Source organism: Acidicapsa acidisoli, from assembly GCF_025685625.1.
In the GTDB taxonomy this organism is placed as follows: Bacteria; Acidobacteriota; Terriglobia; order Terriglobales; family Acidobacteriaceae; genus Acidicapsa; species Acidicapsa acidisoli.
In genome coordinates, this window is record NZ_JAGSYI010000004.1 from 461,371 (window position 1) to 576,713 (window position 115,343).

73 protein-coding genes, 1 tRNA gene and 1 riboswitch (2 of these 75 only partly in view) are annotated in these 115,343 nt (G+C 56.1%); of the genes, 33 read left to right on the forward strand and 41 right to left on the reverse strand.

Annotation, left to right across the window (positions count from 1 at the left end; all coding sequences use genetic code 11):
- Window positions 1-473, reverse strand: the 5' portion of a protein-coding gene (locus OHL23_RS23910; protein WP_263354550.1) for an SDR family NAD(P)-dependent oxidoreductase. 301 nt of this gene lie to the left of the window's left edge; 473 of the gene's 774 nt are visible here — the first part of the coding sequence; it begins with the start codon at window positions 471-473; the stop codon falls past the left edge of the window.
- A gap of 41 nt (window positions 474-514) precedes the next feature.
- On the reverse strand, window positions 515-1,114 hold the full coding sequence (locus tag OHL23_RS23915) for an SRPBCC family protein (RefSeq protein WP_263354551.1): 600 nt from the start codon (window positions 1,112-1,114) through the stop codon (window positions 515-517).
- A gap of 123 nt (window positions 1,115-1,237) precedes the next feature.
- On the opposite strand from OHL23_RS23915, the gene OHL23_RS23920 reads away from it, so the two are divergent.
- Window positions 1,238-2,218 (forward strand): LysR family transcriptional regulator, encoded by a 981-nt coding sequence (locus OHL23_RS23920; protein ID WP_263354797.1) that lies wholly within the window; start codon window positions 1,238-1,240, stop codon window positions 2,216-2,218.
- A 224-nt stretch (window positions 2,219-2,442) separates the two neighbouring features.
- On the opposite strand, the gene OHL23_RS23925 is transcribed toward OHL23_RS23920, so the two are convergent.
- On the reverse strand, window positions 2,443-3,357 hold the full coding sequence (locus OHL23_RS23925; RefSeq protein WP_263354552.1) for a LysR family transcriptional regulator: 915 nt from the start codon (window positions 3,355-3,357) through the stop codon (window positions 2,443-2,445).
- 103 nt (window positions 3,358-3,460) lie between these two features.
- On the opposite strand from OHL23_RS23925, the gene OHL23_RS23930 reads away from it, so the two are divergent.
- Both OHL23_RS23930 and OHL23_RS23935 read left to right on the forward strand, forming a co-directional pair.
- Window positions 3,461-4,189 carry an SDR family oxidoreductase gene (locus tag OHL23_RS23930; RefSeq protein ID WP_263354553.1) on the forward strand — a complete coding sequence of 243 codons (729 nt, stop codon included), beginning with the start codon at window positions 3,461-3,463 and terminating at the stop codon, window positions 4,187-4,189.
- Window positions 4,190-4,257: 68 nt separating this feature from the next.
- A complete protein-coding gene (locus OHL23_RS23935) occupies window positions 4,258-5,169 on the forward strand; it encodes an SDR family oxidoreductase (RefSeq protein WP_263354554.1) in 912 nt (303 codons plus the stop codon).
- Between the two features lie 104 nt (window positions 5,170-5,273).
- Here the strand turns inward: OHL23_RS23935 and OHL23_RS23940 are convergent, their stop codons facing one another.
- From OHL23_RS23940 to OHL23_RS23975, 8 genes are all read right to left on the reverse strand, one after another.
- On the reverse strand, window positions 5,274-6,419 hold the full coding sequence (locus OHL23_RS23940; protein ID WP_263354555.1) for an MFS transporter: 1,146 nt from the start codon (window positions 6,417-6,419) through the stop codon (window positions 5,274-5,276).
- 183 nt (window positions 6,420-6,602) lie between these two features.
- Window positions 6,603-8,909, reverse strand: a complete 2,307-nt coding sequence (gene bglX, locus OHL23_RS23945; protein WP_263354556.1) for a beta-glucosidase BglX — start codon at window positions 8,907-8,909, stop codon at window positions 6,603-6,605.
- Window positions 8,910-8,982: 73 nt separating this feature from the next.
- A complete protein-coding gene (locus OHL23_RS23950) occupies window positions 8,983-12,390 on the reverse strand; it encodes a TonB-dependent receptor (protein WP_263354557.1) in 3,408 nt (1,135 codons plus the stop codon).
- A 30-nt stretch (window positions 12,391-12,420) separates the two neighbouring features.
- Window positions 12,421-13,542 carry an acyltransferase family protein gene (locus OHL23_RS23955; protein WP_263354558.1) on the reverse strand — a complete coding sequence of 374 codons (1,122 nt, stop codon included), beginning with the start codon at window positions 13,540-13,542 and terminating at the stop codon, window positions 12,421-12,423.
- 199 nt (window positions 13,543-13,741) lie between these two features.
- On the reverse strand, window positions 13,742-15,325 hold the full coding sequence (locus OHL23_RS23960; protein ID WP_263354559.1) for a GH39 family glycosyl hydrolase: 1,584 nt from the start codon (window positions 15,323-15,325) through the stop codon (window positions 13,742-13,744).
- Between the two features lie 136 nt (window positions 15,326-15,461).
- Window positions 15,462-17,687 (reverse strand): beta-glucosidase, encoded by a 2,226-nt coding sequence (locus OHL23_RS23965; protein ID WP_263354560.1) that lies wholly within the window; start codon window positions 17,685-17,687, stop codon window positions 15,462-15,464.
- 41 nt (window positions 17,688-17,728) lie between these two features.
- The gene (locus OHL23_RS23970) at window positions 17,729-18,079 is read right to left on the reverse strand and encodes a hypothetical protein (protein WP_263354561.1); all 351 of its coding nucleotides are present in this window, start codon (window positions 18,077-18,079) and stop codon (window positions 17,729-17,731) included.
- A 219-nt stretch (window positions 18,080-18,298) separates the two neighbouring features.
- On the reverse strand, window positions 18,299-19,495 hold the full coding sequence (locus tag OHL23_RS23975; protein ID WP_263354562.1) for a hypothetical protein: 1,197 nt from the start codon (window positions 19,493-19,495) through the stop codon (window positions 18,299-18,301).
- A gap of 779 nt (window positions 19,496-20,274) precedes the next feature.
- Here OHL23_RS23975 and lepB point away from each other — a divergent pair.
- The gene (gene lepB / locus OHL23_RS23980) at window positions 20,275-21,108 is read left to right on the forward strand and encodes a signal peptidase I (RefSeq protein WP_263354563.1); all 834 of its coding nucleotides are present in this window, start codon (window positions 20,275-20,277) and stop codon (window positions 21,106-21,108) included.
- Between the two features lie 253 nt (window positions 21,109-21,361).
- Here lepB and OHL23_RS23985 read toward each other — a convergent pair whose 3' ends face one another.
- Window positions 21,362-22,114, reverse strand: coding sequence for an SDR family NAD(P)-dependent oxidoreductase (locus OHL23_RS23985; protein ID WP_263354564.1), 753 nt, complete (start codon window positions 22,112-22,114; stop codon window positions 21,362-21,364).
- Window positions 22,115-22,159: 45 nt separating this feature from the next.
- A complete protein-coding gene (locus OHL23_RS23990) occupies window positions 22,160-22,738 on the reverse strand; it encodes a carboxypeptidase-like regulatory domain-containing protein (RefSeq protein ID WP_263354565.1) in 579 nt (192 codons plus the stop codon).
- Between the two features lie 415 nt (window positions 22,739-23,153).
- On the opposite strand from OHL23_RS23990, the gene OHL23_RS23995 reads away from it, so the two are divergent.
- From OHL23_RS23995 to OHL23_RS24005, 3 genes are all read left to right on the forward strand, one after another.
- Entirely contained in the window at window positions 23,154-23,465 is a 312-nt protein-coding gene (locus OHL23_RS23995; RefSeq protein WP_263354566.1) for a co-chaperone GroES, read from the forward strand.
- 95 nt (window positions 23,466-23,560) lie between these two features.
- Entirely contained in the window at window positions 23,561-25,234 is a 1,674-nt protein-coding gene (gene groL, locus OHL23_RS24000; protein ID WP_263354567.1) for a chaperonin GroEL, read from the forward strand.
- A 336-nt stretch (window positions 25,235-25,570) separates the two neighbouring features.
- Entirely contained in the window at window positions 25,571-25,987 is a 417-nt protein-coding gene (locus OHL23_RS24005) for a secondary thiamine-phosphate synthase enzyme YjbQ (protein WP_263354568.1), read from the forward strand.
- Between the two features lie 99 nt (window positions 25,988-26,086).
- Here OHL23_RS24005 and OHL23_RS24010 read toward each other — a convergent pair whose 3' ends face one another.
- Window positions 26,087-26,611 carry a hypothetical protein gene (locus tag OHL23_RS24010; protein WP_263354569.1) on the reverse strand — a complete coding sequence of 175 codons (525 nt, stop codon included), beginning with the start codon at window positions 26,609-26,611 and terminating at the stop codon, window positions 26,087-26,089.
- Between the two features lie 118 nt (window positions 26,612-26,729).
- Between OHL23_RS24010 and OHL23_RS24015 the strand changes: the two genes are divergently transcribed.
- Window positions 26,730-27,305, forward strand: coding sequence for a TetR/AcrR family transcriptional regulator (locus OHL23_RS24015; RefSeq protein ID WP_263354570.1), 576 nt, complete (start codon window positions 26,730-26,732; stop codon window positions 27,303-27,305).
- Between the two features lie 75 nt (window positions 27,306-27,380).
- Here OHL23_RS24015 and OHL23_RS24020 read toward each other — a convergent pair whose 3' ends face one another.
- From OHL23_RS24020 to OHL23_RS24035, 4 genes are all read right to left on the reverse strand, one after another.
- Window positions 27,381-28,148, reverse strand: a complete 768-nt coding sequence (locus OHL23_RS24020; RefSeq protein WP_263354571.1) for an alpha/beta fold hydrolase — start codon at window positions 28,146-28,148, stop codon at window positions 27,381-27,383.
- Between the two features lie 831 nt (window positions 28,149-28,979).
- On the reverse strand, window positions 28,980-32,264 hold the full coding sequence (locus tag OHL23_RS24025; RefSeq protein WP_263354572.1) for a TonB-dependent receptor: 3,285 nt from the start codon (window positions 32,262-32,264) through the stop codon (window positions 28,980-28,982).
- Window positions 32,265-32,813: 549 nt separating this feature from the next.
- Window positions 32,814-36,776 (reverse strand): TonB-dependent receptor, encoded by a 3,963-nt coding sequence (locus OHL23_RS24030; protein ID WP_263354573.1) that lies wholly within the window; start codon window positions 36,774-36,776, stop codon window positions 32,814-32,816.
- Window positions 36,777-37,040: 264 nt separating this feature from the next.
- Window positions 37,041-39,554, reverse strand: a complete 2,514-nt coding sequence (locus tag OHL23_RS24035) for a TonB-dependent receptor (RefSeq protein ID WP_263354574.1) — start codon at window positions 39,552-39,554, stop codon at window positions 37,041-37,043.
- A gap of 32 nt (window positions 39,555-39,586) precedes the next feature.
- A riboswitch (cobalamin riboswitch) is annotated at window positions 39,587-39,796 on the reverse strand.
- 386 nt (window positions 39,797-40,182) lie between these two features.
- Here OHL23_RS24035 and OHL23_RS24040 point away from each other — a divergent pair.
- Window positions 40,183-42,183, forward strand: coding sequence for a S53 family peptidase (locus OHL23_RS24040; RefSeq protein WP_263354575.1), 2,001 nt, complete (start codon window positions 40,183-40,185; stop codon window positions 42,181-42,183).
- 164 nt (window positions 42,184-42,347) lie between these two features.
- On the opposite strand, the gene OHL23_RS24045 is transcribed toward OHL23_RS24040, so the two are convergent.
- Complete coding sequence (locus OHL23_RS24045) at window positions 42,348-43,004, reverse strand: GntR family transcriptional regulator (RefSeq protein WP_263354576.1); 657 nt, start codon at window positions 43,002-43,004, stop codon at window positions 42,348-42,350.
- A 348-nt stretch (window positions 43,005-43,352) separates the two neighbouring features.
- On the opposite strand from OHL23_RS24045, the gene OHL23_RS24050 reads away from it, so the two are divergent.
- The 3 genes from OHL23_RS24050 to OHL23_RS24060 are packed head-to-tail and all read left to right on the forward strand — an operon-like array spanning window position 43,353 to window position 49,268.
- Complete coding sequence (locus OHL23_RS24050; protein ID WP_263354577.1) at window positions 43,353-46,529, forward strand: efflux RND transporter permease subunit; 3,177 nt, start codon at window positions 43,353-43,355, stop codon at window positions 46,527-46,529.
- Window positions 46,526-47,761 (forward strand): efflux RND transporter periplasmic adaptor subunit, encoded by a 1,236-nt coding sequence (locus tag OHL23_RS24055; RefSeq protein WP_263354578.1) that lies wholly within the window; start codon window positions 46,526-46,528, stop codon window positions 47,759-47,761. Before OHL23_RS24050 ends, OHL23_RS24055 begins: the two co-directional genes overlap by 4 nt.
- A 46-nt stretch (window positions 47,762-47,807) precedes the next feature.
- Window positions 47,808-49,268 carry an efflux transporter outer membrane subunit gene (locus OHL23_RS24060; protein ID WP_263354579.1) on the forward strand — a complete coding sequence of 487 codons (1,461 nt, stop codon included), beginning with the start codon at window positions 47,808-47,810 and terminating at the stop codon, window positions 49,266-49,268.
- A 57-nt stretch (window positions 49,269-49,325) separates the two neighbouring features.
- Here OHL23_RS24060 and OHL23_RS24065 read toward each other — a convergent pair whose 3' ends face one another.
- From OHL23_RS24065 to OHL23_RS24080, 4 genes are all read right to left on the reverse strand, one after another.
- Window positions 49,326-50,870: a protein adenylyltransferase SelO gene (locus OHL23_RS24065; RefSeq protein ID WP_263354580.1), complete on the reverse strand. Its 1,545-nt coding sequence runs from the start codon at window positions 50,868-50,870 to the stop codon at window positions 49,326-49,328.
- A gap of 71 nt (window positions 50,871-50,941) precedes the next feature.
- Window positions 50,942-52,153, reverse strand: coding sequence for an ROK family transcriptional regulator (locus OHL23_RS24070; protein WP_263354581.1), 1,212 nt, complete (start codon window positions 52,151-52,153; stop codon window positions 50,942-50,944).
- Between the two features lie 140 nt (window positions 52,154-52,293).
- Window positions 52,294-53,529, reverse strand: a complete 1,236-nt coding sequence (locus OHL23_RS24075) for a DUF5009 domain-containing protein (protein ID WP_263354582.1) — start codon at window positions 53,527-53,529, stop codon at window positions 52,294-52,296.
- Window positions 53,526-54,689: a glycoside hydrolase family 18 protein gene (locus tag OHL23_RS24080; protein ID WP_263354583.1), complete on the reverse strand. Its 1,164-nt coding sequence runs from the start codon at window positions 54,687-54,689 to the stop codon at window positions 53,526-53,528. The genes OHL23_RS24075 and OHL23_RS24080 overlap by 4 nt, the downstream gene beginning before the upstream one ends.
- Before the next feature lie 107 nt (window positions 54,690-54,796).
- On the opposite strand from OHL23_RS24080, the gene OHL23_RS24085 reads away from it, so the two are divergent.
- Window positions 54,797-56,608, forward strand: coding sequence for a glycoside hydrolase family 9 protein (locus tag OHL23_RS24085; RefSeq protein ID WP_263354584.1), 1,812 nt, complete (start codon window positions 54,797-54,799; stop codon window positions 56,606-56,608).
- A 132-nt stretch (window positions 56,609-56,740) separates the two neighbouring features.
- On the opposite strand, the gene OHL23_RS24090 is transcribed toward OHL23_RS24085, so the two are convergent.
- Window positions 56,741-60,109 (reverse strand): TonB-dependent receptor, encoded by a 3,369-nt coding sequence (locus OHL23_RS24090; protein WP_263354585.1) that lies wholly within the window; start codon window positions 60,107-60,109, stop codon window positions 56,741-56,743.
- A 384-nt stretch (window positions 60,110-60,493) separates the two neighbouring features.
- On the opposite strand from OHL23_RS24090, the gene OHL23_RS24095 reads away from it, so the two are divergent.
- A complete protein-coding gene (locus OHL23_RS24095) occupies window positions 60,494-61,621 on the forward strand; it encodes a redoxin domain-containing protein (protein ID WP_263354586.1) in 1,128 nt (375 codons plus the stop codon).
- 51 nt (window positions 61,622-61,672) lie between these two features.
- Here the strand turns inward: OHL23_RS24095 and OHL23_RS24100 are convergent, their stop codons facing one another.
- Both OHL23_RS24100 and OHL23_RS24105 read right to left on the reverse strand, forming a co-directional pair.
- Window positions 61,673-62,656: an ROK family protein gene (locus OHL23_RS24100; RefSeq protein WP_263354587.1), complete on the reverse strand. Its 984-nt coding sequence runs from the start codon at window positions 62,654-62,656 to the stop codon at window positions 61,673-61,675.
- Between the two features lie 83 nt (window positions 62,657-62,739).
- Entirely contained in the window at window positions 62,740-64,128 is a 1,389-nt protein-coding gene (locus OHL23_RS24105; RefSeq protein ID WP_263354588.1) for a sugar porter family MFS transporter, read from the reverse strand.
- 119 nt (window positions 64,129-64,247) lie between these two features.
- Here OHL23_RS24105 and OHL23_RS24110 point away from each other — a divergent pair, with 119 nt between their 5' ends.
- Window positions 64,248-65,351 carry an SIS domain-containing protein gene (locus tag OHL23_RS24110; RefSeq protein ID WP_263354589.1) on the forward strand — a complete coding sequence of 368 codons (1,104 nt, stop codon included), beginning with the start codon at window positions 64,248-64,250 and terminating at the stop codon, window positions 65,349-65,351.
- A gap of 10 nt (window positions 65,352-65,361) precedes the next feature.
- Here OHL23_RS24110 and OHL23_RS24115 read toward each other — a convergent pair whose 3' ends face one another.
- Window positions 65,362-66,141 carry a ThuA domain-containing protein gene (locus OHL23_RS24115; RefSeq protein WP_263354590.1) on the reverse strand — a complete coding sequence of 260 codons (780 nt, stop codon included), beginning with the start codon at window positions 66,139-66,141 and terminating at the stop codon, window positions 65,362-65,364.
- Complete coding sequence (locus tag OHL23_RS24120; protein WP_263354591.1) at window positions 66,138-66,938, reverse strand: ThuA domain-containing protein; 801 nt, start codon at window positions 66,936-66,938, stop codon at window positions 66,138-66,140. Before OHL23_RS24120 ends, OHL23_RS24115 begins: the two co-directional genes overlap by 4 nt.
- 109 nt (window positions 66,939-67,047) lie before the next feature.
- Here OHL23_RS24120 and OHL23_RS24125 point away from each other — a divergent pair, with 109 nt between their 5' ends.
- Window positions 67,048-68,196 carry a YncE family protein gene (locus OHL23_RS24125; RefSeq protein WP_263354592.1) on the forward strand — a complete coding sequence of 383 codons (1,149 nt, stop codon included), beginning with the start codon at window positions 67,048-67,050 and terminating at the stop codon, window positions 68,194-68,196.
- Here the strand turns inward: OHL23_RS24125 and OHL23_RS24130 are convergent.
- Window positions 68,193-69,869: a GH35 family beta-galactosidase gene (locus tag OHL23_RS24130; protein ID WP_263354593.1), complete on the reverse strand. Its 1,677-nt coding sequence runs from the start codon at window positions 69,867-69,869 to the stop codon at window positions 68,193-68,195. The two genes, OHL23_RS24125 and OHL23_RS24130, sit on opposite strands and share 4 nt — an antisense overlap.
- Before the next feature lie 222 nt (window positions 69,870-70,091).
- Here OHL23_RS24130 and OHL23_RS24135 point away from each other — a divergent pair, with 222 nt between their 5' ends.
- The 6 genes from OHL23_RS24135 to OHL23_RS24160 all read left to right on the forward strand — a co-directional run bounded on the left by OHL23_RS24135 (window position 70,092) and on the right by OHL23_RS24160 (window position 81,751).
- Complete coding sequence (locus OHL23_RS24135) at window positions 70,092-71,048, forward strand: MBL fold metallo-hydrolase (protein ID WP_263354594.1); 957 nt, start codon at window positions 70,092-70,094, stop codon at window positions 71,046-71,048.
- A gap of 161 nt (window positions 71,049-71,209) precedes the next feature.
- Window positions 71,210-74,473, forward strand: a complete 3,264-nt coding sequence (locus tag OHL23_RS24140) for a transglutaminase family protein (protein WP_263354595.1) — start codon at window positions 71,210-71,212, stop codon at window positions 74,471-74,473.
- Complete coding sequence (locus OHL23_RS24145) at window positions 74,470-76,974, forward strand: circularly permuted type 2 ATP-grasp protein (protein ID WP_263354596.1); 2,505 nt, start codon at window positions 74,470-74,472, stop codon at window positions 76,972-76,974. Before OHL23_RS24140 ends, OHL23_RS24145 begins: the two co-directional genes overlap by 4 nt.
- Entirely contained in the window at window positions 76,971-77,879 is a 909-nt protein-coding gene (locus OHL23_RS24150) for a transglutaminase family protein (RefSeq protein ID WP_263354597.1), read from the forward strand. The genes OHL23_RS24145 and OHL23_RS24150 overlap by 4 nt, the downstream gene beginning before the upstream one ends.
- 351 nt (window positions 77,880-78,230) lie before the next feature.
- Window positions 78,231-80,834, forward strand: coding sequence for an FG-GAP-like repeat-containing protein (locus tag OHL23_RS24155; RefSeq protein WP_263354598.1), 2,604 nt, complete (start codon window positions 78,231-78,233; stop codon window positions 80,832-80,834).
- Window positions 80,835-80,860: 26 nt separating this feature from the next.
- A complete protein-coding gene (locus tag OHL23_RS24160) occupies window positions 80,861-81,751 on the forward strand; it encodes an SCO family protein (protein WP_263354599.1) in 891 nt (296 codons plus the stop codon).
- A 41-nt stretch (window positions 81,752-81,792) separates the two neighbouring features.
- Here OHL23_RS24160 and OHL23_RS24165 read toward each other — a convergent pair whose 3' ends face one another.
- The 5 genes from OHL23_RS24165 to OHL23_RS24185 all read right to left on the reverse strand — a co-directional run bounded on the left by OHL23_RS24165 (window position 81,793) and on the right by OHL23_RS24185 (window position 91,761).
- The gene (locus OHL23_RS24165; protein WP_263354600.1) at window positions 81,793-82,659 is read right to left on the reverse strand and encodes a tetratricopeptide repeat protein; all 867 of its coding nucleotides are present in this window, start codon (window positions 82,657-82,659) and stop codon (window positions 81,793-81,795) included.
- 100 nt (window positions 82,660-82,759) lie between these two features.
- Window positions 82,760-84,379, reverse strand: coding sequence for a tetratricopeptide repeat protein (locus OHL23_RS24170; protein ID WP_263354601.1), 1,620 nt, complete (start codon window positions 84,377-84,379; stop codon window positions 82,760-82,762).
- A gap of 28 nt (window positions 84,380-84,407) precedes the next feature.
- Window positions 84,408-85,592 carry a tetratricopeptide repeat protein gene (locus OHL23_RS24175; protein WP_263354602.1) on the reverse strand — a complete coding sequence of 395 codons (1,185 nt, stop codon included), beginning with the start codon at window positions 85,590-85,592 and terminating at the stop codon, window positions 84,408-84,410.
- Window positions 85,593-85,781: 189 nt separating this feature from the next.
- A complete protein-coding gene (locus tag OHL23_RS24180) occupies window positions 85,782-89,405 on the reverse strand; it encodes a TonB-dependent receptor (RefSeq protein WP_263354603.1) in 3,624 nt (1,207 codons plus the stop codon).
- Window positions 89,406-89,895: 490 nt separating this feature from the next.
- Window positions 89,896-91,761, reverse strand: a complete 1,866-nt coding sequence (locus tag OHL23_RS24185) for a CRTAC1 family protein (RefSeq protein ID WP_396127419.1) — start codon at window positions 91,759-91,761, stop codon at window positions 89,896-89,898.
- A 576-nt stretch (window positions 91,762-92,337) separates the two neighbouring features.
- Between OHL23_RS24185 and OHL23_RS24190 the strand changes: the two genes are divergently transcribed.
- Entirely contained in the window at window positions 92,338-94,779 is a 2,442-nt protein-coding gene (locus OHL23_RS24190) for an ABC transporter permease (RefSeq protein ID WP_263354604.1), read from the forward strand.
- 487 nt (window positions 94,780-95,266) lie between these two features.
- Here OHL23_RS24190 and OHL23_RS24195 read toward each other — a convergent pair.
- From OHL23_RS24195 to OHL23_RS24210, 4 genes are all read right to left on the reverse strand, one after another.
- Window positions 95,267-95,343, reverse strand: a tRNA-Arg gene (locus OHL23_RS24195).
- 259 nt (window positions 95,344-95,602) lie between these two features.
- The gene (locus OHL23_RS24200) at window positions 95,603-96,559 is read right to left on the reverse strand and encodes a lysozyme inhibitor LprI family protein (protein ID WP_263354605.1); all 957 of its coding nucleotides are present in this window, start codon (window positions 96,557-96,559) and stop codon (window positions 95,603-95,605) included.
- 350 nt (window positions 96,560-96,909) lie between these two features.
- Window positions 96,910-97,848, reverse strand: a complete 939-nt coding sequence (locus tag OHL23_RS24205) for a tetratricopeptide repeat protein (RefSeq protein ID WP_263354606.1) — start codon at window positions 97,846-97,848, stop codon at window positions 96,910-96,912.
- Between the two features lie 212 nt (window positions 97,849-98,060).
- On the reverse strand, window positions 98,061-98,198 hold the full coding sequence (locus tag OHL23_RS24210) for a hypothetical protein (RefSeq protein ID WP_263354607.1): 138 nt from the start codon (window positions 98,196-98,198) through the stop codon (window positions 98,061-98,063).
- Here OHL23_RS24210 and ispG point away from each other — a divergent pair.
- Both ispG and OHL23_RS24220 read left to right on the forward strand, forming a co-directional pair.
- The gene (ispG, locus tag OHL23_RS24215) at window positions 98,197-99,462 is read left to right on the forward strand and encodes a flavodoxin-dependent (E)-4-hydroxy-3-methylbut-2-enyl-diphosphate synthase (protein ID WP_263354608.1); all 1,266 of its coding nucleotides are present in this window, start codon (window positions 98,197-98,199) and stop codon (window positions 99,460-99,462) included. The two genes, OHL23_RS24210 and ispG, sit on opposite strands and share 2 nt — an antisense overlap.
- An 89-nt stretch (window positions 99,463-99,551) precedes the next feature.
- Window positions 99,552-101,030, forward strand: coding sequence for a serine hydrolase (locus OHL23_RS24220; RefSeq protein WP_263354609.1), 1,479 nt, complete (start codon window positions 99,552-99,554; stop codon window positions 101,028-101,030).
- A gap of 57 nt (window positions 101,031-101,087) precedes the next feature.
- On the opposite strand, the gene OHL23_RS24225 is transcribed toward OHL23_RS24220, so the two are convergent.
- The 3 genes from OHL23_RS24225 to OHL23_RS24235 form a co-directional block, all read right to left on the reverse strand.
- A complete protein-coding gene (locus OHL23_RS24225) occupies window positions 101,088-102,083 on the reverse strand; it encodes a diacylglycerol/lipid kinase family protein (RefSeq protein WP_263354610.1) in 996 nt (331 codons plus the stop codon).
- 33 nt (window positions 102,084-102,116) lie between these two features.
- Window positions 102,117-102,965 carry an N-acyl homoserine lactonase family protein gene (locus OHL23_RS24230; protein WP_263354611.1) on the reverse strand — a complete coding sequence of 283 codons (849 nt, stop codon included), beginning with the start codon at window positions 102,963-102,965 and terminating at the stop codon, window positions 102,117-102,119.
- A 77-nt stretch (window positions 102,966-103,042) separates the two neighbouring features.
- Window positions 103,043-103,927: a methyltransferase domain-containing protein gene (locus tag OHL23_RS24235; RefSeq protein WP_263354612.1), complete on the reverse strand. Its 885-nt coding sequence runs from the start codon at window positions 103,925-103,927 to the stop codon at window positions 103,043-103,045.
- Window positions 103,928-104,034: 107 nt separating this feature from the next.
- Here OHL23_RS24235 and OHL23_RS24240 point away from each other — a divergent pair, with 107 nt between their 5' ends.
- From OHL23_RS24240 to OHL23_RS24275, 8 genes are all read left to right on the forward strand, one after another.
- Entirely contained in the window at window positions 104,035-104,475 is a 441-nt protein-coding gene (locus OHL23_RS24240; protein WP_263354613.1) for a MarR family winged helix-turn-helix transcriptional regulator, read from the forward strand.
- 490 nt (window positions 104,476-104,965) lie between these two features.
- Window positions 104,966-105,139, forward strand: a complete 174-nt coding sequence (locus OHL23_RS24245) for a hypothetical protein (protein ID WP_263354614.1) — start codon at window positions 104,966-104,968, stop codon at window positions 105,137-105,139.
- Between the two features lie 297 nt (window positions 105,140-105,436).
- Window positions 105,437-109,051: a TonB-dependent receptor gene (locus OHL23_RS24250; RefSeq protein WP_263354615.1), complete on the forward strand. Its 3,615-nt coding sequence runs from the start codon at window positions 105,437-105,439 to the stop codon at window positions 109,049-109,051.
- A gap of 76 nt (window positions 109,052-109,127) precedes the next feature.
- On the forward strand, window positions 109,128-109,838 hold the full coding sequence (locus OHL23_RS24255) for an MgtC/SapB family protein (protein WP_263354616.1): 711 nt from the start codon (window positions 109,128-109,130) through the stop codon (window positions 109,836-109,838).
- Between the two features lie 192 nt (window positions 109,839-110,030).
- On the forward strand, window positions 110,031-111,749 hold the full coding sequence (gene kdpA / locus OHL23_RS24260) for a potassium-transporting ATPase subunit KdpA (RefSeq protein ID WP_263354617.1): 1,719 nt from the start codon (window positions 110,031-110,033) through the stop codon (window positions 111,747-111,749).
- Between the two features lie 229 nt (window positions 111,750-111,978).
- Window positions 111,979-113,454, forward strand: coding sequence for a sensor histidine kinase (locus OHL23_RS24265; protein ID WP_263354618.1), 1,476 nt, complete (start codon window positions 111,979-111,981; stop codon window positions 113,452-113,454).
- Window position 113,455: 1 nt separating this feature from the next.
- Window positions 113,456-114,211, forward strand: a complete 756-nt coding sequence (locus tag OHL23_RS24270) for a response regulator transcription factor (protein WP_263354619.1) — start codon at window positions 113,456-113,458, stop codon at window positions 114,209-114,211.
- A gap of 187 nt (window positions 114,212-114,398) precedes the next feature.
- On the forward strand, window positions 114,399-115,343 hold the beginning of the coding sequence (locus tag OHL23_RS24275) for a carboxypeptidase-like regulatory domain-containing protein (protein ID WP_263354620.1). The gene runs 2,532 nt beyond the window's last position; 945 of the gene's 3,477 nt are visible here — the first part of the coding sequence; its start codon is at window positions 114,399-114,401; its stop codon lies beyond the right edge, outside the window.

Sequence of the window (115,343 nt, forward strand, 5' to 3'; positions counted from 1 at the left end):
AGCTTCGTGTCGGAGTAGGCTTGCTCTCCGTCCCAGGCACGAGACTGCCATGTCAGATCCTCAAGGGTCGGATCGCCGTTCTGGTGAAGCATAGAGCTTAGATAAACGAGCCGCTTCGGCTTTGAGATCAGTGCGGTCAGGACGTAGGGCGCGATCGTGTTCACTGCGAATACATGCGACAGGCCATCGACCGTCTCGACACGTTGAGGCTCCCTATAACCGACAGCCGCATTGTGGATGACCGCATCGAATGTGCCAAGCGCATAGACCTGCTCGGCAACACTTCGGGTCTGAGCAATGCTGCTCAGATCACCAACGACCACCGCTTGCGCTTGAGGGACGTTCCTCTTAGTCTCCTCCGCGCGAGTCTTGCTGCGAGCGTGCAAGACCACCTTATGCCCCTGCTCGATGAGTAACTCCGCTGCCATTTTTCCGAGGCCGTCCGCCGATCCGGTAATGAATACGCGTGCCATAATCGTGTCCCTCCATTCTTGGAACTGCTGCAGTGCGAATCTCAGTTCTTCTCTGAACGTTCTTTTAAGGATGTCAGCCAAAGCTGGTGGCCCTCGTGCATCGCGCTGGGTTGCTCTTCGCGGAACTGGATGGCGCCAGGCCCTTTGACGACCTCTTCCGTGATGATGTGGCAGCCTTCAGAGGTCTTCTCCAAGAAAAACGTGTGGTAGGCGTGCACTCCGTTGCCATCGCCGAACCAGCCGAGCCGACTGTCCGGCTCGAACTCATTCACCCGACTGTCAATGTGGAATCCGAATGTCTCCCAGGACAATCGTGCATTCTTTCGTAGCTTGTGGTCCGGCGTGTTGAGCACCTTCACATCCTTGGAGTTCGAATACCACGATGGCCAGGACTCCGCTTCGACCAGATTGGCGAAGATCGTGCCACATCCTGCGTGCACAACGATCTCGTTGTGGGCGAAAAGATCAGCCTCTTTCGGATCGAATCCCTTCGGCCAGTGGATCTTGTCGGATCGCATCGCGCCATCGCCGTTGAAAGTAAGTCCCTGATGCGCTGGTGGTTGGGCGTTGCCGGACATGGACATCGCCAACCCTGCCAGGAGCACGCTGATAATTGTTTTGCGAATACTGTTTGCTGTCATTTTTGCCTCTCACCGTTCAGTGCGTCCGTATATGTGACTCAACAGGATTGATTCGGAACTAATGATTGTTGCATTTCACCTATAACCGGATAGCATAGGTCTATGAACCTCGACGACCGCCTAATGAATGGAGTCAACGCGCTTGCCGCAGTTGTAAGATCGGGCGGTTTTGCAGCCGCGGCGCGATCGCTCAACGTCTCTCAACCGGGTGTCAGCCGAGCAGTCGCCCGCTTGGAGGCTCGAGTTGGAGTGCGGTTATTGGAGAGGACAACCCGTTCCGTCTCTCTGACCGATGAGGGGAGACGATTCTACGAGACCATCGGACCTGCACTAACTGCGCTCGAAGATGCGGCATCGTCCCTGGCGGAAGGAAAAGTCACGGTCCGCGGACGGTTGCGCGTGAATATCGATCCCTATTTTTCTCAGCTCATTCTTGGACCGCAGTTGAGCGGATTCATGAAGGAGTACCCGGAGTTGAAAGTGGACCTGATCACACGAGAGAGCCTTGGGGACCTGGTTGCAGATGGATATGATCTCGGAATTCGGTTTTGCGACCCTCGTCCATCGAGCCTTGTCGGGCGAAGACTTCTGGACTCCCGAATTCTAACGGTGGCATCCCCAAGCTACCTCAAGAAACATGGCCATCCATCCCATCCCCAGGAACTCACAGTCAATAAACAACACCGAATGATCGACTTCCGTGACCCGGAGACCGGCCGGGCATTTGAGTGGGTCTTTCGCAAGGGTCGAAAGGAGATCAAGATTGAGACGGAGAGCCAGCTTCTATTGACTGACGTCGCAACGATGCATGCGGTCTGCCTGGCTGGATATGGAATAGCTCAGGTCCTCGACTTGGGAGTTGAAGCATATCTTGCGAGCGGCAGACTGGTGTCGCTGTTCCCCGATTGGCAGGATGAACGCTTTCCCCTGTATGCCTTTTATCCATCGCGGCAGTATCTGCCACCTAAGACGCGAGCGTTCCTCGAATTTCTGTACAGCACGGTACTGGCATCACACCTCAACACGTCGGGCGGTCGCAGCGAGACAGCAACGCGCGCTACATCAAAGAGTTATAGGAGCAAGGCCCAAGAATCCGATGAGTAGGGCGAATCGGTTTGGCTATCCAAGCACTATTCTTTCGGGTAATTTTCCAATTGATTTCTCTGTAGGCAAGTTGCCAAGTTCCGCCATGGACAGCATCATCCGCTCTGGGATCGTCAGGAGGGATCGAACCGAGATCTTCGCCGGAATTTTCTTGTAGTCCACTGAAGGGCCTGGAATGGAACGAGGAAAGAAGCATTCACCGGAGCAACCTTCCGCCAAGACGATCACGTACTTATCGTCCGACCGATTCTCCTGATCTCGCTCCGGAGCCATGCGTGCGCGGCATCGGTGTTTACTCTCGGATGCCAGATCATCAGATATTTGAAGCCGGTGATCTCTCCCGGCGCCTTTAGAACTTTGATCTTGCGATTTTCGGCCTCAGCTCTGGCGAATCGTTGGGGTGCGGTCAGAATCAGTTTGGTCCCAGGAATGCACCGCGTAGCCGCGCCGAAATATGGCAGCGTAATCACGGTTCGACGGCGATGACCGTGCGCCGCGAGACGCTTCTCCGGTATATGTTGCGTCCCTTCCACTACGTCAACACCGATGTGCTCAGCCGCGAGATATTGCTTGAGCGTAAGTTGACGCTGGTAGGGAGCATCTGCCGCAACAATGCAGACGAGTTCTTCTTCGTAAATGACCTCGGTCAGTAAGGGCGAAGGCACATGACCTTCATCGCCAATCAAAGCAAGATCGAGTCGACCGTGACTCAAATCTTCGAAGACATCGCCTCGCCAGCTCGCGAAGGTAAAGCGGACCTGTTTCGCAGCTGGCAGAACCTCGCGACACAAGATCGGTGCAATGATCGAGGTCGCATTGTCCGTTGCCGCAATCCGGAAAGAAGAATGCTCTGTCGCCGGGTCAAAGGTCGAACCCGAGATGAGTCGATCCAATTTCGGCAACATGATCTCAAGCTCCCGGAGAACACGTTCCCCTTGCGGCGTTGGTTCATAACCCTTTGCCGTCCGCACTAGCAGATCATCGTGAAATGTATCTCGCATCCGCTGCAAGGCGCGGCTCACCGCAGGCTGGCTCAATAGCAACCGCTTGGCGGCACGCGATACATTTCGCTCTTCGGCAAGTACCGAGAAAACAACAAGAAGATTCAGGTCTGCCTGGCGCAACTGCGTCGTACGCATAATGAATATTAGCATTATGCATTGGACGTATAGTTTTGTCAGGTTCAATCTATTTTTAGCGACGGACTTCAAGTTCAAAGAAGCCGCCCAAAGGAGAATCACCATGAGAAAAACTGCTATCGTTACCGGCGCATCCCGCGGCATCGGACGCACCATCGCTCTTCGCCTCGCAGCCGATGGATTCGGCGTTATCGTCAACTACGCCGGTAACGCAGCCAAGGCCGAAGATGTAGTCAACGAGATCACCAGCGCTGGAGGCCGCGCGCTCGCCATCCAGGCCGACGTCGCCAATCCTGAAGACGTTAAGCAGCTCTTCGAGAAGACAATCAAGGCCTTCGGCCAGATTGACGTCGTCGTCAACAACGCAGGCATCATGCCTCTCTCGCCCATCGCTAAAGGCGACGTAGAAACGTTTGACAAAGTCATCGCCACCAACCTCCGCGGGACCTTCCTCGTCCTCTCGCAGGCAGCGCAACACGTTGCTGAAGGTGGCCGTATCATCGCCTTCTCCAGCAGCGTCCTCGCCAAGAACTTCCCTGCCTACGGCCCCTACATTGCCTCCAAAGCAGGCGTCGAGGGCCTCGTCCACGTCCTAGCCAACGAGCTTCGTGGACACAAAATTACAGTCAATGCCATTGCGCCCGGACCCGTAGGTACGGAGCTCTTCCTGGACGGCAAGACCGAAGAGCAGATCAAACAGATCAGCAGCATGGCGCCACTGGAACGTCTCGGCCAGCCAGACGATATCGCCAGCGTCGTCTCCTTTCTTGCCGGACCCGATGGCGGATGGATCAACGCGCAGGTGCTTCGCGCAAACGGCGGCTTCGCATAGCAAGCCCGTACCGCTCGCACACATTCATCCATTCACGCAGCTCGAAAGAACCTTATAGGAGAATGAAAATGAAAAACGTCATAGTCATCACAGGAGCATCGAGCGGTTTTGGAGCCCTCGCCGCTCGCGCTCTCGCCATCGCCGGACACACCGTCTACGCCAGCATGCGCGAAACCACAGGCCGCAACGCCGCGCAGGTGAAAGCTGCTCAAGAGTTCGCGGTAGAGAACAAAGTTGACCTCCGCACCATCGAACTCGACGTCGCCTCTCAGGAATCAGCCGATCAAGCCATCAAAACCATCGTCGAGAAAGACGGTCGTCTCGACGTCGTTATCCACAACGCCGGACACATGGTCTTCGGCGCAGCTGAAGCCTTCACTCCCGAGCAGCTAGTTCAGGTCTTCGACTCCAACGTACTCAGCACACAGCGTGTCAACCGCGCCGCGCTTCCACAACTGCGCAAACAGAGAAAGGGACTGGTGCTCTGGGTCGGAAGCACCAGCACACGTGGAGGCACGCCGCCATACCTCGCACCTTATTTCGCTGCAAAGGCGGCCATGGATGCGCTCGCTGTCAGCTATGCCGCAGAGCTGAATCGTTGGGGCATCGAGACGTCCATCATCGTTCCCGGCGCCTTCACCTCCGGCACCAACCACTTCGCACGCGCTGGCTCACCGGCAGACAAGGCACGTCAGGCCGAATACGACAACGGTCCTTACGCGCACCTCGGCGACGACATTATGAAGGGTTTCGCTGCTACTGCACCCCCCGACGCCGATGTGACAGATGTCGCCAAAGCTATTGTCAAAGTGGTGGACTTGCCTTTCGGTAAGCGTCCATTCCGCGTTCACATAGACCCCGCACAAGACGGTGCAGAAATCGTCAATGGAGTGGCCGATCGTGTTCGCGTGGAAATGTATCGCAACATCGGATTGTCAGATCTACTGACTCCCGTCATGCCCTCGCCCAAGCCGCTGTGATGAGCTTTGCCTGTGCGTGCAATTCTTCGGAGTCGGTAAGCACCCCGTCCATATGGAAGACAATGGCTTGCAGTCGCGTCATATGCTTAGTCTTGCCTGCTCGTTCAATGAGAATTTTCGACAGTCACATGCTTGCCGAAGATCGGCACACACGCCAGGAGAGCGACAAGAAACCAGAACGCGTTGTGCAAACCGATCCCCTTGGATAAGAAACCGATGGCGGCTGGCCCCGTCAGCATGCCCGCATAACCCGCCGTAGTGAGGGCTGCAACGGCCAGCCCTTTAGGCATTGCGTGTTGCGTACCCGCGAGTCTGAACAGGATAGGCACGATATTTGCGGCCCCAAGGCCCACAAAGACGAAACTGACAAACCCGATCCATGCAACTGATGCGAATAGGAGGCCGCACAATCCGAGAAGCGCAGTCACTCCACCAAGTGTTAGCACAATGTGGTTCCCGAATCGCGCTACGATGCCATCGCCGACTAAACGACTGAACGTCATCGCGATGGAGAAGAGCATGTATCCCAGCCCTCCGTGCGCAGCGGAGACGAGGTGTTCTCCGACAAGCAGAAGCGCACTCCAGTCGAGGAGAGCCCCCTCAACCAAGAATGAGATTGCCGCGAAGATAGCGATGACGAGCACGACACCTCTCGGAATCGCAAAAATGGGTTGATTAGTCATCTCTCGATTCGAGAGCATGCGCGGAATGGCCATCAGAATCAGCAAGACAAGAATGGCGGAACTGAGAATCGTGCTTGAACTCGGTGCGATGCCTCGCGAGAGAAGGGCTGTCACGATTCCCGACCCCAGAAATCCACCAACACTGAAGAGTGCGTGAAATCCAGACATCAACGGCTTCTCAGAGACACGCTCAACATCGACAGCATGCAGGTTCATTGCAACATCTAACGATCCCAGAGAAGCCCCGAAGGCAAAGAGCGCGACTCCAAGGGCGATCGGCGACGATACGATGCTCAAGAGCGGCAATATGAGTGCCAGTCCTACTCCACCTGAGAGTACGACCGGCTTACTACTGAAGCGCGCACTTAGATTCGCAGCAAGTGGCATCGCAATGATGGAACCGGCGCCCAGGAGCAGAAGAACCAACCCCATGGTGTCATCGCCGAGATGGCAGCGAGTCTTTGCAAAAGGCACTAAGGGAGCCCAGCAAGCTACGCCGAACCCTGCGGCAATGAACGCCAGCCTGGTCGATAGCTTCGCGCGCGATAGTTGCACATCCTCTGTCATGAAAATTCCCATTTTCGGTTGTGTCGAACAAGACGCAAGCTACGGTTGCCCAGTGATGACTTTGGGGCCGGCATTGGAAAAGGTCGAGACAATCTCCTCCGATATACCGGCCTCAAGAACGACATGGTCAAGGACTGCGAGTGCGGCCACTTGAAACGGCGCCCGAGTCGTTAAGTGTTCCTTCTACTGCGTGACAATGAGATCGGCATGTAGGCTGGCCGTTGAATCTTCGCCTGCCCAAACATCGAATTCAGACGGCTCCACAACCCATTGCTTCGTTTGCGGATTCCAATACTTGAGCTCTTCCTTCCCCAGCGGGAATGTGAGGGTCTTTGTTTCACCGGGTTGGAGCGCGATGCGCTCGAATCCTTTGAGCTGGCGAACAGGACGTGAGGCCGAACCGTAGCGCTGATGGATGTAGATCTGTGCAACAGCATCACCAGCGACGGAGCTGGTGTTTGTTACATTCACCTTCACCTCTGTCGTATCGGCAACGTGCATGCTGGGTTTGCTCACCTGCAGGTTAGCGAACTTGAAGGTGGAATAACTGAGCCCGTAGCCAAAGGGATAGAGCGGTTTGGAGCTGATGTCCCAATAGCGCGATGTAAATCCAGGCGCATCTTCGGGCTCGTGTGTGCGGGTGTGGTTGTAGTAGAGGGGTTCGGAGCCGGCTGTGCGCGGCCAACTCACGGGCAACTTTCCACCGGGGTTGACGTCTCCAAAGAGTACGTCGGCTACCGCATCTCCACCTTTCGTCCCCGGATACCAGGCTTCGAGAATCGCCGGCACATGCTCTGATGCCCAGCGGATGTCTAGGGGGCGACCGCCTTCGAGAACCAGTACTACCGGCTTACCTGTCGCCACGACCGCTTCCAGCATTTGCTCTTGGATACCCGGAAGGTCGAGTGAAGCCCGCGAAGCCGCTTCACCGTTCATGCTGGCGAGTTCGCCCATCACAGCGACGACCATGTCTGCGTCATTCGCAGCGGTCTTCACTTTCGCGATCCAGTCTGCGATTTCTTCAGGGGTCGGCGGCGGAGTCGGTTTCTCGCCTGTTATCGTATCCAGCATGCCGGGATAGACCTTGGACGGTCGTGGCCCGTCGACGAGCGTGACTTGAGCATCTGGACCAAGTTTGTTTTTGATTCCGGCGAGGACCGTGATGGGATGGCTCTTCCCGCCCGGTCCGAACAAACCTTCCACGGTCCATCCGCCTTCAACATCGCGCTTCGAATCGGCAAGAGGTCCGATGACTGCAACTTTCCTGAGTGACTTCTGCAACGGAAGCGCGTGATTGTCGTTCTTTAGCAGGACCATCGAACGCCCCGCGAGTCTGCGCTCCAGTTCGAGACCTTCCGGACGGCTCAGGGCAGCTTCGACCTTGGACTCATCGGCGTAGGGATGCTCAAAGAGGCCGAGGTCGTACTTGGTTTCGAGGATTGGCAGAACCATTTGATCAATGTAGGGCTCTGCGATCTTCCCGTCCTTCACTGCTTGCGCAAGATTGTGAGCGTAGGTCAGGCTCGCCATGTCCATGTTGACACCTGCAGAGAGCCCCTTGTAGGCCGCATCTTCACCGTCTTTGGCATAGTGATGCGTCACAAGGCTGCCGACAGCAAATGCATCGGAGAGAACAAAGCCCTGGAAGCCCCAGTCCTTGCGCAGAACATCCGTCAACAGCCAATGATTGCCGCTGGCGGGGATCTCATTGAGGTCCATGTATGCGCTCATGAAACTGCCTGCACCTGCTTGCTCGGCCGCATGAAAGGGCACCAGATAGACGTTCTCCAAAAGTTCTTCAGGGACGTACACCGAGTCATAATCGCGCCCGCCTTCGGATGCGCCATAGCCGGCAAAGTGCTTAACGCAGACCACGGTCCCATCGGAGTTGAGATGTTCCCCCTGGAAGCCCTTGACTTGAGCTCGCGCCATGGCTGCACCGAGGTACGGGTCTTCTCCAGCACCTTCGACAATTCGCCCCCAGCGAGCGTCGCGGGCGATGTCAACCATCGGAGTGAACATAAGCTGAAGTCCGGCGGCGCGCGCGTCCTGCGACGCGATATGCTGCGCCTGCTCCTCAACCGATGGATCCCAGGATGACGCCATCGCGAGCGGGACGGGAAAGACTGTGCGGTACCCATGGATAACATCAAACCCGAAGATAATCGGAATATGCAGGCGGGATTTTTCGACAGCGATATGCTGGAGCCGATTAATCTCCTGCACATTCATCTGCCAGAGAATCGATCCTACGCCGCCTTTCGCAATGAGATCGTCTGGCTTTTCTGTTGCAAGGCCAGGCATCACCAACCCCGATGATTCATTGAGCTGGCCGATCTTCTCTTCCAGAGTCATTTCCTTTAGAAGCGCCTGAGCCTTTTGCTTTGCCTCTGGGCTGAAGAGCTGCGCCTGCGCGTTTGCTGAGATGCATCCGGCTGCCGCTGCTGTCAGCAGTACCGCGATGATTGCGGAGCATTTGATCGGATTCATGGGTCTCTTTCTCATTGCGTGCCGTTTCTTTTCGAGCGACGGTTAGGTGGTTGCGTGTCAAGGGGATTTCTGTTTAGTAAATCAACTTCAGAGAGAACTGGATCTGCCGCGAAGTTCCGGCAGTCTTCGATATCTCACCAAAGCCGGAGCCGTTCAGGATATTTGCCGGCAGCCCCATATTGACGATGTTGAAGAGATTGAAAAACTCGCCCCGGAACTGCAGATCGATGCGCTCTGCGCCAGAGGATCTACGCCCGAACGGAGTATCTTTGATCATCGCGAAGTCGTAGTCGTAGTAGGCGGGTCCGCGGAAGGTATTGCGTCCGAGCGTGCCAAAGCGCCCCAGGTTGGGACCGGTGCCACCAGCAATATGAACGGGGATATTGAAATAAGTACTGGCGTTAGCGGCTCCCATACCGAAGTAGTCTTGGCGGATTGTTCGGGCAGTTGACAGCTTTGGTATTGCAATCTGATCTGGCCGGTCGACGCCGTTCGCTCCGTCACCTGTCTGCTGAATGCCTGAGTAGACCGTGAATGGCGCGCCAGATGAAATAGACGAGATGGAAAGCAATTCCCATCCGTAAGTGAAACTGCGCGGAAGAGCGCTCAGGAAACTCGCGCTCTCTAAGTGCAGATCTTCCGCGGCGCTCAATCCAAAGTTATGCGTTGCATCAAAAGCCGACGGCCCCTTCTCTGCGCGCAAGTCGAATGGGTCTTGCGACGCACCTGAGGTTGTCGCTCCTGTCGATCCCGTGCCGCCGAACACGAGCGACGAGGTATCGATGGATTTGCTGAACGTGTAGGAGGCCTGGATACCAGGGCCGCCGTGGCCCACGCTTCCCGAGAGCGACGCTTGCATCGCGTTGTAGTTGGAGTGAACATCATTGGTCATCAAGTTCAATACGCCGAATCCCCCCGCAATTTCGCCCGCAGAGTTGAACTCTGTATAAGGAGCAAACTCCGGCGTTGCACCGGGGTATGCATTTGGAAAGCTTATGCGAGGCAGCTTCTGGGCTGCGGTGCCTACATAGCCTAGATCTGCAGTGAGGTTGGCGACTTTGCGCTCAAGGCCAAGGGTCCAGGTATAGAGCGTTCCATTGCCGAAGCTCTTGTTGATGCCAGATAGATTGAGCGCGCTCACTGCACCCGAGGAAGTAACCGTGGCCAGATCCTTCTCGTAGCGGTCCACATCCATCGGCGTGTTGGCAGGAATCTCCTTCGTTCCCTTCGCCAGGATGTCATTGCCGCTCAGATCGTAGGCAATCGGCAATATCGATGGAGTGATGGTGAACCCATAAGCCAATGGTGCGCTCGAAGAAGACTGGCGCCGTGGGTAGATCACGAAAGGAGTGGAGCCGGTGAGCATGTTGTCTTGCCAGATATTTGGTGGAATCACTGTCACCGCTCCGCCTAGGTGCACCGTGAGGTTTTTGACCGGCGCCCAGGAGGCCTGCACCCTTGGCCCCCAACCGTTCCAAGTGGTCGAATAGCCGGGCTGCGGATTGACGAGGTACTCCAGCTTCCCGCTCACTACTCGGGGCGATCCGGTGCGATTAGCGCGTTCGGTGATCGGCGTGTAGTATTCCCAGCGGACACCATAATCGAGTGTCAATGTTGGTGTGGCCTTCCATGTATCTTCGACGTACCAGTTGTAATCCCCGCGGTTGATTGCAGCAGGGCCAATGTGTGCGCCTCCAGAAATTCCGGGCGGCGCCACGGCAACGATGTATGCAAAAGGGGAGCCGGTAAGGAAGCCGGAAAGTGTATCGGGCAGCGGCTCGCCCACATTGATGTCGTGCTTGCCACTTGTTGATGCGATCGCTTCCGTCGCGTAGGCGGTGCCGCCGCCAAAGTCGTACTCTCCGTTCGGTGAGGTACCAAAATAGGTCGTATCCGCATTTTCCCTGATCTCGAAACCTGCCTTCAGGGTATGTCGCGCGGTGGTGAAGCTCATGTTCTCCCGCTCTTGAAAAAGGTTGCCATACGCCTGCATCACCGAACCGCCCGCACTATTGAAGGCCTCGAAAAGGCCATCCTCAAACTTGACTGCAGGATCGGTGTAGTCAGGTGTGGGAAAGCCCGGAGTGGAGCGAGTAATCGAAAGCGATGACTCCAGCGTCAGCCTGGGATTGAATGTAGTCGTGAGTGTACCGACAACATTGCGCTGCCGATCCAGGTATTCGACTCCAAATGCGGGATCGACCGCCGTCTGGTCCGGATTGGTCGTTGGCCCCGTCAAATTATCCATCGTGAACCGGGCAAAGAACTGGTTGCGTGCGGATACCTTGTGATCAATACGCAGCGAGAACTGATCCGCATTTGTTGTCACCTTCGACGCCGTCGCATAGGTGTTCGCACCGTAGGACCCGGTTGGCAAATTCGGTAGCGGATAGCGGGCCAGAATTGCTGCAATCGAAGGGTTTACCGGCACGGCCAGCGTGTCGGATGTGCCATCTGGAAAATTCGTAGTGTCATAGACGATATTCGAACTGCCTGCAGGCCTCTCTGCAACCGTCGGCACGGGCATCACCTGCGTCGTGCCGAGTACTTGGCGAAACCCCTGATATTCCGTTGCATAGAATGTTTGCTGGCGGCCGTTGTATAGGTGCGGAATGTACACAGGTCCGCCATTCGTGAATCCAAACTCGTTGCGCCGAAAAGGGGGAATACGCCCTGGATACGCCGGTGTCGGATTATCAAAGTAGTTGCGGGCGTCAAATGCAGAGTTCCGCACGAATTCAAAAAATGAGCCGTGGAAGCCACTTTTCCCAGAGCGCGTGATGATGTTGGTGAAGCCTGCCGCCCCACGACCGATATCGGCTGGCATCCAGCCGGAGCTGGATTGCAATTCCTGGATTGCGTCAACGTTGAAGTTCGGCATGATACTCCCACCCATCTCCGGATCGCTGATGTCCGAGCCGTCCATGGCAAATGTTGCTTCCACGCCGCGCTGACCGTTAATGGCAAACTGCTGGGTAAAGTTCGTTGCTCCGTTGGTATCCGTCATGGTGCCTGCGGCCAGCAGCAGCAGCGTGCTGAAGTCGCGCCCATTCAGAGGTAGAGAACTCACCGTCTGACTGGAAAGCGCCTCACCTCCAGTCGCGCCCGTGTCATGCCGCGCCGCGACCGCGATTTCACCACGGCTGGATAGCGTGATGACGACAGCTGGTGGTGCGGGCGTCAGGTCGATTGACTGCCCATACCTAACGGTTTTTCCCTCAGCGTCAATCGTGAGCCTGTACTGCCCGGCGGGGAGCGCAGGAACCGTGAAGCTTCCATCGGCAACGGTGTCCGCCTGGGCCGTTGCCGCTCCCGAAAGCCTCACTTCGGCGCCAGCAATCGGAGCACCTTCGCTGTTGCGCAGCAGACCATGCCAGGCGACAACGGTCTGCTCCTGCGCACAGAGGGGCGCTGCAATCGCGCACCCCAGCACCAGCAACTTCCTCACAGAGCCTGCGAATCTCTTACATGTCCACTTCATCGTTCTTCTCCCGTCCTCTTCGCCCTGTGGTTATACCGTCGTCCGCTTGATGCCGTAACGCTGAGTTAGCCACGCCCTTACTGGCTCGTCGAAATACTTCAGAATCAACCAACCCACAATGATCGCGAATGGAATGGTCAAAAAAATCCATGTCAGCTTTACATCCAGGCTGGGATGCCTTGTCCACGAGTAGCCCGCGAGTACGTATACGAACGGAATGTGAGTGATATAGAGCGGATAAGAGAGGTGACCGCTGAACTTGCAGAGCCTGATCATGCCTGTACCTGCGTTCGAGTGCGCCCCACAAAGGATGATGACCGGAAACAGGAGGAGCACGCATGCCGCGTCATAAAATCCGTTCAGCGAGTATTCGCCAACCTTGGGGAAGACTGGCATCTGAAAACACACCACAAGCACGATCGAAAGCAAGAGCAGTCCGATTTTGGGCACGCGAATCCGGTCATGAACCCGATAGAGCCAGAGGCCCATGACAAATGAAACCGTCAGCCTCAACGGCGCCATCCAGATCCTCGGGTAGTCCCAGCCTCCATCCAGCGACCCTTGTGCATTGACGGTCCAAATAAGCAGGAATCCAGATATGCCGAAGATGATTGCCAGAGTTAGCGGGCGCAGGCGACGAAGAATCAGAGCGTAGGCGATGTTTGCCAGATATTCCTGCATCAAGGACCAGGCCGGCCCGTTGAGCGCCTGAGTTTCGTTATGCCGTCCCCCGACTGGCGGCGAAGGCAGCAGGAGCAATGAGGTGATATAGGCCAGCAACAACATCGGGGCATCCGTATGGTTGCTCGCCTTACTGAAGGGATCGAAGAGATAACCGAGCAACCCCAGAGTGGCTCCGATCAGGACCAGTGGATGGAGCCGGATAAGACGAATACGGAAGAATTGGAGAATCGACATCCGCGTCCATCGATCATCGTAGGCATACGCGACCACAAACCCCGACAGCGCGAAGAAGAAATCGACTGCGAGATAGGCATGTTTGACTAGGGCCCACGGGCCGTGGAATCCAAACGAGTAATTGAAGACGTGGAAGATCACGATCAGGAATGCGGCACTCCCCCTCAACCCATCCAATACTTCGAAGTGTTCTTTTCCGCTACTGGTGCGGTCGACAACTACGGGAACATTCATCGGTCAGAAATCTCCACAGTTCCGGCGCCGATCCCACACTTCTGCGTCGTCTGCAGGCTCAGTGGTTAGCACCAAAGTCAGACTCTGAGACACCGCAGCTTTCAATTGCGAGAGAGTGCCTGAAGTCGAAGGGGGTTTAGCGGACCTGCTGCTTTTTATTCCAGTCAGGTTCCGCTTCGTCGAGCATCTTAAGATCCGGTCATCGGTGCCTGATCAAGAGCACCACAAGTCCATATGGAGGCACAGTGGTCGTAATCCTCCCATCCTGGATCGATGCCGGCTCCGCTGGCGACAGAGAGCCCGCCTTCTGCAAGCGGGAGATCTGTTCTGGACTCAGGTTCTCTGGCCGGCCCATTTGATCAAACAGCGCAAGACTATTCCCGTGCGTGCTGTCCACGCGATAGACAGTGGCGGTAGGCATGGCACTGAAATGCTCCAGTTGCACAATGAATGTGCGCGGCGCACCCGGTAGTGTGGACTGCTGAGTGTAATTCGGTCCGCTGCCACCGGGCGGCACATAGTTCCACAGTGCAACCGCGAGGTTTCCATCTGAGAGTTTCGTAGCCAGAACAGAATCGGAATCGACCGCCATGCGACGGTCTCCAAGCTTGTGCAGAATGGCCAGAGCATTCAGTGATGCCTTCGGGATGTTGTTCGGTGCAATCACACCGAACCCGCCGTAATACGAAGACCGTGCTACACCCTGCTCCTCGAACACATCGGAAAATGTCCAATAGGCCAAGTTTTCGACCAGCCCATCGCACTGTCTGATCGTGTTCGCGAGCCACGGTCCCATGTACGGTGAATCGGTGACATTTGGCTCGTTGGAATAGCTGGCGCCGTACTCAGAGAAAATCAACGGAAGATGCGGGAGCGGCGACGATGCGATCTGATCATGAACCTTCTTCACTGCGCGATACACCATTTGGTCGCGAGGAACATCCTCACTTGTCCCAAGTACGTTTGGGGCGCTGTCGTTTCCGTAAACGTGCGTCGAAACGAAGTCAACTGGAATGTGGTTCTCATACACGTGAGCCAAAAAGTCAGGAACCCAGGCTGCCTGAGCCGTGGCTGGGCCACCTACCTGGAGTCGCAGCGAAACAGACTTGATCGCGCGTGCCGTGTGATCGTAAAGATCCCAATAGGTCGACTGCTTCGGTGCTCCTCCCCAGAAGTCCAAGTTGGGCTCGTTCCAGACTTCAAACTTCCAGGTGCTAACCTCATTGATACCGTAACGAGCAACGAGGTGAGCGGCAAAGGCCTGAATCATTTCATCCCAAAGCTTGTAGTCTTTCGGAGGCGAAACAATGGGGTGATAGAAGAACGGATGGAGAGCGTTTGGATCGGCAGCCAGCTTTCGAGGCATGAAGCTCAGTTCGACGAACGGCTTGATGCCCTTGCTCAACAGGCCGTCATAGATCTGATCGATATACATAAAGTTGTATGGCGATGAATCGTTGACGGCTTCGGCAGCCAATCCGGGATTCTTGATCACTCGGTCAGGATCATAGAGCCCTACCTCGTCCGTTAGGATTCCGTGAAAGCGAACGGATTCAAATCCCGTAACGCTTTTCACGGTCTCAATGTCCTTCCGGTAGCTTTCCCTCAAGGACAAGATCGCGCGTCCTGAACCGAACGTCTTTTCCCAAAAATGCGGGAACGCTGTGGTCGGCGCATCTGCATCGATGTGGATTTGAATGGTGCCATTCTCCTGGCCCACAAGTGACGAACCCAGAAGAAAGCAACTACATATCGCAAGCGTCCATTTACGAAATCCATACATAGCAAGTTTCCTCTGCAGGTAAGGCTACTCTTCCCGAGCAAGAACGCGATATTCGGGTTATTGGGTGGCAATGAGCTTTTCGGTGCGGACAATTGCGTCACGCCGACGCGCGAACCGGCTCATCCCAGGAACAACATCAATGAATCTGGAGGTTCCCCGAGAGCGGTGTGTTATCTGAAGCAGCCCCGACTAGCACTTCGTAATCGCCAGGTGCGAGGCTCCAACTGTCGGTGGCTTCGTCGAACGTCTGCAACGGTCGAGGATCAATGGTGACTGTCACGGCTTTTGATTCGCCAGGACCGAGGTTGACACGCGTCCATCCTGCGAGCCGCTTGAACGGCTCATCGGAGCCCTTGGGCAGTCGCACGTAGACCTCCGCAATTTCGGTACCGGGTCGTTTTCCCGTGTTCTTGACATTGAAGTGGGCAATCTTTCCGGCGGAATCGACAGTCAGTCCCGAGTATGCGTAAGTCGTATACGACAAACCGAAGCCAAAGGCGAATAACGGCTGTTTGTGCTGCATCTCGAACCACTTGTAACCGACAGCGGCTCCTTCGTCGTAGTGAACGACGTAGTTGTCCAACGGGCCACCCGGACTCATCGGGTCAGCATTTGCTTGCATTTGATTCAAAGAGGATGCCGATTGAATAGCAGCTCTAGGAAGATCGTTATCACTCTTCGGGAATGTCAGAGGGAGTTTGCCGCTCGGATTAACATCGCCAACCAGCACGTTGGCGAGCGCCCTATGACCCGAGCTGCCGGCGAACCACGCTTCGACGACGCCGGGAACGTTGTTTACCCAAGGCATCGAGACTGCGCTTCCGGTCTCGAGGATGACGATCGTGTGAGGATTCGCAGCAGCCACCTGCTCAATTAAGGCATCCTGATTGTCCGGAAGCGACAGGCTCGGGACATCCATATCTTCAGACAGCCACTGATACGCAAATACGATGGCCAGATCGGCGCTCTTGGCCAGATTCGCAGCGGACTGCAAGTCTTTTCCAGAATCAAAATCAATTTTCGTATTCGGCAGTTTCGCTTGGAGAGCTTTTAGCGGAGAGGTCGGGAACCAGATATGCTCCTGCCAGACCGTTGCACCCTTGCCAGGAGGCATAATCGCATTGCCCCCAGGCGGGTCAACCTGTGCCGATCCCCCACCGGAAAGCATCCCAACGTCAGCGTGTCCACCAATGATCGCAATGCTATGGACCTTAGTCGGATTGATCGGAAGCACGCTAGGACTATTCTTCAGCAAAACGATGCTCTTCTCTTCAACCCTTTGCGCCACTTCTAAACCCTTTTCGACATCGGGAACGCTGGTCTGAATCGGGTTGTCAACGACGCCGGAGAGAAATTCGGCATACAAGACGCGACGCGCGTGGTCGTCAATCTCGGAGAGCGGCACTCTTCCGGCATCGACCGCGGCTTTCAGCTTCGGTCCGAAGTAGTCCGCCATTGGCTGTTCTTGGTCGAGGCCCGCAGCCGATGCCTTCTCGGTGCTGTGCGTTCCGGCCCAGTCCGAGATTACGAACCCCTTGAAGCCCCAATCCTTTTTGAGGACCTCGCGCAGCGTGTAGGAATTCTGACAGCCGAAATCCCCATTGATTCGGTTGTAGGAGCACATCACCGCGCCCGGATTCGCAATCGAGATCGCGATGTGAAAGGCGAGCAGGTCGGATTCCTGCATGGCTCGTTTGGAGATGATGGAGTTGACGAAGAAGCGTCCCGTCTCCTGGTCGTTCATCACGTAGTGCTTGATGTCGCCAACGACATGTTGAGCCTGTTCGCACTTCATGAGATTGCCGACCACGGTGCCGGCGAGAAGGGGATCTTCTCCCGCGTATTCGAAGGTGCGGCCATTTCGCGGTTCCCGGGCAAGGTCGACGCCGCCCCCCAGGGTCATGTTGAAGCCCTGCGCTCGGAGATCGCCGCCAATCACATCGCCGAACGCGCAAGCGGATTCCACATCCCAACTCGATGTTGCCCCCAGGCTCGATGGCATGGCGGTTGAATACCTGCCGTTCGCCCCGCTGTCCCTAACCCCATAGCCGGCATCCGAGATGACGATCGGGGGTATGCCCAATCGCTTGACACCTTCAACGTACCCTGCGCCGCCATTGCTCAGCTCCGTAAGAGGCATGGTCCACTGCGGATTATGCGCCATTCCATTCCCGTGGAGCAGCGACAGCTTTTCGTCGAGCGTCATCTGCTTCAGCACCAGATCGGCGCGCTCTTCTGGGGAGAGGTTGGTATTCATCCACGGACGGTCTGCACTTTGAGCGAGGGCTACGGACGCTGCGGCAGAGGCTGCCAGAACTGCGATGACGAAAAGAGAGAGGGTACTAATCTTGCGGTTGTACATGTGCCTCCAGCTAAAGTTCACGAGCGATTGACCGACTGGACTCATTTGGACGCTTTTATCCCGTTTTGAAGAATGAATGTGGCATTGTTGGTGTGAAGCTCTTCCAAGTACGCAACTCCGTCCACGACAGAAGTGACCACACCGGTCTTGCCCTGATTACCCTCTACCACGCGTGCGAGAACCTCGACTGTTTTCTGGTCTTCCGTCTTGATGGTCAACCTCACTCGCGATCCTGAGGGTGTGCTCCAGGCCACTTCGCATATTCCGCGAGGAAGCTGCACGTTGCCTGCTCGGGCAGCAGTGGCAAGATAGAACGTCTGGGAGTTCTTAGCCGCCATAAGGGAGGCCGAAGACAGCATGAATAAGAGTGCGACACCAAGAATGCGTCTCACGGAAAGTCTCCTTTCAGTTCCTGGCGGGAGCCTGCGGATTCCCTCGAGAACTTCCATACGCATTCAGCCTAGGGCCGGCCGCTCTCTCTGTGTAAGCTGCATCGTGCAACAGATAGCGCAAGGGCACGTATAAGCGTTGTATTTGCAATTAGATAGGATCAGGATGGATGCGGGCTGGGAGGGATGTATGATACAGGGTTTTTCAATGAACGAGACGGTTTACCATGTCTCCACGGCAACAACCGTTGGCGGCCCAGGGTGGCCTTCAATAACGCTTGCTTCTATTACAGCTTCCAGATTGAGCTGGTCCCAATTCTTCGGAGCCTTTTGCAGCATTGCATCCAAGTACGCTGGATTGGAGACAACCTCGCTGGCTGCTTCGGTTCCCTCCCCTAAAATGCCTGCCAGGATGATGACTGGCTCACCTGTGACCTTGTCGTGAAGCCGGGCGACAACAGCGTAGTCGCGTGCAACGCTCTTGCCCGGAACTTGCCATTGAAGCGTCCAGATTCCCTTGGGAGAGCTCTTGCGATCCACCACCTTGCGTACGTGATTGTCAAATTCGAATCCTATGGGCAGATCCTGTGTTATGCGCATCGTCCAGGGATTGTCAAAAGCCCCAATCATGACGGATGGGCCTTCTCGCAACTGAGCGAAACCGGTATCAGAAGCGGCTAAAACACGAAATTCGCCATTCTTCGGCACAAGGGGAGCGATGGAACGCGCAAGTGTGATGACATCATAGACGTTCAGACTGCCGTTCTCTCCAGCGGGAATCGCGGGAATCGTCCTGGTTTGAAGATCGACAGCGTCGATCGGAACTCCCAGGCAGTACGTGATTCGGCTTGAAGTTGCAGTGATTGGCTCCCAGAAACGTTCCAGATTCGTCCGTTGACCTGGAGTTGTGGGTGGGCCCGAAAATCTAGTCCGGGCAACGCCAAAGCCAATAATTGCCGCCATGATCAAACCGGCTGCGATCCATATCCCATGACGAACGGTGAGCCTCGGAGGTGCTCCTTGGGAATCTGCCGGCAAAACCGGCGACAAGAGATCTTCCCGCAAGGACTCGGCGTGCTCCGCGCCTTCTATTGGTACGGCAGATTCCATTAGATGGTGTGCAGGTTCACGAAAACACGGGACATAGGTGCCGACGGGCAATTCGATCACTAATTCCGTAGCATGTTCCGGATTGACATAATATTGGCTCAGTCTCTTCCGGACTTCCGCTGCCGTCATGCGAACCACCGGATCAAGGTTCACATCGTAGACAGGTTCCCGCCCGAAGGCTTCGACACCGATTGTCCGTTCCTTCAACTCGCTCGCATTACCAAGAAGGGTCTGCTCAACTGTGTAAGCGAGCAGCACCGGGTATCGCTTGCTGTTCGTGAACAAAGAGTGAGCGAGAAGGCGATTCAACTGTTCTCGAACCAAGGCTGGACTTAATGCCGGTTCAGCCCCCTTTAGTTCCCTCTCGAATTGTGACAACGATGACATTCTCAATTCGGCCTCTACTCGAAGACACACCGTGCCGGAATCGCAGCGTCTCTAGAACTCAAACGATTCAGCACAAAGCCGACAAGGACCCTGACACCAGCGGCAACGCACAATCATTTCATATTTCACGGACTCGCGTCATGACGGGGGATAACCCGCTGGGCGCCATTCAGACCATCGGCGGAACCGCAGCGCTACCCGAAGCCCTCCCCTGTCTCCACTGAGTTTTTGAAATTTCTGAGTCACGCTGATCGGGAACGTCCGACCTGTAGCACGCGCTCCGCCGAAGACCTCGCCCGCGAAGGAGAGCAACGTCACGAATTTGCTGATTTATCCCCCAACATTTTGCAGAGCGCCCGCTCGCTTCGCAAAAGCCGATTTTTCAACCCTTCCTGCGCGTGATCTCTGCTCCGACACGGCATCCGGATTGGCGTAAAGCGAGAATCTCTACAGTCAACATGCCCGTTTCCCGGTACCGATCCTGAAAATGACGCCGAAGTGTTTACTCCTATATAACTTCCGGATCGGCCACTAGCCGCTCGCACGCCGAATCATCCGGAGAATTCTACGTTGCACAGGGATTTGATAGACTCTGGTCAAGACGAAAACCCGACGACAGTCGAACTTACATGAAATCATCCCTTTCGAAGGGACCGCTGCGAACGCCCTGGGGCTCGCCAGCCTTCCTGAGGAGCCCTTGGATGTGCCCAGCGACGAAGATTTCTCCTGTTTCAACGAAGCCCGCAGCTTCCGCCAAGATCAATCAGGAGGTGACTCCTTTCGAAGCGCTGGCCAGCATCTGCTCAGTTCTGGTGGTGGGCCTGTTCATTCTGACCTTCTTAGCTCAGAACTACGTCATTCCGTCAGGCTCGATGGAGAACACGCTGCTTGTGGGCGATCACCTGGTCGTCGACCAGATCACCCTAATGCCGCCTGCTTCGTGGATGCCGCTCATCAGGTATCGCGAGCCGAGGCGCGGCGATATCGTGGTCTTCCACAAGCCCGTCAATCAGCCTGGTATTGATGCCACTGACGCCGACGGAACACCACAATACACTCCCCTGGTGAAGAGGTTGATTGGCGTACCGGGAGATCATATTCATCTACGCAACGGCATTGTGATTGTTAATGGTGTTGCAGAGCCGGTGGGATTTGCGCAGCCGACGACGACGGATAACTTCAACGAGTTCCTCGATGATTTTCCCGCAGTACCCCCGGCAGCAGCATCTGGGGCGACAGAGTCGTGGGCCGTGAACTTCTCAAGCTATATCCAGGATGGCGACCTGGTGGTTCCACCCGGCATGTACTTCATGATGGGCGATAACCGGCACAACAGCCTGGACTCGCGCTACTGGGGCTTCGTGCCACGCGCCAACATAATTGGCCGGCCTCTCTTCAACTATTGGTCGTTCAAGGCCGCAGATGGACAACTTGAACAAACAGGATTCGGTCACAAGCTCGCGTGGATCGGCCACGTTCTGGTGCATTTCTTCCCAGACACGCGCTGGAAACGCACTTTCCACGTTGTTCGTTGAACCGAAATTGTAAGATCCCCATTTGATCTTGGTGCGCTCCGGTCGTATGACCGCCTATTCGGCAATTACTACTTGTGCGCTACCCGACACGCCAGCCGCAGTTCTTGCCAGGATTACTCCCCAGATGTCGGCTTGTGTTTACAGACCAACGACCTTGTTCAGACCTTCAGTTGGTAACAACAGGCCAAACCGCTCGGGAAGAAATCAATGCGCACGTCTGCGATTCATTTCTCCGGCATTTCCAGAACCCGCCTCACAACCCCAACCCGCCGTCGACGGTCAAAATCTGTCCGGTAATGAAATGCGGTCCTGTTGCAAAAAACAGCACTGCCGCGGCTACATCCTCAGCGCTTCCATTCCGCCCCATGGGTGTCTTCGATGCAAAATGCGCAACTTCTCTGTCGCCTGCAATTTCAATATACCCAGGAGCCACGCAATTCACGCTGACCTCAGGCGCAAAGGCCTTGGCCATTGTCTGCGTCAGCATGTGCAAGGCAGCCTTCGAAGAGCAGTAATGTCCATGAGTCGCCCATGGGTGACTGCCTCCCAGCGAACCCAGGTTCACGATGCGTCCATGCGCGGCCTTCAGATGCGGCAGAGCCTCGCGAGCCGCCAGAAACGGGCCCCGCGCGTTCGTTTCGAAGACTGCATCCCAGCGCTCCAGGCTGATCTCAGCCAGCGACGCAGATTCAAAGATCGCAGCGTTATTCACCAGCAGATCGAGGCCGCCAAACTCTGCCACAGTGGCCAGAATCGCATCCCGAACGCTCGCCTCGCTGCAGACATCCATCTGCAAAGCTATCGAACGGACACCCAACAACTCAATGGCACGGACTGTCTCTGCTGCCTCATCTGCCGAGGCGCGGAAGGTAATCGCGACGTCCATGCCAGAGCGCGCCAAAGTCAGGGCCAGTTCCCTGCCCACACGCTTGGCGCCGCCGGTCACAAGAGCAGTTTTACGGGGGTGAGGACCGGAAACCGACTCAGAAGATGATCCGGAAACCATGCGTCCTCGCAAAGAGAGAATCGAAGCGAAATGTCTTTGAAGAAACTACTTCGGCGTAGCCGCCGAATCCTGCGGTGATGAATCATTCTTGGGAGCATCAGGCGTCGCGTCCTTCGCCGCGCCATCCTTCGCATCTCCATTCTTCGGGTCCTTGGAAGCATCGGGAGCGGTATCCTTCGGAGCATCCGCAGGCTTGTCTGTGCTTGCCGCAGCTCCTTCGCTCTTCTTGTAAATGGAGTACTGAGCAACTGGGCGCTTGAGTTTGACGTCAATCGCCATATTGTCCTTGTCTATCTTGTAGTCATTACCATAGGTCTGGAAGCCATCCGCAATGATCTGCACGCGAACGCTTGAGCCCGTAACCAGCAGATCGATGGTCGTCTTGCCATCTTCGTTGGTCTTCAGCTCCATGTTTCCGTTGTCGTGTCCGTCCATAAGGGGATGAAAGATCACCGCCGCGTCTTCAATCGGCTTGCCGTTCGTAGCCCGAACGACAGTCACAACGACATGCGAGGTCGGCGGTGGCGCTTTGTATTTCCGGCCCCGCTTGGCCGAGTCCGAATCCTGGGCGAAAGCGTGCGTCAAAGCAACGACGCTGATCGCGGCGAGCAAGAAACCGGGCACTACGGTATTTCGAAACGTGCGTAACCTCTGAAACATGACGTTATTGTAGACCTTTCGTGGCTGACCGGGCGAATTGGGACTGGATGAGAGACGGATAAGAAACAGTTTCGATAGGTTGGAACCGGAAGCGAATTGTTAACGCAATATTTATTAGCGAAGAACACTCACATTTCACAATTCCGGCTCTTGACAACCTTTCGACGACTTCCCTACTCTAGCAGTTGGAAGGCGAGAGTGCTAACACCCGGCGATCCGGAGTGCCAAATCACTCCCTGTCCAAGCCCGGACAACTTCAGTCCGCAAACAATTTGATCTTTCTCAATCACGGATTTTCTCAATCATGGATGCGGTCGGGCCCGATCCCTCCCGTATCTCACCTGAATACCTCACTCGAAACACAAGGAGAAGCAACAGTATGGCTACATCATCCGTAGTTACGACCTTCACTCCGCTCCACGATCGCATTCTGGTCCGCCGCGTGGAAGAGGGCGAAACGGTTCGGGGCGGCATCATCATCCCTGACAGCGCCAAGGAAAAGCCCCAGGAAGGCGAAGTCATCTCCGTAGGCAAGGGCAAGTCCAACGACGAAGGCAAGGTTTTCCCCCTTGATGTAAAGGCTGGCGACCGCGTTCTCTTCGGCAAGTACTCCGGCACCGAGATCAAGATCGACGGCGAAGAGTTCCTCATCATGCGCGAAGAAGAAGTCCTCGGAATTCTGAAGAAGTAAATCGATTTGCTCCGTTAGAAGAGTCGGCTGCATTCGTATTTCCTGCCGACCACTAACCACTCATCCCTTAACACTGTTTTTGGAGAATAAGCACAATGGCAAAGCAGATTCTGCACGGAGAAGATTCCCGTCAGGCGATCCTGCGCGGAGTGAACATCCTCGCGGACGCCGTCAAGGTCACCCTCGGTCCCAAGGGCCGCAATGTGGTCATTGAAAAGAAGTTCGGTTCCCCGACCATCACCAAGGACGGCGTTACCGTCGCGAAGGAAATCGAGCTCCAGAACGCCCTGGAGAATGTCGGCGCGCAGCTCGTGAAGGAAGTTGCTTCCAAGACCTCGGACGTTGCCGGTGACGGCACCACGACCGCGACCGTTCTGGCCCAGTCGATCTATCGCGAAGGCGTGAAGACCGTTGCCGCCGGCGCGAACCCGACCGCCCTCAAGCGCGGCATCGACAAGGCTGTCATCGCCGTGATCGGCGCTCGCGACAAGGAAGGCAAGCTCGCCGATGGCGGCGCGCTCGGCAAGATGTCCCAGCCGGTCAACGATGATTCCGTAGCCCAGGTCGGCACCATCTCGGCCAACGGCGACGTGGAAATCGGCGAAATCATCGCCGGCGCCATGAAGACCGTAGGCAAGGACGGCGTGATCACGATCGAAGAGTCGAAAACCATGCAGACCTACCTCGAAACCGTGGAAGGCATGCAGTTTGACCGCGGCTACCTGAGCCCCTACTTCGTTACCGATGCCGACCGCATGGAAGTCAGCCTCGACGACCCATACATCCTGATCTACGAGAAGAAGATCAGCAACATGAAGGATCTGCTGCCTCTGCTGGAGCAGGTTGCCCGCGCCGGCAAGCCCCTGCTGATCATCGCTGAGGACGTCGAAGGCGAAGCCCTCGCGACCCTCGTCGTGAACAAGCTGCGCGGCACCCTGAACGTCGCTGCCGTCAAGGCTCCTGGCTTTGGCGATCGTCGCAAGGCGATGCTGGGCGACATTGCCATCCTCACCGGCGGCAAGGCCATCACCGAAGATCTGGGCATCAAGCTCGAGAACGTCAAGATCGAGGATCTGGGCCGCGCCAAGCACCTCACCATCGACAAGGACAACACCACCATCGTCGATGGAGCCGGGGAAGCTGCCGACATCCAAGGCCGTGTGAAGGAAATTCGCAGCCAGATCGAAAAGACCACGAGCGACTACGATCGCGAGAAGCTGCAGGAGCGGTTGGCCAAGCTGGTTGGCGGCGTTGCCGTCATCAAGGTTGGCGCTGCGACTGAGACCGAGCTGAAGGAAAAGAAGGCTCGCGTTGAAGACGCTCTCCACGCCACCCGCGCTGCCGTCGAAGAAGGCATCGTTGCCGGAGGCGGCGTTGCTCTGGTTCGCTCGACCTCTGCGGTTGACGCTCTGATCAAGACCCTCGAAGGCGATGAGAAGATCGGTGCGCAGATCGTTCGCCGTTCGCTCGAAGAGCCGCTTCGCCAGATCGTCGCAAATGCCGGCGAAGAAGGCGCAGTGGTTGTGGGCAAGATCCACGAGTCGAAGGACGACCACTACGGCTACAACGCGGCCACTGGCCAGTTCGAAGACCTGGTCAAGGCCGGCGTCATCGACCCGACCAAGGTGACCCGCACCGCTCTGCAGAACGCAGCCTCGATCGCAGGCCTGTTGCTGACTACCGAAGCCCTGGTTTCCGAGATTCCGGAGCCCAAGGCAGCGGCACCGGCCGGCGGCGGTCACGGCGGCGGCATGGACGGCATGTACTAACCACCCCAGCGACGAAGACCAGTCGCCGGGGACCCCGGGGACTGGCCGTCCAGGCAAACGCGCCTTCGGCGCAAATGCAAATGACAAAAAGGCCTCCAGCTTCGGCTGGGGGCCTTTTTGTGTGTCTCGCAAATTGTTCCACGTAGAGCATTGCTCGCTGAAGTGTTTTCCACAAATTTGGGTTTGTTGGAAGTGGCTTTTTGTCAGTGAGTTCGCGTTGCGTACAATTACGGGCCTCTGTGCCTTGTTGCAGCGAATGGGGATTTTGCGTGTGGAGCGCGTTTTGTTCTACAGCCAAAGATCCGATGAAACAATCCTCTTAAGGAGATGGTTGGGATGAAGAGTTATACGGAGTACCTGGTGTTTGAGACGAAGCGGCGCAAGGAGATGGTGCACATTACGGACCATGTGGAAGAGGTGGTGCGGCGCAGCGGCATCAGGGATGGTTTGTGCTTTGTTTCGCCGATGCACATTACCGCTGCGATTTATGTGAACGATCTGGAGAGCGGTCTGATCGAGGACATCGGCAAGTGGCTAGAAGAGCTTGCGCCGGAGCGTCCCGGCTACAAACATCATCAGACCGGCGAGGACAACGCGGATGCGCATTTGAAGGCGCTGCTGCTGCACCACGAAACGACATTGCCTGTTACCGACAGCAAGCTCGACCTGGGAACCTGGCAGCGAGTCTTCTATGCGGAGTTTGACGGGCAGCGGCGCAAGCGAGTGATTGTGAAGGTGCTTGGGGTGGAATAAGGGAATGGCGGCTGCGCGCTTCTTCCACGGCGTCGAAACGTTCCGCCAAATAGAAGCGCGCCAGACCCGGTGCCCGCGATACTTCCGAATTCTCCTGTGTCAGGATTCGGTCGCGTGACCAATGAGAACAGGAGCTGCACTGGACTGCGGACGGAGCAGCCAATAGAAGGCGACCAAGTGCGTGATCATCAGCATTGGCACATAGAGAATCGGGATCGCGTATGTGGAACCCAATTGCCCCGCCAGGGCCGGAAGGCCGATCCTGACGGCGTGGTAATAGTCGACAATGAGGTCGACGATTCCAACGAGATTGAAGGCTACGACGAAAAACCAGAAGAGTGGACGTACCCTTACCGCGAGAAGCGCCAATATGGCCAGAATCCCGGTGGCAAAGTCTCCATAGGCGGCGAAGGTGGCGAAGCTAGCGGGCAGGTTGGGGCCGACGACGCCGGGAAGAAGAAAGACGAGACCGAAGAAGCGGAAGCTGTGAACAGTGGCGATGAGTCGTTGAGCTTCCATCGGTTCCATAGACTTGAGCCTGGGCAGAAAATACGCGCGGAAGCAAAGCAGGCACGCGACATAACCTAAAGCGAGATGCAATTGAAAGAGCGTTTGCGGTGACATTTTGACCTCCTGCCTGCATGGGATTATATATATCATCCTATCGATTCAGATTATTTTTTGAAGGACCGGGGCGGACGGATCGCACGCTGAGATGATTGCCAACATCCTATAATGAGCCATGCGTTACAGGCCCGAACATAAAGCCGAAATCCGTCAGAAGATTGTGAAAGACGCGTCGCGGCGTGTTCGCATCGAAGGAATCACTGGCGCTGCTGTTTCCGCCGTGATGCGCGACGCCGGCCTGACCCACGGAGGCTTTTACAAGCATTTCGGAAACAAGGACGAGTTGCTCGTGGAATCACTGCGGGAGGCATTTCAGGAAATAGCCAATCACCTTGCTCACGCCGCCGAGCAGTCCCAACCCGAGACGGCGTGGAAGGCGATCGTGACGACCTATCTGAGTCTGGAATATTGCGAGCACGTCGAGTACGGATGCCCCTTGCCCGCTCTTGCGCCCGAGTTGGCGAGAACCGATGAGGCAATGAAGGCGCAGATCTTTGAGGAACTGAAGAAGTACAGGAGCCGAATGCTTCCGTTTATGCCTGGCCAGCAAACTGCCGACAAAGAGCGCGCATTCTTTTCCATCTTTTCAACGATGGTCGGGGCAATTGAAATCGCTCGGATGCTGCCTGAGCCCGCGATGCGAGAGAAAGTGCTGGCGAGCGCGAGAGACCTTCTCTTGCGGAGCTTTTGATGGTCCCGGTCCAATTGGCAGTGGTACATAGGCCAACGTTCGTACCTGAAGAGCGTTGAATCAAGAAACGCCGTTCTAGTGTTGTGACCTTGATTGTGACAGAACAGTTCGAATGCTTTCGACGACTAGTTCAGGCTGTAGCTTCTGGATGTAATGGCTGCTTTGGGTCGCGGTGATGAGCTTTCCTTCCGGTGAGCGATGCGCCAAATCCTCTTGCATCCCATGCCAAACAGGTTCAATCGGAATCCCGTGTTCCAGAACGATGAGTGGCTTGGTGAAATGCCAGGACAAATGCTGTTCCGGCGGCAAGAAGCCTTGCCAGCTCATCGCTACGTTATTCTTCCAATCCGGATATTCGGAGAGCGCACCTGGTTCGTCCTTTGCGAAGCGCCATATTTGCTCCTCATGCGAGGAATCGACGAGAACTATCCCGGCCACTTCTGAATCGAATCGCTCATCGAACTTCCGAGCATATAGCCCTCCTATGGAATGGCCAACGAGGACATAAGGTTGTGGAACATTGGCCGCACTTAGCAGAGCGGCCAGATCGTCCACAACCTGATCAGCAGACTGAGTCTCTTGAATGACGCGACTTTTGCCCAGGCCGGCTCGATCATAGCTGCACACCCGTGCAAAGGCAGATACTTGCGGCTGGACTTTGTCCCATGTGCTCGTGGTTCCCCCGCCACCGGCCAATAGGATCACGGTCGGGCCAGCAGCATTTCCGCGGCAGTCGAGAAAGAGCTGGTGACCATTTGCGGGAATCAAAGCTTGCCCGAAAAGCGAAATGCAGGTACCGAGTGCGAGCGCAATCAGAAACGCGGTCCTGGGCAGAGGTTTCATCTCCACATGTTAGCGGATGAGAGATGTCTTTGACCTTTAGCGGCGGGTCCGGTGCTATCCGTGAACTGCGTGGAAGGTGGCTCTTTTGGCAAAGGGCCGAATTGGCGTTTGCGAGCTCGGTTTAGCTCGCAATGCTCTGGTAGCAGGCTTGGTATTGCGCTGCTACCAGGCGACGCCTAAGGCATGAAGCCTGAGTTCGTCTGCGGTATTCAACCTATTGGAGCCTGAGATGGCCCAGAATGCGTACGCGACGTCCGCACTCAGCGTGGCGCACCAAGATTCATGACGAATGATGCCATCACAGTACGTACAGGCTGAATCCGCGCTATATCGATTGCTGTGGCCCAACGGTGGTTCGCTTTGGATTGACATTGCATACTCCTACAACATGGGTTGATAGAGAGGAGGAAGATATCTCCGTCGCATTGAGAGGCGACGTATCTTCCAAAAGGCTGGAAGGAGAAAGGCTGTTTTTCTCTTCCCTACCGCCTTATGTATGTATGTGACAGTAACATTCACTGATTTGAGAAACAATTATGTCTTTGTATTAGTTGGGGGTGTTACTGAATAGTACCCATATTTAGGTATAAGCATTCTCTCGGCGGCTAAAGCCGCATGCAAGTGCTGCATTTAAGGCGCGGCTAAAGCGTTGCCCTTTCAAAACAAAGGCAAATTAGACAAAGGCAAATCAGGACACTACCTGTTACTGAATTTCGCTTGCTTTCACTCGTTGAAGGTGTAATTCCAGATCGAACAAACCCCGCATACGCAAACGACTCGGCGGCCTTGAGTGAATCATACCGCCGAGTCGTTGGATGGATTGCGATTGACTTAGAACTTCAGGCGTACAGACATCTGAATCTGGCGGATGTTGTACGCGAAGTTGCTGTTGTCCGTGCTGGTGATCGCATTGAATGGAGTGGCCGTATACGGAACAAGAGTGTTGGTGAAATTGGTCTTGTCCTGGGCCACGGTGTAGGCGTTTGTTCCAAGGCCGGTCACGTTCTGATGGTTGGCGAGGTTGAAGGCTTCAGCGAAGAACTCCAGGCTGTAGCGCTCACGCACCACGATCTGCTTGGAGGCACGAAGATCGAGAACCCACGTGCTGGGCATCTGGAATTCGTTGCGATCGACGCCAGGAACGCGATTCGAACCGCCGGAACCGTTGAAGGAGACGGTGCTGATGATTGCCTCGGAGGTTGGCGAGCCCGGCGTGGTGTATAGCTTGGACGACGATCCGCTGATGCCCATCGAGTAGGGCAGGCCGTTTTGAGCCTGGAAGTCAGGAGCGAGTTCGTAATTGTTCAAGAGGTAGCCGAGCGGTCCATGGACGTGCCACGGCGAGGTTCCGACCATGTAGAGGACGAACCGGTTGGGTACGTTCTGGTTGGATTTGCCATAGTCAAGCTTGATGTTGGAGGGGTCGAGGAGCGCGGTGGCGCTGGCTCCCGTGGTGTTGTTTTCGCCGTAGTCCATCGCTTTGGACCAGGTGTAGTTGGCATTGACTGAGACGTGGTGAGACATCTCATGACGGAAGCTGGCGACGAGTGCTTCGTAGTTTGAGGTAACACCGCTGAAGATGTCGGTGATCGAGCTGAAGTTCGGGTTGGGACGGTGGTTGGCGCTGGTGGTATCAAAATACGCATTCGCAGTGAATGTGTATTGATTCGCCAGCGGACCGATTCCGGTGGGGTCCGCCACGGTGAAGGTGACGGGAGTCGGAGCGGGCAGGTTTGTATCGACAAAATCGGGCAGACGACGGCCCCAGGAGCCGAGCCAGGAGATGCTGAAGACATCGTTTGAGGACAACTGCTGCTCGATGGTGAGGTCAGCCTGGTGAATCTCCGGCACCTTGAAGTTGGGATCTAGGTAGTACGCCGTGTTGTTTCCGCTGGCGGAGCCAAGGCAGTTGGCGTAGTTGGCGGCGGGAACGATCTGCGGGAACATCGGAGCGCAGGTTGTTCCGGGATTGATGTTGGGGTTGGTCTGGCTGCCGCTAGCGCCGGTTCCGATCATTGCCTGATAGACCGTCGAGTTGATGGCGCGGGCAAAGAACTCGCCGTAGCCGCCGCGCAGGATGGTTTTGCCGCCGCCGAAGATGTCATAGGCGAAGCCGACGCGAGGACCGATGTTGGCTGCGTAATCAGGCAGCGATGCGGTCTGCTGCAACATCGGGTTGGCAAGCTGCTGGCCGGGCAGTTGCTCGAACTCCCAACGCAGACCGTAGGTAAGGCTGAGGCGCGGGCTGAACTTCCACTCGTCCTGCGCGAAGAGAGCGTAGTCGCCGGTGTTGAAATCGAGGCCGGCGTCTCCTGCACCCTGGTTGAAGTAGGTGTAGTTTTCCGCCATCTTGCCGGCGGTGGGATTCTGCGACAGGTAGAGATCGGCGAAGTAATCGCCGAGTGGGGCGGCACCGCTGTAGGTAAAGCCGCCGTATTGGTTGTACAGGTTGGAGATGTTGTCGTTGGTGTGGATGTAGTCTTCGCCGAATTTGAAGTCGTGGTTGCCGTGAACATATTCGACGGTATCGGAAAGCTGCCAGCGACGCTCATCGGGCAACGCTGCGCGGTTCAGGAACTGGGGCGTTCCGAACTGGAAGAAGCCGGTGAGGTAAACGTTGGGCGGAAGGCCCAGCGGATTGGTGTAGTTGGCGGACTTGACGAGGTTGTTCTCTTCATACGAGGTGGGCGTCTGGTTGAACTCGTATTCGAAATCGCGACCGTACATGTAGCGGACTTCGTTGCTGATGTTGGAGGTGATGAAAGTATCGAGCTTGCCTACGATCCAGTTATCGCGGACATAGTCGTTGCCGAAGCTGGCCATGCCATAGGCAACGGCGGGGCTGGTCTGGATTCCGGCGGGCGAGGCCCAGCGCATCTGATTGGCTTCGATGGAGACGTGGTTTTTCTGGTTGACCTGCCAGTCGATCTTGGGAAAGTAGATCGTCTGATCGCCGGTGCGCGGCACGGTGCCGAGCATGGTCGTCAAGCCTGAGATTCCGTTCGCGTAGTAGTTCGCCGCGGCGGTTGAGGACATGCCAGTAAGCGAGGAGAGCGCTGCTATCTGGGTGGCGGCGTAGCTGCCGTTGGTGTTGTAGAAGTTCGAGTTTGCGGCGATTCCGGTGATAGTCGCGGCGGCTGGGAAATCGTGGTAAAACTTATCCGCTGCAACGAAGAAGAAGAGCTTGTCCTTGATGATCGGTCCGCCTACCCCGAAGCCGAATTGACGGCGCAGATCAGTGGGCTTGAAGGACTCTGTCGTGTAGGTGTTGGGGCCGGTCTCCACGGGATGCGTCACATAGCCGTTGGTGGCTGCCCAGGCGCTGTCGCGGTCGTAGTAGTAGCCTTCGCCATGGAACTGGTTTGTGCCGCTCTTGGTGATGGAATTGACGATGCCGCCTGCCGAGCGGCCGTATTCCACTGAGTAGTTCGAGGTGTTGACCTGGAACTCCTGCACGGCGGCCTTGATCGTCGAATAGCCTGCGCGGGTGCGTCCACGCTCTTCGGAAAAGTAAGCCTGGTTGTCGTCTGTGCCATCGATGGTCACGTTGTTCAACAGCGTGCTCTGGCCGCGAAAGCTGAGGAGACCATAGCCATTCGAATCGTTGACCACGCCTGGGGTGAGCAGCGCGAACGCGGACCAGCGGTAGTTGTTCTCAGGCAGGTCATGAAGCGTGTCCTGAGGAATCACTCCGGCAAAGTCGGGCGAAGTGGTGTTGATGAGCGGCGCTGCTCCGCTGACCTCGACGCTCTGCGCGGAGTTGCCTACCTTGAGCACAGCTTGCACGTCGGTCAGCACACCCACCTGCACAGTCATGTTGACAGACTTGAAGGTGTCAAAGCCCTGAGCCGTGACGGTGACATCGTAGGCGCCGGGCTGGAGGTGGATCACGCGGAAATAACCTGATCCGTCGGTGACGGCGTTCTGCTCGGCATTCGTGCCTTCGTTGTGGACGGCGATGGCAGCGCCGGAGACGACGGCGCCTGAGCTATCCAACACCGTTCCGCCGATTGCTCCGTCTACAGCGGTCTGAGCCTGAACCAAAGGACAAAGCGCAAGTATCAACGCAAAACAAGCGGCAACGTGCATCCGCCTGAATCGAAAACTATGTGACATGAGAGCCTCCAACTTGAAGATTTGTGTTTGGTGCGATTCTGCCGCTGCGTCAACGAGCCAACGGGCGTTCGCATGTAAGATTTGCGATGAGCTTCCAGGCTGACACGCCTTTCATTCCGGTTCCGGCAGTGCGGAATCGAAATGGCGAACCTGGTGTAAGAAAAGATGATTCAGAGGAATGGTTACTGCTTCGCATGTACCTTTGGGTTCCCATATTTGAGGCTTTGCTGGGAAGTGGCGAATGCGGAAAAAATTCTACCGACGGCAAGCTTGCGCAAACCGAACCCGATACGATATTTGCTACTAATTGTCGTCAACGTCTCCCCAGAAAAGCAGTATTAAGAACCAGTTGAAACGATCTTGCACTCAGGCGCTCTGGTGGCGCTGAGGTATAGGATGCGTCTCATGTGTCACTTGCTTCGCGAAAGGCGGCCGAAGAAATGTGAATATTTGTTAACATTTCTGGGCTAGCACAACCTGGCGGATAAGCAGAAGTCCAGCCCACAAAGAACCGGGCTGGACTCTGTTTGGTTGAGATTGCCGGAAGAGTTAGTACGTAATGTGCAATCCCATGGTGATGATACGGGCGCTGCCAATGGTTCCGGTTACGGAACCGAAATTAGTGTTCGAGACTACAGTGCTTGGTCCTGAGCCGGTCTGTTGCGGCAGAACGTAGAGTTGGCTGCGAATGCTGTTGACCGAGGAACTCGTGGCGGCAGTGACCTGGCCGTAGTTTGCTGTGCTACCGACAAATGCCTGTCCAATCTGCGCCGAGTCCTGCGGAATATCCAGGCTGGTCGTATTGGTGAGGTTAAAGACGTTGAATTCATATTGCGCGGAGAGGTTTTCCCAGATATGGAAGGTCTTGCGCAGAGAGATATCGGCGCGTTTCTGGGCAGCCTGACGGAAGATATTGCGTTGATTTCCTGGAGCGTAGTCGGTTTCGTATCCGTCGCAGGGTTCGCTTGAAGTGCACGGCGGAATGCCGTCTTGCCCCGGATTGAGATAGTTGATGGCGAGCTGACTTGGGTCGATTGTGGGGATGTAGTTGAGACCTGAGCGGCCAGCGCCTGAGTGCCCAGTCAGGGCTGCATGCGGATTGCCGGGATTTTTGATGCCGAGGACAGGATTAAGCAGGTTGGGGAAATTGCCGTAGTAGATACTGGCGACCGCCCCATAGAACTCATACAAGCTGTACGGTTCTCCGCTCTGCAGGATGACAATGCCGGACAGCGTCCAGCCATTCGTTGCGTAGGAGAGCAGCGAGTGATCCTTAGCCACGTTCGGGACCGCGGCGAGGAAGTTGGCGCTGAACACGTTCGTCCGGTCAAAGTCAGACGAGGCGTAGGAACTACGGATGTTGTTCGGGTTGCTTCCGGTGAAGAACAGGCCGATGTCGCTCTGCTCGTCGAGCGAGTGACTCCACGTATAACTGACACCTGCCTGTAAGCCGTGCGAGATCCGCTTTTCGAGATGAGTTTCCAGGGCGTCATACGCCGAGTTTCCTTCGGCCTTGAAGAGCGCTGCACTGGGGCTATAGCCGACGTAGGGCGTGCGGAAATCGGTGTTACCGCCGTCAAGAGTATCCCAGGGCTCGGTAGATATCGCTGGAAGATCGCCGTAACTGTCGACAGGCGGCGCCGAGGCGTTCAGAACCTCGTAGCCGTAGCTGTACTGTTCTCCGTTGACCGGCGACGAAGGAGTGGCGATCTGCGGCTGGTTGAACGGAATTGGCATGACGCCATGGAAACCGCGGTTGCCGGTGTAACCCAGTGAGACAGAAAGATCGTTCAAGGGTTGCCATTGGAACTTGAGGTTGTAATTGGTCGAGTAGGGAAGCTTGTTGTCGCGAGCATAGGCGCCGAAGTAAAAGGGCGAAACGCAGCCACTGCCAAAGGTTGCTTGATTGTTGACCGCACCGCAGTTGGCAAGGTTGCCCTGCAAAATCGTCTGCAACTGGGTGTTGAAAAAGGCGGGATTTGCGTTCGGCGGGAGGACGGTTACGGAGCCCAGTGGATTCTCCAACGTTCCATTGCCGGAGTAGGCCGCAGCCAGAGGCGGCGCTTCCGTCGCGCCAAAAGGACCTCCGATGCCGCCGCCCGCAGGCTGGGAGAGATAGTTGAACAACTCGCCGCGATCATAATAGACGCCGGCGCCTCCAGAGATAACGACTCTTCCGCCATTCATCTTCGGAGACCATGCGAAGCCGACCCGAGGGGATATGCCCCACTGTCTGCCCGTTTGCGTCGAATCGCTGACACCTTTGGTGGGATAGTATTTGTTGTTGCCAGCGACCACGAAGCCCGCGTTGTTCACGGTAAAGCCGGTGCTTGTGCCGGTCGCGCTGGAGCCGCTGGTGACAGTGCTGCCAGAGACGTTATAGAGCGAGGGATCGAAGTTGAAGATGTTTCCGTATTTCTCCGTAAACGCACCGTGATAGTCGTAGCGAACGCCGGCGGTGATACTCAGATTGCTCAGGACCTGATACTTGTCCTGCACATACCCGGAAGCCTCGTTGGAGCGGTAATAGCGGTTGGAGAGGTTCTGGCCTTGAGCGCTGATGCTGTCCAGCACACTTGAACTGTGCACCACGCCGGAGAGAAATTGGGGGAAATTTGAAAAGGTCACCGATCCCAGCCCGGTGCGAAGGTTGCGGATATTCAACTGCGTGTAGCTATCGCCTCCGCCGGCAACCAGCGTGTGCTTGCCGATAGCGAAGATGACGTTGCTGGATGGGTTGAGACGGTTCTGGAAATAACCGTCATTGATAAAGTCACTGGCTGGACCGGCAGTAATCGAGCTGTTCTTGTTCTTGTAGGCAAAATCGTCAAAGGTCATGCCCGGCAAACCGGTTGCATTGGGAAAGTTGATGCCAAAGGTGGGTCCACCACTGCCAGAGTCAGTGACCTGCTGCTGGAAGTTGCTGTAGACCTTGATGCGCGCGAAGCCAAGGCGCTGTTCCCAGTTGATGCGCGGGCCGATGGCGATTGTGTTGCTGATAGCCGCCACTTGAGAGCCTGAATCTTCGTTTTCAGGAAAGCCGCCAGTCTTGGATGCCGTGTACGGAGCGGAATACGGATCGTGCTGGTAGTAGTACTTCAGGGAAACATGATCCGTCGCAGTCGCGTTGTAGTCGATCGCCGCGGTGGCTTGCTGTGCATTGAAGAGCGTAGTGCCGATCAGTGTTACGTTCGGTAAATTACCAGTAACAAGCGCCGGATCGTTGTTCTGAACGGAAGGAATCATGTACTGACCATTAGGCAGCTTTGCGTTGAGCAATGCCATCGCGATGGGATCGATATTGTAGCTGGAAACCGTTGCGGCTCCGCTCGCCGTGTAATACGAGTTCAGCGCATTCAGGATACCTGCGGAGGAGCGGTCGTCGGTCAGTCCGTAGGGCACGTCAAATTGCGAAAGGCCGGTGGACTGATCCGAGGTATGCAGGTTCTGATAAGCGCCGAAGAAGAAGAGCTTATCTTTCCAGAGTGGACCGCCAACGGTGCCGCCGATCGTGTCCCGGTGAAGCTCGGGATTTACGAGCGCATTCGGGAGCGTGCCCTGGATATTTGCCAGTTTGAAGAAAAACGGCGCGGCGTTGAAGACATTGGTTGCGCGGGTCCCGAAAGCCGAGCCATGCCACTTGTTGGAACCAGTGCGCGTGTTGGCGTCAATCTGGGCACCGCTGGTGGCTCCCTGCTGGGCGTCGTACATGGAAGTGTTGACGCGTAGTTCCTGGAGGAAGTCCGGCGGCGGCGAGGGCATGCCGTTGCCGTTGGAGCCATATACCGAGGTGCCGTTTTGAATGGACCCGGCCGTGTTGCTGCCCTCGCCGATGTTGAAGTTATAGCGCTGCGAAGTATCCTGGCTGGAGCTCTTGCCATTAAATAAGTTGGTGACGTCTACACCATTCACCTGGAAGGTATTCGACGTGTCGCGCTGGCCGTTGGCCCAGATGGGCTGGTTGCCCAAGCCCGCATTGGTACCGACGCCGCTCAGCAACTCGGCGTTGACGCCGGGAGCGAGAACTGCCAACTGGGTAAAGCTGCCAGTTGCGAGTGGGGTCTCCTCAATTTCTGCTGCATCCAGTGTGTAGCCGTTCGTCGCATCCGTTGCGTTGAGCAGCGGATTTGCGGTCACTTCCACCGACTCGGAGACTTTACCCACCTTGAGGGTACCGTTCACTGTCGTGGCGTGGGCTTCCTGCACCGTAACGCCGGACAGGTCGGTGGTGTCGAATCCGTCGTGGGTGATTGTCACCTTGTAGGTGCCGATGGGCAGATTGAATATCTGAAAGAACCCGTTCGCCTGAGACCTGGCCGTGCGTGTCAGATCGATCTGGCTATTGGTCACCGAGATTGTTGCGTCTGGAACGGACGCACCGGACGTGTCCAAAACTGTTCCGTTGATTGATCCAAGGGTCTGCTGGGCAAAGGCGGGCGCAAGGCTAACTAAAAGGGTGACGAGCGCAAACAGGCTGCCGGCGACGCTGCGCCTCCAGTAAGTTATGGTCATAGTCTCCTCAAAAGTGCTTTTTCAAGAATGAGTTGGAGTGATCTTAACGGGAAGGTGCTCTGCCTACCCGTCTTATAGAATGCTCTCCGGTGATGCGGCGCACTATTAATAGAAAACGACGATGGTGTGAATATTTATTAACACAGGAATGCTTCCGTACAATAATGAATCTATTGTCAATACACTAAAAGCGGTGGAAAAGTGGGGCGAAATCCAGACAGCGCTTGTCGCGCCGTGGAACGGATTTGCCCCGAACTGCGGGAGTTACTCTCCAGTTCCCTTACCCAGCCGTATGCGCACGCCTGTGCGGAAAGTGAACGGCAGGCTCGGATAGCCGATAGGCGCGATGTGCTGGCTGCTGGTCAGATTCTCGGTCTGACCATAGATCGCCATTCGCGATGACCAGTGGAAAGTCCCGCCGAGACTGATGTTGGCGTAGCCGTGGTCGAGATTGCGATTGGGCAAGAGCAGCGAGTTGCCGCCGGAGAGATCCTGGTATTCGAGAAAGGTCGAGTCATCGCTGCGGCTGGCGAAGCTGCCGGTCGAAACCACGGTCCAGCGCTTGCCCGCGTAGCTGGCTGAGACGAAGCCGGTGTGGGGAGGGATGCGAAACGGCCGCGCTCCTTTTAGCGGCGACAGGGCTCCGACTGCGATGCCGTTGTATGTGGGTGCGTAGCCGCCGGTGAGGGCTTCGTTGTCGCTGTCGAAAGAGCGCTGGACCACCCCTTCCAGCCAGGTGTAGCCGCCGCGCAGAAAGATCTTGCTTCCTATACCGCTTTCGACATTTGTCTCGATTCCCTGCGCGCGATAGGCTTCGGAGTTGACCGAGAGAGGATAGTCGTCGGTGTAGTAGTAACCGAGTGCGGTCTCGAGCTGCTGCTGCTGCGTTGACGTTAACCCCGGTATCAAATTGGGCAGAACCAATCCTCCGACACCTTCTATTTGCTTACCAAACTCGTTGTGGAAATAGGTGGCGCGGAAGGTTACGCGGTCCGAGAGGAAGTCCTGCTCGACACCTCCCTCATAAGTGCGGGTGGTAGGCGCGGCCAGCGGCGAAATATGCAGCTCCTGCGCGACGGACGCATAGCCGTTGGTGACGAGGAACTGGTAGAGCGAGCCGAACTGATCGGTGAGGGCCGGTTCGCGAACAGCGTCGCCGAAGTTGGTCAGAATCTTGGTGCCGCTGAAGATGTTGTGGCGCGGCATGACTGCGTAATACGAGAGGCTTGCGCGCGGCGAGGTTTGCGTGCCGAAGAGGGAGTAGTGTTCCAGGCTGCCGCCGAGTGTGTAGAAGGCGCGTCCCTTGTAGTCGCCATGGACTGAGGCCACGTAGTCGTAGTTGGTCCGCTCGGTGGTTTCATAGGTGGCGAAGGTCGGAATGTTTTCGAGGCCGCGCTCATCTTCGTAGTGAAAGCCGATGAGCCCGATGAAGTGCGGAGTAAAACGGTAGTCCCCCTGATACACGAGCTGATCGCGGTTGGAGACGAATTGTTCATTGAATGGATATTGTTCCGGATAGTCGAGCATGGCGCGGCCGGAGGCGGTGTAGCCGTTGGCTCCCGTGAAAGTGACGGAATTCCCGAAATACGCATAGGAAGGCCCGAACGTGGGGCTGTTTGCGTATTCGATGAGTTGGCCGGAGGGCTGCCAGAGATTGTATTGCTCGCGCTTGCGGGCGAGGCCATAGCGGAGGGAGTTGTGGAAGTCGCCTGTAGTCTGGTTATCGATCGTGCCGCTCACGATAAGATCCTGGTCCTTCTGCGTGGCGTCGTCGGCAACGTGATAGAAGTCCCATGCGTTGGGAACCCCGGTCGCATCGGAGCCGTAGTGGACTGTTCCACGAACCTGGGTACTGCCCAGAGGCTGCCAGCCTAGGTTGCCCGATCCGGTCGCCACATGAAACTCGTCGTTGGGCAGTGCGTTGGAGGTCTGCAACCAGGAAAGTCCGGTGAGGTAATCGATCTTCTTCTGGGAGCCAGAGACCTCGCCGTGTTCGCGCGAGGAGTTGAAGTTGCCTACATCGCTGTCCATGTGCAGGACGGGGGAAGCACCGGTTCCCTTCGGCGTGGTAAAGGCGACGACTCCGCTGGCGGCATCCGCTCCGTAGAGGCTTGAATTGGGCCCGCGATAGACCTCGACGCTGTCGATGCCGGTGGTGCTGAGGGGGCCGAAATCGAAACGCCCGCCGAGATCGCCAATGCTTACGCCATCGAGCAGAACCTTGTTCGCATCCGATGGGCCGCCGCGGATGAACAGAGACGCTTGCGAGCCCGTCTGGCCGATCTGCGTGGAGACGGTGCCTGGCATGAGGCGCAACGCATCTGTGAAGTTGGTGCGCAGGGCCAGGTCGAGCGAGCCAAGAACCGTGGTGGCTGCGCTGGTCTGCTGCTGCGGCACTGGCGTTCCGGTTGCGGTGACAACAATCGCCTGGTGGACCCACTCCGGCTCCAGCACGAGATTTTTCTCGATGTTGTCGTTCATCCCGGCGTAGAAAGCCGCGGGTTGAACCTGGCGAAAGCCCTGAGCGGTAATCGTGAGCGAGAATCGTCCGCTCCTGCCGGTAACAAACTCAAAGCTTCCATCTGCAGTCGAAACGGTCTTGGCCAAGTAACTGGCCCCATTGATAAGCACCACTGTTGCGCCTGTTACCGTTGCTCCGCTGGTGTCAGTGACCGTGCCGCGAATAACACCGGCATGCAAGATTATGGGAGCGAGAAGAAGAAAAGCAGCGCAGAAAATCCGCGTGAGCGCCGCGAAACGATCTTTCGAAATGGACATCAAAATCCTCCGTTCCCCTCGGAACGTAAGCAGGTGATTGGCACCGTAGGACCGGTATCCTGACTTGCGCATTTCCGAACCGCCTTCCCAGGCGTCTCCTTGATGGAGAAACCCAGTGGCACTTGGCCGGATTTCCGCGAGAGCTCTCATGAACGACGAATGAGCCCGCGGGTGCGCTCACAGTTGCGGGGCAGTGGCGGATTTTCACCGCCTTCCCGAACATCCTGGTGAGTCTCCGTGATCGGTGGCGCGCGCATCTGTCGAAAAACTCTACGACGCAACACGCAGGACAGGCAGTAGAATCTGGTGACCATGGCAGGATTGGAAGCTGCGAGCTTCGGTTCAGGAAACCGCGCAAGGGCACATTGCAGAGTGTAGCACCCGCTTGTATTACCGAGCAATCTATTGTCGAATCAACGGCTTAGGATCTGATCCCCGCCGCCCGGGCGAGAATCTTTCGCGGACAACAATTTCTGCTTGACAGTCTATTGCCGTTCCCATAAGGTTTCGGCCCAACAGAATGTTCCTGTAACCGTCCTCTCCCAAAACTCACGCTTCGACGCGATCTGTTGATGCGCCGTCCCATCAGGCACGGCTCTCGGTCCCGAATGACAATCTGGAGGTCACAATGGCATGTAATCCAAGAAAGCTTTGCGCTGCATTCGCAGTGCTTGCGCTGTCCCTGAACCTGTCAGCGACAGTCTATGCGGCGGTTGAAAATGGTTTTTCCGCGATTCCCGGTAGTATCAAACCCACGACGGACACCGTCATGGGCGAGTTCACCAGTTCGCGGATGACAGTTGAGGTTGTCCTTAGACCCCGCAACGAGTCAGAGCTATCCGATCTTTTAGAGAGTGTCTACGACTTGAATAGCAAGAGCTACCAACACTGGCTCGGACAGGGAGAGTTCTACTCACGTTTTGCCCCAAGCAATGCACAGGTGGCCGCAATCACCAACTATCTGCGGGAAAGTGGCCTGGACGTGGAAACATCTTCGTCTCCTTTTCTGGTGCGGGTGAGTGGACCGAGCAGCATGGTGGAAGCGACATTCAAGACCAGCCTGCGCAACTACCGCAATCCGAGAGGAGTCATCTATTACTCAAATGCTTCCGAGGTTCAACTGCCGGCAAGCCTGGCCTCCGGAGTTCTCGGAGTCGTGGGCCTTTCGAATACGGTGCGCGCGCAGTCCATGGCGGTACGCGCGCAGAAGCACACAATGCCCGCCACTCCAAGCTGTGAAGCTCCCTATCCAACCACGGCTCAGTTATACAACGCAGTCGACAATGGCGTAGGGTTTCCGTTCGGTTACGGCGGTGGCCCGGGATGCAATGGTCTGACGCCGTCGCAGGTCAATTCGATCTATGGCGCACCGGAGCTGGGACCGAGAGGTAAGGGGGCTGGCGCTAATCTTGCTGTCTTTGAGCTATCCGCCTACCAGCAGTCCGACATAAACACCTGGGCAGAATACTTCTATGGCACGGATTACAAGGCTCCGCTGAAAGACATCCTCGTTGACGGAGGCCCGCTCAGTCCCGTCTGCCCTACTGGCGATGAGTGCCCGCCGCAATTCAACGGCTATTCCGGAGACATTGAGGTCGACGCCGACATCGAAATGCAACTCGCGGTCGCACCAAACGCAAAACATCTCCTAGTCTACGAGGCTCCGAATGATTTCACGGGGCAGACTGAGCTGGATGAGTACACAAAGATCGCACAGGATGACATCGCTGACGTAATCAGCTCCAGCTGGGCCGTATGTGAAAATGACGCCGGTGCTGCAACCGTCCAGGCGGAGAATCTGATCTTCGAACAGATGGCTCTTCAGGGACAGAGCATGTTCGGCGCGGAGGGCGACACTGGAGCTTTCTCTTGCATCAGGAGCGATGGAACAACCATCGTCAACGTCCTTGACCCTCCTGCCCAGCCGTGGGTAACGAGCGTTGGCGGTACCTCCTTCGAATCATTCAATCCGGACGCGAACCCGGATCCAAAGTACCCTAAGGGCGTGGAGTCCGTGTGGAACGTCGACAACCTTTGTAACGAGAGTGCAAACGAAGGTGGCTTACCAGGCTTCTTCTGGTGCAGCGCAACGGGCGCGGGTGGCGGTGGAAACAGCCAATTCTGGGGTCGGCCTGCCTACCAGTTTGGACCCGGGGTCAATAACTCGTTCACGACATACGGAAATGGAACGACTCAGTGCTCGCTGGCTGCAAAAGGAAAACCGTGCCGAGAGACTCCGGACATCTCAGCCAATGCCGACGCTTACACTCCTTACGCTGAATACTGCACTGGAAACGCCAGCACGCCCTTCAGCGCATGCGGCGGCTTCAGCGGAGAACAAACACCTCCTGGCTGGTTCGGCATCGGCGGCACCAGCCTGTCGTCACCACTCTGGTCGGCGATCATTGCTGACCACGACGGCCTTTGGCGCGGCCGGATCGGCAACGCGAACCCGCTTCTCTACCTGCTGTATAGCATCGATGCCAAGGGTTATTTCAACGACATTACCGGAAAGGGTCAGACGACCAACAACAACGGTTTATTCCCGACCACTCCCGGATATGACCTATCCACCGGTATCGGAACGCCAAAGATGGGAGCGTTGATTACCCTTTTCCCAGAGCCATAGCAGGTTGCCGGAGTTCACCAACAATGGGTCACGCATGCAAAGTGGGTGGCCCAAAGCATTTTAGGAAAGGTGTAGATCGAACAGCAAATGCTCGCGTGGCCTTTCTATCAAGGAAAGGCCACTCTTCACCACGCTGTGTGGACTATACAATTTCCTAAAATGCTTTAAACTCGCTTTTGGCACGGCTGTGGGGATTGGCCGATTTGGATCAGCGGCAATGGGCTGCTGACTGGAAAATTGAAGATGTGGCTCCGGAGAAGTTCACCGGCCAGCTGGCCATCTCCCTGCTCCAGCGCGTCAATGATCTTCCAATGCGCTTCCTGCACGACCATCAGGTCGATATTGCCTTTCGCCAACCACATTTGAAGCCGCACCTCAAAGGCAAGCGAATTCCAGCTGCGAAGCAGGATCCTGTTGGATGCGCCCTGCACAATCAATCGATGGAAGTGCATATCATGGCGGGCATACGCCGCAATGTCCTTCGTGCGCGCCGCTTCGAGTATGGCTGTTGCGGCTTTCTTCAAGGCTGCGACTGAGCCTCTGAAGTGGGCGGCTGCAAGTTGTCCGGCAAGCTCCTCAAGGACGGCGCGAACCATATAGGCCTCGCGAATGTCCTGCGCTGTCACCTCTCGCACGCGGGTTCCCTTGTACGGTTCGGTCACGACGAGCTCGAGTCCTTCCAACTCGCACAGCGCCTCCCGCACTGGACCCTGACTGGTATTCAACTCCTTTGCTATCTGCAGCTCCACCAGACGCGCGCCCGGCGACAGCTCTCCGCTCATGATCCTGCGCAGGAGATCCTGCTTGACGCGATCAGCCATTGAATCCCGATGAAGCGAGTGCGCTTTACTTGCCATGACTATTGATTGTAAATAATCTGCGACGTTTTAAAACTATAAATAATCTATAGTTCAGGCGAGGAATTTCGATGGCCCTGCCAACCCTTGCGGAATAGTTCTGATAATTTCCCGGCGCGCTACAGTCAGGCGTCCTGTTATGTCTTATTCGCGTCTTGGCGGGGCATCCGCATTCGAGGCGTAGCACAAAGGCCGTAAATTTCCGTGGCCTTATCATCCCAACCTCCCGGGCGCTCGATTGGTGTCTCGCGGGAGCTGCCGGCAACGACGATTGACGCAGCACGTCTCTGCCTAAATGGAAAGAATTCATCCATGTGGATTGTCAAGCTTGCGCTGACGAAGCCGTATACCTTTGTCGTCGCCGCCATTCTGATTCTGCTGTTGGGCATCGCGTCCGTGGCAACGATGCCTACCGACATCCTGCCGAACATCGATATCCCTGTCATTACGGTGGTCTACGATTACCGGGGCCTGCAGGCGCAGGAGATGGAACAGCGGATTACGACCTTCAACGAGTTCATCATGTCGACGGTGAACGACGTAAAGTCGATCGACTCGCAGACGGTGCGTGGCTACGCGGTGCTGATGATCTACTTTCAGCCGCAGGTGCACATTGATGCGGCTATCGCGCAGGTCGGCGCGGCTACGCAATCGATTCGGTTTCGCTTTCCTCCGGGCGTGAATCCGCCGTGGGTGCTGCGCTTCAGTGCATCGACGGTGCCGATTTATCAGCTTGCTCTATCGAGTGACTCGCTCTCGCAATCGGAGTTGTATGACTACGGCATCTTCCGGGTGCGGCAGAAGATCTCGGTCGTTCCGGGCACGCTGCTTGAGGCGCCACATGGCGGTGTAGTGCGACAGATCATGGTGGATCTGAATCAGCAGGCTCTGCTGGCGAAGGGCCTGACACCCATAGACGTGGAGAGTGCCATCACGTCGCAGGACGTGACCATGCCCACCGGCACAATCAAGATCGGTGGCCGTGAGTATGGTTCGAGCCTCAACAATAGTCCGATCGATGCGCTTGCCTTGAACGATGTCCCTGTCAAGGTGGTTGGAAACTCGGTGATCTTCATGCGCGACGTTGCGCATGTGCGCGATGGATGGATGGTGCAGCAGAATGTTGTGCGGGCCAACGGCAAGCCTTCGGTGCTGACTCCGATCTATCGCAGCGGTTCCGTATCGACGCTCTCGATTATCGACCATATCAAGAACAAGATATTGCCCGCAGTGCAGGCGGCTGCGCCAAAGGGCATGACGATCAAGGGACTGTTTGACCAGTCGGTGATCGTTCGCGCATCGATCACTGGAGTTGTGCGCGAGGCGATCATTGCTTCGATGCTGACCGCGCTCATGATCTTGGTGTTTCTCGGGAGCTGGCGCAGCACGTTGATTATTGCCGTCTCGATTCCGCTCTCGATCCTGAGTTCGATCATCATTCTGAATGCGCTTGGGCAGACGTTGAATACGATGACCCTGGGCGGGCTGGCGCTGGCTGTCGGTATCCTGGTCGATGACGCTACCGTCACCATCGAGAATATTCATCGGCACATGGATAGGCACTCGCTTTTCGATGCTGTGCTTAAGGGAGCGTCGGAGATTGCCGCGCCGACGTTTGTGTCGACGCTGACGATCTGCATTGTCTTCGTCTCTGTCGTCTTTCTCACCGGGCCGGCGAAGTATCTGTTTACGCCGATGGCAATGGCTGTGGTCTTTGCAATGATGGCCTCGTACATCCTTTCGCGAACGCTCGTGCCTACATTGGTCAACTTCCTGCTGGCCGGCGAAACGCATTACTCGGAGAAGGCGTCGGATCACACTGCCGAGGAGCCGCGGCCGTCGTGGTTCGAGAAGTTCAACGACGGCTTCAATGCTGCTTATCTGCGCTTTCAGGCCTTTTATACAGGCTTGTTGCATGGCTTCATCGAACATCAGCGAACCGCCTTGATTGCCTGCGCCTGCGTGATGGCAACGGCATTTGTGTTGCTTCCTTTTGTCGGGCAGGACTTCTTCCCCAGTGTGGATACGGGCCAGTTCCGGCTGCATATGCGCGCCATGCCTGGAACGCGTATCGAGGAGTCGAGCGTGATGTTCAGCCAGGTGGAGCAGAAGATCCGCGAGATCATTCCGCCGGATCAGCTTGACCTGGTTCTTGACGACATCGGTTTGCCGCAGGATCCGATCAGCTTCACCTTCGGCTTCACGCCGAATATCGGAGCTTTCGATGGAGAAGTCCTCGTATCGCTGAACGAGAAGCATTCTGCGACGGAGGGTTATATCGAGCAACTGCGAAAGGTGCTGCCCAAGGACTTTCCGTCGATCACCTTTTACTTCGAGCCTGCCGACATGGTGACGCGCATTCTGGACTTCGGCGTGACCGCGCCGATTGATGTGCAGGTGCAGGGCACGAGTGAGGGCAACTTCGATGTGGCGCGTGATCTTCGCACGAAGATTGCAGCTGTACCAGGGGCGGTCGATGTTCACACGCAGCAGGTGATGGATAGTCCCACACTCAAGATTGACGTCGACAGGACGCGTGCTGCGCAGTTCGGCCTTACGCAGCAGGATGTGGCCAACAGTCTGTTTGTATCCATGGCCTCGGGTTATGCTGTCGCGCCGAACTTCTGGGCCGACCCCAAGATGGGGATCACCTACACGGTGACTGCGCAGACACCGCAGTATCGGTTGGATTCGATGAACATGCTGAAGGAGACGCCGATCCCGATCAAGACTGTGCCGAACCAGACTGAGATGCTTGGCAACATGGCGACGATCAGTCCGTCTTACGAACCAATCGTGGTCAATCATCACAACGTGCAGCGAGTCTACGATGTGCTGCTCAATACGCAGGCTACCGATCTCGGGTCGATTGCGAAGCGGGTTCAGAAGATTGTCGATGAGGAGCAGAAGAAACTGCCTCCCGGCAACACCATCGAGGTGCGCGGACAGGTGGAAAGCATGCATGAGGCGTTTACGCGTCTCGGCATCGGACTCGTCTTCGCAGCGGTGCTGGTCTATCTGCTGATGGTGGTGAACTATCAGAGCTGGCTCGATCCGTTCATCATCATCTGCGCTCTTCCGGGAGCATTCTGTGGCATCGTATGGGCGCTCTTCTTGACGCAGACGACCTTCAGCGTGCCCAGCCTGATGGGAGCCATCATGTCCATCGGCGTTGCGACGGCGAATTCCATTCTGCTGGTGACGTTTGCTAAGCAACAGAGTGAAAGCGGGCACACAGCTCTCGAAGCTGCTGTCAGCGCCGGCTCGACGCGCTTGCGGCCCATCCTGATGACGGCGTTCGCGATGATCGTCGGGATGCTGCCGATGGCGCTTGGACTTGGCGAAGGCGGAGAGCAGAATGCACCGCTGGCGCGCGCCGTCATCGGCGGCTTATCGATGGCCACGTTCGCAACGCTGTTCTTCGTTCCCTTGATGTATAGCCTCATTCACGGAAGACGCGAAGCGACTGCAGAGGAGATCGCACAATGACGACCATTCAGACGAATACTCAAACATCCCGCAAGGCTCCCCGCATCGCCGGTGGCGTTGTGCTGCTGATCGTCCTGCTGGCGATTGGAATTGTTCCGCGCATATTCAGAAGCGAAGAAGCGCGCGACGTGGTTCGGGCCAGTACTGTTCTTACTCCCGAAGTCACCGTGATCCATTCGCGGTTGGGTTCTCCACAGAGTGCGGTTACACTGCCTGGGAATCTGCAGCCGCTGTATAGCGCTTCTGTCTTTGCGCGCACGAATGGCTACGTCGAGAAACGGCTTGTCGATATCGGTGCGCATGTGAAGGCGGGACAGACACTGGCCATCATTGCAAGCCCTGAGGTTGACCAGCAGCTGAACCAGGCACGGGCGGATGTACTGCAGGCCTCGGCCGCTGTCGAACAGATGAAGGCTGCACTCGAGCAGGCGCAGGCAAATCTCGACATCGCGCGCATCACCCGCGACCGGTACGCGCCGCTGATCAGCAAGCGCGCCGTGACGCAACAATCCCTTGACGAAGCGGACGAGGCATTCAATGCGCGCACGGCGGATGTATCGGCGGCGCATGCCAACATCGACGCTGCCCAGGCCAGCCTGAAATCGCGAAAGGCCAACGTCGATCGCCTGGTGCAAATGCAGGGATTCGAGCGGGTCGTTGCTCCATTCGATGGGGTGATCACGGCTCGCAATGTTGAACGGGGCGACCTCGTGAACAACGGCAGCGACAATGGCGCGACGAGTCTTTTCAGCATCGCGCAGAGCAACATCCTTCGCGTTCAGATCGAGGTTCCGCAATCGGATGCGCTCTCGATCAAGGATGGACAAGAGGCGACTCTCACCGTGCAAGAAAGGCCCGGCCGCCGCTACGTCGCCAAGGTTACTCGCACCGCGGACTCCGTGGACCTGGCTGCCCGCACGATGCTCACCGAGGTTCAGGTGGATAACAGCGATGGCTCGCTGGTCCCCGGCATGTACGGCGAGATGACCTTTGACGTCACAGCCAGCAAGCCGTCGGTCATCATTCCCTCAACGGCGCTGGTCATCGACAAGAACGGAATGCATGTCGTTTCGGTATCGGCGGATAGCCGGGTGCATTTTATCCCGGTCGACATCGGTCAGGACCAGGGTTCGCAGGTTGCAATATCCCAGGGATTGCACGGCGGAGAAACATTGGTCAGCAATCCAAGCGATCTGTTGAACGAAGGACAGAAGGTTTCCATTGCGCAGTGACACGAGAAGCCAGTTCGCAATTTATAGCCGCCGCTGGAGCTACACGATGAATCGATCTCTTCTGCTTATACCGGGCATCACGTTGCTGCTGATAGCGGGCTGCAAGGTTGGTCCCAATTACAAGCAGCCCGCTGCGATCACCGCGCCTGCCTTCAAGGAAGCGCCTGCCGATACGTCGTCCGCAAATGATGGATGGAGACCGGGGCAGCCCAGCGATCAGACCCTGAAGGGCGACTGGTGGCGCATGTATCAGGATCCTGAGCTCGACACTCTCGAAGCGCAGGTGAATGACGCGAACCAGACATTGAAGATCGCTGAGGCGAACTTTCGCTCTGCCCGCGCGGCCATCGGCTTCGCACGATCGAGCGAGGCTCCGACGGTGGGCGTTGGAGCCAGCGCGCATACGATGCGGGAGTCCGCGAACGAACCATATTTTTATTCGAGCCTGGCCAATAACGGCGGTGGAGACTTTACTCTGCCGCTCGATCTGAACTATGAGATCGACCTTTGGGGACGCATTCGTCGCGGGGTAACTGCAGCAAGGGCACAGGCACAGGCGAGTGCGGCTGATATGGAGAGCGTGAGGCTGAGTCTTCATGCGGAGCTGGCGACGGATTACTTTGGCCTGCGCAGCGCCGACGGGCAGGAACAGTTGCTGGACGATACGATCAAGGCTTACGAAGACGCCGTGCAACTGACGCGAGACCGCTTCAATGGCGGTCTTGCGGTTACATCCGACGTTACGCAGGCGGAGACACAATTGGATCAGGCACGTGTTCAGCGCACGGATGCTGAAGTTCAACGCACGCAGTATGAGCATGCCATCGCGGTGCTGATCGGCAAGCCTCCGGCCGCGTTAACTATTCCTCGCAGTCCGATCAACATTCAGGCACCGCAACTGCCGGTTGTTCCCGGACTCGTGCCCTCCGCACTGCTCGAACGCCGTCCGGATATCGCAGCGGCAGAACGCCGCATGGCCGCTGCCAACGAACAAATCGGAATTGCGAAGGCAGCCTACTATCCGACGCTTTCTCTCAGTGCGCTTGTTGGCATGGAGGGAACGTCCGCATTGAACTGGTTCAGCTGGCCAAGCCGTCTTTGGGCTGTGGGTCCTTCCATGTCGGAGACTCTCTTCGATGGCGGACGCCGCCATGCGGTTTCTGAGCAGGCACGCGCCGGATATGATGCAACCGTCGCCACATACCGTCAGACCGCGCTGGAGGCATTTCAACAGGTCGAAGACAATCTTGCCGCGCTGCGCATTTTGGAGACAGAGCGGAAACAGCAGCAGCGCGCCACGGCCGAGGCCCTGGAATCACTCGATACATTTCAGGCGCGTTATACCGGCGGCCTTGAGCTTTATCTCCAGGTAGTCACGTCGCAGACTGTGGCGCTGGCGAACCAGAGAAATGACATTGAACTGATGCATCGGCAATTGGACGCCAGCGTTCTGCTCATCAAAGCATTGGGCGGAGGCTGGGATTCCCACCAAATATCTAAACTATAGATATATATAGAAACAGTGGCGGGACTGCGAATCTTCTTGAACTCGCAGTCCCGCCGCTTACGTCCCGCAGAATGTCTGAAGGACACGCTCGTCGGGGCTGGCTGGAGTGGCGTACCGTTCCAGTCCCGGCCGCTCCTCGTAGGGATGGGAGACCACTTCGAGCAATTCCTCAAACGGCTGGAAGTTCTCTTGTCCGACCGCAGCCTCGATCACTGCTTCGACGATATGGTTGCGCGGGATGTATGCCGGGTTTGCTCTCCGCATAACGTCAGCACGCGTTTCTGCTGAATCAGACTCGTCTTCGAGGCGTCTGCGCCATCCCACGACCCATGCATCATAAGCCGCAGGGTCGGAGAACAGCTTGCGCACGCCGTCGTCTCCGTCCGCACTGGCTGCGGCATCGCAAAGCCGGCGGAAGGTCAGCGTAAAGTCTGCGCGGTTGGCGGCCATGCGACGCAGCAGGTCCTGAGCCAGTTCAAGATCGCCGTCGCGCTCTGTCAACAGTCCAAGCTTTTTGCGCAGGCCAGCAGCTTGCGAAGCTTCAAACTGCGGAGCGAATGCGGCAAGGGCTTCGTTAGCGGAGGCAAGCGCTGCTTCCTTGCTTCCCGTCTCCTGTTCCAGAACGGGCAGCAACGTTTCGGCAAGACGCGTCAGGTTCCATAGATCGATGCGGGGCTGATTGCCATAGGAGTAGCGACCCTGATGGTCGATGGAACTGAAGACCATCTGCGGGTCGTATGCTTCCATGAATGCGCAGGGGCCGTAATCGAGCGTCTCGCCCGAGATGGAGCTGTTGTCGGTGTTCATCACGCCGTGGATGAAGCCGAGGAGCATCCATTGTGCGACGAGATGCGCATGACGGCTAATTACGCCATCCAGCAGAGCGCGATATGGCTGCTTCGACTCGGCGGCGGCAGAATAGTGCCGCGCGATGGCGTAGTCGGCCAGAATGCGTACAGCTTCCACATCTCCCGTTGCAGCGAAATACTGGAAGGTGCCCACGCGAAGATGGCTCGCAGCTACTCGGGTCAGCACGGCTCCAGGAAAGAACGCTTCGCGGCGAACCTGTTCTCCCGTGGTCACGGCGGCAAGGGCTCTGGTTGTCGGCACTCCCAGGGCCGCCATGGCTTCACTGACGATGTACTCGCGCAGGACGGGACCCAGTGCGGCTCGACCATCGCCACGACGCGAGAAGGGAGTCGGCCCCGAGCCTTTGAGTTGAATGTCATAGCGCACGCCGTCCGTGCCCATCAACTCGCCAAGCAGGTTGGCGCGGCCGTCGCCCAGTTGCGGCACGAAATATCCGAACTGATGGCCTGCATATGCAAGCGCCAGAGGCTCGGATCTCGCGGCGACGCGGTTTCCTGCGAGGATCTCCACTCCTTGTTCGCTCGCCAGAGCAGTTGGATCCAGGCCCAGGCCTCGGGCCAATGCAACGTTCACCTTGATGAGGCGCGGCGCCGCTACGGGCGTGGGGTTCACACGTGAGTAGAAGTGCTCCGGCAATCGGGCATACGTGTTTTCGAAGCTAAAACGAACGGAGCCATGATCTGAATCCAAGGCTGCGGATGACGCGATTTCGGAAGTATCGGGAGTATTCATGATTGGCTCGACATTCGTATGCTGTCTTCGCACCGGCTCAAGCGCGATGCTATTTCTATCGTACAGGGCAATTAGCTGCGCGGTAGTGGCAGCAAGACAAGCGGGATTTCTTCCAGCGCCGCGGCGATCGCGCCCCAGAGTGCGGCGAAATCGCCGAGAGAGGCTGCAGAGATTCTGGTCACAGCAAATTCGCTGCGCTCAAGCTCCTTTTGCACCGAAGCGAGCAGGACGGGGTGGCTACCGACCTCGCCTGCGAGCAGGATGAGGCCCGGATTCAGGATCAGCGCCAGATTCACGATGATGTCGGAGACAATCGCCGCACGGCTTTCAATGATCTTTGCCGCACGCTTGTCTCCCGATTGAACAAGCTTCAGAATCTCTGCGACGTTCCTCTCTCGCTTGGCTGCGACACCACGTGCTTGCGACTTGCGAGTTGACTCGTGCCAGCTCTTGAGAATCGCGGAACTCGTGAGAACGCTTTCCAATTCGCCGAATTCATGAAGCCTCGGAAGAGCGCGTGAGATCTTGGGCAGGCGAAGATAGCCGATCTCGCCCGCTGACCACTGCGCACCGTGATGAATGCGTCCGCCCAATACGATGCCGGCGCTCACGTTGGCCCCTATGTTAATCAAGGTGAATGTCTCTTCAAATCGGGCAGCACCGCGATAGCGCTCGCCCAAAGCGGATAAGTTGGTATCGTTTTCCACGATGACCAGGCAGCGGACGACCTTATTCAGCAACGCACGCAGAGGAACACTTCGCCAATTGTCTAGCGTGCTTACCGAGACAACAATGCCGTCATCAACGTTCGTTATCGCCGGAACCGCGACCACCAAAACCAGCAGTTGTTCACGTGCTAATTTTTGCTTCCTGAGCAGGCGACGAAGTTCAATGTCAATCAGGTGACAGATCGCCTCGGGAGTCGTTTTATGACCGGCCAGCAAAACCCTTGAATTTTCCAGTTCTGCGCCACTCAGGTCTGTTAGCAAAAACGAGAGGGATTGGGAAGCGACCTGCACGGCGAGCAGGCAACCCCGTTCCGCGTTGAAACGAATCAGGTCTGGCGGACGGCCCCCGCTCGACTCCCCTTCCCCCAGTGCCTTAACCAGATTTGCCGCGACCAGATCGCCGACTACGTTTGTCACTGTGGGCGCACTCAGGCCGGAGGCCCGTACCAGATCCGCTCGGGAACAGGCACCTGCCTCTCGTAACAGCCTGAGGACCGTAAGCGCGTTCGTGTGGCGCAGGTGAGCTGGTCTACCGACCGCAACGGAATCATTCATTACATGGACTCTCTACAAGGATACGCGAGGAGAGATACGACGTCGCATGACAATTAGAATCGAAGGATGTCGAAAAGGCTGCTCGATTGAAAACGCAAGAAAGATACGACTTGAGCAATGTTTGCATGACAGTTGCCGACTCACAGTTGCAGGCGAACTCTTGCCTTGGTAAGCAAGAAAGCCAGCACTAACATCAAGAGAGTAAAAGCCAGTGTCTTGATAACTCCCGGCCAACCGAAGCTGAAGTGGGTATCGAGATACGTGATCCCAGCCGTGGCGAAAAGAAAATACGACAGATCGGGCAACAGGTAGGTTAGAAGCGCATTAGAGCCTGCTGGCCTCACCAAGATGGCCCACTTATTCCTCCCCTTGAGATCACATAGCCAGTATAGAAATGTGAACAGGAGCATCGCAGCCCCAATACTCCACAACGACCACGTGGGAGTGGCACGAATCTTGGAGATGCCAAGGGGAACGCAAATCCACCCGGCAATCAGTATCAGCGCGCCTAGTCCGAGAGCTCGCGCAATTGCCTTCTGTGGCATAAGGCGTCGATCAGTGCCCAGCAGAAGTTGCGAGGTCACGACTCCAGCCATAAGGATAGAGGCCATGGCTCCGTTGTCAAAGGGCCAGATATAGATTGGAATTCTTCCGGGGACAGGAATCAGCTTTGCTGTTGAAACTATGCAAAAAGCGAGCAGAAGAACAAACCACAACAACGATGACCATTTCCATCGCCGCGTGGGGATATAGAGAATTGCCGCGGCAAGATAGCTGAAACCGATGAGACCTAGTATCTCCGGGTAAGAGGGGTCGATCCATGCGGCTTGTCCAGCGCTCGTTGTTCGACGAAAGATCCCAAAAAGAATGAGCACTCCGACGACACCGATTGCGCGGAGCACAATCGAATACGTTGGAAAACGCTCAGATCTGGGATAGACATGGAGATACAGCATTGCGCTGACAAGGCCAAGCAAAGCCCAGAGATTGCCACCTATTGCCATTCGCGACGGATCAGCCTTGTCTGCATTGGCAAGGATGAGACCGAGAGCGATAAGGCCGATGACTCGCAACACAACGTGAAGCCACAAGCCGGGTAAGGATGGGTCACGTTTCAATCTCCGTTCTACGGAAATCGGCAGGGACAATCCAACGGCGAACAGGAAGAATGGAAAGACCATGTCGACGTAGGTCATCCGATCTTCCATGGCGTGCGCGTGATAGGTCCACCAGGGGAGGCCTCGAACGGATGAAAGCTCATTGACGAAGATCATTACGGCCATGGTCAGTCCGCGAAAAACATCGACTGAAACAACGCGAGAAGGCTTTGTCTCAATTGCAGGCAACGAGGATTGAAGCGTGGCGGCTGTGTTCATTGGACTGCTTCTCTCTTGGGGGCCGGCGTGTTCAAAGCATCGTGGATGGTTTTAAGTAACTCTCCCGAGGGATCTCCGGAATAGTCCCAGAACATAACGCCGCCAAGTTGATGGCTTTGCACATACTTGCATTTTTCGATCAGCGATTCTGAATCTTCATAGGAGACGAAGATTTGCTTCTCTGAGTTGTATAGATACGGGACCGAAGCCGTGGGATCCCAGAAGCGGATGAAGCCATGATTCAGCATGGTTTCTACAATACTGTGATACGGAGCGTAGGCATTGGGAATCGCCTTCCCTGATTGATATAAGCCATGATTGCGGTCTGCGACCTGACCCCAGACATGCCCGTAAAACGGAAGTCCTAGGAGGATCTTGGACACGGGAACGCCAGCCTTTTCAAAGGCGAGTACGGACGCATTCGCGGAGATTTTCTTGGGATCAGCAGGGTTTGTAAAAAGAGGCGCGTGATGACCTGTCGTCTGATCGGAATCGGGCTCGTAATAATCGTAAGCCATGAGATTGACAGAATCCACGTAGCGCTGGACTTTGTCCATTTCGGTGTGGACTAAAAACTCATCTGACGCGCCCGCGGCAATCGTAAGATAGAGCCTCTTTTGCGTCTTGGTTGTCTCCAGATCGAATCTCGACCGCAGTTCTTTCAGAAGCAGCGTAAAGTTTTTCTTGTCTTCACTCCGAAATGGGTGACCGGCTCCTGGCATGCCCGGATACTCCCAATCGATATCAAGCCCGTCGAGGTCATAAAGCTTGAGGAAATCCATTACGCTCTGAATGAAAACTGCCCTACTTTGCGCAGTGAGCGAAACATCGGAGAAATTGGTCGACCACAACCAGCCACCCACCGAAACGAGAATCGTGAGATCAGGATTTTCCTGCTTGAGGGAATGCAAGTAAGCGAAGTTTTCCTTGTCAAAGGAAAAGCCATTCACCATCCGCCCATTCTCAATATTGGCGAAGGCGTAGTTGATGCGGGTGAGACTGCGAGCGTCAATCTGGCCAGGCTGGAGAGTCGTGTTTTGCGGAAATACGTATCCGACCACGGCGATTCCGGGCTTCGGGGCAGTAGCATACACCACCGGTGAGATCAAGACCGGTAGACAGACAACGAGACAACAGGCGAGACGGAGAATTCCGCGCATAAGATACTTCCTAAATAAACGTATCAAAGTTCTGAGTTGATACTTACACTAAAAGTCGAAGAAACTCAACTTCGGAAGGAAGGTGCGTCCTATTGAGGTCAAAGGCGTTGCTTGCAGTATCTCTTTGCGCGGTCTTTAGCCAGACTGGCCTGGGGCAGATGCGTGTGCTAGTCGATCAGGTTGGCTATGAAACCACGGCGCCGAAGGTGGGGCTCGTCGTCGGTACGAAGCAGGATCATCCCACCCAGTTTTCGTTGGTGGACTCGGACACTGGAAAGACTGTCCTTTCGAGTGCGTTGAAGCCATCGGGTGAGGTGTACGACTGGGGTGGCCGCGTCTTCTGGACTGCGGATTTCAGCTCTTGGCAGAAACCCGGCCACTATGCGCTTCAGATTCCGTCGAATGATGGCGCTATCAGTTCCTGCACATTCGATATTGAGGAGAATGTCCTAGAGCACGACACGCTCTCGAATATTGTTTTCTACTTCAAAGGGCAAAGATCTAGTGGACTCTTCGATCAAGCCGATCGTCATTTGACGCTTCCCGGCACGCAGAATGGTTCTGTCGATGTACATGGAGGCTGGTATGACGCCACGGGCGACTACGGAATCCATCTCTCGCATCAGAATCCAACATCGTATTTCAACCCGCAACAGGTCCCGCTCGTTGCCTGGAGTCTCTTAAAAAGCTATCGGCTCCTTGAGGCACGCCAGGATGACAACTTCAGCGAGTACGAGAGAAGGATGCTGGACGAGGGCCTTTATGGGGCTGACTTTCTGGTACGAATGAAGCGGCCAGATGGCTCGTTCCTCGAATCGATCACCGCGCCAGGGAAAGACAAACTCGCCAGGGATCGTGTCATTGGAAACCCCAATTGGCGCACTCAGATCAAGACCAAGAGCTCTGACTCGACTGAAAGCATCAACAAAGCGGACGGACCGCACGCGTACGAGGCGAGCTTCCGCGCGGGTGGCGGCATGGCGATCGCTGCCCTGGCGCTGGCAAGCACGATGCCGGAGGATGGCGACTACAAGCGCCAACAATATCTCAAGACCGCTGAAGAGGCGTTTACATTTCTCAATGCCCACAATCAGGAACTGCTGAACGATCATATTGAAAACATTCTGGATGACTATTGCGCCCTTGTTGCGGTGACGGAACTCTACGGCGCAACACACAACCACGTGTATCTTGAAGCGGCGGACAAGCGGGCAAACCACTTGATGGCGCGTCTCACGACATCCGGGCGGTGGCGCGACTACTGGGCTGCCGATGCCGGGCCCAGACCGTACTTCCATCCTGCCGATGCCGGGCTTCCTGTGATCAGTCTGCTTGAATATGCGCGGATTGCATCGCCTACACAGCAAGGGAAAGTGCGAGAGACCGTGGCGCGTTCCCTGCGCTTTGAGCTTGCAGTTACATCTGACGTAAATAATCCATTTGGCTATGCGCGGCAACTGGTGCGTATGGGGGACGGCACTATTAGGACTGCATTCTTCTTTCCGCACGATACCGAGGCTTCGCCCTGGTGGCAGGGAGAGAATGCACGGCTTGCGTCCCTGGCCGCGGCGGCGAGGATGGCGGCGCCTTTGTTTGCCGATCAGCCTGATTTTCAGTCGCAGTTGCGCGCCTATGCGTGGAATCAGCTGCACTGGATTCTGGGCCGCAACCCGTTTGATTCAAGCATGCTGATGGGAAGCGGGCACGGCAATGCCGCATACATGTTCTTCCGCTCCTACAAGTACACAAGCGCTCCCGGCGCAATCATCAATGGCATTACGTCGGGCCTGAATAATGAAGATCGGATCGCCTTCAACGAGGGTTTTGCAGTTACAGGCAAGGATGAAGACTGGCGGTGGACGGAAGAGTGGCTGCCACATGCGGCCTGGTATTTATACGCGATCAGCCTGCCGCACTAAAAGATTCAGAATTGGTGTACCCGGCACCGGAGACGCGGCTGCGCAAAACGCATTGTTGAAGATGGTATGCGGTATAAACGGCTACGTCGCAGCCAGAAATTCCGGCTGCGACGTAGGTTGGGTTGCGGTTAACTAGAACGCGTACTTAAGCGATAGCTGGATGTGCCGTTCGGTGGAGTTGGTGCCGCTGATGGCGCCGAAGTTCGAATCGGTTACAGTGTTATCCGGCGCGTTGTAGCTGGCTATGTTAAATGCGTTGAAGAAATCGGCACGGAAGTCGAAGTGCTGCTCCCTCCATACCGGGAAGGTCTTGAAGACCGACATGTCAACCTGTTCGTAGCCAGGGCCGCGCAGTGACATGGGATGAACGTTACCAAAGGCGTTCAACGGTTGTTGAGCGAAGACGCAGGTTCCGTCGTCGACGTTTGCGGCGCAGACATCGAGAACGCCGGGGGAGGTTCCAAACCAATGATCTGGAGTACGGCCGGTGACGTGCAGAGGCCGCAACTGCTGTGGCCTGGCTGAAGCGGAGTTGACCAGATTGGAATAGTTCGAGGGCGAGCTGGCCGTCAGCGGAAAACCGGAATAGCTGACGTCGGACCCGGCTAGCTTCCAGCCTCCGACGACGGCGTCAATAGCCCGGTTCCAGTTGGCGCCGAATTGCTTCCCACGGCCGAAAGGCAGATCATATTCGCCTGAGACGCTCAGGGCATGACGGATATCGAAACCCGACGGGCCCCATTCAGCGGCCATGTCATACGAATTCTGCTGGTAATACTGACCGCTGATGTTGGAGACACCGTAGTATCCGAAGCTATCCGTGAGGGACTTCGAATAAGTGTAGTTCGCCGTCAGTTCGAGACCGGCTGCCAGATGCTGGCGGAAGACTGCCTGCAGCGCGTTATAGTTGCTCGCGGAGTTCGTGGCGCTGATCTTGATCACGCCGCTCTGTCCGACGAGGTTCGTATAAGGTGCAGGCGCTCCGGGAGCTGGAAGTTGATTGCCCCAGAACGGGTTGGTGAGGTGATGTCCCAGGATTCCTACGTAACCAGCCTGCAGAGTCGACTTAGGCGTCAACTCGTACTGGGCTGTGAGACTAAATTCCTGCGTGGAGGACGGCTTCAGATCTTTGGGCCAGACATAGAGGGTTGTGATCGGAGCCTGACCGGTCGGGAAACCTAGAGTCGTTGAATAGGGAGTGCCACCCGAACCGGCAGTCGGAACCGTTTCTTTCTGTTCGAAATCGGTGTGAAAGGGCGGATTCTGCGTCAGACGAAGGTTCGCTCCCATGCCTTCCAGGTAGCTGGTGATGCCATAGCCGCCACGGATGACCCATTTCGGTGTGGGCTGGTATGCAAATCCGAAACGCGGCTGGATTTGGGCGTAGTAGGGATCGTAAAGGGCGCGGCTGTTTCCATCCACACCCGCGTATTCGATTTGTTTTGTTTGCTCGTTGACGTTGGCCATCTTATTATTCACTTCATAGATTGGCTCATCGAATTCCCAGCGGACGCCGAGATTGAGGGTGAAGTTTTTGAGTATCTTGAAATCGTCTTGTGCAAACACGCCATCGCGCCACTGGCGCTGGCCCGTTAGGCCGGTGACGTTGCCGATCTGCACGTCGTAAACGCGATCAAGCAGAAAGTCCGCGAAAGGATAGCCGGTGCTGCCGGGCTGTACGGAGTATTGCCCGGTGTAAGTGAAGTCTCCCAATTCTCCATCGTTGCCTGGATAGAAGCTGTTCTGCTGATAGCGCGTAAACTGCGCACCGAACTTGAACAGATGACGTCCGCGCTGCCAAGTCAGGTTATCGCCGTATTCAAAGACGTTGTCGACGAAGACTTCAGGAGTTGGGTTCGCACCGAAACCGTCGGGCTGACCGTTGCCTGAGGAGGTGGTGGTTTCAAAGTTTCCGTTACTGCTGAAAGATTGCAGGCTGAATCCGGCGGTCTGCTGAGGCTTGCTGGGAATGCCAACGAGAGAATTGCCATTGAGCCCGAAGACGCCGCTTGGATCGATCGTCACGCCGCTATTGAACTGAATACGCGCATATGAGGCGCGGGCGTTGTTCACGATGGACGGCGAAAAGGTACGCGTCCAACTCACGGTGCCCAGATGATCCGGATAGTTCGATGCGCTGGGGAACAGCACTGGAAGCGGGGTCTCGACTGTTGCGTCCTCGGCATATCCCTGTGTATACCGGCCCGAGATTACGTCTCGGTCGTGAAGATGCCAGTCGATCTTGACGTCGCCCTGGTCGTTGGTCGCATAGCTCTTGATGGACCCTATGTAGTTTTCGAAGATACCGTACGGGTCCGGAGTATTTGGATTGTTCGGAAGCGGATAGACTTCCGGATGCGCAAAGAGAAAGGTCGCGACAGGGTTTACAACCGGAATCTGGTTGTTGGTGTAGATAGGCGTTCCCGGAGCTTGAGTATCGTATAGCTGGATACCCTGCGCCGAGAGGGCAGACAGATCGCCGGTGCGAAAGGGACCGGGCACCACGCTCGCGAAACCGTCGCCGGAGAGATGATAGCGAAACGCCTCATAATCAACAAAGTAAAAGAGCTTGTCTTTGATGATAGGACCGCCGAAGGTTCCGCCGAAGGTGGACTGCGTGTATGGGTTCTTGGGAGCGCCGCCATGGTCGTTGGACCAGCTGTTGGCATTAAGATTGTCGTTGGAGAGAAACCAGAAGGCGCTGCCATGAAGCTGGTTGCTGCCGCTCTTCATCACCATGACCACTTCGCCGCCGTTTACGTTGCCGAACTCCGCATTCGCGTTGGAGGCAATGACACGGATCTGCTCAAGCGAGTCAGGGCTCGGCGAATACCCAATAGTGTTATTCAAGTTCTCATTGATTTCCTGGCCGTCCAGGAGATAGTTGTTGGACTGCTGGCGGCTGCCGTTCACGTTTGGCTCATTCGTAGCAGCGGTAGAACGCTCCGACGAGTTGTTTGCAGCGTTGGTGGAGGACATTGAGGTACCGAAACCACCGTAGCCCGTGGACACTGCGCCTGGAGTGAAGACCGTTAGCTGAGAAAAGTCACGGCCATTAAGGGGCACGCTGTTAATTATGTTCTCGGTGAAGGTTTCTCCAAGTGTTGGATTCTCGGTGTCCATGATGGGTTGGAACTGCTCCGAAACCACCACCGAGGTATTGGTTGAGCCTATCTTGAGCGAGATATCAATCTTGGCCGTCTGATCGATTTCGAGCGGGAAGGGACCGTACTTAGCCAGGTCGAATCCAGTGGCCGCGACTGTCAAATTGTAACTGCCAATCTGTAGAAAGCGAATCGAGTACTCACCCGCCTGATTTGTAACAGCTTTGGTTTGAACTCCGGTTGCGGTGTTGATCGCCGTGACGTCGGCCCCGGTCAAGATAGCGCCGCTTGCGTCAGTGATCGTGCCACGAATGGTTCCGGTCACTGTCTGCGCCACACCGGAAAGAGCGAACGCCAACAATAACCACATCGTCATGGAACAAAACATGCGCTTCATATCCCTGCCTCCTTTGTTATGTTTGTAAAGAAAGCTGCGCGCGCCCATAGAGCATTTGTGCCTGCACCACTCCTTTTGGGCAGAACGGACTGCGGTAGAGTCCATACTTGCGGCCGGACTCTGGCCCGAACTAACGATAGGTGCACGTTACAAGAATATTTCACGCAATTCAAGATCAATTTAGCGTCAAATGATCACAAAATAGATCGAAAGCCAAAGAAAGCGTTCTCTTGGCTAATTCCGATCCCTAGGCTTGTGTTCTTTATCAAAATTGATTTCTTACCCAGTTCCCTCAAAAAACTGTTGCGTCTGGGAGCCTCCTGATTCATACTTAGGAACATTTACGAAGTCTGTGAATGGGCTCTGTGATGCAGGTTAAGCGTAATGTGGAAAGCTTGGGTAGTTTTTATCTTCGCCCTGGCGGCCATCGCCGAGGAACCCCATCCGGTTCTCTCCATCGGTTCGCCAGCGCCCAATTTCTCTCTACCTGGAGTCGATGGCCGAATTCATACCTTGAGCGATTACGACTCGAGTCCTGTCCTCGTAGTTGTGTTTACCTGCAACCATTGCCCTATCGCGCAGATGTACGAGCGGCGCATTCAACAATTGGCGGATGATTATAAGAGCAAGGAAGTCGCGGTGGTCGCAATCCAGCCCAACGATCCAAGGGCAATTCGCATCGACGAACTCGATTCTTCCGACATGAGCGATAGCCTGGCCGAAATGAAGGTTCGCGTCGAATACAAACATCTGACTTATCCATATCTATATGACGGAGATACACAGCAGGTGGCACGAGCGTACGGGCCGCGAGCAACTCCGCACGTGTTCATCTTCGATCACCTACGGCGTCTCCGCTATGAAGGGCGCATCGATACCAGTTATCGTACAGAACTGGTAAAGACGCACGAAGCACGCGATGCCATTGATGCTCTTCTGGAACATAAGGAGATCGGAGTCACACATACCGGAGTGTTTGGATGCTCGACGAAGTGGGCCGAGAAATCAGCGGATCGAGTTGCGGCGCTGGAGAAGATCGATGAGCAGCCGGTCAATGTCACACTGGCTTCGAAGGCTGATCTCGCCAAACTACGCACAAATCCATCGCGCCAGATGATGCTGGTCGACTTCTGGGCAACCTGGTGCGGAACGTGCGTTGCCGAGTTTGCTGACCTAGAAAACACATTGCACATGTATGCCCACCGGGACTTTTCGCTGGTTACTGTTTCGGCTAACATGCCTGATGAAAATGCAAGTGTTCTGCACTTCCTTCAAAAGCAGCATGCGACCAGCGCAAATCTTCTTTTCGATACGGACGATACGGAGGCGCATCAGACGGCCTTCGATCCGCAATGGGATTCTGCCGTGCCCTATACCGTTCTTCTTTCAGGAGACGGCAAAGTGCTCTACAAGAAGCTTGGGTCCGTAGATATGCTCGAACTAAGACGCACCATCCTTGCAAATCTGCCTTCCGCCTATATCGGATTCAATCAATATTGGCAGAGCCAATGACCTCGACGCCCTGAAACTGAGCCAACAATACGGCAACTCCAGATTCCTTGGTTAGCGACCAGGATTCGGTTTCCCGGCGATCGCGATTGCCTGGAAAACAGCGCCGTAGAGTTGAGCCTCAACACCGAGAGAACTCGGAACCAGCCGAGACTGCACACGCGCATTCCTTCCCTTCAGAATGACACGAGTTGCGTCCACCAGGGCTGGATGCAGCCCGACATTTCCACCCAATACAAAGAGCGGGCAGTTCAGCACCAACGAGATGTTATAGATGGCGTAGGCCAATGTTCGAGACGCAAGTCCGAGTACGGCATGCGCAAGCGGATTGCCGGCGAGTGCTTCGTCGAAGATCTGGGTTGCGGTCGCATCCTTGGTCAGTTCGGTACTACCTTCGCTCCAGACCCCTTGCCAATGAGATCTAATACCTTCTCCGCCGACGATTGCTTCGAGTGCCCCTGGCTCGCCGGCTTCTACCAGACCCACGGAAGTGCCGGGAACGAGCATATAACCAATCTCGCCTGCGATCCATCCTTCCCCGCGAAACGGCTCGCCATTGAGAATGATACCGGCCCCCACCCCTGTGCCAATCGCGAGGAAGACAAAGTTATCGACTCCGCGAGCAGATCCCGCGGAGTGCTCACCGAACGCCGCCATGTTTACGTCGTTGTCAACGAAGGCAGGCACGCCAAGCTCAGCTTCCAGAAGATCGCGCAGAGGAATATTCTTCCAGCCCATGAGATATGAGGTTGCAAGAACCTTGCCGTGGTCTGTGTCTGTAATGCCGGGAGCGCCCGCTCCGATTGCGACCAAGTCACCGTGCGACGATGCATTCGCTGACAGCAAAGCTTCCACCCCCTTGCACGTCATGCGAACGATCTCTTGTGGATCACGGATTCCAACAGTTGAATATGACCATCTGCCAACTATTGTCCCTGCCTTATTCGCCAGGGCGACGCGCAAGTTGGTTCCTCCGATATCGACGCCGACGACCAGACCTTCGAAGGACGCTTCCTCAGTTTGTTGGCGGGTTGTCATTGAACTACTAGACTGATGCAACGACTTCACTTGCAATTCCTCGTGTTGGTGATGGTTCGGCGGCCATAGCGGCTATGAGTCCGCTACGGAGCGGCCGCTGATTGGGGCGCGCTGATGCTTTCAAGCTCACGCCCCTTCGTCTCAGGAATGACAAAGCGAACAAATAATAGAGTAAGTATGCAGAACCCGCCGTAGATTGCAAAGGTCAGACTATTGCCGGCCGATTTGATGAGAGAAAGAAATGTGAATGCTACCAGAGAGTTGGAGGCTCCCGATCCAAGTGTCGCGGCTGCTACCCCACGACCTCGCAATCGCAGCGGAAAGACTTCGGCAACGAGGATCCAGCCGATGGGCCCCATGCTGAAGGCAAAACACGCGATGTAGACAACTAGGCATGCAGTTGCAACCAAACCCAGCGACGATCCGAGCGCCTGTTGGCTATGGAAGGAGAACGACAGCAGAAAGAGCGACAGAGTCATGCCGCCAACGCCGCAATACAGGAGCGGTTTGCGACCGACGCGATCCACAAGCGGAAGAGCGATCGTGGTTGCGAGGACGTTGAGGATGGCAAGAACGAGCGTCGAAAAGATAGCGCTTCTATCGGAAGTGATACCGGCGAGCAGGAAGATTTGCGGTCCGTAGTAGAAGACAGTATTGATGCCCGTCACTTGCTGCAGTACAGTAAATCCGACCGCAATGAATAAGGCCCGACGCGTGGCCGCACTCCACAGTGCGCTCCAGCGGCGCTCGGTTTTGATTGCGAGATTCTTACGAATCTCGTTGAGTAATTGCTGGGCTCCGTCTCTGTCGGTGTACGAACTGAGGGTTGCCTCAGCTTCCATCACACGGCCCTGCGCGACAAGCCAGCGTGGGCTCTCGGGCACGGTCAGAACCAGCGCCAGGAACAGGCCTGCAGGGATCGCGCCAAGTCCGAACATGAGCCTCCAGGCATGATCACGGGCCAGCCAATAGCCGACCAGATCGGCCAGTGCGATGCCCAGCGTCAAGGCAAATTGATAGAGACCAATGAGCTTACCTCGTGATTGGGGCGGAGCGAGTTCTGATATATAGACGGGCGCAGTCACGGAGGTGAATCCGATGGCCAGCCCCAGCAACAGGCGCGCGACAATCAGCGTCCAGACACCCGGTGCGAGTGGGGCAAGTATGGATCCGATGATAAAGACGATGCCCCCGGACACCAGAATCAAGCGCCGGCCAAAGCGATCAGCCAATCCGCCTCCGACAACTGCTCCCAGCATCGCACCGACGAGGACGACGCTCACCACGGCTTCCTCCATCTGCGTCGAGAGAGTGAAAGATGATCTCACAAAGATCAAAGCTGCCGCGATAATTCCCATGTCGTAGCCATAAAGGATCCCGCCGAGGCCCGCGATGCATGAGACCTTCCAGAGAAAACCTCTTTTGACTGCCGGCTGCGGATCCAATCCAACGTAGGCTGAATGATCCAGCAAGTCGCACCCCCATCGGAAACTAGAGTGTATCGGTTCAGTTTAGGCCCAATCTGTATAACTTTGTTAAGAAACTTGCATAAGATTGCCATCTTTTGCTTTGATGTGTCTGAGGACTGACAATGGAAGGCCATCAAACAGGATCACCACGCTGGATTGGCGGAATCGAACCGCCCAGAGAACTGCTTACCGCGACCGGCGCGCAGATACTTGAGATGGAGTGTCGCCAACAACCCCAGCGGCTGAGTGAGATGATACGGGCCTACGCTGCCGATCCCGCCTTGCGTAGCCAATTGAGCGTGTTGCGCGAACTGGCCGCCAGGAAAGGACCGGTTCTCTTTCTGGGTATGGGAGCGTCCTTCTGCTCGGCTATCAGCGGTTCGACACTCTTGCAGAGAAATGGCCGCTCTTCCTTCGCGCTCGACGCCGGCGAATGGCTGCACTATGGAGTCTCCACATGGGAGGACGCTTCGCTATCCGTATTGGTGACAACCTCGGGTGAGAGTCCGGAACTGGTGCAGCTTTTCAAGGCAGGCGCCAATCACGATCTGGCTTTGATCTGCAACCACCCGACGAGTACTTGCTGGAATCTCTCCGAGAACAGCCTTCCGATTCTCGCTGGTCCTGAATACGGGAACGCGACCAAGACCTACACCAACGCGACAGCGGCTTCGATCATCCTCGCCTCGGAGATCCTTGGGCTGCCCTGGCAGAGGGACGCAGAACACGCGGCTGAGGTCTTCTCGCTCAGTCTTGACCGCATCTTTGCTGGCCGCAGCGATCTTGAGGCTTTCTGCCGCAGCGCAGCTAATATCGAGGTCATAGGCCGCGGCGCCGCGTATGGCGCGGCAATCATGAGCGCGCTGACCATTCGCGAAATGAGCGGGTTCCGCGCGGCGCCGCATACAGGCGCTGGCTTTCGACATGGGCCGAATCTGGATGTCGATGAGACCCATGTTGCAATCATCTTTGCGTTGGGGCATGTTGCCGAGCTTGGAGTGAAGCTGGCAAACGAATGCAATCGGCGGGGGGGCAAGGTCGTTCTCGTTTCTAACGGCGATCACAAAGCTAGCGAAAAGCTTTTCCCGATTACGCTGGATAGTGTTGCCGAACCATGGGAGGGTATAACTTCGCTGCTGACGCCTCAGGCGCTTACGTTGGCAATGGTCGAGCGAACGGGCTGTCGCCTGCCGCCTCGATTTCAATACGGCGTCATGGAGCAATGAGCAATCGCACTTAGCGTTGCGAGCCCAACCATAGGAGTGCATCTTCAAACAACAGGTTCTGATGCTGATCGGTGAAGATTTTGTCTCCGTGGCCCATGTTCATGTAGATCATGCGGTACTTTGTATTGGTCCATACAACAGGTAGATCGCCGCTCCTAATCGTATCCTTGAGACCGAGAGGATAGTTCGATTTATCGAGCGTGAGCAGGATCTTTATGTCCTTGTTCAGACGCGGGCTTGGCCGCCAGATGTACCACTCGTTGGCCGGTGAAGTGAATTGCGCAGGCAACCGGCTTGTGACCGGGCTTGATGGATCGTCCACATCGAGAATGGCAGGAAGAGGCGGCCAGTTGTTCCCATAAAACACCGTTCCCCCCAGGAAGTCGACAAACCATGGCCAGTGCGTTCCCTCATCGTTGTAGGCAGCTATATGAAATCCCAGCCAACCTCCGCCATGGCTCATGTATTGTTCGAATGCTGCACGTTGTGTTGCTGTATGCGGAAAGTCGTCGAGCCAGAGAACGATTTGAACATTCTTCAATCGGATCGAATTGAGATCATCCCAGTTTGTCGTGGTGGCAAAGTCAAATCCATCGCTCTTCGCCAGCTTCGAGTAGAACTGCATCGCCTCTTCGGCGAACATCACATGGTCCTTCTCGACGTTGGTTGAGTAAAAGGCGAGAACATTGAAATGCGGGCGCTGGCAATACCCTGTTGTCGAAGCGATGCAAGCCATTAGAAACAACATTCCGAAGCAGATAGGGAGCTGAAGTCTGATCTTCTTTGTCATTGCCCGGCCGCCCAGAGAATGGAGTTGTGAAAGAGAGTGGTGAAAGCTGGATTCTTGAAGTGTTCAGGGCGATGCCCCATGAAGATATAGACGTTTCTGGCTTTCATGTGTTCGTTCGTCCACACTACTGGGTGGTCCCCCATCTTGATCGCGGAGTTGGGAGTGTAGGTGTTCTCATCCACTCTCGCGAGCACGTGAACATTCGGCCGCGGAGATTTGTCGTAGGTGTACCACTCCTCATCGTTGATTTCAAAACTGCTGCCGAGGCCTTTCATCACAGGATGCATCTGGTCTTCCACGATCACTTTACCCGAAGCAAAGGTGGAGATGTATTGTGTGAATCGGATGCCACCCATGAAGCCTGAGAACCAGGGCCACATCGGGTAGCCGTCGAATTCTCCAAGCAAAGTGGCATGGTGAAAACCGATCCAACCGCCGCGTCCCTGCTCGATGTAATCTCGAAATGCCTCCATTGCCGTCGGCTTCCAGGCGTAAGGAGGATAGTTCAACTGAAGGAACAATTGATAGTGAGACAGAAACTCCTTATCAATCTTATCGGTGTTTTCTATGTAGTCGATGGAGAATCCGTCCGTTGCCGCTTCCTGGGCGAGCCACAGCTTTGCGGCGTCCACGAAGGGCTTGTGAATTCCTCCGGCTTCGGCGATAGCAACTACTCGAAATCTTGGTTTTGACGATTGGCCCAAACCAGCCATGGAAGGCAGGAGGAAGATTGCGCTTAGAATGAATATCCCAACGGAGCTAATGTGGAGAATGCGATATCCGCGCGAATCTGACAAGACGAATCCTCTCTTTGCGGTGTGACTTACTGGGTCGCCTGGGCGTCGGCAGGGCGGTTCGAAATGTTCTTGCACTGTGATTGCAAACCGGGGATACTTAGTAAACAACATGAAGTATCTCACCAATTTGGAAGTCTGCAAAGACTGCATGAGGCTGTCCTTTGGGTTGCGCAGTCTAATCCTCCCCCTCCTTGCCTTGGTCGTACTGATGAACTGGGGACTACTGGCGCTGAGTCAGCACCGCGCCAATCCGGAGGTGCCGATCGTCGGTCTTATCAATCCTCAGGCGACGGTCTTCAACGCGGTGACCGGAAAAGTGTATACCGTGGACCAGGACGCGGGCGAGATTCTGATCAGCAATGATGCCGCCAATTCAACCATTCGTGTCAAAGTGGGTGTTGGTCCGGTTTCCGTTGCCGTCGATTCCCAGAATGGCCGAGCCTATGTGGCTAACGCGGATGGGGGGACAGTGAGTGTGATTGACGGAAGAACCGATATCGTTCTTGCAACAGTTCAAGTTGGGAGCCATCCGTATTCGATCGCGTGCGATTCCGTGGGGCAACGGGTTTACGTCTCTCGAACTTATAGCGACCACCTGATGGTGATCGATGAAGCTACCAATCAAGTCACGAGCATCAAGACTGGCTCGGCAGATCTGATTGCAGTTGACCCTCGGACGGAGACCACATATCTCCTGGGATATGAGGGCGGAGATCTTGCCGTCCTGAATGGAACGACTCATTCTTTGTCTACTAACTCGGTAGGAATGCATGCATGGGGTATCGCACTCAACCCAGCGACTGGCGTGATCTACATCGCCAAGCCTGGAGACGCGGAAGTTGCCGTGCTCGCGTCTGCCTCTGCCGCACCGACAATGATCCCGACGGGCGTCATTTCTTGCGCTGTCGCGATCAATGCGCGCACGAATACCGTCTTCGTCGTCAACTATGGTGATAACAGCGTTACGGTAATCGACGGTGCGAAAGGCCGCGCAATTGGCCGGGTGCCCGTGGGGAAACGTCCTCAGGCAATCGTGGTGGATTCCGATAACAATCTTGCCTACGTTGCCAACACCCAGGAGAACTCGGTGACGGTGATCGATGGAGCAAACAACACAGTCCTTGCAACGCTGGACGCCGGGAAGGCGCCTTATGCATTGGCAATCAATCCGTCAGCGGGCAGACTGCATGTTGCTAATCTAGATAAGAATTCGTTCACGATCATCGACGTAAGCAAGATCCGTCAGCCACAGAACTAGCGATATCGATAAAGACGTACTCGATAGATCTTTCCCTCGGCCAGATCGCCGGCATACAATCGCAAGGCCTGTCCCTGCGAGTCTTCGTCGCCGTTGAGCCGCCGTCGCGGCACCCAGGCTCCATTTTCAAAAAACTCCTCATCGATACTTTCAATGCCCACGATGGGCGGCCCTGGTTTGTCTGTCGAGAAGGTGATCTGTGCATCGCCGCTGCCGAGGACCAGGAACTCATTCGGGCCGGTTGCAATGAACATCGCGGCGAGCCTGGCTCCCGCACTGGATGTGCCTCCTGCGCGGGTGATCGTGGCTGTGTACTCGCCGATGGAAAGACGCGCCGAACGCTGTGCTTCGCCCTCCATGAGCGCGGATGAGATGCTGCCTGCTCCCTGCTTTTCCAGGATCAGAGGTGCCAGCCGGGACAGGTCTGTATAGACGTACCCGATGGCGGAGTTGTCGGAGTGCTCTGATGGGTTGGTAATACCTACAAGATCGAGCGGAGCGTTGCCTTGGTCATCGATGCCAAAGGGAGAGAATCCGATGGCCGACAGATGCCCGAAGGCGTAGAACGCATTGGCGGCACCCGCCGAGCCTCCTTGCGCCTCCGGGATGAAGAGTGGGTTGTCAGGGAGCGTATACCTGCCTGCCCACAGCGCAAACTCATTGAAGTATATGTCGGGAGACAGGAAATCGAGAGAGGGTGCCCCCGCGTGCCAGATGTCCATCGAATGCGGGAGCGGACCACCGCTGTTGTATTGTCCTGGTTCGTAATTCGGCCGGATCAATGCGGCATTCGCATACATCGGCAATGAATATTCCGCTTTGCCTGCTGCAGTTACGCGCTCGATGTAGGTGGCGTATTGCCAGGCCATAAAGAGATCGTCCGTCAGAGACGCTTTGCCAAAGAGATCTTGCCATGTCCCTGTGGTCTTCGCGCCCGCTGCTTCCCATGCAGCGCGAAGCTCGGGGTCCATCGTCGCCTTGTGCCTTTCAAGGTGACTCGTCAAGGCAGACGGCACTGGCGCCGCAAACGCGGCATTCGCGGCATTGGAATGGTCACGCGATTCGGGGATCACTCCAACCTCGTTTTCGACCTGCACCATCAGGACAGTATGCGTATTTCCATCCACTTCACGCAGGTGGCGCATAAACTGCGCAAAGGCTCGCGCATCTGCGTCTCGAACTGTGGTACTGAAAGGCGATAGCCGCTCTGTGCCTCGGCCGTCGCTCATCTGAACGCGCGGAAACCGCTCGGTATTGGTCTTGACCCATGCAGGCGCATAACTGGAATAGGTGTTCTTCCAAGCGCCAAACCACAGAACTACCAGCTTGAGATTGTTCGCCCGGGCTCCTTCGAGCAAGCCATCCACGCATCTGAAATCGAATCTTCCCTCTTCCGGTTCTATCGTCTCCCAGGCGACAGGCAGCAACACCGTATTCAGGTGCATTGTCGTAAGGTGCGGCCACACATTTTTCATGTACTCGACGCTGGAGGAGTTGGAATTATGCAGCTCTCCGCCAAGAACCAAGAAAGGCTTGCCATCGACGAGGAGTTGGGTCGCATTCCCGCGTCTTTCAAGGTGAGGCAGGTCGACATGGGAATCGCGAGTTTGTCCAATCGACGGCATGGCGGAAACCATTGAGGTAAAGAGGGCAAGTAAACAGAGCTTGTTCAAGAGTTGATTCCCATTCTCAAGAATATGTGACGACCTATTCGCAGCGCCTGCGTTCGTCTCTGGCAATCCTGCATCCGCAAGTATAACGGTTCGACTGCGGGCCACAGTGCGGATGACTGCGAACTGGTATACGATGGCGAGCAACAGGATCTTGATGCGAACGCAAACTGGATGATCCGCAGAAGCGCTCGGTTGAGCTGAATTCCGCCAGGAGCAATGCGAATGAACCTGAGACAATTTTCTGGACGATCAGCAATCCCTGCGTGCATCCTTTCACTCGTTGTTTTTTTGTTTGGCTGCGTGCTTTCGCCATCTTCGGATGCGCAATCCTGCGGTTTGCATGGGGTTGCGGTCCAGGTGCTCGGCTCTGGAGGTCCGGAGTTACAAGACAAGCGGGCTTCGAGCAGTTATCTGGTATGGGAAAACGGGCAGGGGCGGGTACTGGTGGATGCAGGCGGCGGAAGCGCGCTGCGATTCGGGGAGAGCGGGGCGCAAATGTCCCAACTGGACGTAATTCTATTCAGTCATTTCCATGTCGATCACAGCGGAGACTTTGCCACGCTGATCAAATCGTCCTGGTTTGAAGATCGCAATCGTCCCCTGCCGATCTATGGGCCGACAGGAAATGACTTCATGCCCTCCACCACAGAGTTTGTATCCGATTTCTTCGGCGATAAGCAGGGCGCTTACCGGTATCTGAGCGGGTTGCTCGCGCCGGAAGAAGAGGGTAGTTACAAGATGCAGCCCCACGATGTGGTCGCGAACTCGACGCCGGTGGCCGTCTTTCACAGCGGCGATCTTGTCGCCTCTGCGGTGCGCGTTGTTCATGGACCAGTCCCGGCACTTGCCTGGCGCATCGAGATTGGCGGCAAGGTGATCGTGTTTAGCGGAGATACCAACGGCGAGGGGGAAGGGCTCGTCGGGTTGGCAAGGAACGCAGATTTGTTTATCGCGCATAACGCAGTGCCGGAAGGCGCTACCGGAGTCGAGAGGCATCTGCATATGCCTCCGTCTGTGATCGGACAGATCGCAGCAGACGCCCATATCAAGCGCCTCGTCTTATCTCATCGAATGCTGCGGACGCTGGGGAAGGAAGACCAGACTCAAGCGGAGATCAGGAAGCGATATTCGGGCCCGGTAGCATTTGCTAACGACCTCGACTGCTTTCCCGTGCAATAGCCGCTTATGGTTAAAGGGCGATTCTTATCGCGTTAGCAGGGCGAACAGGTGTGGTAACGTAACTCTACAACATCAGCTTCTGCGAGACCTTTCGCGCCTCAACGGGCTGAGGTGAAGAGTGGCGCGGGTCCAATTTGTGGATTTGGGCCCTATGAGGGTGGATGGGTATACAGATTGCTCTGAAGCACCGGACTCAATACCGGTACGACAAGACGATTGTTCTTGGTCCACAAGTGATCCAGTTGCGTCCCGTGCCGCACTGCAAAACGGCCATACTGAGCTATTCGCTTGACATTACTCCTGCCGAACATCTTCTGAACTGGCGACTGGACCCCAACTCCAATCACCAGGCTCGACTTTTATTTCCGCAGAAAACGAATGAGTTTGTGGTCGAAGTGAATCTCGTGGCGGACCTATCCCCTATCAATCCATTCGATTTCTTCCTTGAACCCGGAGTTGAATCCTACCCTTTCTCCTATTCGCCGGATCTGGCCAGGGATCTTGGGCCCTATCTCTGCACAGATCTGGCCGAGGATCTGAGCGGCCCCCGGCTCCTCGCGTTCCTTGAGAATTTCGCCACAGAAAAACGCGGGACAAATGGAACGATCAGCCTTCTGCTCGACTTGAATCGGAAGGTTCGCGACGAAATTGACTACGTAACAAGGCTTGAGCCGGGCATTCAGAGCTGCGAAGAGACACTGCAATTGCGCTCGGGATCGTGTCGCGATTCCGCATGGCTGCTGGTGCAACTGCTGCGCAATCTGGGGATAGCGGCGAGATTTGTCTCCGGATATCTGATTCAACTGGCGCCAGACGAAACGGCGCTGGAGGGTTCTAGCGGCCCGGAGGCTGATTCCGCCGATCTGCACGCATGGGCCGAGGCATTCTTACCCGGTGCGGGCTGGATCGGACTTGATCCAACTTCGGGCATGCTCGCCGGCGAAGGACATATCCCGCTGGTATGCACTCCAGATGCAACGAAGGCCGCGCCCATAGGAGGCACGATGGAGCCTGCGAATGTTGAATTCAGCTATTCCCTTTCCGTTCTCCGCTTAAACGAGGCCCCTCGGGTGACCAGGCCATTTTCGGAAAAAGACTGGGCCAATGTAGAACGGGTGGCGCATCTCGTTGACGCTGATCTCGAGGCTCAGGATGTGCGGCTGACGATGGGTGGAGAGCCTACGTTTGTGGGAATCGACGAGCCGGAAAGCGCGCAGTGGAATATCGATGCCCTGGGACCTATCAAGCGAACGCGGGGACTGGACCTGATCCGATCTCTTAGCAACAGGACCGCACCGGGCGCGCTACTGCACTTCGGACAAGGCAAGTGGTACCCCGGAGAGCCGCTGCCGCGCTGGGCTCTGAGTTGCTATTGGCGAATCGATGGCGTACCCGTATGGGAAAATGCTGATCTGATCGCTCGCGAAACTGAGGGCTCGACCTATGGCGTGGCAGATGCATTGCGATTCGGCGAGGCGCTCACGCGACGGCTGGAGGTGAGCCGGGAAAACCTGCTGCCCGCATACAATGCGCAATCCGATGCAATTGAGACTGCAACGAGTGAACCAGCGGGCTACATCCTGCCGATTCGCCGCCGTCAACCGCACGGACAATTGCGCTGGTCGAGCCAGCTTTGGTTCCCGCGGCCAGAACGTCTCGAACTGATGGCGGGTGACTCGCCCATTGGGTTTCGCATTCCCACGGAAGTGATGCCCTGGGTTGCTCCGGATGAGATTGAATACGAATATGATTCAGCGCCGTTTTCGGATAAGGTCAAGCTGCCTTCGACAGCAGCCCGGCGTCCGGATCTGTTCGAGGTTGAGCCTGATTCCGATCCCCTGCCCCCGCTTTCGGCCAGTGCTGCAACAGCGACGGTGCTCATTCGCACAGCGTTGTGCGTGCAGGCGCGCCAGGGACGCATACACGTCTTTCTTCCCTTTGCGTCTGAACTCGCGGACTATCTCGATCTGGTATCGGCCGTTGAAGATACATGTGCCTATCTGCGAATGAAGGTATGCATTGAGGGATATACGCCGCCTGCTGACCCGCGCCTTCGATTCTTCAGCGTGACGCCCGATCCGGGAGTTCTGGAAATTAACCTGCCCCCCGCCAGGAATTGGGATGAACTCGAAGCCTTGAATACCGTGCTGTTTGAAGAGGCGCGCAAGAACCGGCTGACTGCCGAGAAGTTCAATTTCGATGGCAGCCATGCGGCAACCGGCGGCGGAAGTCATATCGTAGTCGGTGGCGCAACCATGCTGGACAGTCCTTTCCTTCGCCGTCCTGACCTGCTGCGCAGCATGGTGGCATTCTGGCAAAACCATCCCTCGTTGTCCTATCTGTTTTCGGGCATGTATGTCGGGCCGACGAGCCAGTATCCTCGGATCGACGAGGCGCGCCTGGATACTTTGTACGAGATGGAAGTAGCTTTTGCGAACTTACCCAAAAGCGACTGCCCGCCGTGGATCGTCGATGGATTGTTTCGCAACCTGCTGATCGATGTCACCGGAAACTCGCATCGCGCGGAGTTCTGCATCGACAAGCTTTTTCCGCCGGAGGGGCTTGGGCTGCGACTCGGATTGCTTGAATTGCGCGCATTTGAAATGGCTCCTCATCTCAGGATGAGTCTTCTGCAATCGCTGTTGATCCGCGCTCTGATCAGCATGTTTTGGAGGACTCCATTCGAAGGCGGCCTAATACGCTGGGGAACGGCGCTCCACGACCGGTTTATGCTGCCTCATTTTGTCCAGCGCGATCTATACGAAGTGCTCGCACACCTAAGACAGGCAGGCTTTGATTTCGGAGAAAGATGGTTTGCCGCGCAACTCGAATTTCGCTTTCCAAAAATCGGATCGATATCCGCGGAAGGGGTCGAACTCGAACTGCGCAAGGCGCTCGAGCCATGGAACGTTCTGGCCGAAGAGACGGTTTCCGGGCGAACGGTTCGGAGCGTGGATTCCTCCATGGAGCGAATGCAAGTGATGGTGTCCGGATTGTCCGTGGAGTCTCGATACGTTGTAACCTGCAATGGACGCCGGATGCCGCTTGCCTCCGCTGAAGGGCCGGGTGTAATGCTGGCAGGCATCCGATACCGCGCACGTCAGTTGTCGGCATCCTTACACCCGACAATTCCCGTGCATGCGCCGCTAGTCTTTGAACTGATCGATACCTGGCGAGAGCGCTCGATTGGCCAATGCACTTACCATGTCGGAGCACCGGATAGTCGCGTATATGAAGGCCGTCCAGCCACTGCCGCTGAGGCTGAGGAGAGGCGCAGGGAGCGTTTTCAAGTGACAAGCCTCACGCCTGGCTGCGTCGCCGCGCCGAGAGAAGAGCTGAATCCGAGCTTTCCGATGACACTGGATCTGCGGCTGCCGAAGCCCGCGCAAACGACCCGACCAGAAAGCGAGGGCCTGACGCGATGACAATCGATCTTGATCAGACTCCGCTCCACTATGGAGCATCCTATGACGAGCTATCGGTCGATGGAGTAGTACCTCGACCGCACTGGTCCCATCTGATGGAGTCGCTGCGCGCAATCGGCTCCGAAGAACTGGAACGGCGCTGGGGCCGCGCCGAGCGGCGCATTCGCGAGAATGGGATCACCTACAACATTTACAGCGATCCGCAGGGAGCAAATCGGCCCTGGAAGATCGACGTTATTCCATTTCTGATTTCAGCCGGGGAATGGCGCTTTATCGAAGCAGGCATCATTCAGCGCGCGCAATTGCTGAGTCTGATTCTTCAGGATCTTTACGGCTCGCAGCAACTGCTCGCTGATGACTACTTTCCTCCGGCTCTTCTTTATGCGAACCCAGCGTTTCTCCGTCCACTGGTCGGCGTGCGAGTTCCCGCGCATAGTTATCTTCATATGCTTGCGGTCGATCTTGCCCGTTCTCCTGATGGCAGGTGGTGGGTGCTTTCCGATCGCACGCAGGCTCCTTCGGGAAGCGGTTATGCACTGGAGAACCGCACCATTGTCTCCGATGTCCTACCCGAGGCATTTCGCACCTCAAACGTGCTGCGCCTCGCTTCTTTCTTCCGCGCACAACGCACCGCGCTAGCCAGCATGTCTCAAAAGGACAATCCGCGCATCGCGCTTCTGACTCCGGGCCCGCATAACGAGACCTACTTCGAGCACTCTTATCTTGCCCGATACCTTGGATTCACGCTCGTTGAGGGAGCGGATCTGACCGTGCGTGATCGCTGCGTCTATCTGAAGACCGTGGACGGTCTGGAACAGATCGACGTCGTGTTACGCCGCGTGGACGACAGCTTCTGCGATCCGCTCGAATTGCGCAGCGACTCGCTTCTCGGTGTGCCAGGCCTAGTAGACGCCATCGTCGCGGGCAATGTGCAGGTCGCCAATGCCCTGGGCAGCGGCCTGATCGAGACGGCTGCCGTCATGCCTTTTCTGCCTGGCCTATGCAACCACCTGCTCGGAGAAAAACTGAAATTGCCATCCGTCGCGACCTGGTGGTGCGGACAGGAATACGCGCTCGACTGGGTGCTCAACAATCTCGACTCCGTTGTGGTGAAACCAGCGTTCCCGTCGCGCGGGATGGAGCCGGTCTTCGGCGCCGAAATCCCGCAGTCCGAGAAGAGAAAGTTCGCCGATCAATTGCGCGCTCGCCCTTATGAGTACGTTGCGCAGGAGCAGGTTGCCTTGTCCACTGCTCCAGTATGGGAGAACGGACATCTCGATTCGCGCTCTGTCGTACTGCGAGCCTACGTCCTCCATACCGGCAGCGGATGGGTTGCGATCCCAGGGGGATTGGTCCGGGTCGCCGAGGCTAAAAGCTCGGGCAATGGCTCCGTTGTATCCATGCAGCGTGGCGGACACAGCAAAGACGCATGGGTTCTGTGGGACAGCCCGGTCGATACCTTCAGCATGCTGCGCCCGCGCAGTGAACCATTGGATTTACAGCGAGTGGAACGCGCCGTTCCAAGCAGCGTCGCCGACAATGTCTTCTGGCTGGGCCGCTATGTCGAACGGGCGGAGAATATCGCGCGCATCACGCGAACCATGATCTCGCGCGTGCGACGCGCCGAGGGGGCCGAACTTGGGTGCCTGATGCGGCTGCACGGGTGTCTGGAGACACGCTACAGCAAGATGCCAAAGAGAAAGGCGCCGACCGCGCTTGAACTCGAACAGGAGCTGATCTCTGTTTTGACCGACATCAAGCGGCCAGACAGCCTCGCCTCCACGTTGAGCGAGGTATCCAGAGTTGGCGGGAATGTTCGCGAGCGTCTTTCAACGGATATGATCTTTCTCCTCGGTAAGCTGAGGGACTCGGTTCAGATCGATCCCGGCTCGCAGCTTCTGGAGTATCCAGCGTTGCTGACCGCGTGCCTGGAGCTTCTTTCCGCCTTCTCAGGAATGGAGCGCGAAAACATCACGCGTGGATTCGGCTGGTTGTTCATGAGCATTGGACGCCGTCTCGAACGCGCGATCTTTCTCGCCAGGCAACTGCGCGAAATCACCACTCCGCTTGCGGAGGACGATTGGTCTCTGTTGGAGTGCCTGCTCGAAGTGGCGGACAGTTCGATGGCCTACCGGACGCGATACTACACCACCCTGCAGCCGCTGGCTCTGATGGACGTGCTGATGGCCGACAAGAAAAATCCCAGGTCGCTGGATTTTCAACTGGATCATCTCGCCGATCTCTATGAAAAGCTCCCTCGGCACGGCGTAGAGGAGTTAAAGGCGATGCGCGAAGCATTAACATTGCTCCGCGCAATCGATTTGCGAAAATTGAGCTATCCTCTGCCGGGCGCGTCGACTGTCCCCGAAGATACCGAAGGGCTCGCGCGGCTTGAGCGATACTTCCGGGATATGGAGGTCCTGCTACGCTCGTGGTCGAATAACCTCTCGGCCAGGTACTTTAGCCACGCCCGCTCGCTGCCAATTACCATAGGTCAATGATTTATAAAATCACCCATCGAACTACCTACAAATACAAATATCCGGTCTCGGTGGGAAACCATGTGGCGTGTCTGAAGCCGCGATCTTTGCCGCCTCATCAATCGGCGCAGAGCGAATTGCAGATATTTCCGGCTCCCGTGGCACGAACCGAAAGAGTCGATTTCTTTGGCAATCGACTCTGCTTTTTCACCATTCAGGAGCCGCATAAAGAGCTGGTGGTAGAAGCCCGAAGCCAGGTGACAGTGGAGCCGGATCAAACGCAAAACTCGCTGAGCACGCTGCCATGGGAAGAGGCAGCCGCACTGCTCCCGATCGACAAAAGCCCGGAGAGCAGAGAAGCCTATCAGTTTGGATTTGAGTCGCCACGCATTCGGATTCGGCCGGAGTTCGCCGACTATGCGCTTCAGTCGTTTACACCCCGGCGGCCGATGCCCGAGGCGCTCATCGACCTGACAAAGCGCATCCACAGCGACTTTCGTTTCGATTCGAAGGTGACCACCGTTCGGACAACTCCCGAAGAGGTCTTCAAGAAAAGGCGTGGCGTGTGTCAGGACTTCGCTCACGTGCAAATTGCCTGTCTTCGCTCTCTCAACCTCGCGGCCCGCTATGTGAGCGGATATCTGCGAACGTATCCACCTCCGGGCAAGCCCAGGCTCATCGGGGCTGATGCCTCTCATGCGTGGGTTTCCGCATACTGCCCTGGTTACGGCTGGCTTGACGTGGACCCCACCAACGACGTCGTCCCCTCCGATGGGCATGTGACGCTCGCATGGGGCCGGGACTATGGCGACGTAAGCCCTCTGCGCGGATTGGTCCTCGGCGGTGGAGCGCATACGCTGAAAGTCGCCGTTGACATGGAGCCGCTTGGCTCTTTCGGGCTGCCGGAGGCGATTTCTAGCAATTAATTAGTTTAGTTTCTGATCTTTATGGTTACCTCGGCAGGATTTGAAGGCCAAGCTCCCCGATCTCTTCGTTCTCGACGCGATCTGTTGCAAGAAGATCTGGCTCTAAGCAGTTGCCGTATGGAATGGGCGTAACCTACAGCCTCGTTTGTGGTCTAATGAGCGTAAACTCTGTCTTTGCACCGGCTTGATATTGAGCTCCGATTGAATGCAGGAGATTGGGAAACGAGAGTTCAGGAACGTGGTGCTCAAGTCACTCGAAAGCAAGATGGATATTCCCGTTGGGTCTAGCAATTCCTTGTACGCCAAATCTGTCGAAGTAGGGATCAATTTCAATTGCTGAGTAGGCTAGTCGTGAGCAGGATCAGTTGGCGAATCTCGCACAAGAGATTGGCGGCCGCGGTCACTCTCTGCCTTGCGGTGAGCGTTTCCGCCCTATTTCCACCGGTGAGCCGCTCTCAGCAGAATGAGCTCTCACCTGATGCGGCGATTGGCATCATCGTGACCCGTACAGCCGACGAAGCGAGGGAAGTACGGACCGAGTTGAAAGCAGGGACTGACTTTGCCGTGCTGGCAAAAGAAAAATCCATAGACCCGACCTCAACAGATGGCGGATATATGGGACAAATGGGTGCGGCTAAGCTTCAACCCGAGCTGAAGATGGCTTTGAATGGATTAAAAGCTGGCGAGTTTACCGATGTCGTCCGCGCCTCAAACGGATTTGCGATACTTACGCTCTTCGCGGTGGTTCCAGGCACGCAAGACTTGAACGCAAACCGAATCTATGCCCTCACAAAATCTGGGGCCGTGCAGCAAAACATCAGCATCTCCGGGCTGGACGAAGCGGATGCTGTATTCAAACAATTTCCCAAGCCGGAAGGATGGAATCGCGATCTGAGCCAGCCATGCGCCATCCGCAAACAATCATATGCGGAAGCGGTCGAGCGAACCCGGCAGTTTATCTCTACGGCTGCAACTCAGCCCGCTCCGCCGATTCGAATGCAGCAAGCGCATGCGGCGCTGGCCCAACTCTACTCGTACCAGGGGGAAATGGAAAAGTCGGTGAGCGAATGGAAGATTGTTTATCAGATTGCTCAGGCCAGTGTTCCCGACACGGTGCCTTATGCCCTGGAAAGCCTTGGACTCGCGTATCTGCATCTCTCGGAAATGGAGAATGGAGTCTATCGCGATTCAGGAACACTGGATATCTTTCCTCCGTTGCATCCTGGCGCGCACTTTGAAAAAATGGAGGACTCGAAACTCGCCGTTCAATACTTCCAGACCTATCTGGAGCGCGTGCCCGACGATCTGGAAGTGAAATGGCAGTTGAACCTGGCTTACATGACGCTGGGCGGGTATCCGTCGCAAGTTCCGCCCAAAGACCTGATCCCGTTGAGCAGCTTTGAATCGAAAGAAGACATCGGACGCTTCAAAGATGTTGCCCGGGCTGCGGGTCTGAACAGCTTCACTGAAGCAGGCGGACTGATCGTTGACGACTTTGAGAATAATGGACTACTCGATATCGTCACGTCGAGCTGGGGAATGTGCGAGCCGCTGCATTATTTTCACAACAACGGCGACGGGACCTTCACGGACCGAACCGCTGAGGCCGGATTATCGGGCCAACTGGGCGGACTGAATATCGTTAAGGCCGACTACAACAACGACGGCTGCATGGATCTGCTTGTGTTGCGCGGGGGGTGGGAGCTTCCTATGCGAAGGTCTCTGTTGCGCAATAACTGCAACGGAACATTCACCGATGTAACCGATGCGAGCGGCTTGGGCGATCCGGTGACAGCAACGCAAACCGCGGTGTGGGCAGACGTGGACAACGACGGCTATCTTGATCTGTTTATCGGCAACGAGAATGCACCCAGCCAGCTTTTCCGCAACAAGGGCGATGGGACATTCGAAGATATCTCTCACGCGGCGGGCATCGACAAAGTCGCATTTACTAAGGGAGTGACGGCGGCGGATTACGACAAGGATGGGTATGTCGATTTCTATGTGTCGAATGGCTCAGGTCCCAATTTTCTTTATCACAATAACCACAACCTTACGTTTACAGACGTTGCAAGACAGGCTGGCGTGCAGGCTCCCTACTTCAGTTTCTCGACCTGGTTTTTCGACTACGATAACGACGGTTGGCCCGATATCTTTGTTGCCAGTTACTTCAGCTCGGTGGAGCAGGCAGTGCGTAGTTATCTTGGTCTTTCTGTATCCGTGGAGACAGCAAAGCTTTATAGAAATCTGCACAACGGAACGTTCCAGGATGTGACTGCGCAGGTGGGCCTCGACAAAGTGTTCATGCCGATGGGTTCGAATTTCGGGGACGTGGATAATGACGGCTTTCTCGACATTTATCTGGGCATGGGAAACCCTTCGTTTGCAGCCCTGATGCCTCATGCCCTGCTGCGCAATAAGGACGGCAAGGCGTTTATCAACATTACCGCGTCATCCGGCACAGGCGAGTTGCACAAAGGACATGGCATCGCATTCGCTGACATCGAGCGCAACGGCCAAGAGGACATTATTTCTGCCAACGGCGGCGCTGTGCCGGCAGATAAACACACGCTGCGTTTGTTCCAGAACCCGGGGAACAAGAATGACTGGATCAATATTCGCCTGACCGGAGTCAAGACCAATCGGGCTGCGGTGGGCACAGAAATCAAGGTCACGGTCGAGAACGACGGGCATGCTGCATGGACGATTTATCGCACGGTTGGCGAGACAAGTTCGTTTGGTGGAAACCCGATGGAGCAGCATATCGGACTCGGCCACGGCGCCCGAATTATGAGTTTGGAAGTATGGTGGCCGGCGACGAAAACGCTGCAGAAGTTCAGCAATGTGGAGAAGAACCAGTTTATCGCCATCAAGGAATTCTCTGCCGACTATGTGAAACTGGAGCGGACTCCTCAACCGATTGGAAAGGTTCAGGCGGTCTCGGCCGCAAAGTAAGACGCGGAGATCGGGAGATCAAAGGAATGAAAAGACGCGGAATGGAAAAGCGTGCGGCGTTGATCGTTCTTTCCGTCCTGCTTACTTCGGCTCAAATTCGGGCCGTAGAGGAGCATCCAGCGCGCGGGATTGTAGTCGAAGCGGCCCCTGCGCATCATTCCTTCGTGGTGTCATGCGACGCGATTGCTGGGTATATGGACGCGATGGAAATGTCTTTCTCAGTGCGGGATGCCAAAGTGCTGGTGCCTTTGAAGCCCGGCATGGCAGTCAACTTCACGATCGTCACGCGCGGCAAAGTGCTGTATGCGGAGAACATTCAGCCGACGACGACTTCGAACTTCGAATCGGAGCCGATGGAGGCGGGGACGCTGACGGCCTTGAATTCGGTGCTGGATCCTTCAGCGAACAAGAGGGTGGTGTCGGTTGGGGAGCAGGTCCCGGATTTTGAACTCACCGATCAGGCCCGGCAGCAGATTCGTCTCTCGCAATTTCGAGGAAAGGTTGTTGCGCTTACCTTTGGTTATTCGCGCTGCCCCAATCCGAACTATTGCTATCGCCTCTCCAACAACCTGGCCCAGGTGGCAAGACGTCTTCACGACAGGGCAGGGCGCGATCTCGTGCTGTTGACGATTGCCATCGATCCGGAACACGATCAGGGCGCGGCGTTGACCGAGTATGCGAATACATGGAAAGCCGATCCCGAGATTTGGCATTTCCTGACCGGGACGGTTGCGCAAGTGAAGCAGGTAGCCGGAATGTTTGGCATGAATTTCTGGAGTAGCGAAGGCCTGTTGACACACACGCTGCACACGATCATCATCGACCGCGAAGGGCGGCTGGCGGTAAATCTCGAGGGCAATCAATTCACTTCAAGGCAGTTAAGTGACCTGGTGGAGGCTTTGATCAACCGTCCTTAGAGCATTTTCGCTTCAAATAGATTTAATCTTTGGTTGATCTTTTATTGTGGCTCTGCGGAGTCCGGGCGAGAAAAATTAGGCGTCTTGCTGGAAGAATGCGCACTGTTGAGCTTTTGGCAAAGCGCAAATTCCTTCTGTGCCTGTTCGCTCAACCCCTCCTTGCGATAGATTCTGGCAAGTTTGAAGTGCAATCCCGAGGCATCCGGCGCAAGCGTCACGGCCCGCTCCATCTCGCTCTGCGCTTTTGCCAGGTTCTGCTGCGCCTCAAAAGCATCGCTGAGGGTCTCGTGAACTTTGGGGTTCTCCGGGGACAACGCAGCAGCCTTCGCGAGATAAGGAATCGCCTTGTCCGGCTGACTCTCCTCAATGAGCATGGCACCAAGATTAAGAAACGGTTGCGCATCTACGGGCGCTTCCCCTTGCCAGTCGATCGCCGCTTGGAAGGCTTGGCGCGCCTTCTCGGGACTGCTCAGTTCTTTCCAACACAACCCAAGATTGTTCTCTGCCTGCACATACTTGGGATGGAGGGCCAGAGCACGCTCGAAGCTGGTGACCGCCTGCGGAAATATATTCTCGTTATATTTGGTTCGTCCCAGCAGATACCAGGCATCGGCATCGTCCGGAGACTCGGACACGACCTGCGAAAACCACTTGTCCGCATCTGGAAAATCGCTTAAAAGAACGTAATCCGACGCGACAACCTTCAGCTCATTCGCGCGTGGACGTTTATATTTTGCGCCTTCGGTAAACTCTGCAAGAGACTCATTCGCCTTTTGCTCGCGAAAAAGCACATACCCCAATAGAAAATGCGCTTCCGCCGACTCGGGGTTGGCCTTCAGATAACTCCGCGACGATTGTTCCGCGCCTGCCAGCCTTCCCTCTGCCAGCATCGTGCGAGCCTCCGTCAACGAGCCCTCTGATTGCCCGCACCAAGCCCGCGAACTACAAACGACGGCAAGAGCAAGGAGGCACATCCGGATTGGAGCTCGCATCTTCCTCATAGCACGATTATCTGCTGTCTGAGCCACCACACGCTTGCACTTGCTGAAGCAACCGCCGCATGTCCATCTGCTCCGGAGAGTACTTAAGCGCGGTCTTCAACGTATCCTGCGCTGCCACGGAGTTACCGGCCATGCACTCCACACGCGCCAAGTTCATCGCCAATCCAGCCGAATATTGGTTTTGCTCGAAGGCGTGCCGCAATATCGCAACAGCCTCCTCCGTTTTGCCTTCCCTGGCCAACAAGATCCCGAGGTTCGATCGCGCTGTCAGATCCTCGGCATCGATAGTCAGCACTCTCCGGAATGCTGCTTCCGCCGTCTCCGCATCGCCACGCTCCGCGCTCACATTTCCCAGCGCGTCCAATGCCGCGCGATCCTGCTGAATGCCAGACTTCAATTTCGAAAGATGCTCCCAAGCCAGCGCCTCGAATGCCCGGTCACCCTCCATCAGCAATTGGTACTCAGCCATTGCCTCATCGCGTTCCGTTGCACCCGGTGAAAAGATCGCCTTCAGAGCGCTCCCGCCGGTCTTTGCGCTTTCCGCCTTTTCACTTTCGGGTACGCGAAGAATGCGATGATCCGTCCATGCCACGTGTAAAATATTCCCCGCAGCCAGCCGGCGCATATGGCAGCTTGTGCAGTCTGGGTTCTCGGGGTGATGAGTTGCCGCAAACGAGGGTTCGCTATGGCAGGCCAGGCACTTGCTTCGAAAGAATGCCGCTTTCTGCTCCGGAGCCGGAGTAAGGTGCGGATCGTGGCAGTTTGTACATGACATTCTGTCTCCGCTCATCCGTTTGCATGTGCTCTGGCTCAACTGCTCCACCTCACTCACGCCTCGCGCAGTCAGATCAGCACCTGCCCGCACGAAGTAAGCCAGATACTTCGAGATCGGCTCTCCGGGCTGATAGTCAAGCGCTGACTTCCCCGCGCGCTCAACCGTAACATCCCCCTCAAGATGGCAGCTGACGCACACAGAATCTCGCCGGTCCGCATCCAGCTTTGCCGGATTGACCACCGTCGCCTTCCCGCCCGTCGCGACGTGCTGTTGCGTATCTCCGTGACATGCCTCGCAGGTAATCCCCGTATGCAGAAACGCAAGTCCATCGTAGCGATTGACCGTCCCTGCTTCGCTGGGCTGCACGGCGCTCATATGGCAACGCAGGCAGTTGCTCTGCATAGGCAATGGCGGGACCATCTGCCGCATATCGGCCATGCCCGGCTTCATGTCATAGCTCTTTGAAGCCGCGTACCACGCCACGGGCGACTCAAACAAATAGCTGTCGATCGAATACAAATACGTCGTTGCCAGGTGCCCCGAGCCCAGAAAGTAGCTCAACACAACCGTATGTGGCCAAGCTGGGTCTTGCGGCGTACGATATTCCAATTCCGCCTTGCCCTCGACATTCGATACCTCGTACGTCACGCCTGACGCTGGATGCACAAACGTGTCCGGCTTTAACTTCTCGAGAGCGCGTCCGCTCGCATTGGCCATAGGCGTCGCCAAATAGGTACGGTATATCTCGGCATGACACTTTGCACACACGGCATCTGCCTGACGCACGGGAGTTGCCTGGCCATGCAAATGCGCCGTCGTCAACAGCAGAACCGTGATTGTCAGCCATCTCACCGTCAAGAAAATCCGTCGCATAGCCACTTCAGTTGGCTGTGCTCTTGATCTTGCTGACATCGCTCGCTTGCGCAGCGACGGCCTCGCTCGCTTCGCGCTCCAGGGTGGCGTAGATCTTCATCTCCGCCTGTGCTTCGGCGCCCTTGCCTTGCGCGCGATAGACAGCCGCAAGCAAAAAGCGAATCGACGGCTCCTTTGGGCTATCCTTCTCCGCCATCAACAGATCGGGCAGAGCCTCGGGCTGCCGTCCTAAACGAACCAAGGCACGCGCACGGTCCACACGTGCCTGCATCAATGCGGGGCAGCGTTCAATCGCGCGATTTGCCTCACTCAGCGCCTCGTCGTTCGAGGCGTTGTCTTCCAGAATCGCGTTTGCCAGCTTCCAGCGTGCAAGGCAGTTATTTGGGTCGTTGACGATCTCCGCGCGGAACTCCGTCTGGGCCGACTTCCATTTGCCCATGTTCCAATATGCGTCGCCCATGTGCATGTGCGTCCCGGGCTGCTGCGGAGCCACGTCGATTGCCTTCTTGTATTCCACGAGGGCAAGGTCGTAGTTATGCATGCTCTCGTCCACCTCGCCGGAAATCTCATGCGCCACCACGGAATTCGGATCGATCTCGTCGATCTTTTTCAGCGCATTCTCCGACATCTGCAAATACGTCTTGCCCAGCAGATACCATCCTTCCTGGTCTTTCGGATTTCTCCCCAGAAAGCTATTCAGGTGAGTCGCCGCGTCTTCGTATTTCTTTTCGTTGATCAGCAGGCGCGCCAGCATCATCTCCACCCGGTCGTCTCCGGGATGCGACTGCAGCGCCTTGCGCAGAAGCGGCTCTGCCTTCGCATCTTCCCCTAGTTGCGAATAACTCATGCCCAGTAGCGCAGCCGCGGTCGGCATATTCGGATTGAGTTCCAACCCGCGCTTGAGCACCTCTGCCGCATGTGCATAGTCGTGTCCATCGAAGTACAGCATGCCCAGGTTGTTGTATGCTGCCGCCAAGTGCGGCGCCAGCTTCAGCATAGCCCTGTATTTCTCGATCGCCGTCGTGTTGTCGCCTCGCTGCTGCGCCTGCTTGGCTTGCGCATAAAGCTCCTGTACTCCCGGCGTTACCTCATCCTCAGCCTGATAAGCCACTGCGGCGACGGCGGAAATCGCTAGCAACGACGCGGCAAAACACCGCAACCATCCGCGAAGCCGCGCTCGGGCTCGTTCCATCTTCATAGCCTGCCATTATAGTGGATTTCGCGTGCGTCGAATGCGGCGCTTTCCATACCCCTTCTGCTGCCGCCTTTTACCCATTCCAATTGCGAAGAACAAAATTGCCGGGCTGTGCAGAGCCAGCCCGGCGTGGAAGGAGACACGTCTATAGGCAGCGCAACCCAAACAAAGATTGCGCTGCACCCTCTAGAATTCCAACCGGAATTGGACCTGGCCCTGGCGGTTGCTGCTGCCGTTAAAGGCGTTGTTATTCGCACCTTCGCTATTGGCCTCTCCGAAGGTGCCGTCGCTTGCGTTAAAGTCAGGTGCTTTAAAGATAGTTCGGTTGAACGCATTGAAGTAATCCACTTGCAGAACGCCAGTGAGATGCTCGCCGAAGTAGAACTTCTTCCTTGCGTTCAGGGCCTCGTTAGCGATGCCTGGCTGCCTTACCGCGCCATAGTTTCGAATGGCGTTGCCAAAGACGTATTGCGTGGGAGTTACCGCAAATGCCTGGGGATTGAAGATCTGCGGCGGCGTTCCATGTCCGCCCAGAACCCAGTAGTCCCTTTCCAGCTTATAGGAGTGGGTATGAAGGTCAACTCCCTGAACCCGGTTTGGACGATTGTTAGGGCCGCTGGGCCAGGGAGTGCCGTTCTCGGTGATATTGCTCGCCGAGCCCTCTTCGTAGTCGAGAATCCAACCCACCTGCCAACCGCCCGCCAAGTTGGCCCATGTGTGATTGTTCGCCCATCGTTTGCCGGGGCCGATGGGCAGCTCATAGGTGCCGCTGCCTTTGAACGTCTGAGGCTCATCCGAGGTTGAAACTGCCCACTCCGATTTTTGGTTGTATTTGTTCAGACCGTTTGCGGTGAAGCTCGAGAAGCCGCTGTTGGTATTGTCCATCAGATGGGAAAGCGTGTAGCCAGCCAGGAAGGATAGACCGTTGCTGAAGCGCTTGTCGACCTCGATCTGGAGACTGTTGTAGAAGGTCGTTCCCGAACCTTCGAAGTTGTTGAAGATGGATGCGAACTGGGGATAAGGCGAGAGCGACTGGGCAACGGTCGAGGAGGAACCAAAGTCCGTCACGAAGTTCGCATAAGGAAGTGTGAAGCCATCCGCCTGAGCGCAGCCGCTGGCAAACGTATCGGACAACACGGGGTTGCCGGCATTGGCTGGGCACTTGCTCAGCACATCCCCGTATTGGCCATTGTTGTTCGGGTTCATCTCGGCGAGATTGTTGAGCTTGCTGGGCAGGTGGATCACCTTGTTGCCTGCATACGCGACCAACACGAACATGTTGTAAGGCAACTCGCGCTGCACCTGCAGGTTCCACTGCTGGCTGTAGGGAGCAAAACCGTCGCTCTGGCTGAAGGCATCGATATTTTGCCCATTGCCGATCGATGGACTGAACGGTGTTATCTGCGGCGCGGGAAGTATATTGGTATCCCAGCTTCCATAGGAGGAAACGTTGGAGCCCGAGGCGTTGCGCACAAACGAGCCGGTCAGCAGGTTGCCGTAGTTGACTGCCACCTTGCTGGTGCCGTACTCGTAAGCGCCGCCGTCGAGGAAGGCGATGTCGTAGCCGCCCTGCACCACCATCTTGTCGCTTACCTTATAGGCAAATCCAAGACGCGGTCCAACGTGCCCCCAGTGGATCGACGCGCGGTCGTATCCCGAGCAGCCATTGCAGTTGCCGAATTGGGTCATCGCTCCAGGAATATTGCCGTCGGGATCAGTCCCCGGATGGTTGGGATCGAGGAACACGATCAGGTTATGGTCTTCCGTGAACGGAATCTGGATATCCCAGCGCAGACCGAGGTTGACCGTCAGCTTGGGGCTCAGCTTGATGTCATCCTGGATGTAAGGTGAAAAAGCCCGGTTGCGCAAGCGCAGCTCCTGGCTCTCGCTGCGGTTGGCCGCGTCGGGTATGCCGAGCAGGAAGCTGGCAAAAGCGCTTCCCTCGCTGCTGAAGTTGGGGCTGCTCGGATTCGAGGTTTCGTAGTTGCTGAACGCGAAATGGCCGCCCTCGGTCTGCTCCTCGTTATCGTCCTGATAGCTGCGGCGGTATTCGCCGCCGATATTGAAGGTATGCCGCCCCTTGGTCCACAGCCAGTTGTTCACGATGGCCGTTCCCAGTTTGCGGTTTATCGACTGGAGCCACGAGCCTTGAGTGCCCCAATCCGTAAGGGCGTGCTGGCCGCTCCACGTGAAGTAGGGGGGAACATTCTCATTCGCCACGGCGGGGAACGTGTATCCCTTCGTGTCATTGAATTGGTTGTTGATCTCGCCGAACCACCCCACACCGGCCGTCATGACAAGATGTGGCGTGAGGGTATTGGTGTAGTTCAACAGGAAGATGCTGCCCAAATCCGGCTCAAACTTCATACTGTTGAGGGGATTGGGAGCCAGAACCAAAGGAGCATTGTCAAAGTCGGTAGCGGAATAGCTGTTGCGCCACTGGGTATAGTGCAGGCTCTGCGTGGGTGTAAGCGTCTGGTCGACCACGAATCCCCAGACATGCTGGAGATTCGGGAAGGAATTGGGCGCAAAGTTCTTGTTCGAGTCCAATCCGCCGACGCCGCTGCCTGGACGATCGGGATTCGGAATATATGGAATGAGCAAAGCAGCGGTCGGGCTGATACAGCTTGGCGGAATCACATTGAGCGTGCCGTTGTACTGGAACTGCTGTCCGGGCGTTAGACCGTCGCAATTAAATCCAGGTGGAACATAAATCGGAATCAGCGCGCCCGTGCTGGAATTCACAAAATCGGTGAAATCACCTGTCTTTTCCTGCGCCGTAGGCACGGTCGATAACCCGGTATTTTCTACGGCCTGCTTGAACCACTCCTGGCTGTAGTTGCCGAAGGTCTTGTTGCGGCCGTCGTACAGATGCGGAATGCGGATGGGGCCACCGATGCTGAAGCCGTAGTTGTTCTCGTGATCGGTCGGGGGCGCTCCTGATCCATTCCACGACTTGCCGTTAAAGAAGCCCACCGAATCAAACATGCTGTTGCGGTTGATCTCAAAGGCGGAGCCGTGGTATTTGTTGGTTCCGGACTTCATGGTGTAGGTGATCGCACCCTGGCTCAGTCCATACTGCGAAGTGAAGTTGGAACGCTCGACGCGAAACTCCTGCACCAGGTCAAAGGGCGGATTGACGTTCTGCGAGTATCCTTCAGTCTCCGACTGCGGCCAGGGGATGCCGTTGTAGACAATCTCTTCTTCGAAGTCGACACCGCCGTTGATCCGGTGAGAGAAGGTGCTTCCGGTCGTTCCAGGGGAGAGGAATTGCAACTGGTCCACCTGGCGGCCGCGGCCCGAGACTTCGGTCGGCAGCGCGTCCACAACCTCTGACTCAATCGTGCTGCCCAGTTCCGGCTGGGTGGTGTTAAGAGCAATCTGCTCGGCCGTCACTTGCACTGTTTCGGACGTTGCGCCAGGAGAAAGCGCGAAATCGACCGTCGACGTCGTACTGACTTCGACGTCGACACTGTTCTTCACTTCCCTCTTGAATCCTTCCGCATTCACCGTAATGGTGTATCTCGCAGGCGAAAGGGCTCTGAAGGCGTACGTTCCTGCGCTCTCCGTCGTAGTGCTCGTGGAAACCGATGTAGCTTCGTTGACAATCGTGACCTTGGCGCCGGAAATGACCGCGCCGCTGTTATCGGTCACGGTGCCGGTGACGCCGGCGCTGGCTTGGGCCGAAGCCTGCCGCGGAGCCAAGAGCAGAAAGCATCCGGCCACGACTGTGAACGCAAGCGCAACCCATGGGATTGAGCTTGAGAAGTTACTCCGCTGACTCTCCTTGGAATGGGGAAGGTATCTCACTGGACCTCCTAAAACGCATCGTCAAGTTCTAGTTCGACCGTAATCGGAAACCGGTAGCGATTTGGTTCAGGGCAGCGCAGGTGACTTGTCTCCATCGCGGCTCCGCCATGGAATCGATACCACTTTGCGTAGCAGCGGTTCCACAGCGCGCAACTATACTTTCCTCAAATTTCAACTGTCAAGGTTTTTTTCTCCAACCTTCGGTGGAGATAGCCGAAGGGAGAATTTCGCCGGAGCATTTCCCCTTATGCAGTTGAATTTAATACCGTTAACGCTCAAGCTCCCGACGCGCTGGAATACCGCTCAGGGGCGCGTCTGACATCTCGCTGCCGCAGACGCCGGCGGCTTGACCGTGCCCACCTCCAGCTCGTCGACCTGGTTCTGGAGGTCACTCTTCATCTCCGTGCGCGACTGCACAATGCCGCACGGCCACCGGATTTCGATACACGTAAGTTACCGCGCACTCCCCGATTTCTGGTAACGTCTTCTTCTAAGGTCGCCCATCGGGCTTTGCAGGTTGTGCCGAGGGGGCGCATAACTGGCCGCCGCACAATACAGCGGTAATCCCTTTGCCCTCGACGATCGTGTAAATGCGGTCGACAGCCGGCAGCTTCACGGTTTCCACTGCGCCGGAGGGCCAGTGGATCTCCGAGCTACCGGCATCCGCAGCGTCTCCCAGGCCAAAGTGCACCCTCGGATCGTTGGTCGAAACATAACTGCCGCCGCTCAACACATCCTGCCGCTGACGCATGCCGTTGGCCGAAAGATACACAGCAGCTCCCACCGCGTCGCGCGGGCTCTTTTCCCCGCCCACGAGCTTCATCTCAACCCAGTGATGACGATCCGAATTCACATTCCTGAGCAACACCGGCGGCCCATCGATGAGGTTGATGACCACATCGATCTTGCCGTCGTTGAACAGATCACCAAACGCCGCGCCGCGCCCTGAGATGACCATCGCGAGACCAGTGCCCTTCACCGCTGAAACCTCCTCGAACTTTCCATTGCTGAGGTTGTGGAACAGCTGCGGCCGCTGCGCATACGAAGTGCCCCAGTCCGAAGTGTCGGCTGCCGGGTAGATATGTCCGTTGATCAGCAGCAGATCGAGCCAGCCGTCGTTGTCGTAATCGAGAAAGCCGTCTCCCCAGCCAAGAAACGGAAGCGTCTTCCGCCCGATGCCTGAAGACATGGACGCCTCGGTGAATGCGCCCTTGCCTTCGTTGCGAAGCAGCAGCTTGGCTTCGTCGGAAAAATCGGTAACGGCAAAGTCGAGCCGGCCGTTGTTGAGATAATCGCCCACAGCCACGCCCATCGCCGCGACCTCGCGCCCATCCTCGTTGAGCCCGAAGCCTGAAGACAGGCTCGCATCCTCAAAGGTGCCGTCGCCGCGATTGAGATAAAGATAGCTCAGCGTGGAATCGTTGGCCACCACCAGATCGGGCTTGCCGTCATTGTTCACGTCCGCAAAGACCGCCGTTATACCGTAGTACTTGTTCCCCTGATCCGACACCCCGGCCTTCACGCTCGCATCGGTAAAGGTCCCGTCGCCGTTGCTGTGGAAGAGATGATCGGGCTCGCCCTCGAGTCCGCGCGGACCGCACATCACGTGCACGCCACGGAACTCGCAGTAGGAGTAGCCCGTCGCTGTGGTCTTCTCATAGGGCAAATTGTCGCGGTCGAAGTGCACATAGCCGGAGACGAAGAGATCGAGTCGACCATCGCCGTCATAGTCGCCCCAGGTTGCGCCGTCGGACCAGTTTCCCAGCTGTACCCCGGCTTTTTCCGCAACGTCGGTAAAGCTCCCGTCGTGATTGTTGTGGTAGAGCCGGTTCTTACCCCAGTTACTGACAAAGATATCCGGCCAGCCATCGTTATCGAAATCAGCAATGGCAACGCCAAAGCCCCAGCGGTCGTTTGTGACACCGGCCTTCGCAGCCACGTCGGTAAACGTGCCGTCATGGTTGTTGTGGAAGAGCGCTGCGTGAGGCGGCGTCTGCTTGCCATCCTCGGCGGCAAAGGTCGAGCCGTTGACTAGATAGATATCCAGCCACCCGTCGTTATCGTAGTCGATTAAACCGACGCCGGAGCCGTTGGTGTCTATAATCAGCCGCTTATCGGCCGCGCCCATCACATGCTTCCAGCCCGAGAGTCCCGCTTGCTTCGTAACATCCATAAATACTACGGGGCCAGAATCCACAAATCCATCGGCGGCCGCGGACGCCGTGCGCTTGGACTTGCCTGCCGCTTCCTCGATAACAACGGATGTGCGCCCTCCCTGCGCCAGCCTCTCTTGCTGCGCCCACACGGGCACACCGAAGCCGTAAGCCAAAAGCGCCACGGCGTACGCCCATGTCATCGAATGGTGAAAGTAAGGCAAATAGGAGGCCCTTACCGCACGAGTATAACGCAGTAGTAATGGCAAGAGCTCCTCAGCAATTGCGGCGTTTTGGGATTGTCATCTCGCCGGACAACAGGCACAGAGAATTTTTGAGTCTGCGAAAGCCCGAACGCCATAGGGAGCAATTTTGACAGCGATTATGTTATGGGCCTATTCCACCGCGCCACACCGAGGCACAAATGGCGCGAATTCCCCGCAAATGCAGGCTTTCGAATCAATCACGTTCATGCGCCTCACTGGACGAACTTCTCTTCCTCCTCTTGACTTTAGAATTAGCCCCTATCAACGGCAAAGGCACTAACCACGTGTCTTCGATCTTTGCCGCGAACTCTATCGGATCTTCGGAGTTGATCTGACGAACGTGCCTGGCATTAGTTCCATGACGGCTCAGACCATCCTCTGCGAAGTTGGGACTGACGTCTCGCGCTCAGGCAATTTCGCGTTATTTGACATTGAAATGTCGATTGAATCTGGCCACAGCAGCAATCCGATGCGATCATGGTTTGCATCCGCGTCGCACTGCGAGGAGTAGTCATGTCGACTTTTCTTCAGGATTTGCGTTACTCACTACGGCAGCTCTTTAAGAATCCAGGAGTTTCACTGACGGCGATTCTCTCTCTGGCCTTGGGCATCGGCGCCACGGTCTCCGTCTTCAGCCTTATTTATTCCGTGCTCTTGAATCCCTGGCCTTACCAGGGAGCGGATCGTATCGCCAATATTGCACTACTGGATAAGTCTGGAGAGGGCCAGGGCTATGGACTCAATGGCCCGCAGACACGGGAATTGGTCAAGGCCAAATCACTGGAATACGTCGTGGCTTTCAACGGGTGGAACCTGACCGTGACTGGCAGCGACGTACCGGAAGATGTCCAGGCAATGTATTTCACCGGCAACGTGTTTCAGATGCTGGGAGTACCCGCTATGCTGGGGCGGTACTTCCTGCCATCCGACGATCCCGACGGACAGGAGCCACAACCAGTCGTCGTGCTGAACTACAAGTTCTGGAAGCGTCACTATAACGGCGACCGGTCGGTCGTCGGCAAGACCATACAGATGGTGCATAAAACCTACACCGTGATTGGCGTGATGCCGCCTCACTTCGGATTCCTTGGTCCGGATGTCTATCTTCCACTGAAGCTTTCAGGTTCAAATACCGAACAGTACGGAACATTCATCAAGCTCAGGACTGGAGTGAAGCCGGAAACCGCTGCGACTGAGCTTGAGCCATACTTCCAGGAATTCCGAAAGCAAACACCCGATCATTATCCAAAGGATTACAAGAAAATTGAGATACAAAACCTGAGCCACTGGGTTCTGCACACAATCAGCAAAACCCTCTATCTGCTCTTTGGCGCCGTAGGATTGTTACTGGCGATTGGCTGCGGCAACGTTTCGATTCTGCTGCTGGCGCGGGGCACGGCCCGTCAACATGAATTTGCCGTTCGCGCCGCAGTTGGAGCCAGCAGCGGTCGGATTGTTCGTCAGTTGCTCACCGAATCGCTAATCCTGGCAATTACAGGAGCGGGTCTCGGCGTTTTTCTCGCCTACTGGAGTCTGGGATTCATTGTCGACCGCCTGCCTGAAGGGTCCTTCCCAAACGAGGCCGACTTCCACATACACATGCCAGTGCTGTTGTTCAGCGTCGGACTTGCCCTGATCACAGGAATACTCTTTGGACTCTTTCCCGCGCTCCAGCTGGCGCGTCCTGAAATCAGTCAGGTCATGCAATCCAGTACACGAAAAGTTGCTGGTAGCGTGGGAGGAAAACGACTCCACTCGGTTCTGATCGCCGGTCAAATCGCCCTGACGCTGCTTTTACTAACCGCCGCGGGTATTGCGATCCAGGGGTTCGTGCGCATGCTGCATGTAAATCTCGGCTACAACCCACACAATGTCATGTCGGTTGGAATTCCGGTTCATGAGCATACCTTCGCCACATGGGCAGAGCGGTCAGCTTACTTCACCCAGCTCCGAGATAGGATTGCAACCCTACCGGATGTCGTTTCAACCGGCATTTCAACCAACGCTACCCCGCCGGATAGTGGTTGGAACCAGCCCTTTGAACTCCAGGGCAAGACCGGAGGGGAAGACCAGAAGGCTAGCGTCAACTTCGTCGATTCACGCTACTTCAGCACCTTGGCGATTCCGGTCAGGCAGGGAAGGCTATGGGAAGAAACGGAACTCAAGCGTGGCGCTCCAATGGCCGTGGTCAATGAAACATTCGTGAAGCACTACTTCTCCAACAGCAACCCTCTCAACAGCGCGATTAAAATCCCATCGCTCAAGAGCGAACCTTCGGAAAGACTGGTTGCGCCTGGCAGCGACGGCTGGCTGCAAATCATTGGAGTTACCGCAGACGCGCTCGATGATGGCCTGGACAAGCCCGCAAAGCCAGCGATTTATCTCCCATATTCGGTCAATATGTGGATGTGGACCCAGATTCTGGTGCGCAGCCGCAATGATCCGCGCAGCATCCTCCACAGCGTCAAGCAGACCATTGTCGGGGTCAATCCCGACCAGCAGGCCACACTCTGGGACGACGGCGTACTGGAAACATGGATTAGAAATCAACCGGTATTTGCGAGGGGACGCCTTGTTTCGGTCCTCTTCGGCGCGTTTTCTGTCCTCGCGCTTCTCCTGGCCGCCGTTGGTCTCTACAGCGTCGTTTCGTACTCCGTCGTGCAGCGCACCAACGAATTCGGCATCCGCATGGCGCTTGGCGCACAGAAGTGGCATGTGCTCAAAATCGTCTTCGCATCCGCGGGAATCAGCGTCGGCCTGGGCATTCTCGCAGGCCTTGGTTTAAGCTTCGCTCTCAACCGTCTCATTGCTCAGTGGGTTGAGAATGCCTCGGCAAGCCCCCTCATTCTCCTGGCTGCTTCTTCTTTACTGCTCGCCGTGGCTGCGGTGGCCTGCCTGCTTCCGGCCAAGCGCGCCTCGGGAGTCGATCCTATGACCGCGCTACGATGTGAATGATTTGCCTTGGCAGAACTTACTCGAACTTGCATATTTAAGGGTTACTGGCTGATAACGGAATCAGCCGGCCAGCTGCCAAGCTCGCGGATGATGAGTGCCATGCGGTTGGTGAATGTATAGAGGTTCCACTTTGCATGATCCTTGTGTCACTGAATTGCCTCGCGTCCCAGTTCACCGACGCTGACCGCCCGGTGACAAAGATTGTCGGGCAGTTTGACACCGATGCGCTGATCAGCCTTTCGCTTTTGGTATAGCGCGATGGCATCGGATCGCCGACCGACCTTCTCCCGTTTAGGCTTACCCTCGACCTCGTATCGAATCCACCAGATGGCCACTTCCCTGCTCTTGCTCGTACCCCCAGGCACCTTGGCTGGAGCCTTTTTGGGCAGCCATAGGAAGCCCTCCGAGGCTAGATTAGCAAAACCGACACCAAAATTGACACCATCGATTTTTGGGAGCTTCTAAATCTTGCAAATTATTGATTCTATGGTGACCCTGGCAGGATTTGAACCTGCGACCTCCGGTTTAGGAAACCGCTGCTCTATCCAGCTGAGCTACAGGGCCCCGTTCGCAACACTCAGTTTACAAGCTTCTCGTTAACGCCCCAATCCGCCACAGACCACGCAGGTGAATCCCCGTCGCAATCAGGTACATAGGAGGAACGGATCGAATCGAAAGCCGAACAACTTCGATATATCCAGCTTAACATTCGCAAAGTTAGCGGAGCCAACGGCTTCGTCTAAAAGAGGCTTCAAAGGAGTTTCGACCGTGTTCCGGCGCCGTGACCTTCTAGTTTGTGGCAACCCGGCAGCACGGGCTTGGGCTACCTTCGCTGTTGGACGAGGATGAGCCGGGCACGCTGCCGGGTCATTCGAATCCGGCAATTAACGCCGTACGGCCCTGCCCCGCAACTCTGGTTTCTGAATCCGATCCAGGAAACCAGCGCCGGACTGAGCATCCACGCTGTAGCGTTTGCGGCATTATGGGTCTGCGCCATGAAGTCTGCGGCGTTCAGGTCCGCCTCCGCAGCCTCGGCATTCAATTGCTGGCAAGCGTCCTGAGGTGGCGCGGGCGCGTTGGCCGGATGATCGCAGTAGTCTTCGTCGTGCACTAATACATACTTCTTGCCGTTTTCCGGGATGAAATAGCGCGGGGAAATAAAACGTAGACCGGCATGTTGAATCCATTCGCTCAAATCCTGCGCAAATGCGAGCGGAAGCTGACTCATGTTCAGAGAGGTTTCATAGAGTTGTCGGGAAAAAACTGCCAGCGTGGGCGTTGGCTCGCCATTGACCGGATGGAAATACACTCCACCAAGCGCAATCCCTTTCTGCATGTCGAACCAGACGAATCCCCGACCGCTGAGGTACGGCCCTCCGTGCGTAGCAATCATGACGTAGCGCCCATCGTGGATTACAACGGGCAGTGGCGCTCCATCCATCACATCGCCGCTTGCTTCCGAAAGAGGCATGTCGCGTCCGTAGTGATATGTCGTCCGCGGAGTCATCTCCTTCATCAGTTTGCGGAAACGCTTATCCCTGACGACATCTTTCGCGGACTTGCCATAATACTCGTTCAGAAACGCGAGTTGATCGGTGGGAATCGGATTCTGAAAAGCAGCCGGAGGTGGAGCGGCTTCCGGCATATCCTGAGACTTGCCGCCGGCATCCAGGGCTGCGGCCTTCCCTGGAAGAGTTACGTCTACTGCCAGAAGCAGAGCCATCAAAAAGAGCGAGGAGATAACCTTGCTTCTGCGCTTCGAGCCTGGGAAGGAATGCATCCGATGACCTTTCGGTTCTAATTTAGACGAAAACTCGCGATCTTGACATGGAATATCCTGTCCTGACATTGCAAGCGTATGTTCGTGGATTATGACCGAATGAATGTAATTGTGTTTAAGGAGCTTCTGAAGCAAGGGATATGGTCAATTCACGGCCCGAAGCGCTTAGATGCCTTTGAAATAGCCTCAAATATTCGGACTATGTCTGGTTGGGGAGTGGCTTCCACACACGCTGGAACCATATAGTCAGCTTTAATTCATCGAGGAATCCGCATCGAGGACGCCGAATCGTCCTCGAGTTCATGCGACAGGAGCATCCGCAACACTGCCGAACGCTCCCTTCCGCGCACTTAGCGCAGACTCGCAACGCTCACCGTGCATTTGACGCATTGTTGCTGGAACAGGTCGGTCATGCTTTGTCTGGCCTGCACTTGGAGATGAGTTGCCTCCTCATGCATTCCGCACCGGTCCAGGATTTTTGAGTAGTAAATTTCTCCGGCCAGATATTGCGGGTTCTGTTGTCCCACCGTTCGATTCAGGATTTGTATGCCTTGTCGTATGTTGGTCATCGCCTGCGGGCATTCTTTGTTGTTTGCATAGGCATTCCCTACGAATAAATAGCTCCAACCCGTGAGAGGCGCATCCTCTCCGTGATGCTTCCGAAGTTCGAGAGAATGCTGGTACGCCGCGAGTTCCGTCTTGCTGTTTCCTTCCATGCTGGCAAGCCAGGCTTGGGTATCGGAAAGGAAAACGGAGTCGTCTTCACTTAGATTGTTCATCAATGCAGCTTCCGTAATCGCTTGTTTCAGGTGCTTCTTCGCCGATCCAACCTGCTTTCTCTGAAAATCGATTCCTGCAAGAAACGTGTATTCCTTCGCCACGGCGCGATGGTCGCCCAGTTGCTTATAAATCTCGAGCGCCTTTTTCCATAGCTTGTTTGCGGTGTCCGCATTCTGCGTAATACTGTCCAGGCTGGCAAAACTGTCGAGCGCATTTGCGTATTGGAGGAGATGCTGGGTATCGCCCTCCAGCAGGTGAAGCGCCTTTTCATACGCGTTTCGCGACTGTTGGTAATGCCCCTCCGCTTCATATACGGCACCCAAAAGGGTCCATGCCCTTCCGGCTTCAACGCTAGTGGGAGAGTTCGTTTCGATCAATGACTCAAGAATGCGAATGGCCTGTTCGTATTGTCCTTTCTGTTCGAGCTGGAGCACATGGCTGAACTGCTGGTGGATGTCTTCCTGGCTCCGCATCGCCAGAGGAAAAATGGCGGATAAGAATAGAAGCATAAAAACTCGTTTCAAAAGCCAACCTCCCGTATTGGATGACGATGTATGAAGATTCTGCAAACGATAACGACGACGCCGGGTCTTCCAGAGCACTTCGCGGCGCCAGGAAACGTGCCAACTAATTTCTTGGATCACGGGCACAGCTTGATGGAGGCATGCCGAGACGTAAAAAATAAGGCCGAAATCAAAATAATTCTTGACAAATTCGCGCGCTAGTGCGCCATTCCACGCAAACCGTCTGTTTTGCGGGATTTGCAGGCCACGTCTCCGCAATGGGTCGAGAACAGGTCTTGTCCGGTCGGCTTCGCGCCATTTCCGCCGACCCTGGGTTGCGAGTAAACTGTTGTCATGGCGGATATCCAGCGCAGAAAGTCAGTTACAGTCAGGATCGGCTCAGGCCAGACAAACACGGTCAAAGTAGGATGGGAAGCCCCGGTCGTCGTGCAATCGATGACCAATACGGACACAGCGGATGTCCAGTCCACGATCGATCAGGTGCAGGCGCTGGCCCTCGCCGGCTCCGAGATCGTGCGCGTCACCGTCAACAATGACGATGCCGCCGCCGCCGTGCCCCACATCGTCGAGGGACTCGCCAAACGCGGCATCTACGTGCCCATTGTCGGCGACTTCCACTACAACGGCCATTTGCTGCTGAAGAAGTTCCCTGCCTGTGCTGAGGCGCTCTCGAAATACCGCATCAATCCCGGCAATGTCTCCATCGGCCGCCGCGACGACGACAACTTCCGCACCATGGTTGAGGTCGCCGTGAATCACCAGAAACCCGTCCGTATCGGCGTCAACTGGGGCTCGCTCGACCAGGCCCTGCTCACGCGCATGATGGATGAGAACAGCAAGCTCGCGTTCCCGCTCCCGGCGCGCGACGTGATGATGGAGGCAATGGTCGTCTCCGCGCTCGACAACGCCGCCGCCGCCGAGCGCTACGGCCTGCGCCGCGACCAGATTATTCTCTCCGCCAAAGTCTCTGGCGTCCGCGACCTGATCGACGTTTACACCAGCCTCGCAGCCCGTTGCGACTACGCGCTGCACCTCGGCCTCACCGAAGCCGGCATGGGCGCCAAAGGCATCGTCGCCTCGGCAGCCGGCCTCGCGCCGCTGCTGCTGGCCGGCATCGGAGACACCATCCGCGTCAGCCTGACCCCGGCTCCCGGCGGCGACCGCACCGAAGAAGTTCACGTCGCCCAGCAAATCCTGCAATCGCTTTCGATTCGCAGCTTCATGCCGCAGGTCACCAGCTGCCCCGGCTGCGGACGCACCACCAGCACGTACTTCCAGGAACTCGCCGAGCAGATTCAGGGCTATCTCCGCACCTCCATGCCCGAATGGCGCAAGCACTACCCCGGCGTTGAAGAACTGAAGCTGGCCGTCATGGGCTGCATCGTCAACGGCCCCGGCGAATCCAAACACGCCAACCTCGGTATCAGTCTCCCTGGCACCTTCGAGGACCCCGTCGCACCGGTCTACATCGACGGCAAGCTCTCGACCACCCTCCGCGGCGACAACATCGTCCAGGAATTCCAGCAGATCCTCGACAACTACGTTGCCAGCCACTACGGCCAGGGCGCAAAGAGCGAAGAACTGGTGGAAGTCGTCTAGACTCGCAGGGGACTTACGAATATCCATCGCGGTGAGATTCTGGGTTAGCATCAGTGTGACCAGAATCTTGCTTGTCGATGGAGGGAAAAGTGCTGCACTTATCTCGGAAGTACCTCGCGATTCTTGCGCTTGCGTGCTCGACTGCTTCCCTTCTTCCCGCCCAGACGCCGCAAGCACCGGCACTTCCGGCTGAGGTCCAGCAGCACATCCAGCATGTCCTATCCGGCCTGCTCCCAGCAGTCGTCGTCAAAGACGAACCCAACCAGACGCACACGCTCGCCGAACGAATGAAGGAAATGCATGTGCCGGGCGTTAGCATCGCCGTGATTCACAACGGCGACATCGACTGGGTGCGGGGCTTCGGCGAGGCAACCATCGGCGGGCCGCCAGTTAACGCTGAGACCATCTTTCAGGCCGGCTCGATCAGCAAGCCTCTCGCAGCCATGGCCGCGCTCCATCTCGTACAGCAGCGCAAGTTCTCGCTCGATGTGGACATAAACTCAGTGCTAAAAACCTGGAAGCTCCCCGACTCTCCGGCAGCGAACAGCAAGCCGGTCACTCTTCGCGAGTTGCTGACGCATACTGGCGGCACTACCGTCCATGGCTTTCCCGGATACGCCGAAGGCGAGCAGGTTCCTAAGCTGATCGAAGTCCTCAATGGCGTGAAACCCGCCAACACGCCCGCGATTCGCATCGAAGCAGAGCCCGGCTCAAAGTGGAACTACTCCGGTGGCGGTTACACGATCATGCAGGAGATGCTGGTTGAGTCTACGCACCAACCTTTTCCGAAGTTCATGCATGACACGGTTCTGGGTCCTCTCGGAATGACCCACAGCACCTATGAGCAACCACTGCCGGACGAACGCAAACCGCTTGCCGCCACCCCCTACGACGCACTGGGCAAGCCCATCCCCGGCGGCGCGCATACCTATCCGGAAATGGCAGCGGCGGGCCTCTGGACCATGCCGACCGACCTGGCGCGTTATGCGATCGAGGTCGTGAACTCGTTGCACGGTAAATCCAACGCAGTGCTCTCCCAGGCCATAACCCGCGAAATGCTGACTCCGGGCATGGGAAACTGGGGACTCGGCCTCCAGATTGGCGGCTCGCCATCGAAGCCCTATTTCTCCCACGGCGGCGTCAACGAGGGCTTCGAGTCTTTGTTTGTCTGCTATGAAGACGGCAGCGAAGGCGCAGTTGTGATGACCAACGCGCAGCGAGGCTCCGCGCTAGCCGACGAAGTTATGCGTAGCATCGCCGTCGAATACAACTGGCCCGACTATCGGCCCATCACCCGAACCGTAGTGCCTGTCGACGCTAGTATCCTCGCCACTTACGCAGGCACCTACGAGATGTCGCCGCAATTCTCCCTCGCCGTTTCCGTGGAGAACGGCAAGCTCGCTGTGCAGGCTACCGGCCAACCAAAGTTCCAGCTTTACGCGGAATCGCCAACTAGATTCTTCCTGACTCAAGTCGATGCCGAGGTAGAATTCGTCAGCGATCAAGGCAGAGTCACGAGCCTGATCCTGCATCAGGGCGGCCATGACAACAAAGCGATCAGGAAATAGGTGCACTGGCATAGCTTGCGGAGAACCTGGCGGTTAACGAGAGTACGGCTGCCAACGTCATCCGCGCCGAGCTCGATTCGGAACCAGCAGGGTCAGAGCATCCGGCACAATCTCCAGTCTTACCGGCAGATTGCCCAACAGTTCTCCGTCTGCCTCCGCAAAGACACATCCCGGCAAGCCTTCGCAATCATGGCACTCCACCGAAAGAGCATCCAGCAGCTCGATATTCTTTGAGAATGTATGACGTTTCAATAGGACCGCCGCCAAGAATCGCATGTAATCAAATCGGTTCCGCGTCTTGAAAGCCACAAGGCGCAGCGTCCCGTTGCGCAACGTGGCGCCAGGAACCAGGTGATGCAGCATGCCGCCGAAGTTGCGGATTCGAACTGCCAGAAGCTGGGAAGTCTCTTCCACGCGAGGCTCGCACCCATCGCGCTCGACAAACGTCGCGCGGAATAAGGGAAAGGAGTGCGTCGCCAGGATGCGCAATCCTTCCACGGCATAGAGAGCGTAGCCAAAACGCCGCTTGAGCTTGGCGTCCAGGCGCGACATCAGGAGCGCGTCCGCGCCGATTCCAGCGGCGACCGTGAAAAAGCGCGAGCGCTCAACCCCTTCATTATCCAGATAATGAATGCGGCCCACCGGAATCCTCACTCTGGTCGCCGTGAGCAGTTTTTGCATCGCCTTGGCCGGGGACAGCGGCAAGCCCAGATCAGCGGCCAGTGCATTTGCCGTACCCAGTGGCACCACTCCTAGCGCCGTCGGCCCGCCCGCCAGTGTCTGTAAGACTTCATGCACCGTGCCGTCGCCGCCACAGGCCAGGATCGTATCGCACCCCAGGCGAATGGACTCCCGAACCAGCGCCGCCGCAGTGCCGGGAGCGGTCGTTTGCATCGCCTCGGCATCAATGCCAGCAGCATGCAGCACCGCGAGCGCACTCTTGATACGGGCAGCGCTATGGTTGGAAATCTGTCCCGAGGCGGGGTTGTAAATCAATGCGACGCGGCGCATTCCATGCCCCGGCCGGGAAGCCGTATCGATGCTCGTTCTCACTTCCTCTGCTCTCGATGACAATGGCGCCCCGTACTACTTGATTCTTGCGACTCGTCCCTCAGTAGGGAACTTCTGAAATTGCAGCGCGTCATGCCCTGGCACCACGCGGTCCGGCGATCCGGCCAGTTCGATCATCCGCGTTTGCGCAGCGATATTCGCGGCATGATCGGCATCGCTGAACGTCGCGCTGGCAAGGTGAGAGGATAGATTCCGATAGAGATAGACATTGTCGGAAGCAAGCACATAGGGCGGATGACCATCTACTCGAAGATACTGCGAGGCATAGGTGTGCCGTGCTCCGGTATAAGCTCGAATGCCGGGAAAGATTTCCACGTCATCGCCATCAATCAGATGAATCCTGCCTTTGGTATTCAACAGCACCAGCTGCTTCACATCTTCCGGATCGATACCTCCGTGGTCCCCGCCCAGCTGCCATGCATCCATCGTGTAATAGCGGTACTCGTCCTTCTGAATCCACACCTGCGCATTGGGAAAGAGATCGATTCCACCCATGTGATCCCAGTGCGCGTGACTGATAACTACATCCGTAACCTGATCCGGCTGCACTCCCGCAGTCTTCACGGCTTCGTCCGGACGAAGATAGTCCTTGTCCGGAAAATACTTGAGAAACGTATCCCGGTGATAGCCGCTGTCGAATAGAATCGTGCGCCCGCCGCCGCGAATCAGCCATACCACGCAGGCGACGTCGACCTTTTCATCCTTAGGACCGCCGACAACCAGCTCCGACACCGGCGCATCCGGCGAAGTAGCATAGCGAATGGCCTGAATGGAGTATTCAGGCGTTGCGGGCGCGGCAGAAAGCACGTCGCCGAGCCCAGGCAGCGCAATAAGGGCCATCGCAATCAGCAGTCGCTTCCTCATCCGCATCCAGCCCCCGGAAAGTTCGACATCGAAAACAGCGTTCAGGACAGCATAACGCACTGAAACCACCGCTGAATTCAGAAAGATCTCTGAAACAGGGTGATCTTCTCCCCGTCTGGCAATGTGCTCGCTTTGAGCCATGGCTCCTTCGCGACGATCGATGCGCAGGGACCGAGCGTGCATATTCTGATTGGTCTGGCTGCGCTCTCGTTGCGCAATTTATCCAGCACATTGGTCAGGATGGAACCGGTAAATGGCGAATATAGGTAGAACACCGTGCCTTTCGATAGGTCTGCTGCCTGCGCGTCTTGTTCGACGAACTGGACGCGGCTCAGGCAAAGGTTCTGGGCGCATTCCCGGGCACTTGCAACGTAAGAGCCTTCCACCTCGATTCCAAAGCTTCGAGCCCCTGTAAGTATGGAAGCAAGCAGCGGCACATGACCCAATCCAGATCCAAGATCGACAAGTATATCGGTTTCAGAGAGAGCGCTGGCAGATAGTAGCCGGAGAATGTGACGGACAGGCGTGGGCTGATAAAACATCATCTCGGGCCCCGGATAGATATGCGATTTCTCCGGCTCACGAAGTTGGAGAATTCCGCTCAGCAATTCATCCTGGTAGTCATAGGCCAAGCCGGGAGTTGGGCATGTCGCGCCATCACAAGATGCCGAAGTTTGAAACCATCGAAAGAGTATCTCAGGCCGGGCGCCGCGCATGAGCTCAAAGCGGATGGACCTGTAAATATCAGAGTTAACCCCTTCGAGCTGATTCCGAATTACGTTCGCACGGCGATGAGTCAGCGCGGGAAACGAATTATTCCCGAACGCCGGTAAGTCGAGGCCTCCAAACAGAGTTTCAAGATCGTCAAGCGCGTCCATGCGCCGTCGAAATTGATCTGGCTCCAGGAGAGACCGATCCGCCTCCAACTCGATAAGGAAGTGTCGCAAATCTCTGGTCGTCATTCCTATTCGTCTCAGTGCGATGTTTGGCTCCTTTTGGTTGTCATGTCAACCAAAATATGTTCAGACAGGTTGTCATGTCAACCTGATATTGATATTCTTTTGCTCAAATGACGACCAAACTCTTGTCTCCTCGCGAACTTCGTGTCTGGCATGCCTTCATGCTGATGGGTGAAGATGTTCTGGGTCGGGTCGGACGTGACATCGCGGCGGCAACCGGTCTCTCCGGGTCTGAATTTGGAGTCTTGACGCGCCTGGCTGGCCCTTGCAAAGGCGAGATACGCCAACAGTCGTTGGCCATGTTGATGGGTTGGGACAAGAGCCGTCTCTCTCACCAACTCACGCGCATGAAGGAGCGTGGCCTGATTGAGCGCCGCTACGCCGACAGAAATTCCGTTCTCGTAGCACTAACCGGACTCGGCCGGGAGAAACTCGAAGCCGCGCGGCCGATACACGCAGAATCGGTCCGGCGAAATCTCCTGTCCCGGCTCACCGCAGAGCAAACGGCAACAATGGTGCGAATAAGCAATATCCTGGGCGAAGAAGACTAGCACCGCTTAACTTGACTTAGGCAATGGCAACGACCTGCAACCCCAAAATGCCCGCCGGATTATCGAGCAAAGCAAAAGCGCACTGATTTAGCTGGTTTTCCATATCTATCAGCAGCAATTCTGTTTTGTTTTCGTAAAATTCGGTATATCGCCTTGACCGTACCCTATGGGGGTATAGTACAAAGAAAGAGCAGAGAGTTCACTTCTCTGCAGGAGAAATATGAGCATCGACTCCGCACAAGAACCTCCGAGTACCCGGAGTTCTATACTGTGCCACGATGAGCGATCTGGAAACCATCTCTAGCTTGGCTATAGACGGTGCCTCACCGCTCTTCACGGCATTCGACCGTTGAATTGAGCGCGTGAGCCGCTGGTGTTCGAAGCCTGACTCACCCTCCCGAACCCCAAGTCCATCGACCAAATCTGTCGCCGGATCGCGTCTGCACGCGTCCGATGGTGTGCTCGTGCGTGGACTCGACGAGGAGGAACCATGAAGAATAAACTGCAATTGACTCCAAAGACCTTTTGTCTGTCTTGTACCTGGGTGGCGACGAGCGATACAAAGAAGCCCCTTATCTGTGTTTGGAGCCTGCCGAAGACCTCGCAATCGGTTCTCACCACATCCGCTACGGAAGATGCCGAGAGGATTCCTCTGTGCGCCTGATGGAGCTCCAGATTGAGACTTCCATGAAACCTGCTGGTGGCGCTGCAATGCGGCGTCAGAACGCCAAATCTCACGAACGATCTTGCGAATCTACTTAGTAAGTCATGATCGAATCAAGCGATCCGCTCGCAGCTAACTCGCAAGCCCTGTTCTTATAACCTTTTCCGCTCCTCTACGGAGCTTCGTTCCAATCGAGTGCCCGCTTGAATGCACATGCGGGTGAAAGGCCAACTGGCGCGCCGCATAGCGGCTTCGCACAGCACACTCGACGTGTGTCCCTACGTCACGGAGACCTTGATGTTGCTCTTTGTTAAACTACTCGCCACGCTGAAAGAAGCACACGACTTCCCACAACCACGCCGCACCCCAATCCTGCCCGTCCTCATCGCTCTTATTCTTCTTACTCCCCTCTCGCTCTACGCACAGACTGCCGGCCGGATCACAGGCGCTGTAACCGACTCCAGCGGCGCGGTCATTCCCAACAGCCAACTCGTTCTTACCAACCCCGCAACCGGGGTCAAGCAGAGTACGGCCTCCGGTGCCGACGGAAACTTTGCTTTTGCCGTTGTTCCCGTGGGTGAGTATGTGTTGGATGTTACCGCCAGTGGCTTCAATTCATATCGGCAGTCGACCGGCCTGAAGATTGATGTCAACACCGCCCTCACCGTCAATGTTGTCTTACAGGTGGCACAGACAAATCAGACCGTCGTCGTTGACGAGAATACAGCGGAGGTTGAAACCGCGGATACACAGATCGGCCAAACGATCGAAAGCAAGCAGGTTACTGATATTCCGCTCAATGGCCGCAGCTACACAGACCTGCTGGCCGTCCAGGCAGGCGTTGCTCCGGTAACGACAAGCGGCGCTGGCAATACGAGTTCCGGCGGCGGTTTCGGGACACTGCCCGCAGCTGGCGAAGCGAACACCGGACAGTTTTCCATTCATGGCCAACGCGAGTCGGACAACGCCTTTTATCTCAATGGCGCCAGCGTGCAGGAAGCGATTGGTCAACAGGCCGGTATCATTCCGAATCTCGACTCCATCGCCGAGTTTCGAATTCTTTCCAGCACTGTAGATGCAGAATATGGGAGCTTCACCGGCGGCATCATCAACGTGGTTACCAAGTCCGGTACAAACGCCTTTCATGGCAACATCTTTGAGTTCTTCCGTAACACAAACCTCGACGCGCGCAACTACTTCTCCCCACAGCGCGCGGCCTTCCATCAGAATCAGTACGGCGGCACGTTCGGAGGTCCGATCCTTAAGGATAAGATCTTCTTCTTCGCCGACTATCAGGGACAGCGGTATATCCAGGGCATCGTGACTGGCGACGTTAATGTACCTTCGATGACAAATCGGCAGGGGATCTTCAGTTCCGACGGCTCGGTCTTTACCGGCACCGTCAACGGCCCCTATCTCGCACAGGTCTTGAGCCAGCGCCTTGGCGCACCGGTATCCGTGGGGGAAAAGTTTTCGCAGGTGTTTCCCTCGGGCGTCATTCCCCACCAAGCGTGGGCCACGCCCGCCCAGCACATGCTTCAGTACATCCCCGAGCCGAATATCAGCTCGGATCAGTTCTCGACCGGGGCCTACAATTACACCATCTATGACAACAAGGCCTCCGGCCGCGTGGATTTCAACTCCGGGCGCTATGGCAACTCGTCTATCTACTACTTCAACGATAGCTATAGCCTCGACAACCCCTATCCCAGCGGATTGGGCGGCGCCACACTGCCTGGCAATGGCTTCGCTTACGATGCGCTCTCCTATGGTGTGGATCAGTCGTTGATCTTCAGCAATATCCGTCCTTTTGGCGTGAATACGGTGAACGAGGCGCGCCTTGGCCTCTTACGCCTGGACAACAAGATCGGCGAACCCAAGGGCGGTGTCGGTGTTACCCTCGCGGACCAGGGAATTCAGGCGGGTGGCGAAGGTATCGTGCAGGGCTACCCCGCACAGGCCGGTGTCGAGGGACTGTTCTTCAATGCCTTCTCAGTCGGAACCAATCCATTCTCACTGGCGCAGGTGAACAGCACCTACGATCTCTACGATGCGGTCTCCCGCACGCTCGGCGACCATAACTTCAAATTCGGCGGACGTTACATCTGGTATAAGGTCAAGCAGAATCCAAACCTCGTCGCAAACGGAACCTTTTCCTTCTTCGCATCCGGTAATCAGACGACCGGCAATGACTTTGCCGATTTCCTCCTCGGACTGCCCGACTTCTATTCCCAGCAATCGTCGCCTACTTTCTATGAGTCCGCCGCAGACGGCGATCTCTTCGCAGAGGACAGCTACCGCATCCGTCCCAACCTGACCCTGAACTACGGCGTGCGTTGGGATTACGTCACTCCGTGGGCCGAGAAGTATCATCAGACCACCACTCTTATCCTGGGCGTGCAGTCCGCAACCTTCCCTGGCGCGCCGCTTGGCTATGTTGTGCCCGGTGACCCGCTCCCAGGCGGCGGCCATGTTCCAACCGGCATCGCTCCTACGCCGTTGGACAACTTCTCGCCGCGATTTGGTCTGGCGTACTCGCCTTCGGCGACCGATGGTTTCGTGAGAAAACTCACCGGAGGTCCCGGTAAAACCAGCATCCGCCTTGGTGGCGGACGCTTCTTCTCCTCGCCGCAGGGACTCACCGTAGCCTATCCAACCGGTAATCCGCCGTATGGCCTGACCTACACCAGCCCGGAATCGCCTGTGATGGCGACGCCGTTCGTAGGCGCTCTTAGCGGTACGCAATATGTCCAGCAGTTTCCGGTCAACGTGCCATCCTACAATGTCTCACCGACGAATCCGGATAACTCCGTTAACTGGAGCCGCTATTACCCAATCGGTGGAGCCGGCAGCGTTTATTACAAGAACAAGACCAGCTACGCGATGCAATATAACCTGACCATCGAGCGGCAGATCGGCGCTGATAACATCCTGAGCGTGGGCTATATCGGTTCCCTGGGACGTCACCTCCTGACGGTCCGCAGTGCGAATCCAGGCAATCCCGCGCTGTGCTTGAGTCTCAGTCAAACCTCGGAGGTTGCGCCCGGCTCACCCACCTGCGGTCCCTTTGAGGAGAACCTTGTCTTCACACGTGCGAACGGAACCGTAGTTAACGGCACGCGCAGCCCCTTTCCCAACCAGATCGGCTCGGATGCCTACTATGACAACATGGGCAATTCGCACTACAACGCGCTCGAAGTAACGCTGAAGCACACCACCGGTCCATTGTCCGTGCTCGCAAGCTACACTTACTCCAAATCCTACGATCAGACCTCCAGCATCCAGGAACAAGTCGATCCGTACAACTACAACGCGCTCGATGGAATCTCGGCCTTCGATATGAAGCATGACTTCGTGGTCAGCTACAACTACGAGTTGCCCGTACCCCGCTTCCTTCATTCCAATCTTTATACGAAGGGTTGGGCGCTTTCCGGCGTCACACGCTTTGCTACTGGATTGCCGGTCACATTTGCCACCTCAAGCGACAACTACCTCGTTCAGGTACAGAACAATGGCGTAAACGCGACCAGCATCGACATGCCCAACTATGATGGAAGCGGGTATAAGATCAACCACAATCCGCGCAACGGCAAACCAGTCTTCAACATTGCAGCGTTCACCCCGAACCCGCTCGGCACACAAGGAAACTCGAAGCGCCGCATGTTCTACGGGCCTGGCATCGACAATTACGATGTGGCTCTGCACAAGGTAACTCCAATTACCGAAGGCCGGTCGCTGGAGTTGCGACTGGAAATGTTTAACATCTTCAACCACGCACAGTTCTATGGAGCCAGCTCCGTGGACGGCAACATCGGCGATAAATCTACACTGACGATTCCAGGCACCTTTGGCTACGTCACAAAGGCGGCAGATCCACGCATCGGGCAAATCGCGGCAAAGTTCCGCTTCTAGCGGTCCTACTCCAGCATTGCGGGGGAGGTGCCAGGCGCCTCCTCTTTTCTTAAACTCTCGGGAAAAGGCGGGCACGATGTTCGGGATCGACACCATTCCCTTCAGCTTGCACTTGCTGGCAGCCGTCCTCATGGGGGCCACGGTCGGCTTGGAGCGCCAATGGCGGCAGCGGATGGCTGGCACACGCACCAATGCGCTGGTAGCTGCCGGCGCTGCGGCGTTTGTGATGTGCGGGCTTCTGCTGGCCGCTGATCCGTCCGCGCAGGGTCGCATCGTCTCCTACGTTGTCTCGGGAGTAGGGTTTCTCGGGGCAGGCGTCATCTTCAAGGACGGCACCAATGTGCGCGGATTGAACACCGCTGCGACCTTATGGTGCTCCGCTGCTATCGGCGCGCTCTGCGGGCTTGGTGCGTTGAACCTGGCCCTGGTGCTCGTCGCCACAGTTCTCTTCACGAACATGGTGCTTCGCCCATTGGCTTACCGTCTTAACCCAGTGCTGCCTGAGGCAACCCCAGCGGAGACACGCTATGAGATTCGGCTCGTCTGCCGTCTCTCGGTCTCTCCACACATTCGTGCGTTACTGCTCTCAACGATCAGTCAGTTACCGGTTCGATTACAGTCCATCCATGGAGAACAGGACGAGGACAACGATCAGACGCATATTCGAGCAGAATTGACCACGGCCGGCCGGAATAATGAGGCAGTGGAACAAGTTGTCATGCGTCTCTCTATGGAGGACGATGTTTCCACTTTAAGCTGGTCCATCGTCGAGTCAACGATGGAGTAGCCAATGTCGCCACGTGGGTGGTCCAGATGAAAATCTTTCCCGACTCAGAGCCTTCTTCTATAGACACGAAAAAGCGCGAGTCCTTGATGCTTATATGAGACCCCTTTTCGAAGTGCCCTACAGATTCTTTATATGCATTATGAAAGACTGTTCTAGGCTTGCGATTGGCGAAGGATTTCAAACTGCATCGTAATGAATTTCTTTAGCGTAGTCCAATATCTGCTCTTTGTGGTGATCGTCACCGCTTGCGTGAAGCCTCTGGGAGGTTACATGTATCGAGTCTTCTCTCGGGAGAGGACTTTTCCCGATCGCTTATGCATTCCAATAGAACGATGGATATATCAGCTTACGGGAGTCGATCCATCGATAGAGATGGATGCCAGGCAATACGCAATCTGCTTTGTTGTCTTCAGTCTGATCTGCACACTCTTCCTCTACGCCATCCTCAGATACCAACGCTTTCTTCCCTGGTTTTTTCCGGACTATCAAACGACGCCACTCTCTCCGGATCTCTCCTTCAATACGGCGATCAGTTTTTCTACCACCACGACCTGGCAAGCTTATGCGGGCGAAAGCACCATGAGCTACTTCAGTCAAATGGCAGGACTGTGCACGCAGAATTTCCTTGCCGGAGCGGCAGGTTTGGCCGTAGGCATTGCTTTTCTACGAGGACTTGCGCGGGAGTCTCGCGCGACACTCGGAAATTTCTGGGTCGACCTGACTCGAAGCCTGCTCTGGATTCTGCTGCCCGGTGCATTTCTGGGATCGCTGGTCCTTGTCTGGCAGGGCGTCCCCATGAACTTCCACCATTACGAGATTGCCACCACTCTGGAAGGAAGACAGCAGATTATCCCGCAGGGGCCGGTCGCGGCACTGGAACTGATCAAAAACCTAGGCACAAATGGCGGGGGATTTTTCAATGCCAACGGCGCTCACCCATATGAGAACCCCACGCCCCTGACGAATTTCCTTGAATTGCTATCCATCATTCTGCTACCTGCGGCTTTGACGAACACGTTTGGTCGTATGGTGCGCCATTTACGCCAAGGATGGCTGATTTACTGGGTGATGCTCCTACTCTTCACCGGTGGACTGATTGCCTTGCATCTCAGCGAGCAGAGTGCGAGCCCTCTTATTCACGGAATTGACTCTCGATCGAGTCAACATCCATCCTGCGGCAACATGGAAGGTAAGGAAGTGCGATTTGGGCTCGGAGGCACAGTGCTCGCCGGCACCGTTACATCCAACGGCGCAACTGGTTCGTCGAATGCTGCAGATGACAGCTTCTCATCGCTAGGCGGTCTGGTTTTGTTGGTGAATCTTCTGTTGGGCGAGGTGATCTTTGGAGGCCTCGGCACTGGACTCCTTGGCATGATTATGACGGCGGCGATCGCCGTGTTTCTCGCAGGGCTTATGATTGGCCGCACTCCCGAGTACCTGGGCAAACAGATTGGGCCGAGCGAAAACAAGATGATTGTGTTATATGCGCTCTCGGGACCTGTAACAATTCTGATTCTGACTGCGATTGCAATCTCGACGAATGCCGGACTCGCTGGCCTTGCGACGAATAGCGGCCCGCATGGGCTCACTGAGATATTCTTCGCTTTCGCTTCCTGTTTTGGCAACAACGGCCAGACCTTCGGCGGCCTCAGCGCCAATACCCCCTTCTACAACATCATGACCGCAATCGCTATGATGGCAGGCCGATTTGGCCTGGCAGTTCCCGCGCTCATTTTTGCGGGCCTCTTCGCACAACAACCAGCAAGAGCTCGATCCCGTGGGACGCTGCCCACCGATTCGCTCCCTTTCGGCATCCTGCTAACGGTCTTCATTCTCATTTTCACGGCACTGAGCTACTTCCCTGCATTGACGCTCGGTCCAGTGCTGGAACACTTCCTCTTCAAAATCTAGAAAATTGTTTCGTACAAAGAGATGCGAAGTTGGCGCCATGCTGGCTTCGGCCCGGTACTAGCCTCTTCGTCGGTCCGATATGGATTTCTTATGGAAATTGCACGAAACGTTCATGCGCTTCCGCGTAGTCTGATAGAGGCAGAGGATTCAGCGCTGTGTGCCGTCTGAAGCGGCAAGGTCTTGGCCAATTGCTCAACTGTCTGTATAGCGGACGGGCAAAGGCTTACCGATGAAACAAGTGAGAGTTGCAAAGGTTCGACAGGTTTTCGCGTACAGTGCTGTTGGTATCCTTGCTCTGGGAGCGCTTACCTACACTGGCTATCTTTTTCATCTGAATCTGGCAACGGCGGGATTTCTCTGTCTGATTGTTTTGGTGCTGCTGTCGTCATTTGGAGACATGATCTCGGCGACAGTGAATTCCGTCGTGGCCGTTGCGTGCCTCGATTATTTCTTTGCGCCGCCGATACTTTCCCTGCGAGTGTCCGATCCGCTTAACATGCTGGCGCTGGCAACATTTCTGGCGACAAGTCTGGGTATTACGTTTCAGGTGACACGAGTCCGTCGGGAAAAAATACTTTCCGATCTCCAGCGAAAGGAGTTGAAGAGGCTTTATGAATTGGCGCAACAATTGCTTGCGCTCAAGCCTGAGGAGATCGATCCGCCGCATCTGCTTACACTCTTTCGCGACGTTTTCTCATTGCGAGCCATCTGCCTGTTTGAGCATAAGACCGCTGCTTTCTTTATCGTGGGCGACCCCCGATACGATCTCGAGGCGCGGACACGCATGGGCCACCTTACTGGCGAGGACAGTGACGATTCCCTTTGCAGGATCTCCATTCGTTGCCTGCGCGTGACAGGTGCCGATGCAGGAACTATGGGTTTCGAATGGCCCGACTCGGATGAGTTCACGCCAGATTCGCTATCCAAGCTCGAAACTACGATGCTGCGAAGGGTCCAGGCTTATCACGATGCCTCGCAGGCTGCGGCAGACGAACGGGCCCAGAGCCTACGCATCATGTTACTCGACGCGCTTGCTCATGCTGTCAAAACACCTCTCGCCACCGTTCTTGCCGCTACGGGCGGACTGCGCATGACAGATAGGCTTACACCGGATCAAGCGGAATTCGTGGATGTGATCGAGGCGGAGACATCCCGTCTTGGCAGCCTGACTACACGCCTTTTACGCACAGCCACTCTGGATCAGGAAGAATTGCGGCCGCGTTTGCAGCTTGTGGACGTTCCAGAGCTCATTGCCGAGGAACTCAGCTTGAAGTCTCAACAGTTTGTCGATCACAGGCTCTCGTTTGTCGATCAAAGAGAATGTGTTGAAAACGGTTGCGTCGATCTCGCGGGAGTGCCAGCGGATCCAGAACTTCTACGTCTGGCATTGGAACAATTGATCGAGAACGCATGCAAGTATTCGCCATCTGGTTCCACGGTGGAAGTGAGCACAGGTGCGTTGGGAGATACACTTGCCATTCGCGTCCGGAGCCGCAGCCAGGTTCCTCTAGAAGAGCATTCGAAGATATTCGACCGCTTCTACCGCGGAAAGCGCTCGCACGAAGCCACTCCTGGCACGGGACTTGGCCTGGATATCGCTCGCAAGATTGCGCTGGCGCACGGAGGAAATCTGGTTCTGGAAGACTCGAAGGAAGATCAATCGATCTTCCGCATCACTATACCCGTAGCATCGAAGGAACGCTGAGATGGCTCTGTCCACTTGGAACATACTGATAGTCGATGACGAGCCTATATTTCGCAAGACGCTGAGCAGGTCTCTTGCGGCCAGCGGGCACAGCGTAGAGGAAGCTTCGAGTGGCGGGGATGCCGTGGATATTCTTGCTCGTTCTCCTTTTCAGTTTGTCCTGCTGGATCTGAATATGCCCGGGATGGGCGGTCTGACAACCTGCAAAATGATCCGCTCTCTCGCTCCCGCCATCGGCATCGTCGTTCTCTCGGTTCGTAATGAGGAGCAGGACCGCGTCGCAGCGCTCGACGCAGGCGCGGATGATTATCTAACCAAGCCATTCGGGCTAAGCGAACTGATTGCTCGCCTCAATGCCATTTATCGCCGCATGCAGGCCGTTACCGAAGACGAACCCGCGGTGCTCAAGGGTGGCGACCTGGAGATGGATGTCTCTGGACACTCAGTGTGGCGTGCGGGCAAGGCGATCCATCTCACCCCTAAAGAGTTTGAGTTATTAGCTCTACTGATGAAGAATCAGGATCGTACTGTGGCGACTTCGACTCTGTTGCGCACCATTTGGGGGCCTGATTACGGCAACGAATCTCATTATCTGCGAAGCTATATCAAGGCATTGAGAAAGAAGATCGAATCCGATCCCGCTAAACCGGAATATATCCTGACGGAGCAGAGGATCGGTTACCGCTTCCGCAATCCAGCGAATGAGGATCGCTTGGTCGGCGCGCAGGATTATTCCTTCGCAGAACCTGAGGAATGACACTCTCAACGCATGCTTCCCGTCGACCGATCGATCGGATTGTCCATTCCATTTATTCTCTGCATTACGGTTCCATTATGTATTTTGCATAGTATTCGCATCCTGCGCATATGCCTCATTCACTGATCTTTTCCTATGCTCAAGTTGCGCGCTGCTTTATTCAAATCGCGCATGGAGTATAGGAAAAATGATCGCGTTTAAGCTTTGTGTCACTGTCAAGAGAGGGTTGGCAGCGCTATTGTTCGTCGCAGCGTTCGCAGCCTCTTCTCATGCTCAGTCCACGTTTGGGAGCATTCGAGGAACCGCGCAGGATAATTCCGGCGCTGTCGTGCCAGACACGCAGATTACGCTGCACAGCATGGATCAAAATACCGATCGGGAGGTCAGGACCGATGCGGCTGGAGATTATCTGATCGAGAACGTTCTTGCGGGCACTTACCGCATCCTGGCTCTACACGACGGATTTGCCGAGACGGTCGTGTCCGGTATTACTTTGGCGTCCAGACAGGATCTTCGCGTCACCTTGACAATGAAAATTGCCGAGCAGGCAACGACAGTTGAGGTGACGACAACCTCCAATCAAATCAATACGGAAAATGCGTCGCTGGGCGACTCGAAGGACACAGCTCAGATTGGAGAGTTGCCGCTCAACTTTCGCGCGTCGACCACGAGTCCTTTGGCCGCTTTGACGACATCGGCCAATGTGCAGACCGACAACCAGGGCAACGTCGCCGTGGGCGCGGCTACAGCCAACATGGTGGGCTTCTCGGTGGATGGCATCTCGACGGTCAATGTGTTCAACAGCGCCGCGGGAGCCAATCCCTATCCTTCCTCCGAGGGCATCGCCGAACTCAAGGTCACGGCTTTCAATAACAACGCCGAGTTCGCTCAGGTAGGAGACGTGACCTTTACCACCAAGGCCGGAACAAACGCATTTCACGGCTCGGCCTTCGAATATCTGCAGAACAATGTGCTCGATGCGCGCGTGTACAACTTCTCGGAGAAGGCGCCGAAGCAGTTCAATACCTTTGGCGGCAGCTTCGGCGGGCCTTTGTCGGTTCCGTTCGTTTACAACGGTCACAACCGGACTTTCTTCTTCGTGGACTATGAGGGCAACCGCAGAAACACGTCC

Bases quoted from the DNA above. Each gene is read 5' to 3' on its own strand.
- OHL23_RS24090 (WP_263354585.1), bottom strand. From the start codon at position 60,109: ATGAAGCGCATGTTTTGTTCCATGACGATGTGGTTATTGTTGGCGTTC.
- OHL23_RS24210 (WP_263354607.1), bottom strand. From the start codon at position 98,198: ATGACAACAGTTTACTCGCAACCCAGGGTCGGCGGAAATGGCGCGAAG.
- OHL23_RS23925 (WP_263354552.1), bottom strand. From the start codon at position 3,357: ATGCGTACGACGCAGTTGCGCCAGGCAGACCTGAATCTTCTTGTTGTT.
- OHL23_RS23920 (WP_263354797.1), top strand. From the start codon at position 1,238: ATGAATGGAGTCAACGCGCTTGCCGCAGTTGTAAGATCGGGCGGTTTT.
- OHL23_RS24190 (WP_263354604.1), top strand. From the start codon at position 92,338: ATGTCGACTTTTCTTCAGGATTTGCGTTACTCACTACGGCAGCTCTTT.
- OHL23_RS24255 (WP_263354616.1), top strand. From the start codon at position 109,128: ATGTTCGGGATCGACACCATTCCCTTCAGCTTGCACTTGCTGGCAGCC.
- ispG (WP_263354608.1), top strand. From the start codon at position 98,197: ATGGCGGATATCCAGCGCAGAAAGTCAGTTACAGTCAGGATCGGCTCA.
- OHL23_RS23915 (WP_263354551.1), bottom strand. From the start codon at position 1,114: ATGACAGCAAACAGTATTCGCAAAACAATTATCAGCGTGCTCCTGGCA.
- OHL23_RS24095 (WP_263354586.1), top strand. From the start codon at position 60,494: ATGTGGAAAGCTTGGGTAGTTTTTATCTTCGCCCTGGCGGCCATCGCC.
- OHL23_RS24040 (WP_263354575.1), top strand. From the start codon at position 40,183: ATGGCATGTAATCCAAGAAAGCTTTGCGCTGCATTCGCAGTGCTTGCG.
- OHL23_RS24055 (WP_263354578.1), top strand. From the start codon at position 46,526: ATGACGACCATTCAGACGAATACTCAAACATCCCGCAAGGCTCCCCGC.
- OHL23_RS24065 (WP_263354580.1), bottom strand. From the start codon at position 50,870: ATGAATACTCCCGATACTTCCGAAATCGCGTCATCCGCAGCCTTGGAT.
- OHL23_RS24145 (WP_263354596.1), top strand. From the start codon at position 74,470: ATGACAATCGATCTTGATCAGACTCCGCTCCACTATGGAGCATCCTAT.
- OHL23_RS23985 (WP_263354564.1), bottom strand. From the start codon at position 22,114: ATGGTTTCCGGATCATCTTCTGAGTCGGTTTCCGGTCCTCACCCCCGT.
- OHL23_RS24140 (WP_263354595.1), top strand. From the start codon at position 71,210: ATGGGTATACAGATTGCTCTGAAGCACCGGACTCAATACCGGTACGAC.
- OHL23_RS24230 (WP_263354611.1), bottom strand. From the start codon at position 102,965: ATGAGGAAGCGACTGCTGATTGCGATGGCCCTTATTGCGCTGCCTGGG.
- OHL23_RS24060 (WP_263354579.1), top strand. From the start codon at position 47,808: ATGAATCGATCTCTTCTGCTTATACCGGGCATCACGTTGCTGCTGATA.
- OHL23_RS24125 (WP_263354592.1), top strand. From the start codon at position 67,048: ATGAAGTATCTCACCAATTTGGAAGTCTGCAAAGACTGCATGAGGCTG.
- OHL23_RS23930 (WP_263354553.1), top strand. From the start codon at position 3,461: ATGAGAAAAACTGCTATCGTTACCGGCGCATCCCGCGGCATCGGACGC.
- OHL23_RS24080 (WP_263354583.1), bottom strand. From the start codon at position 54,689: ATGCGCGGAATTCTCCGTCTCGCCTGTTGTCTCGTTGTCTGTCTACCG.
- bglX (WP_263354556.1), bottom strand. From the start codon at position 8,909: ATGAATCCGATCAAATGCTCCGCAATCATCGCGGTACTGCTGACAGCA.
- OHL23_RS24010 (WP_263354569.1), bottom strand. From the start codon at position 26,611: ATGTCACCGCAAACGCTCTTTCAATTGCATCTCGCTTTAGGTTATGTC.
- OHL23_RS24245 (WP_263354614.1), top strand. From the start codon at position 104,966: ATGAAGAATAAACTGCAATTGACTCCAAAGACCTTTTGTCTGTCTTGT.
- OHL23_RS24185 (WP_396127419.1), bottom strand. From the start codon at position 91,761: ATGACATGGGCGTACGCCGTGGCGCTTTTGGCTTACGGCTTCGGTGTG.
- OHL23_RS24075 (WP_263354582.1), bottom strand. From the start codon at position 53,529: ATGAACACAGCCGCCACGCTTCAATCCTCGTTGCCTGCAATTGAGACA.
- OHL23_RS24160 (WP_263354599.1), top strand. From the start codon at position 80,861: ATGAAAAGACGCGGAATGGAAAAGCGTGCGGCGTTGATCGTTCTTTCC.
- OHL23_RS24205 (WP_263354606.1), bottom strand. From the start codon at position 97,848: ATGCTTCTATTCTTATCCGCCATTTTTCCTCTGGCGATGCGGAGCCAG.
- OHL23_RS23940 (WP_263354555.1), bottom strand. From the start codon at position 6,419: ATGACAGAGGATGTGCAACTATCGCGCGCGAAGCTATCGACCAGGCTG.
- groL (WP_263354567.1), top strand. From the start codon at position 23,561: ATGGCAAAGCAGATTCTGCACGGAGAAGATTCCCGTCAGGCGATCCTG.
- OHL23_RS24150 (WP_263354597.1), top strand. From the start codon at position 76,971: ATGATTTATAAAATCACCCATCGAACTACCTACAAATACAAATATCCG.
- OHL23_RS24100 (WP_263354587.1), bottom strand. From the start codon at position 62,656: ATGACAACCCGCCAACAAACTGAGGAAGCGTCCTTCGAAGGTCTGGTC.
- OHL23_RS23935 (WP_263354554.1), top strand. From the start codon at position 4,258: ATGAAAAACGTCATAGTCATCACAGGAGCATCGAGCGGTTTTGGAGCC.
- OHL23_RS24240 (WP_263354613.1), top strand. From the start codon at position 104,035: ATGACGACCAAACTCTTGTCTCCTCGCGAACTTCGTGTCTGGCATGCC.
- OHL23_RS24005 (WP_263354568.1), top strand. From the start codon at position 25,571: ATGAAGAGTTATACGGAGTACCTGGTGTTTGAGACGAAGCGGCGCAAG.
- OHL23_RS24045 (WP_263354576.1), bottom strand. From the start codon at position 43,004: ATGGCTGATCGCGTCAAGCAGGATCTCCTGCGCAGGATCATGAGCGGA.
- OHL23_RS24030 (WP_263354573.1), bottom strand. From the start codon at position 36,776: ATGACCATAACTTACTGGAGGCGCAGCGTCGCCGGCAGCCTGTTTGCG.
- OHL23_RS24035 (WP_263354574.1), bottom strand. From the start codon at position 39,554: ATGTCCATTTCGAAAGATCGTTTCGCGGCGCTCACGCGGATTTTCTGC.
- OHL23_RS24200 (WP_263354605.1), bottom strand. From the start codon at position 96,559: ATGCATTCCTTCCCAGGCTCGAAGCGCAGAAGCAAGGTTATCTCCTCG.
- OHL23_RS24070 (WP_263354581.1), bottom strand. From the start codon at position 52,153: ATGAATGATTCCGTTGCGGTCGGTAGACCAGCTCACCTGCGCCACACG.
- OHL23_RS24015 (WP_263354570.1), top strand. From the start codon at position 26,730: ATGCGTTACAGGCCCGAACATAAAGCCGAAATCCGTCAGAAGATTGTG.
- OHL23_RS24265 (WP_263354618.1), top strand. From the start codon at position 111,979: ATGAAACAAGTGAGAGTTGCAAAGGTTCGACAGGTTTTCGCGTACAGT.
- lepB (WP_263354563.1), top strand. From the start codon at position 20,275: ATGTGCCCAGCGACGAAGATTTCTCCTGTTTCAACGAAGCCCGCAGCT.
- OHL23_RS23955 (WP_263354558.1), bottom strand. From the start codon at position 13,542: ATGAATGTTCCCGTAGTTGTCGACCGCACCAGTAGCGGAAAAGAACAC.
- OHL23_RS24115 (WP_263354590.1), bottom strand. From the start codon at position 66,141: ATGACAAAGAAGATCAGACTTCAGCTCCCTATCTGCTTCGGAATGTTG.
- OHL23_RS24250 (WP_263354615.1), top strand. From the start codon at position 105,437: ATGTTGCTCTTTGTTAAACTACTCGCCACGCTGAAAGAAGCACACGAC.
- OHL23_RS23950 (WP_263354557.1), bottom strand. From the start codon at position 12,390: ATGAAGTGGACATGTAAGAGATTCGCAGGCTCTGTGAGGAAGTTGCTG.
- OHL23_RS24270 (WP_263354619.1), top strand. From the start codon at position 113,456: ATGGCTCTGTCCACTTGGAACATACTGATAGTCGATGACGAGCCTATA.
- OHL23_RS23965 (WP_263354560.1), bottom strand. From the start codon at position 17,687: ATGTACAACCGCAAGATTAGTACCCTCTCTCTTTTCGTCATCGCAGTT.
- OHL23_RS24110 (WP_263354589.1), top strand. From the start codon at position 64,248: ATGGAAGGCCATCAAACAGGATCACCACGCTGGATTGGCGGAATCGAA.
- OHL23_RS24025 (WP_263354572.1), bottom strand. From the start codon at position 32,264: ATGTCACATAGTTTTCGATTCAGGCGGATGCACGTTGCCGCTTGTTTT.
- OHL23_RS24235 (WP_263354612.1), bottom strand. From the start codon at position 103,927: ATGACGACCAGAGATTTGCGACACTTCCTTATCGAGTTGGAGGCGGAT.
- OHL23_RS24050 (WP_263354577.1), top strand. From the start codon at position 43,353: ATGTGGATTGTCAAGCTTGCGCTGACGAAGCCGTATACCTTTGTCGTC.
- OHL23_RS23960 (WP_263354559.1), bottom strand. From the start codon at position 15,325: ATGTATGGATTTCGTAAATGGACGCTTGCGATATGTAGTTGCTTTCTT.
- OHL23_RS24175 (WP_263354602.1), bottom strand. From the start codon at position 85,592: ATGGAACGAGCCCGAGCGCGGCTTCGCGGATGGTTGCGGTGTTTTGCC.
- OHL23_RS23995 (WP_263354566.1), top strand. From the start codon at position 23,154: ATGGCTACATCATCCGTAGTTACGACCTTCACTCCGCTCCACGATCGC.
- kdpA (WP_263354617.1), top strand. From the start codon at position 110,031: ATGAATTTCTTTAGCGTAGTCCAATATCTGCTCTTTGTGGTGATCGTC.
- OHL23_RS24020 (WP_263354571.1), bottom strand. From the start codon at position 28,148: ATGAAACCTCTGCCCAGGACCGCGTTTCTGATTGCGCTCGCACTCGGT.
- OHL23_RS24135 (WP_263354594.1), top strand. From the start codon at position 70,092: ATGAACCTGAGACAATTTTCTGGACGATCAGCAATCCCTGCGTGCATC.